General features: G+C 71.2%; 109 protein-coding genes (1 of these 109 only partly in view). 53 read left to right on the forward strand and 56 right to left on the reverse strand.

Annotated elements, in window-relative coordinates; translation table 11 throughout:
• The first annotated feature begins 178 nt into the window (after positions 1-178).
• Complete coding sequence (locus ACWED2_RS33680; RefSeq protein WP_449694549.1) at positions 179-556, forward strand: DUF1761 domain-containing protein; 378 nt, start codon at positions 179-181, stop codon at positions 554-556.
• Positions 553-1,371 carry an SMP-30/gluconolactonase/LRE family protein gene (locus ACWED2_RS33685; protein ID WP_449694550.1) on the forward strand — a complete coding sequence of 273 codons (819 nt, stop codon included), beginning with the start codon at positions 553-555 and terminating at the stop codon, positions 1,369-1,371. Before ACWED2_RS33680 ends, ACWED2_RS33685 begins: the two co-directional genes overlap by 4 nt.
• Positions 1,372-1,414: 43 nt before the next feature.
• Here the strand turns inward: ACWED2_RS33685 and ACWED2_RS33690 are convergent, their stop codons facing one another.
• From ACWED2_RS33690 to ACWED2_RS33700, 3 genes are read right to left on the reverse strand one after another with little or no spacing between them, the layout of a single operon-like run.
• A complete protein-coding gene (locus ACWED2_RS33690) occupies positions 1,415-2,476 on the reverse strand; it encodes a polyprenyl synthetase family protein (RefSeq protein ID WP_449694551.1) in 1,062 nt (353 codons plus the stop codon).
• Positions 2,476-3,498, reverse strand: a complete 1,023-nt coding sequence (locus ACWED2_RS33695) for a terpene synthase family protein (RefSeq protein ID WP_449694552.1) — start codon at positions 3,496-3,498, stop codon at positions 2,476-2,478. The genes ACWED2_RS33690 and ACWED2_RS33695 overlap by 1 nt, the downstream gene beginning before the upstream one ends.
• Entirely contained in the window at positions 3,495-4,910 is a 1,416-nt protein-coding gene (locus ACWED2_RS33700) for a cytochrome P450 (RefSeq protein WP_449694553.1), read from the reverse strand. The genes ACWED2_RS33695 and ACWED2_RS33700 overlap by 4 nt, the downstream gene beginning before the upstream one ends.
• A 179-nt stretch (positions 4,911-5,089) precedes the next feature.
• Between ACWED2_RS33700 and ACWED2_RS33705 the strand changes: the two genes are divergently transcribed.
• Positions 5,090-6,331: a cytochrome P450 family protein gene (locus tag ACWED2_RS33705; RefSeq protein WP_449694647.1), complete on the forward strand. Its 1,242-nt coding sequence runs from the start codon at positions 5,090-5,092 to the stop codon at positions 6,329-6,331.
• Positions 6,332-6,416: 85 nt separating this feature from the next.
• Here ACWED2_RS33705 and ACWED2_RS33710 read toward each other — a convergent pair whose 3' ends face one another.
• A complete protein-coding gene (locus ACWED2_RS33710; protein WP_449694554.1) occupies positions 6,417-8,003 on the reverse strand; it encodes a DEAD/DEAH box helicase in 1,587 nt (528 codons plus the stop codon).
• Positions 8,004-8,240: 237 nt separating this feature from the next.
• On the opposite strand from ACWED2_RS33710, the gene ACWED2_RS33715 reads away from it, so the two are divergent.
• From ACWED2_RS33715 to ACWED2_RS33735, 5 genes are read left to right on the forward strand one after another with little or no spacing between them, the layout of a single operon-like run.
• Positions 8,241-9,947: an acyl-CoA dehydrogenase gene (locus ACWED2_RS33715; protein ID WP_449694555.1), complete on the forward strand. Its 1,707-nt coding sequence runs from the start codon at positions 8,241-8,243 to the stop codon at positions 9,945-9,947.
• Positions 9,947-10,393 carry a nitroreductase family deazaflavin-dependent oxidoreductase gene (locus tag ACWED2_RS33720; RefSeq protein WP_449694648.1) on the forward strand — a complete coding sequence of 149 codons (447 nt, stop codon included), beginning with the start codon at positions 9,947-9,949 and terminating at the stop codon, positions 10,391-10,393. The genes ACWED2_RS33715 and ACWED2_RS33720 overlap by 1 nt, the downstream gene beginning before the upstream one ends.
• Positions 10,390-11,151: a 2-keto-4-pentenoate hydratase gene (locus ACWED2_RS33725; protein ID WP_449694556.1), complete on the forward strand. Its 762-nt coding sequence runs from the start codon at positions 10,390-10,392 to the stop codon at positions 11,149-11,151. The genes ACWED2_RS33720 and ACWED2_RS33725 overlap by 4 nt, the downstream gene beginning before the upstream one ends.
• Before the next feature lie 9 nt (positions 11,152-11,160).
• Positions 11,161-11,574, forward strand: a complete 414-nt coding sequence (locus ACWED2_RS33730) for a hypothetical protein (RefSeq protein WP_449694557.1) — start codon at positions 11,161-11,163, stop codon at positions 11,572-11,574.
• A 33-nt stretch (positions 11,575-11,607) separates the two neighbouring features.
• Positions 11,608-12,474, forward strand: a complete 867-nt coding sequence (locus tag ACWED2_RS33735) for a YwqG family protein (RefSeq protein ID WP_449694558.1) — start codon at positions 11,608-11,610, stop codon at positions 12,472-12,474.
• A 60-nt stretch (positions 12,475-12,534) separates the two neighbouring features.
• Here the strand turns inward: ACWED2_RS33735 and ACWED2_RS33740 are convergent, their stop codons facing one another.
• A complete protein-coding gene (locus ACWED2_RS33740; protein ID WP_449694559.1) occupies positions 12,535-14,904 on the reverse strand; it encodes a Tex family protein in 2,370 nt (789 codons plus the stop codon).
• Between the two features lie 145 nt (positions 14,905-15,049).
• Here ACWED2_RS33740 and ACWED2_RS33745 point away from each other — a divergent pair, with 145 nt between their 5' ends.
• Positions 15,050-16,525, forward strand: a complete 1,476-nt coding sequence (locus ACWED2_RS33745) for a chitinase (protein ID WP_449694560.1) — start codon at positions 15,050-15,052, stop codon at positions 16,523-16,525.
• A 138-nt stretch (positions 16,526-16,663) separates the two neighbouring features.
• Entirely contained in the window at positions 16,664-17,293 is a 630-nt protein-coding gene (locus tag ACWED2_RS33750) for a class I SAM-dependent methyltransferase (RefSeq protein WP_449694561.1), read from the forward strand.
• 3 nt (positions 17,294-17,296) lie between these two features.
• Here ACWED2_RS33750 and ACWED2_RS33755 read toward each other — a convergent pair whose 3' ends face one another.
• From ACWED2_RS33755 to ACWED2_RS33785, 7 genes are all read right to left on the reverse strand, one after another.
• Positions 17,297-18,568, reverse strand: a complete 1,272-nt coding sequence (locus ACWED2_RS33755; RefSeq protein WP_449694562.1) for a hypothetical protein — start codon at positions 18,566-18,568, stop codon at positions 17,297-17,299.
• On the reverse strand, positions 18,565-19,191 hold the full coding sequence (locus tag ACWED2_RS33760) for a hypothetical protein (protein ID WP_449694563.1): 627 nt from the start codon (positions 19,189-19,191) through the stop codon (positions 18,565-18,567). The genes ACWED2_RS33755 and ACWED2_RS33760 overlap by 4 nt, the downstream gene beginning before the upstream one ends.
• Positions 19,192-19,196: 5 nt before the next feature.
• On the reverse strand, positions 19,197-19,811 hold the full coding sequence (locus tag ACWED2_RS33765) for a cytidylate kinase-like family protein (RefSeq protein ID WP_449694564.1): 615 nt from the start codon (positions 19,809-19,811) through the stop codon (positions 19,197-19,199).
• Positions 19,812-19,829: 18 nt separating this feature from the next.
• Positions 19,830-20,285, reverse strand: a complete 456-nt coding sequence (locus ACWED2_RS33770) for an NUDIX domain-containing protein (protein ID WP_449694565.1) — start codon at positions 20,283-20,285, stop codon at positions 19,830-19,832.
• Positions 20,286-20,684: 399 nt separating this feature from the next.
• Positions 20,685-22,343 carry a GMC oxidoreductase gene (locus ACWED2_RS33775; RefSeq protein ID WP_449694566.1) on the reverse strand — a complete coding sequence of 553 codons (1,659 nt, stop codon included), beginning with the start codon at positions 22,341-22,343 and terminating at the stop codon, positions 20,685-20,687.
• The gene (locus ACWED2_RS33780) at positions 22,343-23,806 is read right to left on the reverse strand and encodes a flavin-containing monooxygenase (protein WP_449694567.1); all 1,464 of its coding nucleotides are present in this window, start codon (positions 23,804-23,806) and stop codon (positions 22,343-22,345) included. The genes ACWED2_RS33775 and ACWED2_RS33780 overlap by 1 nt, the downstream gene beginning before the upstream one ends.
• A gap of 75 nt (positions 23,807-23,881) precedes the next feature.
• Positions 23,882-24,976: a winged helix DNA-binding domain-containing protein gene (locus ACWED2_RS33785; RefSeq protein ID WP_449694568.1), complete on the reverse strand. Its 1,095-nt coding sequence runs from the start codon at positions 24,974-24,976 to the stop codon at positions 23,882-23,884.
• 80 nt (positions 24,977-25,056) lie between these two features.
• On the opposite strand from ACWED2_RS33785, the gene ACWED2_RS33790 reads away from it, so the two are divergent.
• Positions 25,057-26,112, forward strand: coding sequence for an AraC family transcriptional regulator (locus ACWED2_RS33790; RefSeq protein WP_449694569.1), 1,056 nt, complete (start codon positions 25,057-25,059; stop codon positions 26,110-26,112).
• On the opposite strand, the gene ACWED2_RS33795 is transcribed toward ACWED2_RS33790, so the two are convergent.
• Positions 26,033-26,704, reverse strand: a complete 672-nt coding sequence (locus ACWED2_RS33795) for a TetR/AcrR family transcriptional regulator (RefSeq protein ID WP_449694570.1) — start codon at positions 26,702-26,704, stop codon at positions 26,033-26,035. The genes ACWED2_RS33790 and ACWED2_RS33795 overlap by 80 nt on opposite strands.
• Before the next feature lie 194 nt (positions 26,705-26,898).
• On the opposite strand from ACWED2_RS33795, the gene ACWED2_RS33800 reads away from it, so the two are divergent.
• Complete coding sequence (locus ACWED2_RS33800) at positions 26,899-27,210, forward strand: hypothetical protein (protein ID WP_449694571.1); 312 nt, start codon at positions 26,899-26,901, stop codon at positions 27,208-27,210.
• Positions 27,211-27,236: 26 nt separating this feature from the next.
• On the opposite strand, the gene ACWED2_RS33805 is transcribed toward ACWED2_RS33800, so the two are convergent.
• The 3 genes from ACWED2_RS33805 to paaI are packed head-to-tail and all read right to left on the reverse strand — an operon-like array spanning position 27,237 to position 29,511.
• Positions 27,237-27,824, reverse strand: coding sequence for a TetR/AcrR family transcriptional regulator (locus ACWED2_RS33805; protein WP_449694572.1), 588 nt, complete (start codon positions 27,822-27,824; stop codon positions 27,237-27,239).
• The gene (gene paaK, locus ACWED2_RS33810) at positions 27,821-29,098 is read right to left on the reverse strand and encodes a phenylacetate--CoA ligase PaaK (RefSeq protein ID WP_449694573.1); all 1,278 of its coding nucleotides are present in this window, start codon (positions 29,096-29,098) and stop codon (positions 27,821-27,823) included. The genes ACWED2_RS33805 and paaK overlap by 4 nt, the downstream gene beginning before the upstream one ends.
• A 2-nt stretch (positions 29,099-29,100) precedes the next feature.
• Positions 29,101-29,511, reverse strand: a complete 411-nt coding sequence (gene paaI, locus ACWED2_RS33815; RefSeq protein WP_449694574.1) for a hydroxyphenylacetyl-CoA thioesterase PaaI — start codon at positions 29,509-29,511, stop codon at positions 29,101-29,103.
• A gap of 219 nt (positions 29,512-29,730) precedes the next feature.
• Here paaI and paaZ point away from each other — a divergent pair, with 219 nt between their 5' ends.
• The 6 genes from paaZ to paaE are packed head-to-tail and all read left to right on the forward strand — an operon-like array spanning position 29,731 to position 35,430.
• Positions 29,731-31,758 (forward strand): phenylacetic acid degradation bifunctional protein PaaZ, encoded by a 2,028-nt coding sequence (gene paaZ, locus ACWED2_RS33820; protein ID WP_449694575.1) that lies wholly within the window; start codon positions 29,731-29,733, stop codon positions 31,756-31,758.
• Positions 31,755-32,687, forward strand: coding sequence for a 1,2-phenylacetyl-CoA epoxidase subunit PaaA (paaA, locus tag ACWED2_RS33825; RefSeq protein ID WP_449694576.1), 933 nt, complete (start codon positions 31,755-31,757; stop codon positions 32,685-32,687). Before paaZ ends, paaA begins: the two co-directional genes overlap by 4 nt.
• 38 nt (positions 32,688-32,725) lie before the next feature.
• Entirely contained in the window at positions 32,726-33,040 is a 315-nt protein-coding gene (paaB, locus tag ACWED2_RS33830; RefSeq protein ID WP_449694649.1) for a 1,2-phenylacetyl-CoA epoxidase subunit PaaB, read from the forward strand.
• A complete protein-coding gene (gene paaC / locus ACWED2_RS33835) occupies positions 33,037-33,894 on the forward strand; it encodes a 1,2-phenylacetyl-CoA epoxidase subunit PaaC (protein WP_449694577.1) in 858 nt (285 codons plus the stop codon). The genes paaB and paaC overlap by 4 nt, the downstream gene beginning before the upstream one ends.
• Positions 33,888-34,376: a 1,2-phenylacetyl-CoA epoxidase subunit PaaD gene (paaD, locus tag ACWED2_RS33840; RefSeq protein WP_449694578.1), complete on the forward strand. Its 489-nt coding sequence runs from the start codon at positions 33,888-33,890 to the stop codon at positions 34,374-34,376. Before paaC ends, paaD begins: the two co-directional genes overlap by 7 nt.
• A 1-nt stretch (position 34,377) precedes the next feature.
• Complete coding sequence (paaE, locus tag ACWED2_RS33845; protein WP_449694579.1) at positions 34,378-35,430, forward strand: 1,2-phenylacetyl-CoA epoxidase subunit PaaE; 1,053 nt, start codon at positions 34,378-34,380, stop codon at positions 35,428-35,430.
• A 2-nt stretch (positions 35,431-35,432) separates the two neighbouring features.
• Here the strand turns inward: paaE and ACWED2_RS33850 are convergent, their stop codons facing one another.
• From ACWED2_RS33850 to ccrA, 5 genes are all read right to left on the reverse strand, one after another.
• Positions 35,433-36,113 (reverse strand): toll/interleukin-1 receptor domain-containing protein, encoded by a 681-nt coding sequence (locus ACWED2_RS33850; protein WP_449694580.1) that lies wholly within the window; start codon positions 36,111-36,113, stop codon positions 35,433-35,435.
• Between the two features lie 165 nt (positions 36,114-36,278).
• On the reverse strand, positions 36,279-37,403 hold the full coding sequence (locus ACWED2_RS33855; RefSeq protein ID WP_449694581.1) for an adenylate/guanylate cyclase domain-containing protein: 1,125 nt from the start codon (positions 37,401-37,403) through the stop codon (positions 36,279-36,281).
• 1 nt (position 37,404) lies between these two features.
• Positions 37,405-37,857 carry a universal stress protein gene (locus ACWED2_RS33860; protein WP_176172499.1) on the reverse strand — a complete coding sequence of 151 codons (453 nt, stop codon included), beginning with the start codon at positions 37,855-37,857 and terminating at the stop codon, positions 37,405-37,407.
• 93 nt (positions 37,858-37,950) lie between these two features.
• Positions 37,951-39,192: a chromosome segregation protein gene (locus ACWED2_RS33865; protein WP_449694582.1), complete on the reverse strand. Its 1,242-nt coding sequence runs from the start codon at positions 39,190-39,192 to the stop codon at positions 37,951-37,953.
• A gap of 440 nt (positions 39,193-39,632) precedes the next feature.
• Positions 39,633-40,973, reverse strand: a complete 1,341-nt coding sequence (ccrA, locus tag ACWED2_RS33870) for a crotonyl-CoA carboxylase/reductase (RefSeq protein WP_449694583.1) — start codon at positions 40,971-40,973, stop codon at positions 39,633-39,635.
• 202 nt (positions 40,974-41,175) lie between these two features.
• Here ccrA and ACWED2_RS33875 point away from each other — a divergent pair, with 202 nt between their 5' ends.
• Both ACWED2_RS33875 and ACWED2_RS33880 read left to right on the forward strand, forming a co-directional pair.
• On the forward strand, positions 41,176-41,544 hold the full coding sequence (locus tag ACWED2_RS33875) for an SPW repeat domain-containing protein (protein ID WP_071831581.1): 369 nt from the start codon (positions 41,176-41,178) through the stop codon (positions 41,542-41,544).
• Between the two features lie 19 nt (positions 41,545-41,563).
• The gene (locus ACWED2_RS33880) at positions 41,564-42,136 is read left to right on the forward strand and encodes a TetR/AcrR family transcriptional regulator (protein ID WP_449662664.1); all 573 of its coding nucleotides are present in this window, start codon (positions 41,564-41,566) and stop codon (positions 42,134-42,136) included.
• Positions 42,137-42,380: 244 nt separating this feature from the next.
• Here ACWED2_RS33880 and mce read toward each other — a convergent pair whose 3' ends face one another.
• Entirely contained in the window at positions 42,381-42,836 is a 456-nt protein-coding gene (gene mce, locus ACWED2_RS33885) for a methylmalonyl-CoA epimerase (RefSeq protein WP_449694584.1), read from the reverse strand.
• Between the two features lie 137 nt (positions 42,837-42,973).
• On the opposite strand from mce, the gene ACWED2_RS33890 reads away from it, so the two are divergent.
• The 3 genes from ACWED2_RS33890 (at position 42,974) to ACWED2_RS33900 (ending at position 46,115) form a co-directional block, all read left to right on the forward strand.
• Positions 42,974-44,161 (forward strand): acetyl-CoA C-acetyltransferase, encoded by a 1,188-nt coding sequence (locus tag ACWED2_RS33890; protein ID WP_449694585.1) that lies wholly within the window; start codon positions 42,974-42,976, stop codon positions 44,159-44,161.
• Positions 44,162-45,127 (forward strand): methylmalonyl Co-A mutase-associated GTPase MeaB, encoded by a 966-nt coding sequence (gene meaB / locus ACWED2_RS33895; RefSeq protein ID WP_449694586.1) that lies wholly within the window; start codon positions 44,162-44,164, stop codon positions 45,125-45,127. It abuts the gene before it with no gap.
• 262 nt (positions 45,128-45,389) lie between these two features.
• The gene (locus ACWED2_RS33900) at positions 45,390-46,115 is read left to right on the forward strand and encodes a peptidylprolyl isomerase (RefSeq protein WP_449694587.1); all 726 of its coding nucleotides are present in this window, start codon (positions 45,390-45,392) and stop codon (positions 46,113-46,115) included.
• A 261-nt stretch (positions 46,116-46,376) separates the two neighbouring features.
• Here the strand turns inward: ACWED2_RS33900 and pdxR are convergent, their stop codons facing one another.
• On the reverse strand, positions 46,377-47,759 hold the full coding sequence (gene pdxR, locus ACWED2_RS33905; protein ID WP_449694588.1) for a MocR-like pyridoxine biosynthesis transcription factor PdxR: 1,383 nt from the start codon (positions 47,757-47,759) through the stop codon (positions 46,377-46,379).
• Positions 47,760-47,805: 46 nt separating this feature from the next.
• Here pdxR and ACWED2_RS33910 point away from each other — a divergent pair, with 46 nt between their 5' ends.
• Positions 47,806-48,267 carry a carboxymuconolactone decarboxylase family protein gene (locus ACWED2_RS33910; protein WP_449694589.1) on the forward strand — a complete coding sequence of 154 codons (462 nt, stop codon included), beginning with the start codon at positions 47,806-47,808 and terminating at the stop codon, positions 48,265-48,267.
• Complete coding sequence (locus tag ACWED2_RS33915; RefSeq protein WP_449694590.1) at positions 48,264-49,001, forward strand: isocitrate lyase/PEP mutase family protein; 738 nt, start codon at positions 48,264-48,266, stop codon at positions 48,999-49,001. Before ACWED2_RS33910 ends, ACWED2_RS33915 begins: the two co-directional genes overlap by 4 nt.
• 66 nt (positions 49,002-49,067) lie before the next feature.
• Here ACWED2_RS33915 and ACWED2_RS33920 read toward each other — a convergent pair whose 3' ends face one another.
• The 12 genes from ACWED2_RS33920 to ACWED2_RS33975 form a co-directional block, all read right to left on the reverse strand.
• Positions 49,068-50,678, reverse strand: a complete 1,611-nt coding sequence (locus tag ACWED2_RS33920) for a solute symporter family protein (RefSeq protein ID WP_449694591.1) — start codon at positions 50,676-50,678, stop codon at positions 49,068-49,070.
• Positions 50,675-51,034 (reverse strand): DUF485 domain-containing protein, encoded by a 360-nt coding sequence (locus tag ACWED2_RS33925; RefSeq protein ID WP_449694592.1) that lies wholly within the window; start codon positions 51,032-51,034, stop codon positions 50,675-50,677. The genes ACWED2_RS33920 and ACWED2_RS33925 overlap by 4 nt, the downstream gene beginning before the upstream one ends.
• A 70-nt stretch (positions 51,035-51,104) precedes the next feature.
• On the reverse strand, positions 51,105-52,829 hold the full coding sequence (locus tag ACWED2_RS33930; protein ID WP_449694593.1) for a sodium/solute symporter: 1,725 nt from the start codon (positions 52,827-52,829) through the stop codon (positions 51,105-51,107).
• A complete protein-coding gene (locus tag ACWED2_RS33935) occupies positions 52,829-53,176 on the reverse strand; it encodes a hypothetical protein (RefSeq protein WP_449694594.1) in 348 nt (115 codons plus the stop codon). The genes ACWED2_RS33930 and ACWED2_RS33935 overlap by 1 nt, the downstream gene beginning before the upstream one ends.
• A gap of 46 nt (positions 53,177-53,222) precedes the next feature.
• Positions 53,223-53,978 carry a LytR/AlgR family response regulator transcription factor gene (locus tag ACWED2_RS33940; protein ID WP_449694595.1) on the reverse strand — a complete coding sequence of 252 codons (756 nt, stop codon included), beginning with the start codon at positions 53,976-53,978 and terminating at the stop codon, positions 53,223-53,225.
• The gene (locus ACWED2_RS33945; RefSeq protein ID WP_449694596.1) at positions 53,975-55,021 is read right to left on the reverse strand and encodes a sensor histidine kinase; all 1,047 of its coding nucleotides are present in this window, start codon (positions 55,019-55,021) and stop codon (positions 53,975-53,977) included. Before ACWED2_RS33945 ends, ACWED2_RS33940 begins: the two co-directional genes overlap by 4 nt.
• Before the next feature lie 48 nt (positions 55,022-55,069).
• On the reverse strand, positions 55,070-55,762 hold the full coding sequence (locus ACWED2_RS33950) for a hypothetical protein (protein ID WP_449694597.1): 693 nt from the start codon (positions 55,760-55,762) through the stop codon (positions 55,070-55,072).
• Positions 55,763-55,968: 206 nt separating this feature from the next.
• A complete protein-coding gene (locus ACWED2_RS33955; RefSeq protein ID WP_449694598.1) occupies positions 55,969-56,964 on the reverse strand; it encodes an ABC transporter substrate-binding protein in 996 nt (331 codons plus the stop codon).
• Between the two features lie 41 nt (positions 56,965-57,005).
• Complete coding sequence (locus ACWED2_RS33960; RefSeq protein ID WP_449694599.1) at positions 57,006-58,058, reverse strand: ABC transporter permease; 1,053 nt, start codon at positions 58,056-58,058, stop codon at positions 57,006-57,008.
• The gene (locus tag ACWED2_RS33965; RefSeq protein ID WP_449694600.1) at positions 58,055-58,819 is read right to left on the reverse strand and encodes an ATP-binding cassette domain-containing protein; all 765 of its coding nucleotides are present in this window, start codon (positions 58,817-58,819) and stop codon (positions 58,055-58,057) included. Before ACWED2_RS33965 ends, ACWED2_RS33960 begins: the two co-directional genes overlap by 4 nt.
• Complete coding sequence (locus ACWED2_RS33970; protein ID WP_449694601.1) at positions 58,816-59,853, reverse strand: class I mannose-6-phosphate isomerase; 1,038 nt, start codon at positions 59,851-59,853, stop codon at positions 58,816-58,818. The genes ACWED2_RS33965 and ACWED2_RS33970 overlap by 4 nt, the downstream gene beginning before the upstream one ends.
• On the reverse strand, positions 59,850-60,833 hold the full coding sequence (locus ACWED2_RS33975) for a LacI family DNA-binding transcriptional regulator (protein WP_449694650.1): 984 nt from the start codon (positions 60,831-60,833) through the stop codon (positions 59,850-59,852). The genes ACWED2_RS33970 and ACWED2_RS33975 overlap by 4 nt, the downstream gene beginning before the upstream one ends.
• Positions 60,834-61,146: 313 nt before the next feature.
• Between ACWED2_RS33975 and ACWED2_RS33980 the strand changes: the two genes are divergently transcribed.
• From ACWED2_RS33980 to ACWED2_RS33990, 3 genes are all read left to right on the forward strand, one after another.
• The gene (locus tag ACWED2_RS33980; protein ID WP_449694651.1) at positions 61,147-64,371 is read left to right on the forward strand and encodes a GH92 family glycosyl hydrolase; all 3,225 of its coding nucleotides are present in this window, start codon (positions 61,147-61,149) and stop codon (positions 64,369-64,371) included.
• Positions 64,368-66,746, forward strand: coding sequence for a GH92 family glycosyl hydrolase (locus ACWED2_RS33985; protein ID WP_449694602.1), 2,379 nt, complete (start codon positions 64,368-64,370; stop codon positions 66,744-66,746). The genes ACWED2_RS33980 and ACWED2_RS33985 overlap by 4 nt, the downstream gene beginning before the upstream one ends.
• Positions 66,747-66,963: 217 nt before the next feature.
• Positions 66,964-67,329 carry a DUF3817 domain-containing protein gene (locus ACWED2_RS33990; RefSeq protein WP_361090790.1) on the forward strand — a complete coding sequence of 122 codons (366 nt, stop codon included), beginning with the start codon at positions 66,964-66,966 and terminating at the stop codon, positions 67,327-67,329.
• Between the two features lie 54 nt (positions 67,330-67,383).
• Here ACWED2_RS33990 and ACWED2_RS33995 read toward each other — a convergent pair whose 3' ends face one another.
• Complete coding sequence (locus tag ACWED2_RS33995) at positions 67,384-67,884, reverse strand: MarR family winged helix-turn-helix transcriptional regulator (RefSeq protein WP_004562932.1); 501 nt, start codon at positions 67,882-67,884, stop codon at positions 67,384-67,386.
• Positions 67,885-67,962: 78 nt separating this feature from the next.
• On the opposite strand from ACWED2_RS33995, the gene ACWED2_RS34000 reads away from it, so the two are divergent.
• Positions 67,963-68,268 carry a thiamine-binding protein gene (locus ACWED2_RS34000; protein ID WP_449694603.1) on the forward strand — a complete coding sequence of 102 codons (306 nt, stop codon included), beginning with the start codon at positions 67,963-67,965 and terminating at the stop codon, positions 68,266-68,268.
• A gap of 41 nt (positions 68,269-68,309) precedes the next feature.
• On the opposite strand, the gene ACWED2_RS34005 is transcribed toward ACWED2_RS34000, so the two are convergent.
• Positions 68,310-68,717 (reverse strand): hypothetical protein, encoded by a 408-nt coding sequence (locus ACWED2_RS34005; protein ID WP_449694604.1) that lies wholly within the window; start codon positions 68,715-68,717, stop codon positions 68,310-68,312.
• Positions 68,718-68,983: 266 nt separating this feature from the next.
• On the opposite strand from ACWED2_RS34005, the gene ACWED2_RS34010 reads away from it, so the two are divergent.
• On the forward strand, positions 68,984-69,958 hold the full coding sequence (locus tag ACWED2_RS34010) for a tetratricopeptide repeat protein (RefSeq protein ID WP_449694605.1): 975 nt from the start codon (positions 68,984-68,986) through the stop codon (positions 69,956-69,958).
• Between the two features lie 45 nt (positions 69,959-70,003).
• Here the strand turns inward: ACWED2_RS34010 and ACWED2_RS34015 are convergent, their stop codons facing one another.
• Positions 70,004-71,437 carry a neutral zinc metallopeptidase gene (locus ACWED2_RS34015; protein WP_449694606.1) on the reverse strand — a complete coding sequence of 478 codons (1,434 nt, stop codon included), beginning with the start codon at positions 71,435-71,437 and terminating at the stop codon, positions 70,004-70,006.
• A 132-nt stretch (positions 71,438-71,569) separates the two neighbouring features.
• Between ACWED2_RS34015 and glgP the strand changes: the two genes are divergently transcribed.
• Positions 71,570-74,098 carry an alpha-glucan family phosphorylase gene (gene glgP, locus ACWED2_RS34020; protein ID WP_449694607.1) on the forward strand — a complete coding sequence of 843 codons (2,529 nt, stop codon included), beginning with the start codon at positions 71,570-71,572 and terminating at the stop codon, positions 74,096-74,098.
• A 2-nt stretch (positions 74,099-74,100) separates the two neighbouring features.
• On the opposite strand, the gene ACWED2_RS34025 is transcribed toward glgP, so the two are convergent.
• Complete coding sequence (locus ACWED2_RS34025) at positions 74,101-74,313, reverse strand: hypothetical protein (RefSeq protein WP_449694608.1); 213 nt, start codon at positions 74,311-74,313, stop codon at positions 74,101-74,103.
• A 323-nt stretch (positions 74,314-74,636) separates the two neighbouring features.
• On the opposite strand from ACWED2_RS34025, the gene ACWED2_RS34030 reads away from it, so the two are divergent.
• The 4 genes from ACWED2_RS34030 (at position 74,637) to ACWED2_RS34045 (ending at position 77,464) form a co-directional block, all read left to right on the forward strand.
• Positions 74,637-75,467, forward strand: coding sequence for a hypothetical protein (locus ACWED2_RS34030; protein WP_449694609.1), 831 nt, complete (start codon positions 74,637-74,639; stop codon positions 75,465-75,467).
• 25 nt (positions 75,468-75,492) lie between these two features.
• Positions 75,493-75,807 (forward strand): hypothetical protein, encoded by a 315-nt coding sequence (locus ACWED2_RS34035; protein ID WP_449694610.1) that lies wholly within the window; start codon positions 75,493-75,495, stop codon positions 75,805-75,807.
• 13 nt (positions 75,808-75,820) lie between these two features.
• A complete protein-coding gene (locus ACWED2_RS34040; protein WP_449694611.1) occupies positions 75,821-76,411 on the forward strand; it encodes a putative T7SS-secreted protein in 591 nt (196 codons plus the stop codon).
• 63 nt (positions 76,412-76,474) lie between these two features.
• Positions 76,475-77,464 (forward strand): LLM class F420-dependent oxidoreductase, encoded by a 990-nt coding sequence (locus ACWED2_RS34045; protein ID WP_449694612.1) that lies wholly within the window; start codon positions 76,475-76,477, stop codon positions 77,462-77,464.
• Between the two features lie 68 nt (positions 77,465-77,532).
• On the opposite strand, the gene ACWED2_RS34050 is transcribed toward ACWED2_RS34045, so the two are convergent.
• Both ACWED2_RS34050 and ACWED2_RS34055 read right to left on the reverse strand, forming a co-directional pair.
• A complete protein-coding gene (locus tag ACWED2_RS34050) occupies positions 77,533-77,928 on the reverse strand; it encodes a rhodanese-like domain-containing protein (protein WP_449694613.1) in 396 nt (131 codons plus the stop codon).
• Positions 77,925-78,470, reverse strand: coding sequence for a cysteine dioxygenase (locus ACWED2_RS34055; protein ID WP_449694614.1), 546 nt, complete (start codon positions 78,468-78,470; stop codon positions 77,925-77,927). Before ACWED2_RS34055 ends, ACWED2_RS34050 begins: the two co-directional genes overlap by 4 nt.
• A 347-nt stretch (positions 78,471-78,817) precedes the next feature.
• Here ACWED2_RS34055 and ACWED2_RS34060 point away from each other — a divergent pair, with 347 nt between their 5' ends.
• The 6 genes from ACWED2_RS34060 (at position 78,818) to ACWED2_RS34085 (ending at position 83,898) form a co-directional block, all read left to right on the forward strand.
• Positions 78,818-79,639, forward strand: a complete 822-nt coding sequence (locus ACWED2_RS34060) for an ABC transporter ATP-binding protein (RefSeq protein ID WP_449694615.1) — start codon at positions 78,818-78,820, stop codon at positions 79,637-79,639.
• Between the two features lie 54 nt (positions 79,640-79,693).
• Entirely contained in the window at positions 79,694-80,473 is a 780-nt protein-coding gene (locus ACWED2_RS34065; protein ID WP_449694616.1) for an enoyl-CoA hydratase/isomerase family protein, read from the forward strand.
• Positions 80,474-80,477: 4 nt separating this feature from the next.
• Positions 80,478-81,443 (forward strand): class I SAM-dependent methyltransferase, encoded by a 966-nt coding sequence (locus ACWED2_RS34070; protein ID WP_449694617.1) that lies wholly within the window; start codon positions 80,478-80,480, stop codon positions 81,441-81,443.
• Between the two features lies 1 nt (position 81,444).
• Positions 81,445-82,611 (forward strand): THUMP-like domain-containing protein, encoded by a 1,167-nt coding sequence (locus ACWED2_RS34075; RefSeq protein ID WP_449694618.1) that lies wholly within the window; start codon positions 81,445-81,447, stop codon positions 82,609-82,611.
• A gap of 81 nt (positions 82,612-82,692) precedes the next feature.
• Complete coding sequence (locus ACWED2_RS34080; protein WP_449694619.1) at positions 82,693-83,457, forward strand: HAD family acid phosphatase; 765 nt, start codon at positions 82,693-82,695, stop codon at positions 83,455-83,457.
• 63 nt (positions 83,458-83,520) lie between these two features.
• Positions 83,521-83,898, forward strand: coding sequence for a DUF427 domain-containing protein (locus ACWED2_RS34085; protein WP_449694620.1), 378 nt, complete (start codon positions 83,521-83,523; stop codon positions 83,896-83,898).
• Positions 83,899-83,993: 95 nt separating this feature from the next.
• Here the strand turns inward: ACWED2_RS34085 and ACWED2_RS34090 are convergent, their stop codons facing one another.
• Positions 83,994-84,950 (reverse strand): chitinase, encoded by a 957-nt coding sequence (locus ACWED2_RS34090; protein ID WP_449694621.1) that lies wholly within the window; start codon positions 84,948-84,950, stop codon positions 83,994-83,996.
• Between the two features lie 108 nt (positions 84,951-85,058).
• The gene (locus tag ACWED2_RS34095; protein WP_449694622.1) at positions 85,059-85,736 is read right to left on the reverse strand and encodes a DUF2306 domain-containing protein; all 678 of its coding nucleotides are present in this window, start codon (positions 85,734-85,736) and stop codon (positions 85,059-85,061) included.
• A 137-nt stretch (positions 85,737-85,873) separates the two neighbouring features.
• On the opposite strand from ACWED2_RS34095, the gene ACWED2_RS34100 reads away from it, so the two are divergent.
• Together ACWED2_RS34100 and ACWED2_RS34105 are read left to right on the forward strand one after the other, a co-directional pair.
• On the forward strand, positions 85,874-86,761 hold the full coding sequence (locus ACWED2_RS34100; protein WP_449694623.1) for a TetR/AcrR family transcriptional regulator C-terminal domain-containing protein: 888 nt from the start codon (positions 85,874-85,876) through the stop codon (positions 86,759-86,761).
• Positions 86,762-86,771: 10 nt separating this feature from the next.
• Positions 86,772-87,290: a GNAT family N-acetyltransferase gene (locus ACWED2_RS34105; protein WP_449694624.1), complete on the forward strand. Its 519-nt coding sequence runs from the start codon at positions 86,772-86,774 to the stop codon at positions 87,288-87,290.
• 477 nt (positions 87,291-87,767) lie between these two features.
• Here ACWED2_RS34105 and ACWED2_RS34110 read toward each other — a convergent pair whose 3' ends face one another.
• Genes ACWED2_RS34110 through ACWED2_RS34125 form a run of 4 tightly spaced genes read right to left on the reverse strand, consistent with a single transcriptional unit; the run spans position 87,768 to position 91,087 of the window.
• Complete coding sequence (locus ACWED2_RS34110) at positions 87,768-89,216, reverse strand: FAD-dependent monooxygenase (protein ID WP_449694625.1); 1,449 nt, start codon at positions 89,214-89,216, stop codon at positions 87,768-87,770.
• Between the two features lie 9 nt (positions 89,217-89,225).
• Positions 89,226-89,801, reverse strand: a complete 576-nt coding sequence (locus tag ACWED2_RS34115) for a PadR family transcriptional regulator (protein ID WP_449694626.1) — start codon at positions 89,799-89,801, stop codon at positions 89,226-89,228.
• A 41-nt stretch (positions 89,802-89,842) separates the two neighbouring features.
• On the reverse strand, positions 89,843-90,271 hold the full coding sequence (locus ACWED2_RS34120) for a MarR family winged helix-turn-helix transcriptional regulator (RefSeq protein WP_449694627.1): 429 nt from the start codon (positions 90,269-90,271) through the stop codon (positions 89,843-89,845).
• 42 nt (positions 90,272-90,313) lie between these two features.
• Entirely contained in the window at positions 90,314-91,087 is a 774-nt protein-coding gene (locus tag ACWED2_RS34125; protein ID WP_449694628.1) for a maleylpyruvate isomerase family mycothiol-dependent enzyme, read from the reverse strand.
• A gap of 378 nt (positions 91,088-91,465) precedes the next feature.
• On the opposite strand from ACWED2_RS34125, the gene ACWED2_RS34130 reads away from it, so the two are divergent.
• Positions 91,466-92,365, forward strand: coding sequence for an oxidoreductase (locus ACWED2_RS34130; protein ID WP_449694629.1), 900 nt, complete (start codon positions 91,466-91,468; stop codon positions 92,363-92,365).
• On the opposite strand, the gene rox is transcribed toward ACWED2_RS34130, so the two are convergent.
• The 3 genes from rox to ACWED2_RS34145 form a co-directional block, all read right to left on the reverse strand.
• A complete protein-coding gene (gene rox, locus ACWED2_RS34135) occupies positions 92,351-93,802 on the reverse strand; it encodes a rifampin monooxygenase (protein ID WP_449694630.1) in 1,452 nt (483 codons plus the stop codon). The genes ACWED2_RS34130 and rox overlap by 15 nt on opposite strands.
• Positions 93,803-94,010: 208 nt before the next feature.
• Complete coding sequence (locus tag ACWED2_RS34140; RefSeq protein WP_449694652.1) at positions 94,011-95,114, reverse strand: C40 family peptidase; 1,104 nt, start codon at positions 95,112-95,114, stop codon at positions 94,011-94,013.
• An 80-nt stretch (positions 95,115-95,194) separates the two neighbouring features.
• Complete coding sequence (locus ACWED2_RS34145; RefSeq protein WP_449694631.1) at positions 95,195-96,157, reverse strand: nucleoside hydrolase; 963 nt, start codon at positions 96,155-96,157, stop codon at positions 95,195-95,197.
• A 52-nt stretch (positions 96,158-96,209) separates the two neighbouring features.
• On the opposite strand from ACWED2_RS34145, the gene ACWED2_RS34150 reads away from it, so the two are divergent.
• The 3 genes from ACWED2_RS34150 (at position 96,210) to ACWED2_RS34160 (ending at position 98,915) form a co-directional block, all read left to right on the forward strand.
• The gene (locus tag ACWED2_RS34150; RefSeq protein ID WP_003058890.1) at positions 96,210-96,965 is read left to right on the forward strand and encodes an acyltransferase; all 756 of its coding nucleotides are present in this window, start codon (positions 96,210-96,212) and stop codon (positions 96,963-96,965) included.
• A 44-nt stretch (positions 96,966-97,009) separates the two neighbouring features.
• Positions 97,010-97,384, forward strand: a complete 375-nt coding sequence (locus ACWED2_RS34155; protein WP_449694632.1) for a hypothetical protein — start codon at positions 97,010-97,012, stop codon at positions 97,382-97,384.
• A 136-nt stretch (positions 97,385-97,520) separates the two neighbouring features.
• The gene (locus ACWED2_RS34160; RefSeq protein ID WP_449694633.1) at positions 97,521-98,915 is read left to right on the forward strand and encodes an alpha/beta fold hydrolase; all 1,395 of its coding nucleotides are present in this window, start codon (positions 97,521-97,523) and stop codon (positions 98,913-98,915) included.
• 1 nt (position 98,916) lies between these two features.
• Here ACWED2_RS34160 and ACWED2_RS34165 read toward each other — a convergent pair whose 3' ends face one another.
• Positions 98,917-99,483 (reverse strand): NADAR family protein, encoded by a 567-nt coding sequence (locus ACWED2_RS34165; protein ID WP_449694634.1) that lies wholly within the window; start codon positions 99,481-99,483, stop codon positions 98,917-98,919.
• Positions 99,484-99,503: 20 nt separating this feature from the next.
• Positions 99,504-100,760: a threonine ammonia-lyase IlvA gene (gene ilvA / locus ACWED2_RS34170; RefSeq protein ID WP_449694635.1), complete on the reverse strand. Its 1,257-nt coding sequence runs from the start codon at positions 100,758-100,760 to the stop codon at positions 99,504-99,506.
• Between the two features lie 88 nt (positions 100,761-100,848).
• Between ilvA and ACWED2_RS34175 the strand changes: the two genes are divergently transcribed.
• Together ACWED2_RS34175 and ACWED2_RS34180 are read left to right on the forward strand one after the other, a co-directional pair.
• Positions 100,849-101,340 (forward strand): SigE family RNA polymerase sigma factor, encoded by a 492-nt coding sequence (locus ACWED2_RS34175; protein WP_449694636.1) that lies wholly within the window; start codon positions 100,849-100,851, stop codon positions 101,338-101,340.
• Positions 101,337-102,320, forward strand: a complete 984-nt coding sequence (locus ACWED2_RS34180) for a hypothetical protein (RefSeq protein ID WP_449694637.1) — start codon at positions 101,337-101,339, stop codon at positions 102,318-102,320. Before ACWED2_RS34175 ends, ACWED2_RS34180 begins: the two co-directional genes overlap by 4 nt.
• Here ACWED2_RS34180 and ACWED2_RS34185 read toward each other — a convergent pair whose 3' ends face one another.
• On the reverse strand, positions 102,321-102,671 hold the full coding sequence (locus ACWED2_RS34185) for a DUF2510 domain-containing protein (RefSeq protein ID WP_449694638.1): 351 nt from the start codon (positions 102,669-102,671) through the stop codon (positions 102,321-102,323). It lies immediately after the preceding gene.
• Between the two features lie 53 nt (positions 102,672-102,724).
• On the reverse strand, positions 102,725-104,149 hold the full coding sequence (locus ACWED2_RS34190; protein WP_449694639.1) for a short-chain fatty acyl-CoA regulator family protein: 1,425 nt from the start codon (positions 104,147-104,149) through the stop codon (positions 102,725-102,727).
• Positions 104,150-104,377: 228 nt separating this feature from the next.
• On the opposite strand from ACWED2_RS34190, the gene aceA reads away from it, so the two are divergent.
• Positions 104,378-105,658, forward strand: coding sequence for an isocitrate lyase (gene aceA / locus ACWED2_RS34195; RefSeq protein ID WP_449694640.1), 1,281 nt, complete (start codon positions 104,378-104,380; stop codon positions 105,656-105,658).
• 95 nt (positions 105,659-105,753) lie between these two features.
• A complete protein-coding gene (gene aceB, locus ACWED2_RS34200) occupies positions 105,754-107,361 on the forward strand; it encodes a malate synthase A (RefSeq protein ID WP_449694641.1) in 1,608 nt (535 codons plus the stop codon).
• A gap of 120 nt (positions 107,362-107,481) precedes the next feature.
• Here the strand turns inward: aceB and ACWED2_RS34205 are convergent, their stop codons facing one another.
• Complete coding sequence (locus tag ACWED2_RS34205) at positions 107,482-111,102, reverse strand: S8 family serine peptidase (protein WP_449694642.1); 3,621 nt, start codon at positions 111,100-111,102, stop codon at positions 107,482-107,484.
• Positions 111,103-111,245: 143 nt separating this feature from the next.
• Here ACWED2_RS34205 and ACWED2_RS34210 point away from each other — a divergent pair, with 143 nt between their 5' ends.
• Both ACWED2_RS34210 and ACWED2_RS34215 read left to right on the forward strand, forming a co-directional pair.
• The gene (locus tag ACWED2_RS34210; RefSeq protein ID WP_449694643.1) at positions 111,246-111,737 is read left to right on the forward strand and encodes a SigE family RNA polymerase sigma factor; all 492 of its coding nucleotides are present in this window, start codon (positions 111,246-111,248) and stop codon (positions 111,735-111,737) included.
• A 10-nt stretch (positions 111,738-111,747) separates the two neighbouring features.
• Positions 111,748-112,602 (forward strand): hypothetical protein, encoded by an 855-nt coding sequence (locus tag ACWED2_RS34215; protein ID WP_449694644.1) that lies wholly within the window; start codon positions 111,748-111,750, stop codon positions 112,600-112,602.
• Here the strand turns inward: ACWED2_RS34215 and ACWED2_RS34220 are convergent.
• Positions 112,593-112,704, reverse strand: partial view of a TetR/AcrR family transcriptional regulator gene (locus ACWED2_RS34220; protein WP_449694645.1) — the 3' end only. 422 nt of this gene lie beyond the right edge of the window; only the last 112 of its 534 coding nucleotides appear in the window; its start codon lies off the right edge, out of view; its stop codon occupies positions 112,593-112,595. The genes ACWED2_RS34215 and ACWED2_RS34220 overlap by 10 nt on opposite strands.

Below are 112,704 nucleotides of genomic sequence, written 5' to 3' on the forward strand. Positions count from 1 at the left end.
ACGACCCCAAACCCTTCGTCTGGACCAAAACCGCCGACCAGATCCTCGACACCCTCGCCGCATACTGCCAACGAATTAACGACTCAGGACACTAGAAGTTTTTCGCCCGGCATGTCGAAGCGCCGCCGGCGGCGTCGACGTCCCCTTCGCAAGCAGGTGCTACGCGAAAGGGATTCCGATGCAGGTGATGGCTGTGCTGGTGGCTTCCGTGGCGGGGTTCGTGGTGAGTTCCGCCTGGTACACGGCGTTCGGGACGGTCTGGGCCAGGCTGAGCGGGGCGGCCGTCGAGCGGCCCGCGCCGTGGAAAACGGCCGCGGAGTTCGTCCGGACGCTGCTGCTGGTGACCGTGTTCGCCGGGTTGCTGACCGCGGTCGGCGTCGACGGCGTCCCGGGTGCGCTCGGCCTGGCGTTCGTGCTCTGGGCGGGCTTCCCGGTGCTGATCCTGGCCGGGTCGGTGCTGCACGAGAACGTGCCGGCGCGGCTGGCCGGCTTGCACGCCGGCGACTGGCTGGCCAAGATCCTGGTCGTGGCCGTGATCCTGGGGGTGTGGCGATGACCCGGGTGCTGCTCGACGGGATCGCGTTCGGCGAGTCGCCGCGCTGGCACGACGGCCGGCTGTGGTTCGCCGACTGGCTGGCCCACGAGATCGTCGCCGTCTCGCCGGCGGGCGAGCGGGAGGTGGTCTTCCGGGCGGACTTCCCGACGATGCCGATGTGCTTCGACTTCCTCGACGGCGACCCGCTGGTCATCTCGTCTTCGCAGGGCTTGCTGCTGCGCCTCACGGGCGGTTCCGTGGTCACCCACGCCGACCTGGGCGGAACGGGCTTCAACGAGATCGTGGTGGCGGCCGGCGGCGGCTGCTACGTCAACGGCGGCGGGTCCGACCTGATGGCGCGGGAGGCCTTCCGGCCGGGCGTGGTCAAGTACGTCTCGCCGTCCGGGGACGTGCGCGAAGTCGCGGACGGCATCGCGTTCGGCAACGGCATGGCCCTGACCCCGGACAGCGGGACGCTGATCGTGGCCGAGTCGTACGCGCACCGGCTGACGGCGTTCTCGATCCGGCCGGACGGCTCGTTGCGCGATCGCCGGGTGTGGGCGGACCTCGGCGACGGCGTCCCGGACGGCATCGCCCTCGACGCGTCCGGCGCGGTCTGGGTGGCGGACGTCCCGGGCAAGTCGTGCACGCGGGTGCGTGAAGGCGGCGAAGTCCTGGAGCGGGTGACGCTGGACAGCGGGTGTTTCGCGTGTGCGTTGAGCGACGACACGCTGTACCTGGTGACGCAGGAGTGGCACGGTCTCGACGGGGTCGGATCCGGCCCGCGGACGGGCCGGATCCTGACCCACCCGGTCGGCACTCCCCGGGCGGGGTAGCCGCCACCTCGAGAGCGGCTGCTCCGGACAGCCGCTGATCGGGTCAGAACTCGCGCTTCATCAGGGTGGTGGTGAGGGCGGCGAGGTGGGAGCGGGCGGACCGGTCGAGGTCGAGCCCGTCGATCAGGTCCCAGGCGACGGACACCTGGCGATCGGCCTCCGCCCGGGTCCATTCCCGGCCACCCGCCTCGTCGATGGCGTCGGCCAGTTCGGCCACCTCGTCGTCGGTCAGCGGATCCGGGCTCGTGTAGCGGGCGGCGATCCGGCGCGCTCCGGTCGCGGTGGAGGCCAGCGCGGCCGCGACCGGAGCGCTCTTCTTCCGCGCCCGCAGGTCGGAACCGACCGGCTTGCCGGTCACGCGCGGATCGCCCCAGATGCCCAGCAGGTCGTCCACCAGCTGGAAGGCGATGCCGAGGTGGTAGCCGAACCGTTCGAACCGCACCGACCACTCCGCCGGGGCCGACGCGAAGGCGGAGCCCAGCCGGCAGGAGCAGCCGAGCAGGACACCGGTCTTGCCGCCCATCATGGCCAGGCAGTCGGTCACGGACACGGTGGCTTCGGACTCGAACCGCAGATCGAGTTCCTGGCCGACGGCCAGCTTGCGGAGCGTGGCGGCCAGCACGGCCGTCGAGCGCGCCGCGGCCGGGTGCCGGCAACCGGCGATCGCCTCGAATCCCAGTGCGATGAGGGCGTCTCCCGCGAGAATCGCCATGGGCTCACCGAACTTCGCCCACACGGTCGGCCGGTGCCGGCGTTCCCGGTCACCGTCCATGATGTCGTCGTGGATGAGCGAGGCGTTGTGCAGCAGCTCGATCGCCGCGCTCGCCGGCACCGCGTCCTCGGGCCCGCCGCCGGCGGCCTGCGCGCACAACAGCGTGAACGCCGGCCGGATCAGCTTGCCGGCGACCTGCCCCGTCCGGTGACCGTCCACATCGTACATTCCGAGCTGGTAGCCGCAGACCTGGCTCAGCTGCCCGCCGAGGCTGTCGATCGAGCTGCTGAGCACAGGCGGCAAGAGCCAGCGGGCCATGCTCAGGCCGGGGTTGAGGCCCGGCGCCGGGCGCGCGTCGAGCTCCGGTGTGCCACCGCTGCTTGGCAAGGACATCAGGCTGCCTCCCGGTCGGTTCGGCCGACGAGCGCGCGTTCCAGGTATTCGGCCGGATTTCCGTTGTCTCGCAACGAGTCCCGGTACCGGCGGGTACTCGCCGACCACTCCAGGTTGCCGCGCATCCAGGAGCGCATACCGGCCGCGTACGCGGCCAGCTCGGCCGTCCCTCCCGAGGAAGCCGGCAGGGCCGGCTCGTCACCGAGGTAGTCGCCGAGGCGCTCGGTGATGAGGCGGGCGACGGTCGCCACGGCCTCGGCCCGGTCCAGCCCCCGGGACTGCTCGACCACCGGAACGAGGTTGTGGAACTCGCCCAGCGAGATCTCCTTGTCGAGCGAGTAGAGATCGTTGGTCCAGCACACGACGTCACAGGCCGCGCGCAGCGTTCGCGCGAACGGATCGCTGTCGAACACCGGACCCGGAACATCGATGTGCTCGACGATCTCGATCAGGTCCATGCACACGTAGATCGCACCGGTGTGCCGCCGTTTCTCGATGTATTCCGCTTCACCGGGCACGGTGCCGGACACCCGATTGCCCGCCTCCCACACCGCCGCCATCCCGCCGGCCACGACGTGCTCGGTGAAACGCGCGCGCCAGCTCGGCCCGGCGTGGACCACGGTGCGCCGCCACAGGTCCGCCAGCGCGGTCACGATGGCCGGGGCGCCCGGAGCGGCCCCCCGATCGTGCAGCACGTCGAAGATCGCCCCCATCAGGTCGCCGACCTCGCCGCGGTCCTTGCCGAGCAGGCCGTCGTCGAGCTGGTCGTCGAGGAGGAACAGCCAGGCGAACCAGTCGGCCACCAGCGCGAGTTCCCCGACGCCCGCGGTCGGGTAGGTCACCGCGGCGAACCAGCCGAAGTCGGCCTTGCCGAAGCGCTCCTTGGCGGCGGCCCGTTCGATCAGGCCGTGTTCGACGACCCACCGGTCCAGGTGCCGGCGGGCGCTCTCGACGTGCGGGTTGCACTGAGCGGGGATGGCCTCGAACGCCTCGACCATCGAGGCCACCGCGTCGGCGGTCATCGCCTGGCCACCCGGACGTGCACGCCGCCCTGGGGGTGCAGAGTGATCAGCGGTTCCATCGCCATGTCCCGGTACCGATCGGGGATCGTCACCCGGTACTCCTGCATGATCATGGCGAGGATGGTCGTGAGTTCGGTCAGCGCGAAGTGTTTGCCGATGCAGTTGCGCGGCCCGCTGCCAAACGGCGTGTACGCCGCCCGCGGCCGCTTCGCGATCTCGGCCGGCAGGAAGCGATCCGGGTCGAACACCGCCGGCTTCGGCCAGAATTCGGGACTGTGGTGCAGCATCAGGAAATTGAGGTAGATGTTCGACTTCGGCGGGATCCGGTAGCCGCCGATCACGTCCGCTTCGATCGACGATCGCTGGGTCTGCCAGGCCGGCGTGTACAACCGCAAGGTCTCGTCGACGACCCTCCGGGTGTACGCGAGCTTCGGAAGGTCTTCGAAGGCCGGGACGCGACCGCCGAGCACGCCGTCCACTTCGGCCTGCAGCTGTTCCTGGACGTCGGGGTGTTTCCCGACCATGTACATCAGCCACGCGACCGAGTTGCTGGTCGTCTCGTACCCGCCGATGATGAGGTTGAGCACCTCGCGGTGCAGCTGCTCGTTCGTCAGGCCGGTACCCGTCACGTCGTCGACGGCGTGCAGCAACGCGTCGAGCAGGTCGTCGTGCACCTCGCCGGTGCGCTCGCGCTCGTGGACGACGTCCGCGACGAAACCGTCCATCGTGGAGATGATCTCCGCCAGCCGCCGTCGTGAGGGCGTCGGCCAGGTCAACGGGATGACCGGGAACCGGAAGAACCGTCCGACGATCTCGTTGGCCTCCAGGAACAGGGCTTCGATCGCGTTCGCCCGCGCGTCGATCTTGTGGCCGAACAGCGAACGGAACACGATCCGCATGGCGAGCTGGCCGAGTTCGGTGCTGGCGTTCACGGTGTCCGATGGGCGGTATTGCCTCTCCCAGCGGCGAAGCATCAGTCCGGTCTCGTCCGTCATGTTCCTGAGGAACCCGGCGACCTGCGGACGGTGGAACGCCGGCTGCATCGTGCGCCGCTGGTGCCGCCACGGCTCGCCGCCGACGTTGCCGATCAGCCCACCGCGCAGGATGGGCTCGATGACCCGGTAGAGGTAGGTGTCCTTGTTGTAGTTCTCGTGGTTGCGCACCAGGACGTGTTCGAAGTAGTCCGGGTGGTTGAGGACGATCATCTTCATGCCGAAGACCCGGACCGAAAAGATGTCCCCGTAGTCGGCGATCATCCGCCGCAGGAAGCCCACCTGGTCCTGGCGCATGGCCAAGCCGCTCAGCACGTTGTCGCGGAACCGCGGCCGGGGTAGTGCCTTGGCCGAGCCCACTGTGGAGGCTCGCTCTGCGGAGGTGGCGACTCCGCGAACGTCCGTCGTCGGGATGCGCATGGTTCCTCTTCCGTCAGGTCTGCCGGGTGCCCTCCATCCAAGAACCGGGTGATCGGCGCAACAACTTCGGCGTTGCTCAATGACCTGCCGATCGTTCGCTTCGCGCACCGGGGATTGCCATTGTTGGGTCTGCTGGCAACAGGACACCGCGAAGGCGCGGTGAAGGAGAGGTTGTGACCATGGCAGAGTGTCCACATCGCTCCGGTCGCTTCGACCTCGCCGGGCTGGGCCGCGCATTCGTCGACGATCCCCACCCGACGTTGGCCGAGATCCGCGAGGAGGACCGGATCCGCAGGGTCGTCTACCACGGAGTGCCCGCCTGGCTGGTGACCCGGTTCGAGGACGCCGAAGAGATCTACTCGGATCCTCGCATCTCATCGGACTTCGCGAACGCCGAAGAACAGGTGCGCGCCGTGCCGTGGATCTCCGGCGCCACCGCTCTCGGCGTGACCAAGGGCATGCACCACCTCGACCCACCGGAGCACACCCGGCTGCGCAGGCTGACGGCGCAGGCCTTCACCTCGCGACGCGTCGAGGCGTTGCGCCCGATCGCCGATCGCGTCTGCGCCCGGCTCCTGGACGCCGCGCTCGCCCGCGACGAGGTCGACTTCCTGCACGATTTCGCGGTTCCGCTGGGGTGCCGCGTGATGATGACCGTGCTCGGCGTGCCGGACGAGGACACCAGTGCCTTCGAGAAGCAGGCGGGAATCATGGTCTCCACCGATCCCGCCGACGTTCCCAAGCTGCCGCAGACGATGCGGTGGCTGGACGGCTACTTCGGCACACTGATCACGGCCAAGCGGAAGCGGCTGGGTGACGACCTGCTGAGCGAGCTGATGACCCCGGCCGGCGACGAGGAGCCGCTCGACGACGCCGAGCTGCGCGCGATGACGCATCTGATGCTGACCGCGGGTTTCGCGACGACGGCCAACCTGATCAGCAACGGGCTGCTGGCCCTGCTGGAGCATCCGGGGCAGTTCGCCGCGCTCCGGGACGATCCGGCGCTCCTGCCGGCGGCCGTCGAGGAGATGCTGCGCTACGAGCCGCCGGCCACGGTGGCCTTGCCCAAGTTCGCGAAGGAGGACCTGACGTTCGCCGGCGTCCGGATCCGCCGCGGTGAGGCAGTGGTCGTTTCGATCGCCGCGGCGAACCGCGACCGGCGCCGGTTCCCCGACCCGGACGGGTTCGACATCCGGCGGCCGCCGGCCGGGCACTTGAGCTTCGGGCACGGCATCCACACCTGTGTCGGCAGGCAACTGGCCAGGATGGAAGCCCAGGTGGCGTTCACCGCCCTGCTCGAACGGTGCCAGGACGTGGTGTGCGCCGTCCCGGCCTCCACGCTGGCTTGGCAGGCCTCCTACGGCCTGCGGATGCTCAAGCGTTTCCCGGTGATCTTGACCCCGGTCCCGGTCACGCTCTGAGCTGCGCCGCCACCCACCGGCCCGGGAACGGCGTGACCCCGGGCACCAGGCCCGGGGTCACGCCGTCAGTAGAGAGCGGAAGCCGTCAGCGGCCTCGGCGACCGCTGCCCGCGCGGGTGCTCGAGGAGAACGCCGCCGCGCCGCCGGAACGGCCGGCTCCCGCGGCGGGAGCCCCGCCGCGGCGGCCGCCGCCGGAGCCGCGGCGCTCGGTCGAAGCCGAGGCTGCGGCCGGAGCCGCCGAGCGGCGACCCGAACCGCGGCCCGAACCCGCACCGCGGCCCGGCTCGGCGGACTGGGTGCGGCGGTCCGGACGCGGCTGCTGGTCGTCACGGCGGGACTGGGCGTTGGCCCGGGCCCGCTGACCGCCACGGTTCTCCTTCGGCGCGCTCGGGCCACCGCGACGTCCGCCGCGGGCCGGGCGCTCTTCACCGTCCCGGGAGCGGGCCGGCCGGGCCGCCCCCGTGGCCGAAACCTTCTTCGGCCGGTTGTCCACCGCCGGGGCCTTCGTGAACGTCCGCTCGCCCGGGGCCAGCTCCGCCAGCAGCGGGTGGCCCGGCCCGAGCTGGGTCGTCGTCGGCTTGATGCCGGCCTTGCGGGTCAGGTCCCGCACGTCGCGGACCTGCGCGTCCGTCATCAGCGTCACCACCGTGCCCGACGCCCCCGCGCGCGCCGTGCGGCCCGAACGGTGCAGGTACGCCTTGTGCTCCACCGGCGGGTCGGCGTGGATGACCAGCCGGACGTCGTCGACGTGGATGCCGCGGGCCGCGATGTCCGTGGCCACCAGGGTGCGAGCCGTTCCGGACGAGAACGCCTCGAGGTTGCGCGTGCGCGCGTTCTGGCCCAGGTTGCCGTGCAGCTCCACCGCCGGGACACCCGAAGCGTTGAGCTTGCGCGTGAGCGCCTTCGCGCGGCTCTTCGTCCGTGTGAACACCAGCGTGCGCCCGGGCGCCGCGGTCAGGTCGACCAGCACCGGCAGCCGGTGGGTCTCCTCCAGGTGCAGGACGTGGTGTTCCATCGTCGACACCGGCGACTGCGCCGAGTCGACACTGTGCGTGACCGGGTCGTTCATGAACCGCTTGACCAGCACGTCCACGCCGTTGTCCAGGGTGGCCGAGAACAGCAGCCGCTGGCCGCGCTCGGGCGTGGCGTCCATGATCCGCCGGACCTCGGGCAGGAAGCCCAGGTCGGCCATGTGGTCGGCCTCGTCGAGCACCGTGATCTCGACGGCGTCGAGCTTCACGTGCCCGGACCGCATGTGGTCGGCGAGCCGGCCGGGGCAGGCGACGACGATGTCGACGCCGTCACGCAGCTTCGTGATCTGCGGGTTCGCGCTGACGCCGCCGAAGATGGTCGTCGCCTTGAGGCCCAGTGGCCTGGCCAGGGGCAGGATCGACGCCTCGATCTGGGTCGCGAGCTCGCGCGTCGGCGCCAGGATCAGCGCGCGCGGACGGCCGGGCTTGCGCCGCGTCGGGCCCGCGGCGAGGCGCGCCAGCACCGGCAGCACGAAGCCGTACGTCTTGCCGGAGCCGGTGCGGCCGCGGCCGAGGACGTCACGCCCGGCGAGGGTGTGCGGCAGGGTCGCCGCCTGGATGGGGAAGGGCTCGGTGACGCCCTGCGAGGCCAGTGCGGCCACCAGGGGAGTCGGCAGGCCCAGTTCGGAAAAAGTGCTCATAAGTGCGTGCGGGCGCGCAAACGCCCTGGTCTCCAATTACCTGAGAAGGGTTGTCCTGCCCGGCGCAGACCGACTGTGCGGCCGCGGCGCGTGGTAGTCGACAACAGCAGCGGGCCGAGGCAGAACTGAGCGGCCCGCAAGATCAGTGTACCGAACAAGGGTGACCTACCCCCAGTGAGATTGCCCGCACTCGGAGGCGCTTGCTAAGTTACCGGTCGGTAATCGAGGAGGACGACCATGCTGCTGAACCCGCGCGAGTACGACCCGGCGCACTTCGACGCCGAGACGCGGCGCCTGCTGCGCGCCACCATCGACTGGTTCGAGCAGCGCGGCAAGGCGAAGCTGACCGAGGACTACCACAACCGCACCTTCTACGCGGACTTCATCGAGTTCGCGGGCAAGGAGGGCCTGTTCTCGACCTTCCTGACGCCGTCGGCCGACGGCGGCGGCAACCCGGACAAGCGCTGGGACACCGCCCGCGTCGCCGCGCTGTCGGAAATCCTCGGGTTCTACGGCCTGAACTACTGGTACCCGTGGCAGGTCACGATCCTCGGCCTCGGCCCGGTCTGGCAGAGCGCCAACGCGGCAGCGCGCGAGCGCGCGGCGGCCGCTCTCGACGCCGGTGGCGTCGGCGCCTTCGGGCTGTCCGAAAAGGACCACGGCGCCGACATCTACTCCTCGGACATGGTGCTGACCAAGGACGGCGACGGCTACCGCGCGACCGGCTCGAAGTACTACATCGGCAACGGCAACTGCGCGCGCACGGTGTCGGTCTTCGGCCGCATCGACGGCGTCGAAGGCCCGGACCAGTACGTCTTCTTCTACGCCGACTCCGAGCACCCGGACTACCACGTCGTCAAGAACGTCGTGCCGTCGCAGATGTACGTCGCCGAGTTCCGGCTCGAGGACTACCCCGTGCGCGCCGAGGACATCCTGCACGTCGGCGCCGAAGCCTTCAGCGCCGCGCTGAACACGGTCAACATCGGCAAGTTCAACCTCTGCTTCGGCGGCATCGGCATGGCGACGCACTCGCTGTACGAGGCCATCACGCACGCGCACAACCGCGTCCTCTACGGCAAACCCGTCACCGCCTTCCCGCACGTCCGCCGCGAGTTCGTCGAGGCCTACGCGCGGCTGACCGCGATGAAGCTGTTCTCCGACCGCGCCGTCGACTACTTCCGCAGCGCGAATCCGGACGACCGCCGCTACCTGCTGTTCAACCCGATCACCAAGATGAAGGTGACCACCGAGGCGCAGAAGGTGATCGGCCTGGTCGCCGACGTCGTCGCGGCCAAGGGCTTCGAGGCCGACACCTACCTGGCGATGTCCAAGAACGACATCGACGGCCTGCCGAAGCTCGAGGGCACGGTGGCCGTCAACCTGGCGCTGATCGCGAAGTTCATGCCGAACTACCTGTTCGCGCCGCAGGAGTACGCGCCGGTGCCGACGCGCACCGACGCCGCGGACGACGAGTTCCTGTTCCGCCAGGGCCCGGCGCGCGGCCTGTCGAAGGTGCGGTTCCACGACTGGAAGACCGCCTACGCCGAAGCCGCGCACGTCCCGAACGTCGCGCTGTTCACCGAGCAGGCCGGCTACCTGGTCAAGCTGCTCACCGAGGCGGCGCCGGACGAGGCGCAGCAGGCCGACCTCGACTTCGGGCTCGCGCTCACCGAGCTGTTCACGCTGATCGTGTACGGCCAGCTGATCCTGGAGCAGGCCCGGATCACCGGCCTGGCCGACGAGGTCGTCGACCAGATCTTCGCGGTGCTGGTGCAGGACTTCAGTGTCGCGGCGGTGGACCTCAACGGCAAGGCGAGCTCGACCGAGGCCCAGCAGGCGATCGCGCTGGCCGCGCTGCGCAAGCCGGTGGTGGACACCGCGCGGTTCGAGAACGTCTGGGCGCGGGTGCGGGAGCTCTCGGGGGTCTACGCTATGCAGCCGTGATGGCGCGGAAGTACCGGATGGGCGTGACGCGGAAGGCCGCGAACGTCGTCGTGAAGGCGTTGCTGGAACGCGGGATCCCGGCCGCCGGTGGCACCGGGTTCCTGCTGACCACGCGGGGACGCAGGAGCGGCGCGGACCGGACCACCCCGGTCAACGTCATCGAGGCCGGCGGCGACCGCTGGCTGGTGGCGCCGTACGGGCCGGTCGGCTGGGTGCACAACCTGCGCGCCGACCCGACCGCCCGGCTGCGGCGCGGCCGACGGCGCGAGACGTGGGAGGTCGAGGAGGCCGACGCCGCCACGGCGGGCCCGGTGCTGCGCGCGTACGTCCGCAAGATCCCGGTGACGGCGCCGTTCTTCGACGCGAAGCTGACCGGCCCGCCCGAGGCGTTCGCCGCGGAAGCCGATCGACACCCGGTGTTCCGGTTGGCAAGATCGCGGGCGTGAAGCGAGAGCGGGCGGCGGAGCTCATCTGGGACGCGTGGCTGACCGGCAAGCGGCTGGAGGGCCTGCCCGACGACGCCCGCCCGTGCGACCTCGCCGAAGGCATGGCGGCGCAGGCGGCGCTCGCCGAGCTGGCCGGGCCGGTGTCCGGCTGGAAGATCGCCGCGACGACCGTGTACGCCCGGCAGTACCTCGGCGTCCCCGGTCCGCTGCCGGGCGCGATGTTCGAGCGGTACCACCACAGCGAGGGTTCGCCGGTGCCGGCGGACACGATGACCATGGGCGTCGCCGAACCGGAGTTCGCCTTCCGGCTCAAGGCCGACCCGGGGCTGTCGCCGTCGCTGGCCGCGGTGCTCGACGCGGTCGACACGATGTTCCTCGCGATCGAGCTGCCGGACAGCCGCTACACCGACCACCGCCACGCGGGCGGCCCGCAGCTGCTGGCCGACGCGGCGTGCTCGGGCCGGTTCGTCGAGGGCCGTCCGGTGCCGGGCTGGCGCGACCTCGACCTGCCCCGCCGCCAGGTGGTCCTCCACGCGAACGGCGAGGAGTTCTCCCGCGGCAGCGGCAGCCTGGTGCTGGGCGATCCGAGGCTGGCGCTGCACTGGCTGGCGATGGAGCTGCCCCGCCACGGCCTCGCGTTGCGCCCGGGCGACATCGTGACGACGGGAACGGCGACCCCGCCCTGCCCGATCCACGCGGGCGGCCACGTGGTGGCGGACTTCGGCGAGCTGGGCCGCGTGGAGGCGCGGTTCCGCTAGAGTGATCGGGTGCTGACGTTCCGTGCAGGTTTCGTCGTGCTGGCGGTGGTCGTGGCGGCGCTCGACGCGGGCTTCTGGGCGTCCGCCCGCGGCTCGCACCCGGCGAAGGCGCCCATCGGCTTCTTCGTGGCGTTCGTGCTCCTGCTGGCCCTGCTGACGGCGGCCGCCGGCGTGGTGCGCTGGGAGGTGGCCGCGCCGCTGGGTGCGGCGTCGACGTCGGGCCTGCTGTTCGTCGGCGCGACGGCGATCTTCAGCGTGGGCCTGGGATATCTGCTGGCGGCCGTGGTGGAGGCGGCCTTGGTGCGGCGGCTGGTGCTGGACGCGTCGCCGGTCGGCTGGCGTGGGGGTACCTGGCTGATCAGCGCGTCCGCTGCCGTGGTTCCGGTGGTGCTGTTCCCGGTGGGGCTCTTCGCGCTCCGGTGATTTTTTGTCGGTGCCCCCTGCCACGATGCCCCGGTGACTTCTTGGAGAGATCGACTCGACACCCTCGCCCACGCGCAGTTGCCCGCCGAGCTGGCTTCCGCGTGGATCGCACTGAGCCGCCCGGGGATCCGCCTGGTGCCCGGCGGCGAAGGCCCGCGCGTGGGCCGGATCGGTGGTGCGCCGGCCATGCCCGCGGACCTGCCGTGGCCCGAATGGCCGGGCCGTGGCCCCCTGGACTTCCTGGCCGCGGTGGACTGCGCGGCACTGCCACGGGAGTTCTTGAGCATCCCGTTGCCGGAGGCGGGCACGCTGCTGTTCTTCTACTTCGACGGGTTCCGCCGGGAATCCGAAGACGAGCCGCTGCTCGAAGACGTCGAGGGCAGCCGGGTGCTGTTCGTCCCGGCGGGCGTGCCGGTCGTCGAACGGGCCGCGCCCAAGGGTCCCGTCCCGTACCCGGCCTTCGATCTCGCCGCCGAGGTGGTGGCGACGGCCCCGGAGCGCGAGCACATCCTGCTCGACCAGACGATGACAGCGAGCGGGGAGTCACTCGACGAAGCGTCCGAGATGGTGGAGCTCCCCGACGGGTCCGCGGGCTCCGAGGTGTTCGGCGAGCTGGCCGCGCAGGCCCGGGGCCGGGGTCCGGAACACCAGGTCGGGGGGTTCGCCGCACCCGTCCAGGGCGCGGTGGAGAACGAGATCGCCGCGGAGGTGCTGGGGGACTACCGGCACCCACGCCGGGCCGAGGAGGCGGCCCGCTGGGTCCTGCTCGCCCAGATCGACAGCGACGACAAGACCGACATGACCTGGGGCGACATGGGAATGCTGTACTGGGTCATCCGCACCGACGACCTGGAGGCGGGCCGCTTCGAGCGCGCGCGGTGCACCTTGCAATGCGGCTGACGGTCCCTTGACCGCAGGGAGGCCGCCCCGGCTCGTCCGGCGCGGCCTCCCTGGCTGCCCTTACTTGTTGCCGAACCCGGCCCGCCGGAGCGCGTCGGCCATCGAGCCGCTCGCGTTGCCGCCGCGGTCCCGGCCGCCCCCGCCACCGCGCCGGTCGCCACCGCCGCCACCGCGGCGCTGACCCTGACCACCCTGGCCGCGGTCCCGGCCGCCGCCCCCGCCGCCACCGCGGTTGCCCGAGCCGGCGCCCGGCTCGTCGTCCAGCCGCAGTGTCAGCGAGATGCGCTTGCGCGGGACATCCACGTCGAGGACCTTCACCTTCACGATGTCCCCGGGCTTCACGACCTCCCGCGGGTCCTTGACGAAGTTCTTCGACAACGCCGAAACGTGGGCCAGCCCGTCCTGGTGCACGCCGACGTCGATGAACGCGCCGAACGCCGCCACGTTCGTCACCACGCCCTCCAGGCGCATCCCCGGCTTGAGGTCCGAGATCTTGTCCACGCCCTCGGCGAACGTCGCAGTCTTGAACGCCGGGCGGGGGTCGCGGCCCGGCTTGTCGAGCTCCGACAGGATGTCCGTCACCGTCGGGAGACCGAACTGCTCGTCCACGAACTCGGCCGGCTTCAGCGACGAAAGCGTCCGCGTGTTGCCGATCAGGCCGCGGATGTCGGTGCCCGTCTTGGACAGGATCCGCCGGACCACCGGGTACGCCTCCGGGTGCACCGCCGAGGAGTCCAGCGGGTCGTCGCCGTCCGGGATCCGGAGGAAGCCCGCGCACTGCTCGAACGCCTTCGGGCCGAGCCGCGCGACCTCCTTCAGCGCCATGCGGGAGCGGAACGGCCCGTTCGTGTCGCGGTGGGCCACGATGTTCTCCGCCAGGCCCGTCGTGATGCCCGAGACCCGGGTCAGCAGTGGTGCCGACGCGGTGTTGACGTCCACGCCGACGGCGTTCACGCAGTCCTCGACCACCGCGTCGAGCGAGCGCGACAGCGAAACCTCGGACAGGTCGTGCTGGTACTGCCCGACGCCGATCGACTTCGGGTCGATCTTCACCAGCTCGGCCAGCGGGTCCTGCAGCCGGCGCGCGATCGAGACCGCGCCGCGCAGCGAGACGTCCATGTTCGGCAGTTCCTGCGAAGCGAACGCCGACGCCGAGTACACCGAAGCGCCCGCCTCGGACACGACAGCCTTCGTCAGCTTCAGCTCGGGGTGCTTCTTGATCAGCTCCTGCGCGAGCTTGTCCGTCTCGCGCGACGCCGTGCCGTTGCCGATGGAGATCAGGTCGACCTTGTGCCGCGCCGCCAGCGCCGCGAGCTCGGCGATCGACTGGTCCCACTTGTTCGCCGGCTGGTGCGGGTAGATGACGTGGGTGTCGACGACCTTGCCGGTCGCGTCCACGACGGCCACCTTGACGCCGGTCCGGAAGCCCGGGTCGAGGCCCATCGTGGCGCGGGTGCCGGCCGGCGCGGCCAGCAGCAGGTCGCGCAGGTTGGCCGCGAACACGCGCACGGCGTCGTCCTCGGCCGCCTGGCGCAGCCGCATCCGCAGGTCGATGCCCAGGTGCAGGAGGATCTTGGTGCGCCACGCCCAGCGCACGGTGTCGCCGAGCCACTTGTCGGCCGGCCGCCCCTGCTGGGCGATGCCGAACTTCGCGGCGATGCGCTGCTCGTACTCCGTCGGCCCGACCTGCGGCTCGTCGGTGGGCTCGTCCGGCGCCATGGTGAGGTCGAGGATCTCCTCCTTCTCACCGCGCAGCATCGCCAGGATGCGGTGCGAGGGAAGCTTGGTGTAGGGCTCGGAGAAGTCGAAGTAGTCGGAGAACTTCGCCCCTTCCTCCTCCTTGCCGGCGCGGACCTTGGCCACCAGGTGCCCCTGGCCCCACATCTTCTCCCGCAGGTCGCCGATGAGATCGGCGTCTTCGGCGAAGCGCTCGACCAGGATCGCGCGGGCGCCGTCGAGGGCGGCCTGGGCGTCCGAGACGCCCTTGTCCGCGTCGACGAACACCGCCGCGGCGGCCTGCGGATCCGTCGAAGGGTCGTTCAGCAGGCCGTCGGCGAGCGGCTCGAGCCCCGCTTCGCGCGCGATCATGGCCTTCGTGCGGCGCTTCGGCTTGTACGGGAGGTAGATGTCCTCGAGCCGGGACTTCGTGTCCGCCGCCAGGATCGACGCCTCGAGGGCGTCGTCGAGCTTGCCCTGGCTCCGGATGGACTCGAGCACGGCGAGCCGGCGCTCGTCGAGTTCCCGCAGGTAGCGCAGCCGCTCTTCGAGCGTGCGCAGCTGCGCGTCGTCGAGCATGCCGGTGACTTCCTTGCGGTAGCGCGCGATGAAGGGCACGGTCGAACCGCCGTCGAGCAGCTCGACGGCGGCCTTGACCTGTCCTTCGCGCACGCCGAGTTCTTCGGCGATCTTCTGCTCGACCGACACGCTCACTGCAACACGCTCCTGCTTCGCCTGGTTCCGATCGTCTCATTCTGCCGTTTCGGGCGCCCCGACTTTCGGATGGGGTTCCTTGACAATCAGATTGGTCTAGTCCACTTTGTGGTGACCTGCCTCACCAGTGTCACGGAGGTTGCCCGTGGTCCCCAAGGTTCGCTTCGCTCTGCTTTCCTTACTTTCCGTGGTCGTGCTGTCTCTCGGTGTGACTTTCGTGCTCGCCGGCAGCGCCGCGGCGGCGAACATCCTGGCCAACCCCGGCTTCGAGGCCGGGACGACGGGCTGGACGTGCACCGGCGCGGCGGCCGCGGTGGGCTCGCCGGTGCACAGCGGCAGCCGGGCCCTGAACGCGACGCCGTCGTCCTCGGACAACGCCCAGTGCTCGCAGACGCTCACCGTCTCGCCGAACACGGCGTACAAGCTGTCGGGCTGGGTCCAGGGCAGCTACGTCTACCTGGGTGTCTCGGGTTCGGCCACGGCCAGCACGTGGACGCCCGGCACCAGCGGCTTCCAGCAGCTTTCGCTGAGCTTCACGACCGGCTCGAGCACGTCGCTGACGGTGTACCTGCACGGCTGGTACGGCCAGCCGGCCTACTTCGCCGACGACGTCAGCCTCGACGGCCCCGGCACCCCGCCGACGACCACGCCGACCACGCCCACCACCCCGACGACGACCACCACACCGCCGACGACGACCACCACGACCACGACGCCGCCCACGCAGGGTGACCTGCCGAAGCACGTCCTGACCGGCTACTGGCAGAACTTCTACAACGGCGCCAAGGCACTGAAGCTCGCCGACGTCCCGACGAAGTACAACATCATCGCGGTGTCCTTCGCGGACGCCACCGGCACGCCCGGCGCGGTGAGCTTCACGCTCGACTCCGGCCTGTCTTCGCAGCTCGGTGGCTACACGGACGGCCAGTTCAAGGCCGACGTCAAGACGGTGCAGGCCCGCGGCCAGAAGGTGATCATCTCGGTCGGCGGCCAGAACGGCACGATCAGCGTCGGCGACTCTTCGTCGGCGAACAACTTCGCGAACAGCATCAAGTCGCTGATCGCGAACTACGGTTTCGACGGTGTCGACATCGACCTCGAGAACGGCATCAACGCCACGTACATGGGCCAGGCGCTGCGCAGCATCCACAACGGCGGCGGCAAGGTGATCACGATGGCGCCGCAGACGATCGACATGCAGTCCACCGCCGGCGGTTACTTCCAGCTGGCGCTGAACATCAAGGACATCCTGACGATCGTCAACATGCAGTACTACAACTCGGGTTCGATGAACGGCTGCAACGGCAACGTGTACTCCCAGGGCACGGTCGACTTCCTGACCGCGCTGGCCTGCATCCAGCTGCAGGGCGGCCTGCGCGCCGACCAGGTCGGCCTGGGCTTGCCGGCGTCCCCGCAGGCCGCGGGCGGCGGCTACCAGGCCCCGGCCAACACGGTCTCGGCGCTGAACTGCCTGGCCCGCGGCACATCGTGCGGCAGCTTCAAGCCGTCGGCGACGTACCCGTCGATCCGCGGCGCGATGACGTGGTCGATCAACTGGGACGCGTCGCAGGGGTACGCGTTCGCCAACACGGTGTCGGCCGGTCTCGCGGGCCTGCCGTAACGCTGAGCGGCCCTCCCGGCGGCGCGGTCCGGGAGGGCCTCTCCCGTTCGCGGCGGTTCGTCACCCCGGGGAGCCGGGTATCGTGTCGGCGGCCGAATATCCCGGTCGGCGGAACGGCGGGCGCTGGAAGCGGGAACCATGATCGAACAGGTTCACCACTGGGACGGCCTGCACGGCGCACGCGACGCGGGGACGAGCGCCGACGGGCCGTCGTCGTTGGTGAAGGAGACCGCAAGGTCCCTCGGCAACCGTGCGAAGGTGCTCGAACTCGGCTGCGGGGCGGGAGCGGACGCAGCCCATTTCGCCTCCGAGGGGCATGAAGTACTGGCGCTGGACTTCTCCGCGGTGGCGATCCGCCGGGCGTCGCGCCACTACTCGGACCTCGGCGTGCACTTCCGGGTGGCCGACTTCGCACGGCCGCTGGAGCTGCCGTCCGAGTCGTTCGACCTGGTCTATTCCCGCTTGTCGTTGCACTACTTCACCGACGAGGTCACGCGTGCCATCGTCGGTGAGGTGGCCAGGGTCCTCGTCCGGAACGGCCGCTTGGTCGTCCTGTGCAGGTCGGTCGCCGACCCCCTGTGGGGCAAGGGCGTCGAGCTCGAGAAGAACATGTACCGGCTCGATGGCCATGTTCGCCATTTCTTCTCGGCCGGCTACCTCCGCGAGCTCATCGCGGACCGATTCGACCCGGCGGAAGTAACCGAGTTCCCCGGGGTCGCCTACGGCTATGCGTCGGCTTTCGTCAAAGCTGTCGCCAGGCGCAGCTGAATCTCAACGCCGGCGCAGCCGGGTCAGCGCGAACTGGAGCACGAGCACCACGGCGGTCGCGATGAAGTTCGGCGCCAGCTCCGACGCCGAGTGCTGACTGCGCAAAGCCCAGGTCACGGTCGTCCAGCCGATGATCACGGCCGCGGTCAGCCACAGGACGACGGTGGTGACGCGAGCGTAGGCCAGCCGCGTCGCCGCGTTGATCGTCGTGCCGACGGCTCGCATGCGCGGCGCGGTGTCCAGGCTGACCGAGACAAGCCGCATCAGTTCACAGGTGATCCCGTGCGTCCGGGTCGACTGGGCGTCGCCGGACGACGGGTAGGTGAATCCCTGCGGCGATTTCACCGCCTTCGCGATCTTGAGCAGTGGCTGTTGCCACAGGAACGAGAAGAACCTCGTCGAGGGGAACAGCCGCAAGGTCAACTCGATCAGGTAGAGCTGCCACGGTATCCGCACGTAGTACTGCCGCCGACCGGCGGTGTATTCGTAGTTCGCCTCCACCGGCGAGGACATTTGGGTGCGGAGGGTGGCGACCAGCTTCCGGTGTTCTTCGTGGAGGAAGACGCGGTGGGACTTTCGCCTGATCGTCGCGATGACGGTCAGCGCGAATATCCGGGCATACGGGTTTTCTTCGGCGGGAGCGGACTGGAGATGACGGATCAGAGCTTCGACGTCGTTGTCCTTGACCGGTTCGGACGCGGCCGAAAGCGCGCGCAGGACGTGCGCCGTCGCCAGGGGGTCGAACGAGCCCGTCCCGGTGCCGAGACGGGTGCCCCAACCTCCGGGAGCCAGGCGGGCGGCCTGGATGCGGCGGATCAGCTCCCGCAAGTGGACATCGCGCCCGACCACGGTCACCGGCACCCGCGAAAGCGCAAAGACGAGGTCGGCGGACTTGAACGTGTCGAGGCGTTCCACGGCGATGCGCCGGGAAACCTCGATCGCTTCGTCCGGGTCCGCGGCCAGGCGCGGTTCGACGACCTCCCGGTGGCGGAGGTAGTCGACCAGTGCCTGAAGCTGCCTGAAGCTGTCGCCGATTTCGGACGTGTTGCTGATCACGAGAATCGCGGCGGCCGTACCGAAGAGTCCGCGTTGCTCGAATTCGAAGCGATCGAGGTACTGGCCGGCAGCGATCATGCCGTCCGGGAGATCACGGATCTGGGCTCCGCTCTCGAGGAGAAGGTCGAACTTGGCGCGGATCGCCACCATCGTGGCGTCCGCCAGGTGTTCGTCGATGCACCGGTACTGCCGTGTCGTCTGGAGCAGTTCCGACTTCATTCGATTGCCTGAGCCGCAAAACGCCGAAGCAACGTCAGCGTCGCTCTGACGTTTGCATCGCCGGGAAAGGCGGCGTAGTCCCAGAGATCGGGAGTGCCGACCGCCGCGGCGAGCTGCCGCCGGAAGTACTGCGGAACTCCGATGTCCTCGGCCAGCGTGCACTGGCCCTGCGTCGAGCCCAGCATCAGGTAGGGCCGCTCACACCAGTCAGCGGCGTGCTGCGTGAGCATCGTGAGTACGTCGGCAGTGCGGACCGCTGCCCGGGTGGGCAGCCGCAAGCCGTACGAGCCGGGTACGACGTGGAGGTGTGCGTGATCCACGCAGGCCGAAGTGGGGAACGACGGAGCCGAAACACCCCCGTGCTCCCAATAGGTCAGTTCCCCGAACTGGTCGCCGAGGCCGGTCAGAGCCTGCCTCAGGAACTCGGTGAAGCCGCTTTCCGGTGCGGTCGCGCACAGGTTGGGTACGTGCTCCGCGGGCGAAATGAGGACGTAGCCCGCGACCAGGGAACCCACGCCGGGCAGGATGCAACCCCGGCCGTGGCGGAGCAGGATCGGCTGGTCGGTCCACGGCAGCTCTCGGTCGTGCATTGCCCGGCAGATGAAGCAGTCTTCCCGGTGCATGGCTTTCACCGCCTCGAGCCGCGTTCGAGCAGGGCCTCTACGTGGCGCATGAGCACGGGCTGGAACTCGCGGATGCCGACGTCGGAAGCCGCGACGGATGACTCGGCGATGTACGCCGAATTGTCGACGTGCAGGTCGAACAACGCAGGATCGTAGTCGAACCGGACGCCGTACAGGTACGCGAACTGCTTGCGCGCGAAGCAGTCCTTGCGGTGCATCAACGCCGCGGCCTCTCGAGCGGACAGGTGATCGTGGTGGCGCAGGTGCGAAACCGTGCACTTCCTGACCCGGGCCGCCCAGCTCGAGCGGAGCCACACTCGTACGGCCGTGGCCGACCGGCACAGCCAGGGCTGCAGCCAGGCGTCCACGATGACCGACGAGCTGTCCGAAACCAGTTCGAGCATGCGCCGGTCGGCCTCGAGATCGATGGTCCGGTCGCGGCGTCGGATGTCGTCCTGCTCCGGTGTCCAGTCGCGGGACCCGTTCACGGCCGTCAGCTGCTTCATGATCGGCGACATGTCGAGATAGGTCCATCCGAGTTCGGCGGCCACCAGCCGGGCATGTGTCGTCTTCCCGGCCGCCGTCCACCCGGAGATGAGGACCTTGTTCGTGCGGGCCACCTTTCCCCCTCGTGTCGGCTATGCCCGGTGGTTCGCGACCTCTTTGATGACGTACTCCTGGTCGGAGATCAGCGGCAGGTCCAGTGCACTCGAAAGCGGGACCCAGCGCACGTCCGAAAGAAAGTCCTCGGCAGTGTTGTTCACCCGGCTCACAGTGCCGGACTCGATCTCGCAGAACCGTGCGACGGCGATGACCTTGACGGTCTCATCCGTCGTTCTCAGGTTCCACTCCCAAAGGTGCAGCAAGCGTCCGGGCGTGACCTCGAGCCCGACCTCCTCCCGGACCTCGCGGCGAAGAGCCTCGTCGACCGATTCGTCACCGTCCAGCCGCCCTCCCGGAAGCTCCCACCGGTTCGGGTTGTTCGGATCCAGCGCGCTTTTCCGGACCAAGAGCAGTTCCTGCTGTCTGAGGATGACCGCTTTTTGCGCGAACCGTATTTTCATGACGTCTGTTCCCCTGATCGTCAACTTCACGTCGGTGGACGGTTCCGGTGCCCTGACTGAGTCGTCCGGTCCCGCGAGAATGTTGCACCCTACCAATGCAACGTCCGGGTGGTGTGTGCCCGGTGATCTGCCGAAGCGGACACGGACGGTGAGCGGAATGCGCGCCGGAACGGCTTAGCCCGCGCTGACCTCGGTGGGCCTGCCGCCATGGGCGAGAAGCGTCCTCGACAAGATTGCGCCACGATTCGGGTATTTCGCGCCGAATTACCGCAATGAACACCACTGGGTGGCGCCGGAATCGCACTGAAGGCTACTGACGGTACTTGGTCACGCGTATCGGCGCCGTGAGGTGATCGTTGGTTCGGGTAGAAGTAGGTGTGCCGAGGGGTGAACCTCGGCTACCTTTCGTGCGCGATCCCGAAGGTGTGACTACCGGGGTGTCAACGGCAGCCGCAGGGCGGCCGGCGCTTCCTGCGGGACGGCCGGGCTTCGAGGCGGCACCGCCGCCACCCGCCGGTACGGCTCGCCGAGCGCAGGCCGCGGATCCGCCTCACCGTGGTTCGGCCAGAACGCCATCGCCCGCTCGGCCTGGGCGGTGATCGTCAGCGACGGGTTCACGCCCAGGTTCGCCGAGATCGCCGAGCCGTCCACCACGTGCAGCCCCGGGTGGCCGTACAGCCGCTGGTACGGGTCCACCACCCCCGAAGAAGGAGAGTCGCCGATCGCACAGCCGCCGATGAAGTGGCCGGTGATCGGGATGTTCGCCAGGTCCGTCCACGCGCCTTGGGGCAGGCCGCCGATCTTCGCGGCCACCCGGCGCGTCACCTCGTGGCCCGCCGGGATCCAGTCCGGCGACGGCGCCCCCGAGCCCTGTCGGGTCGTCATGCGCCGGCCGAACAGCCCGCGTTTCGTGTACGTCGTCACCGAATTGTCCAGGGTCTGCATCACCAGCAGCCCGATCATCCGCTCCGACCAGTGGCGCGGGCTGTGGATCCGCAGCAGGTCGCGGCGGGACCGCCACAGCTCCCGCAGCCCGAGCACCCAGCGCCGGCGCCCCGGGACCGCGTCGACCAGCACCGTCGCCAGCAGGCCCATCAGGTTGCTGCCGCGCCCGTACCGCACCGGCTCCACGTGCGTCACCGCGTCCGGGTGGATCGACGACGTGATCGCGACACCCCGCGAGTAGTCCGTGTCCGGGCGCAGCGACCGGGCCGCCAGGACCGCTTCGGAGTTCGTGCGGGCCAGCAGCCCGAGCCGGGGCGACAACGCGGGCAGCGTTCCCGTGTCACGCATCTTGTGCAGCAGCCGTTGCGTGCCCAGCGCGGCCGCCGAGAACACCACCTGCGTGGCGGTGTACGTCCGGCGGGAGAAACCACCGGTCCGGCGCGTGTCGACCGCGTACCCGCCGGAGATCGGTCGGACCGTCACCGCCGTCGTCAAGGGGTGCACCACCGCACCGGCCCGTTCGGCCAGGTACAGGTAGTTCTTGACCGTCGTGTTCTTCGCCCCGACCCGGCACCCGGTCATGCACTCGCCGCACAGCGTGCACGACGAGCGCAGCGGGCCGGCGCCGCCGAAGAACGGGTCCACCCCGGACTGTCCGAAGTAGACGCCGACGGGCGTGCGCCGGTACGTGTGCCCGACCCCCATGTCTTCGGCCACGTCCCGCAGGACGCGGTCCGCGGCCGTCGTCGCCGGGTTCCCGACCACGCCGAGCATCCGCTTCGCCTGGTCGTAGTACGGCGCCAGCTCGGCCTTCCAGTCCGTGATGTGCGCCCACTGCGGGTCTTCGTAGAACCCGTCCGGCGGCTCGTACAGCGTGTTCGCGTACACCAGCGAGCCCCCGCCGACGCCGGAACCGCTCATCACGAACGTGTTCTTCAACAAGGTCAGGCGCTGGATGCCGAAGCAGCCCAGCGCGGGTGCCCACAGGTACTTCCGCACCCGCCACGACGTCTTCGCGAACTCGTCGTCGGCGAACCGGCGGCCGGCCTCCAGCACGCCGACGCGGTAGCCCTTCTCGGTCAGCCGCAGCGCCGTGACGCTGCCGCCGAACCCCGAACCGATCACCAGGACGTCGTAGTCCATCAGCCGGCCACCCGGTAGTCGGCGACGTCGAAGCGCCGCGTCCGCCGGTCGTACTCGGTGACCAGGCCGGGCCAGTTGGTCGTCACCCGGCCGTCGGCCTGCCGGTACCAGCTCGTGCAGGCGCTCCACACGCTGCGGCCCAGCCGCCGCTGCACCTCCCTGTCGTACCGCTCCTCGACCTCCGGCCGCACGTCCAAGTAGGACACGCCGGGGCGCGCGAGCCGTTCCACCGCCTGGCGGATGTAGCGGGCCTGCCGCTCGATCATGTAGATGATGGACCCGGCGCCGAGGTTCGTGTTCGGGCCGTAGACGCAGAACAGGTTGGGGAAGCCGGGCACGGTCATGCCCAGGTAGGCCCGCGCGCCGCCGGACCACTCGTCGTCCAGCGACCGGCCGCCGAGGCCGCGTACCGCCATCCGGCCGAGGAACTCGGTCGCGGCGAAGCCGGTGCCGTAGACCAGGACGTCCGCCTCGATCTCCGTCCCGTCCTCGACCCGCACGCCCTTCTCGGTGATCTCGGCGATCCGCCGCGTCTCGACGTCGACGTCCGGCTGGGCCAGCGCGGGCAGGTAGTCGTTGGTGAAGAGGATCCGCTTGCAGCCCATGGGATAGGCCGGGGTCAGCTTCGCGCGCAGCTCGGGGTCCTTGATGTGGCGGCGGCGCAGCTGCGCGGTCCGCAGCTCGAACATCTTCGCCAGCACCGGGTGGCGCGTCATGGCGTACGTGGCGTACTCGGCGAGCAGGAAGATCCGCAGCCGGCCGAGCAGCTGGGTCGGCGGCAGGTGCTCGAACAGCCAGTGCTGCCACCGCCGGTAGCTCGGATCGGACTTCGCCATGACGTACGGCGGCGTGCGCTGGAAGACCGTGACGTGCTGCGCGCGTTTCCGCAGCTTGGGCACGAACTGCACGGCGCTGGCCCCGGTCCCGATGACGGCGACGCGCTTGCCGGTGAAGTCGACGTCGTGGTCCCACCGCGCGGAGTGGAAGGCGTCGCCGGCGAAGCTCTCCCGGTTCGGGATGTTCGGCAGCGCCGGCCGCGAAAGCTGCCCGACGGCGGGCACGAAGACGTTCGCCTCGAACGTTTCGCCGCCTTTCGTTTCGACTCGCCAGAGCTTGCGCTCTTCGTCGAACGCGGCGGCGGTGACCTCGGTGCGGTACCGGATGTGCGGCTCGAGGCCGTACTTCGCGATGACGCGCCGCAGGTAGGCGAGGATGTCGGGCTGGTGCGAGAACCGCTTCGGCCACCGCGGGTTGGGCTCGAAGGAGAGGGAGTACAGCGGCGACGGGATGTCGCAGGCGGCGCCCGGGTAGGTGTTGTCCCGCCACACGCCGCCGGGTTCGGCGGCGCTCTCCAGGATGGTGAACCCGGTGAACCCGGCGCGCTTGAGCTCGATCGCCGTCCCGATGCCGCCGAACCCGGTGCCTGCGATCAGCACCGTCGGCCCCTTCGCCGAACCAGTCATGCCCGAAAAGCTACGGACTCGGCGCCTGTGACAACAGGCCACGAACGGTCACTCAATCGAGATTTCCGGCCAGCCTCACTCCGGCGGGTGGACGCGCACCTCGTGCGTCTCGGCACCCGCCTCCGCCCACTCCACCAGCTCGGCCGCCGACTTCTCCAGCGCCGACAGGTTCCGCTTCGACAGCTTTTCGAACGGCGACAGCCCGATGACCGCGGCCTTCCGCGTCGCCTTGGTCTCCCAGAAGCCGCACACCCGGCCGTCGACCAGCAGCGTGCCCTTGACCAGGCCGTTGTGCGAGATCACGCGCTTGCGGTAGGCGTCCGAGATCACCCGGGTCCGGTCCGCGTACGACAGGATCATCTGGTCGAAGGGGCCCAGCAGCCGCGGCGGCGCCGGGACGTCCTCGGCCGGCACGGTCAGCTCCGGCAGGTCCAGCAGCTCGCGGCCGTCCGGGTCGCGGTAGCGCCGCAGGTCCATCCCGGCGGCCACCTCGCCCAGCCGGGTGATGCCCGCCCACGTCTGCACGTCCGCCACCGTGGCCGGGCCGAACGCGCGCAGGTACCGCGCGATCAGCTCCGCCGGTGCGGGCGGGGGAAGCGGAGCGCCCACCCATTCGTCCAGGCACGCGTACGTCGTCTGCCCGGCCTTGCCCCAGATCGCCCGCGGCGGGGTCTGCACCAGCGGCAGCCGGCCGCGGGCCAGGTGTGTCAGGGAGGCCGGTGGGGCGTCCCAGGTCCGCGCCAGCTCGGCACCCAGCGCGTTGCCCGGCATCGGGCCGCGCAGGAGCAGCTTCCGCGCGGCCTCGGCGACTTCGTCGTGGTCGAGCGAGGCCAGCGGGCCCGCGTGCAGTGTGTTCTGCTTCAGGTCGCGGTCGTAGATCCCCTGGACGACCGGCCGCCACGCCAGCGCGTCCGCCGCCGTCACCAGGTGGACCGTGCCGCGCATCAGCGCGATCCGCACCACACGACGGCTTTCGAGCAGCTCCACCAGCTCCGAGGGCCGGAACCCCGCCAGCCGCGACCACAGCCCGAAGTACGGCGGGAACGGCGCCTGGGCCTGGAGGCCGGCCAGGTGCGCCACCGCGTCGAAGGCGGACATCTTCGCCCGGTCCAGCAACAGCTGGCGCTCCAAGGTCGCGCGGTTGAGGGCTCGTCGGCTCAAGGTCTCCACGCGGCCACCCTAACGATCACCCCGGACAGTTCCGGTCCTCGATTGGACACGTTCTCCGGTCCTGATCCAGAATTCCGGCCATGGCCGAGCTCGCCGCACCCGCCGTGGGGGACTGGGACTTCCCCCGCGGCACGGCGAGCATCGAGCTGATGACCCGGTTCGCCGCCGAACGCGGCCTGCCCGCGGGGAACCTGCTCGCCGCGACCACGCTGACGCCGGAGCTGCTCGCCGACCCGGCCGTCCAGATCGACGCGCGCCAGGAACTGGCCGTCGTCCGGGCGCTGGCCGGCCTCGACGGTTCGGACGCGACGGCGCTGGAGCTGGGCCGCCGCTACCGCGTCACCACCTTCGGCATCTTCGGCTTCGCCTGCATCAGCAGCCCGACGCTGCGCGACGCGATGCTGTTCGCCCTGCGCTACTTCGACCTGAGCTTCGCCTTCTGCATCCCGCACGTCGTCCTCGGCGCCGACCGGCTGACCCTGGAACTCGACGACAGCCGCGTGCCCGCCGACGTCGCCCGCTTCCTCGTCCTGCGCGACCTGGCCGCGATCTTCGCCGTGATGCGCGACCTCCTGCCCGGGATCGCCCTCGACGAGCTGACGTTCCGCCACGAAACGTCCACGGTGGAGGGGTACCTGGCCGCGTTCGGCGTGCTGCCGCGCTTCGGCGCCGACGCCTGCCGGGCGACGCTCGACCCCGCGCTGCTCAGCCGCCCGCTGCCGCAGGCCAACGACCAGACCGTCGCCCTGTGCGCCGCGCAGTGCGAAGCGCTCGTCACGCGGCGGCGTGAGCGTTCCGGTATCTCGCAGCAGGTGCGGGAACGCCTGGTCCGGCTCGGCGGTGTCGACGCGGGGATGGACGAGATCGCCCGCCAGCTGGCCCTCAGCACGCGCACGCTGCGCCGCCGTCTCACCGAAGCGGGCACGAGCTACCGGACGCTGGTCGACGAGGTCCGCCAGACGCTCGCCGAAGAGCTGCTCGACACCGGCGTGCTGTCGGTCGAGGACGTCGCCTACCGGCTCGGGTACGCCGAGGCGTCGAGCTTCATCCACGCGTTCAAGCGCTGGACCGGGCTGACGCCGGCGGCGTTCGCCCGTCGCTTCCGCGCCGCTCGGCGAGGACCGCCGGGTAGGTGAGCTTCAGCAGGTTGAGGAGTGCATCGGTCAGGAAGGTGCGCAGCGCCGCGCGGTCGAGCGTGCCGCGGATCAGCCATTCCCGCGACGCCGCGCGCAGCATCCCGCCGAACGACCGGATCATCGCGCGCAGCTCTTCGCGGCCCTCGGTCACGCCGGTCATCAGCGCGGCCTCCAGCACCCGGTCGGCGGCGACCTCGTCGGCCTCCAGCATGATCCGCTCGATCTCGGGGTCGCGCCCGGCGGACTCCGGCCCGATGACGGTCAGCCAGGCGTCGCGGTTGCGGTCCACGACCTCGATCCACCGTTCGACGCCGATCGCCAGCCGCTGCTCCATCGTGGTGTCCGGCAGCGCCTCGGTGACCGGCGCGGGCACGATCATCAGCTGCCGCACCACTTCCAGGTAAAGCTCGCGCTTGCCGCCGAAGTAGTGGTTGATCAGCGGGCGCGCCACCCCGGCGGCCGCCGCGATGTCCGAAGTGGACACCGAGGCGTAGCTGCCGGCGCCGAACAGGTGCCGGGCGGCGGCGAGGATCTCCGCACGCCGTTCGGCCGGTTCGAGCCGGCGGCGCCGGGGCCGGGTCCCACTGGTCATCCGCTCAGCCTCGCGGGGGATCGGCACGCTGTCAACAAGCAGTTGACCCGTTGTCAAAAGAGTCACTCCGGTGGCGGGGGAGCGGTGTTTCGCGCCAACCTTTGTCGTTACGCAACCGGAACAACCCGCCGGTAACTCCTCGGGGGCCGGATGCGACGAGACGGCATGGGGGCCCGGACCGGGGGTAGGAGCAGATGAACGAAGACGGCGCGCCGATCCGGCCGGCCGGGCGCTGGGTGAGCGTCCGCCTGCAGCATCGCCACGTCAGCTTCGACGAGGGTTTCGAAGCGGACGAGCCCCTTCCGGACGGCGATTGCGCCGACGAAGGGTCCTTGTCGTACTCGGGCATCGTGATTTCCAGTTACGACCGGGGCGAGAAGGTGTCGGAGCGCTGGATCCCGCTGGGGGTGGACCCGTCCGAAGCGGACGACGAGCGGCTGATCGGCCAGCTGCGGGAGGCGCTGCTCTGGCAGGCCGGGCGGCCGCCGCTGACCGCGGAGGACTGAGCCCGGCCCGCGCCGGCTGGGGCGGCTCAGGTGCGCAGACCCTCGAAAGCCACCTTGCACACCGCGTCCGCGACCTCGGCCGCCGCCGATCCCCGCCGCGGCCGGTACCACTCGATCAGCGAGTTCACCATGCCGAACACCAACCTGGCCGTCACCGCCGGGTCGACGTCCGGGCGGACGTCGCCCTCCGCCTCCGCCTGCTTCACCAGGTCCGTCACCAGCCGGTCGAACTCGCGGCGCCGGGCCAGAGCCGCGCGCTCCACCTTCGTGTTGCCCCGCACGCGCAGCAGCAGCGTCACGAACGGCAGGCGGTCCGCCAGCACCAGCACGCTGCCGCGCACGAGGTGCTCCAGCCGGTCGATCGCCCGCCCGTCGAGCTGAGCCGTCTCCGACGCCACCTCGAACAGGCCGTCCAGCGCGCGGTCCACCGCCAGCCGCAGCAGTTCCTCCTTGCTCGGCACGTGGTGGTAGATCGCCGACTTCGTGATGCCGAGCTTGCGGGAGAGGTCCTCCATGCTCGTGCCGTCGTAGCCGCGCTCGTTGAACAGCTTCACCGCCACCTGCAGCAGTGATTCGAGGTCGTAGCCCGGCCGCCCGCGCCGCGGCGCCGTCACGGCTTGTCCCGCTGGTCGACGATCCGCCGCATCTTGCCCATGGACCGCTCCAGGGTGTCCGGGTCGACGACGTCCACCGAGACCGTCACCCCGACGCCGTCCTTCACCTGCGAAACCAGCGAAGCGGCGGCCTGCTCGCGGTCGCCGGGAGAAGCGTCGTGGCGCGCCTCCACCCGCACGGTCAGGTGGTCGAGCCGGCCGCGCGTGGACCGGACGAGCTGGAAGTGCGGGCTCAACGCGGGTGTCCGCAGCACGATCTCCTCGATCTGCGTCGGGAAGACGTTGACCCCGCGCAGGATGATCAGGTCGTCGGTGCGCCCGGTCACCTTGGCCATCCGCCGGAACGCCGGCCGCGCGGTGCCCGGCGAAAGCGCCGTGAGATCCCGGGTGCGGTAGCGGATGATCGGCAGCGCCTGCTTGGTCAGCGACGTGAACACCAGCTCGCCGGTCTCGCCGCCGCCGAGGACGTCTTCGGAGTACGGGTCGATCACCTCGGGGTAGAAGTGGTCCTCCCAGATGTGCAGGCCGTCCTTCGTCTCGACGCACTCCTGCGCGACCCCCGGGCCCATCACCTCCGACAGCCCGTAGATGTCGACGGCGTCGAGCGCGAACCGCTCCTCGATCTCCGCGCGCATCTGCTCGGTCCACGGCTCGGCGCCGAAGATGCCCACCTTGAGCGAACTGGCCCGCGGGTCGACGCCCTGGCGCTCGAACTCGTCGAGCAGCGTCAGCATGTACGACGGCGTGACCATGATGACCTCGGGCTCGAAGTCGGTGATCAGCTGCACCTGCCGCGCGGTCATCCCGCCCGACGCCGGGATCACCGTGCAGCCGAGCTTCTCGGCGCCGTAGTGCGCGCCGAGCCCGCCGGTGAACAGGCCGTAACCGTAGGCGACGTGCACCTTGTGCCCCGGCCGCCCGCCCGCGGCGTGGATCGAGCGGGCCATCACCGTCGCCCAGGTGTCGATGTCCTGCTCGGTGTAGCCGACGACGGTGGCCTTGCCGGTGGTGCCGCTGGAGGCGTGGATGCGGCGCACCTGGTCCTGCGGCACGGCGAACATCCCGAACGGGTAGTTCTCGCGCAGGTCCTGCTTGGTGGTGAACGGGAACTTGGCCAGGTCCGCCAGTTCCTTGCAGTCGTCCGGGTGGACGCCGGCCTCGTCGAACTTCCGCGTGTAGGCGGGCACGTTCGCGTACGCGTGCCGGAGTGTCCACTGCAGACGTTCCAGCTGGAGGGCGGCCAGCTCGTCCGCGCCGATGTCCGTCTCGATCATGGTCAGTCCCGTTTCGCGGAGAGGACGCGGCTGCGGCCGCGGAATTCGGCGACGACCTCGGGCCCGGCGGGGGTGTCCCGGTGCACCGTGACGTCGTAGATGCCGTTGCGGCCGTAGCGGGTGCGCTCGGTGGCCGTGGCGACGAGGTGGTCGCCGAGCCGGCCGGCCGCGACGAAGGAGATGTCGGCGCCCGCGGCGACCGTCGCGGGGCCGTGGCTGTTGCAGGCGAGCGCGAAGGCCGTGTCGGCGAGGAGGAAGACGTACCCGCCGTGGGCGATGTCGTGGCCGTTGACCATCGCACGCGTGATCGTCATGGTCGCGACGGCCGCCCCTTCGCCCGCTTCGACGAGCTCGATGCCCAGCGCGCGCGACGCCTCGTCGGCGGCGAACATGGTGTGCGCGGCGTTGGTCATCTGCTCTCCGTCCGAATAGACCTGCGGCGCGAAGCGCCTCCGCTGAGGGTGGCGGCGGGGGCATGGATGGACTGACCGAATGGACGGTCACCTCGCGGTGCCGCCCAGTAAAGGCAGTGGTCGGGGCCGGTGTCAAGCGTCGCCCTTCCGATCTTCGGGCGCGGCGGCTACCATGCGATTAACTGAACGTCCGGTAGGTAATTCGGCGAGAGGGTCCTGATGGCACTGCTGCGCAGCTACGTCTCCGGGAGCTGGCACACGGCGGCGGACGAGGGTGTCCCGCTGCACGACGCGGCCACCGGCGAGGAGGTCGCCCGGATCTCGTCGGCGGGCGTCGACTTCGCGGCCGCCCTCGAGTACGGCCGCCGCGTGGGCGGCCCGGCACTGCGCGAGCTGACGTTCCACCAGCGCGCGGCCCTGCTCAAGGCCCTGGCGTCGCACCTGCGCGAGCACCGCGAAGAGCTGTACGCGCTCTCCGCGCGCACCGGGGCGACCCTCGGCGACTCGAAGTTCGACATCGACGGCGGCATCGGTGTCCTGTTCAGTTACGCCTCGAAGGGCAAGCGCGAGCTGCCCAACGACACCGTCTACGTCGAGGGCAACGTCGAGCCGCTCTCCCGCGGCGGCACGTTCGTGGCGCAGCACATCGCGACCCCGCTGCGGGGTGTCGCCGTGCAGATCAACGCGTTCAACTTCCCGGTGTGGGGTCCGCTGGAGAAGTTCGCCCCGGCGTTCCTCGCCGGGGTCCCGAGCCTGGTCAAGCCGGCCAGCCAGACGGCCTACCTGACCGCCCGCGTGGTCGAGCTGATCATCGAGTCCGGGATCCTGCCCGAGGGTTCGCTGCAGTTCGTCGCCGGCAGCGCCGGGGATCTCCTCGACCACGTCACCGCGCAGGACCTGGTGTCGTTCACCGGCTCGGCGTCGACGGCGCAGAAGCTGCGGGCGCACCCGGCGGTCGTCCGCAACGCCGTCCGCTTCAACGCCGAGGCCGACTCGCTGAACTGCTCGATCCTCGGCCCGGACGCGGTGCGCGGGACGACGGAGTTCGACCTGTTCGTCAAGCAGCTGACCACCGAAATGACGGTCAAGGCGGGCCAGAAGTGCACCGCGATCCGCCGCGCGTTCGTTCCGGCTGCGCTGCTCGACGACGTGGCCGCGGCGGCGTCCGAGCGGCTGGCGAAGGTGACCGTCGGCAACCCGGCGTCGGAAGGCGTCCGGATGGGCGCGCTGGCCAGCCTGGAGCAGCGCGAGGAGGTCCGGCGGTCCCTGAAGGCCCTGCTGGACGCCGGGAGCGTCGTGTTCGGCGACCCCGAGCGCGTCGACGTCGTGGACGCCGACGCCGAGCGGGGCGCCTTCATCTCGCCGGTGCTGCTCAAGGCCGACCCCGAGCGCTCCGAGCCGCACGAGGTCGAGGCGTTCGGCCCGGTCTCGACGTTGATGCCGTACACGTCCACCGAGCAGGTCGTCGAGTTCGCGGCGCGCGGCGGCGGCAGCCTGGCCGGGTCCGTCGTGTCGGCGGACAAGGAGTTCGTGCGCGAGGTCGTGCTGGGCGCGGCGCCGTACCACGGCCGCCTGCTGGTGCTCGACGCCGACGACGCGAAGGAGTCCACCGGGCACGGCTCGCCGATGCCGCAGCTGGTCCACGGTGGTCCCGGCCGGGCGGGCGGCGGCGAGGAGATGGGCGGCATCCGGGGCGTGCTGCACCACATGCAGCGCACCGCCGTGCAGGGCTCGCCGGCCGTGCTCTCCGCGGTGACCGGCCGCTGGGTCACCGGCGCGCCGCGCGCCGAAGGCGTCCACCCGTTCCGGAAGTCGCTGGCCGAGCTTCGCATCGGTGACTCGGTGGTCGCCGGGCCGCGGGTTGTCTCCCAGGAAGACGTCGACCACTTCGCCGAGTTCACCGGTGACACGTTCTACGCGCACACCGACCCCGAAGCCGCCGCGGCCAACCCGCTGTTCGGCGGGATCGTCGCGCACGGCTACCTGGTCGTCTCGTTCGCCGCGGGCCTGTTCGTCTCGCCCGAGCCGGGCCCGGTGCTGGCCAACTACGGCCTGGAGAACCTGCGGTTTCTCACCCCGGTCAAGGTCGGCGACTCGCTCACGGTGACGCTCACCGCGAAGCAGATCACTCCGCGGATCGACCAGGACTACGGCGAGGTCCGCTGGGACGCCGACGTCACCAACGCCGCGGGCGAGTCCGTGGCGAAGTACGACGTCCTGACGCTGGTTTCGAAGGAGCAGCCGTGACCGCCACTGTCTCTCTCGAGGAGCACTTCGAGCACACGATCGAGCGCGACCAGCGGATCGAGCCGCGCGACTGGGTGCCCGAGGGCTACCGCAAGACGATGATCCGGCAGATCGCGCAGCACGCGCACTCGGAGATCATCGGCATGCAGCCCGAGGGCAACTGGATCACGCGGGCGCCGTCGCTGCGGCGCAAGGCGATCCTGCTCGCCAAGGTCCAGGACGAGGCCGGCCACGGGCTCTACCTGTACTCCGCGGCGGCGACGCTCGGCGCGGACCGGGCGGACCTCACCGACAAGCTCATCAACGGCAGGCAGAAGTACTCGTCGATCTTCAACTACCCGACGCTGACCTTCGCCGACGTCGGCGTGATCGGCTGGCTGGTCGACGGCGCGGCGATCTGCAACCAGGTGCCGCTGTGCCGGTCTTCGTACGGGCCGTACGCGCGGGCGATGATCCGGATCTGCAAGGAGGAGTCCTTCCACCAGCGGCAGGGCTACGAGCTGCTGATGACGATGATGCGCGGGACGGACCAGCAGCGGGAGATGGTCCAGGAGGCCGTCAACCGCTGGTGGTGGCCGTCGCTGATGATGTTCGGCCCGCCGGACGCCGATTCGCCCAACACCGCGCAGTCGATGGCGTGGAAGATCAAGCGCCACACCAACGACGAGCTGCGGCAGCGGTTCGTGGACATGTCGGTGCCGCAGGCCGAAGCCCTCGGCGTCACCTTCCCGGACCCTTCGCTCAAGTGGAACGCCGAGCGGGGGCACTACGACTTCGGCGCCGTGGACTGGGACGAGTTCAAGAACGTGCTGAAGGGCAACGGGCCCTGCAACGCTTCGCGGATCGCGCACCGGCGCCGGGCCCACGAAGACGGCGCGTGGGTGCGGGAAGCCGCGGTGGCCCACGCCGCGAAGAAGGAGCACAAGTGAGCGAGCTGACTTCCGAAGGCGGCCACGGTGCCGTCCCCCTGGAAGGCGTCCCCGCGGCTCCGGGCCCGGTCAAGCACGACTGGCCGCTGTACGAGGTGTTCGTCCGCGGCAAGCGCGGGCTGAACCACGTGCACGTCGGGTCGCTGCACGCGGCCGACGACGACATGGCGCTGCACCACGCCCGCGACCTCTACACGCGGCGCAACGAAGGCGTGTCGATCTGGGTCGTGCGCGCGGCGGACATCACGGCCTCCTCGCCGGACGAGAAGGACCCGTTCTTCGCGCCCAGCGGCGACAAGGTCTACCGGCACCCGACGTTCTACGACATTCCCGAGGATGTGCCGCACATATGAGTTTCGACAACGTGTACGAGGCCATCACCGAGGAGAACGACGCCCGCTGGGCCTTCGGCACCGGCTTCGAGGACCCGCTGTCCGGCGTGGACACTTCGGTGCCGTCCGGCGTGGACGGTGCGGCCCTGGCGGCGTACTGCCTGATGCTGGGCGACGACGCGCTCATCTTCTCCCACCGGCTCCAGGAGTGGTGCACCAACGCGCCCGAGCTGGAGGACGAGGTGGCGATCGCCAACATCGCCCTCGACCTGCTGGGTCAGGCCCGGTTGCTGCTCTCCCGCGCCGGCAAGGCCGACGGCTCCGGGCGCACGGAGGACTCGCTGGCGTTCCTCCGCGCGGAGAAGGAGTTCCGCAACGTCCGGCTCGCGGAACTCGGCGGCGGGCACTTCGGGCACCTGATCGCGCGCCTGTTCGTCTTCTCGACGTGGCGGCTGGCGCTGTTCCAGCGGCTCGAGTCTTCGGTGGACCCGGTGCTGGCGGCGATCGCGGACAAGGGCGTCAAGGAGCTGACCTACCACCGCGACTACGCGGCGCAGTGGCTGGTCCGCCTCGGCGACGGGACGCCGTTGTCGCACTCGCGCATGCAGGAGGGCCTGGACGAGGTCTGGCCGTACGTGGGTGAGCTGTTCCGGACGCACCCGACGGAGTTCGTCGACGCGGCAACGCTGCGCCCGGAGTTCGATGCGGTGCTGGACCAGGCTTTTGCGGCGGCAACGCTGGTGCGGCCGTCGTCGGGCGAGCTCGCCGGCGTGTCGGGCCGGATGGGCCGCGACGGCGTCCACACCGAGTCTTTCGGGTACCTGCTGGCAGAGCTGCAGAGCGTCGCCCGGGCAATGCCGGACGCGAAATGGTGACCGCGGCCGCGGTGGCCGCCACGGTCACCGACCCCGAGCTGCCGATGCTGACCCTGGCGGACCTGGGCGTGCTGCGCTCGGTGTCCGAGGAAGAGGGGCGGGTCGTCGTCGCGATCACGCCGACGTACACGGGCTGCCCGGCGATGGACACCATGCGCGACGACCTCGAGCACGCCCTGCTGGCGGCGGGGTACGCGGATGTCGAGATCCGGACGCAGCTGGCGCCGGCGTGGACGTCGGACTGGATCTCGGCCGCGGGCCGGGAGAAGCTGGCCGCGGCCGGGATCGCGCCGCCGGGTGCGGCGCCGCGGCGGTCGGGGCCGATCCCGCTGACGCTGTCGGCGCCGGTGTCACGCGTTCTTTGCCCGCACTGCGGATCGGCGGACACCGAAGAGCAGTCCCGGTTCGGCGCGACGGCGTGCAAGGCGCTGCGGCGCTGCCGTGCCTGTCTCGAGCCGTTCGAACACGTCAAGGAGATTTGAAGTGGCGCGGTTCAACTCGCTGACGGTGGCGGGCGTCGAGCGGCTGTGCGATGACGCGGTCGCGGTGACGTTCGACGTGCCGTCGTCGCTGGCCTCGGAGTACGCGTTCAAACCCGGCCAGTCCCTGACGCTGCGGCGCTCGGTCGACGGCCGTGACGAGCGCCGGTCGTACTCGATCTGCGCCCCGGCGGGCGCGGCCCCGCGAGTCGGCGTGCGCCTGGTCCCGGACGGGTTCTTCTCGTCGTGGCTGGTGAACGACGTCCGCCCGGGCGACACGATCGAGGTGGCGCCGCCTTCGGGATCGTTCACCCCGGACCTGTCCGAAGGCGGCCACCACGTCCTGATCGCGGCCGGCTCGGGCATCACGCCGGTGCTCTCGATCGTGTCCTCGCTGCTGCAGTCGTCGACGGCCACGGTGACGGTGCTCTACGGCAACCGCCGCACGGACACGGTGATGTTCGCGGACGAGCTGGCGGACCTGAAGGACCGGGCGCCGTCGCGGCTGGAGCTGATCCACGTGCTCTCGCGCGAGCCGCGCGAGGCGGAGCTGTTCACCGGCCGCCTGGACGTGGAGAAGCTGCGCACGCTGTTTTCGACGTTGGTGCCGGTTGAGCCGGTGGACCACTGGTGGCTGTGCGGCCCGTTCGAGATGGTGTCGGGCGCGCAGGAACTGCTGGCGTCGCTGGACGTGCCGCGGGAGCACATCCACCAGGAGCTGTTCTACGTGGACACCCCGCCGGCCCCGGTGGAGCACCTCGACCCGGCGGTGGCGGGGGAGTCGTCCGAGGTGTCGGTGGTCCTGGACGGCCGGTCGACGCCGATGACGCTGCCGCGCTCGTCGTCGGTGCTCGACGGGGCGCAGAAGTTCCGCCCGGACCTGCCGTTCGCGTGCAAGGGCGGGGTGTGCGGGACGTGCCGGGCCCGCGTGACGGAGGGCAAGGTGGACCTGCGGCGGAACTTCGCGCTGGAGGAAGCGGAGATCGAGGCGGGGTTCGTGCTGACGTGCCAGTCGTACCCGGTTTCGGAGACCTTGACGGTGGACTTCGACGCGTGAGCTCAGCGGTGGCCGTCTTCGTCCTCTTCGGTGGGCGGACCGGATGAGGAGAGCGTCACGGACCCGAAGATGTTCCCGGCCTGGATCACGACGCCGCTGACGTCGCCGGTGATGCTGTTCCACACGCCGGAGCCCGGGTTCGGAGCGGGCGTCACCGGGGCGGCCGGCCGTGGCGCGAGCGCCGGCACCGGCCCCAGCGGCGGCTGAAGGATCTCGGGCTGGTTCGTGAGCAGCCGCAGGAGCTTTTCGGCGCCCTCGACGGTGAAGTCCGAGACCGGGTAGACGGTGGAGGTGGCCGGGCCGAGGAAGTCGGGCACCCCGGCCACGCTCTGCCCGGGCAGGACGACGGGAACGAACCGGTTCAGCGCGTGCTGGTCGGCGTAGAAGGCGTCCCGGATCAGCCGGGCCTCCCACTGGACGCCGCGTTCCTCGTGCGCCTCACCACGCCCCTCGGCACTCCGGCGATAGGCGGGCGAGGCGATCACGAGGACGTAGTCGGCGTCCCGGATCTGCCCGGCCATCCACAACGCCCAGTCGCGGCGCTCGGAAGCCTCGCCCAGATCGAGCCGGGCGTCGACACCGCAGGACCGCAGGAACGTCCAGAGCCGGAGCACGGCCTCCTCGTGGGCCGGATCGCCGGGCTCCCGGGCGTAGGAGAGGAAAACGGCGGGCGGCTCGGTCACGCGACACCTCCCTCGTCCACGTGAGGGAGGGATTCTACCGACTCGGGGTTCGCTGCCGGGCGGGCCGGAGAGTCGGCAGTGAGGCTGGGCGCCGCCTGGCCCGGGGATCGGAGCTGGGCGGGGTCAGAAGCTGCCAGCAGCGGGGTTGGCGCAGCTCGCTGCGGGTCAGAGCTTGCGGCGCCGCCGGCGGCGAGGCCGCTGCTCGGCGGCTTCCGTCGCCTGGTCCTCCGGGAGCGGGTCGCGCTCTTCCGGCGTGGCCAGCCCCAGCATCTCCGCCGCCAGCTGCTGCGAACTCGCGAACATGCCCGTCGGGGCCTCGCTCGCGCGGCGCAGCGCGGCCGGGCGGAGGCGGTTGTAGCCCCGGACCGTCACCGGCCTGCGGGCCCGCAGCTCGTACGCCTTCTCCTCCGCCAGCTCCGCGGCCAGCTCGCGGTCGACCAGGATCGTGCCCGGGCGGGCCACCGAGGTCAGCCGGGCCGCCAGGTTGACCACCGAGCCGTACACGTCGCCGAACCGCGACAGGATCCGCCCCGAGGCCAGGCCCGCGCGGACCGCGGGCAGCGTCTCGTCCGCCGAGGTGCGCTCGGTCAGCGTCAGGGCGATCTCCGCGGCGTCGACCGGGGCGTCCGCCACGAACAGCACCTCGTCGCCGATCATCTTCACCACCCGGCCGTGGTGCTCGGCGATCACCTCCGTCGCCAGGGTCTCGAACGCGTCGAGCACGCGGCTCAGCTCGTCCTCGCCGATCTGGCGCGTCAGGCGCGTGTAGCCCACCATGTCGACGAACCCGACCACCTCGGTGCGGGTCTCCAGGTGCTCGTCCGAGGCCGCGAACGCCCGGCCCGCGTAGGCCGCCAGGTGCCGGCGCCAGACGAAGTTCTGCACCTGCTCCAGCTCCGGCAGCAGCCGGTCGACCAAGCGCGTCACCTGGCGCTCGCTGCGGCCCAGCTCCGGCTGCTCCCTGATCAGCTGCCACAGCATGTCGACCTGCCACTCGGCCAGCCGCGACAGGTGCTGGCCGAGCGCGCGCGTCACCGACACCTCGATGCTCGGGTCGATCAGCCCCGACTGCACCAGCTGGTCGGCGGTCCGCATGGCTTCGACGTCCGCGTCGGTGAAGACCACCTCGTCGTCGCGCACGGTCGCGAACCCCAGTGCGCGCCACAGCCGGCGTGACCGCTCGTCGGGCACGCCGGCCTTCTCCGCCACTTCGAGCCGGGTGTACTTCCGCCTGCCGCCGAGCAGGACGCGTTCGAGCCGTTGCTGAAGCTCCTCGCTCGGATCGGTCACGTCAGGTCGTGTGGACGATCAGCACGTCCACGCCGGACTTGCGGGCCACCTCGGACGGCACCGAGCCCAGGATCCGGCCGGCGATCGTGTTCAGCCCGCGGTTGCCGACCACCAGCAGGTCGGCCTCGCGCTCCTTGACCACCTTGCGCAGCGAGTCGACCGGGTCGCCCTTGACCGCGACCGTGTCGATCTTCTCCGCGCCCGCGCGCGCCGCCCGGTCCCGCGCCGACTGCAGGGTGTCTTCGGCCGGGGCCGAGCCGACGACCTGGTACGCCTCGTCGCCGAGGGCGTCCTGGGCCTTCTCGACGTCCGACTGGCTCGCCGGGTAGAACGCGCACGCGATGACGAGCGTGGCGCCGGCGTCGCCGGCCACTGCCGCCGCGCGGTCCACCGCCGCGAACGATGACTCCGAGCCGTCCGTGCCCACCACCACGGTCCGATATGCCGCACCCATGCGCAAAACCTCCAGGTGATCCCGCGTGAGCAGGGACGACAGGCGGTCTGCAGCGACCGCGCAGGCTCGTCCGCGCCCGTGTCGGGTGGAAGGTTACTCGCCAGTCGCTTTCTGCGCTCCGCTCGCCCGCGGAGCCGGCTTCGGCGCCGCTTTGGGAGTCGCCGTGGGGGCGGGCTTGACCGGGGGTTTGGCCCCCGGTTTGGTCCCGGGCTTCGGCACGTCGGAGGCGCGGATCCGGATCGTCTCCTCGATGTCGGTGACCCGGACGGTCTTCTCCGTCTCGTCGACGGTGTCCGGCTTCGGGTCGGTGACCAGGTCGGCCTTGATGTCGGCGGGCACCTTGACGTCGTCGCCGAGGACGGTGTGCGCCTCGGCCAGCACCGCCCGGGCCGCGCGCACCTGCTCGGCCAGCCCGCCGCGCACCTTCCGCAGCGCGTCGACCCGCTCGTTCGCCTGGGTGATCCGCCGGTTGGATTCTTCCGTGGCCGACGTCACGCGGCGCCGCGCCTCGTCGGCGGCCTCCGCGAGCCGCGCGTTGGCTTCGGTGATCGAGTCCTGACGGCGCTTGTTCGCCTCCGCGACCGACTCCCGCTGACGGCGGTCGATGTCGGCCTTGGCGGCCTTCTCTTCTTCGAGGACCTTCGCGCGGATGTCCGCGGCGTCCTGCGTGGCCTCCTGGACGCGCCGCGCGGCCTCGGCCTTGCTGGCGGCCTCCTGCTCGGCCAGCACCCGCATCGCCTCGGTGCGGCGCGAGGCCATCGCGATCTCGAAGTCCTCTTCGACCTTCGTGCGGCGCTCCTGCGACTCGGTGTCGAGCCGCTTGCGCTCCGCCTCGGCCTCGTCGGTGATCTTCTTGGCCTCCGCGCGGGCGTCCTCGAGGACCTTGCGGTGCTCGGCTTCCATCTCCTTGCGGCGGAGATCGAGCTCGGTGAGCAGCTGCTCGTAGCGGGCCCGCATGGCGCTGGCGTCCGTCTCGGCCTTGGCCCGGATGTGCCCGGCCTCGGCCTCGGCGCGGGCGCGCGTGTCGGCGGACTCGTCCTGCGCCAGGCGCAACATGCGCTGCAGCCGTTCGGACAGGCCTTCGACGCTCGTCGGCGGCTGGGCGAGCCGGTCGACCTGCCCACGCAGGTCCGCGATCTCGCCGCGCGCGATCTCCAGCTGGCGGGCGAGGTCCCCCGCCTGCGCGATGGCGGCGTCCCGATCCGCGGTGAGCATCTTCAGATCGGCGTCCAGCCGTTCGAGGTGCTCGTCGACCTGCGCTCGGCTGTACCCGCGCTTCGCCACGTCGAAGCCGGCTCCCAGCGGCACAAGCTCCCGTTCATCGCCAAGGCTCATGGGGCCTACCGTAGCCGCAGCCGGGTCACGGAAGGGTGAGCACCCGTGCAGTGCGCCGAACGCGCCGCCTCCCGCGGCGAAAGGAACCCCCGCAACCACCGGATTCTTGGACGGTTCCCGACGCCCCGACCTGGGCACCCGCCGACGCCGCGCTCAGCACGGTTCCCGGCGCCGCGGCGGGGGCGGTTCCCGGCGCCGTGATCGGCGCGGCTGTCGGCGCCCGCGAGCGGGACCGCTTCTCATGCCGCGAGCGGGACGGCATCCAGCGCCGGGAGGGGCCGGTTCTCGTGCACTGGACGCGAGCCGCCTCCGGCGCGGCGAGCTCGTTCTTGTCGCTGGGCTCGGGCCGGTTCCCGGGCGCTGGCCGTGAGCTGTTCCCGGCGCGGGGAGCGAGCCGGTTCCCGGCGCCGGGCCGGCTCCGCTCCCGGCGCCGTCCGGCCTCAGGCGCCGCGGAACGCGTTGATGCCCTCGATGTGCTTCGCCCGCTTCTCTTCGTCGCGGACGCCGAGGCCTTCCTGCGGAGCGAGCGCGAGCACGCCGACCTTGCCCTGGTGGGCGTTGCGGTGCACGTCCAGCGCGGCCTGCCCGGTCTCCTCGAGCGCGTAGGTCTTCGAAAGCGTCGGGTGGATCAGCCCCTTCGCGATCAGCCGGTTCGCCTCCCACGACTCGCGGTAGTTCGCGAAGTGGGAGCCGATGATCCGCTTGAGGTTCATCCACAGGTAGCGGTTGTCGTACTGGTGCATGTACCCCGACGTGGAGGCGCAGGTGACGATCGTGCCGCCCTTGCGCGCGGCGTAGACGGACGCGCCGAACGTCTCCCGGCCCGGGTGCTCGAACACGATGTCCGGGTCCTCGCCGCCGGTCAGCTCGCGGATCCGCGCCCCGAAGCGCTGCCACTCCTTCGGGTCCTGCTCGTCGTCGTTCTTCCAGAACCGGTAGCCCTCGGCGTTGCGGTCGATGATCAGCTCGGCGCCCAGCTTCCGGCAGATCGCCGCCTTCTCGGGGCTGGACACGACGCAGACCGGGATGGCGCCGCCGTTCAGCGCGTACTGCGTCGCGTAGGAGCCGAGGCCCCCGGACGCGCCCCAGATCAGGACGACGTCACCCTGCTTCATGTCCGCACCGTTGCGCGAGACGAGCTGGCGGTAGGCGGTGGAGTTGACGAGGCCGGGCGAGGCGGCCTCTTCCCAGGTCAGGTGGTCCGGCTTCGGCATCAGCTGGTTGGCCTTGACCAGCGCGATCTCGGCGAGGCCGCCGAAGTTGGTCTCGAAGCCCCAGATCCGCTGCTCGGTGTCGAGCATGGTGTCGTTGTGCCCGTCCGGGCCCTCGAGCTCGACGTTCAGGCAGTGCGCGACGACCTCGTCGCCCGGCTTCCAGTTGTGCACGCCGACGCCGGTCCGCAGCACGACGCCGGACAGGTCCGAGCCGACGACGTGGTACGGCAGGTCGTGCCGCTTGGCCAGCGGCGAGAGCTTGCCGTACTTCTTGAGGAACTTGAACGTGGGGATCGGTTCGAAGATCGACGTCCACACGGTGTTGTAGTTGATGGCGCTCGCCATCACCGCGACCAGCGCCTCGCCCGGGCCGAGCTCGGGCACGGGCACGTCGTCGACGTGCAGCGACTTGCGCGGGTCCTTGTCCCGGCTCTCGAGGCCCTCGAACATGTCGACCTCGTCGGCGTGCACGGTCACCCCGCGGTAGCTCTCGGGCACGGGCAACGAGCCCACCGCGGCGGACTCGCCGGTCAGGATGGCCTGCTGAATCTCGCCGAGCTGCGTCATCGGTTCCTCCGCGGGAGACGTGGGGTGCGTTGGCGGCAGAAATTACTCGCGGGTAACACGCGCCCACAACTGTACGAGACGGACAGCACGATTACACGCCGAACTGTGACCGGTTCATCTTGACCGGCTGGCCAGTCAAGCGGATCATCTACGTCGGGTACACCCACCCGACCAGCAGTTTCACCGACGGAGGTGAGCACGAATGAGTGAAGTCTCTACGCGCGCGTGGACCCGGCCGCACGACTGGGCCGAGGTCGTCATCGGGGTGGTCGCCGCTCTTTCACCCCTTTGGCTGAGCACGGACACGACCGCGATGTGGACGATGGTCGTCCTGGGCGCGTTGATCGCTCTCGACGGCCTGGTTTCGCTGGCGATGCCGGGCATGGTCTACGGCGAAGGCATCCAGATCGCGCTCGGCGTGCTGCTGTTCATCGCGCCGTGGGTGATGGGGTACACGGAGTTCAACGGCGCATCCTGGACGTCCTGGATCGCCGGGGTGCTGACGGTCATCGCCGGCGCGGCAGCGATGCCCGTCGCGAACGCCGCACACCGCACGGCCGGTCAGCACTGACGACGCAGGAGGCACGGGAATGACCGAGGATTCGGCGAAGGAGCGCATCCTCTGCGCCGCCGAGGCGCTCTTCGCCGAGTCCGGCTTCGACGCCACCCCGACATCGCGCATCGCGGAGCGGGCCGGGGTGCCGAAGGGGCTGGTGCACTACTACTTCCGCCACAAGTCCGACCTGCTCACGGCGCTCGTCGCCCGGCTGCCCGACGAGCGCATCGAGCCGGCCGTGGTGGTGGTCCCGGGCGACCTGGCGGGCAGCCTCCGCCGGCTGGTGCGCGAGCTCGACCACCGGTTCAGCAGGTCGCTGGGGCTGTCGCACCTGTTGTGGCGCGAGGCGGACACGCACCACGTGGTCCGCGACGCCCTCCACGACCGCTTCCAGGTCCTGGTCCGCCAGGTCCGGGCGGTGATCGTGGCGGCAACGGGCGGAGGGTTGCCGACGGCCGACGTGGATCGGGCGTCGGGTTTGCTGGCCCGGGCGGTCAGCCACCGGCATGCGACGGCCCGCCACTCGGAGGACGACCTGCCGGCGGAGTTCGATGGCGAGCTGACGTTCATCGCGGACGCGCTCGCGTCGAAGGCCGAGCCCGCTTAGCCGGCGGCCAGGGGGCTTCGGCCCGGCTGCGGGTTGCGTTCCGCGGGGTGTGGCCAGGCGGCTTCGGCCCGGCAGCGGGTTGCGTTCCGCGGCGCGTGGCCGGGCGCGGCTCCGCGTTGTCCGCGGTCGCCCCCCGGCGGGACGGGACCGCTCCGCCCCTTGCCTGCCCCGCTCGTTTGTCAGCTGGATGCGGCTTCGCCGGGCCGGAATTGTTGCCGGTGAATGGGTCCGCGACTGGGAAACCTCAGTGCGCGGTGCCGTCCTTGGCCGGCTCCACCAGTTCCACCAGGACGCCGCCCGCGTCCTTGGGGTGGACGAAGTTCACCCGGCTGTTCGATGTGCCCCTCTTCGCCTCCTCGTACAGCATGCGCAGGCCCTTTTCGCGCAGGGCCGCCGCCGCGGCGTCCACATCGGACACGCGGTATGCCAGCTGCTGCAGGCCCGGGCCGCTCTTCGCCAGGAACTTGCCGATCGCCGAGTCGTCCCGGAGCGGGGCCAGGAGCTGGATCTGCGTCTCCGTGCCCGCCGTGCCCGGGGCGCGCAGCATCGCCTCGCGTACCCCCTGCTCCTCGTTCACCTCCTCGTGGGCGACCTCCAGGCCGAAGTGCGCTCGGTGGAACTCGATGGCCGCGTCCAGGTCCGGGACCGCGATGCCGACGTGGTCGATGGCCGTCACGAACGGCTGCAGGGCGTCATTCATGGAGGCAGGATAGGGGGCCCACGCGCCGCGGCGAGGCGGAATCGTCGCGTGCCCCGCCTCACACTGGCTCCATCAAGAAGCCCCGCTGCCGGGTATGGTCGGCGAAACTGCCCATGCGCCGATGCTTGGAGGACGCCGTGTCCGGTTCCGTGATCCTGGGTGCCGCCCGTACGCCGATCGGGCGCCTGCTGGGCTCCCTCAAGGACTTCACGGGCGCCCAGCTGGGCGGGGTCGCGATCAAGGCGGCCCTCGAACGCGCCGGGGTCGCCCCGGAGGCCGTGCAGTACACGATCATGGGCCAGGTGCTGACCGCCGGCGCCGGCCAGATCCCGGCGCGCCAGGCCGCGGTCGCCGCGGGCATCCCGATGAGCGTGCCCGCGCTGACGATCAACAAGGTCTGCCTCTCCGGCCTCGACGCCATCGCGCTCGCCGACCAGCTCATCCGCGCCGGCGAGTTCGACCTCGTCGTCGCCGGCGGCCAGGAGTCGATGACCCAGGCGCCGCACCTGCTCCCCAAGTCGCGCTCCGGCTTCAAGTACGGCGACAGCACCCTCGTCGACCACATGGCCTACGACGGGCTCTTCTGCGCCTTCGACCAGGTCGCCATGGGCTCCTCGACGGAGAAGTACAACTCCCGCTACGGCGTCACCCGCGAGCAGCAGGACGCCTTCTCCGCGCGCTCCCACCAGCGCGCCGCCGAAGCGATCGAGAAGGGCTACTTCGCCGACGAGATCGCGCCGGTCTCCATCCCGCAGCGCAAGGGCGACCCGGTCGTCTTCGACACCGATGAGGGCGTCCGCGCCGACACCACCGCCGAAGGCCTCGCCAAGCTGCGCCCCGCTTTCGCCTCCGACGGCACCATCACCGCGGGCTCGGCCTCGCAGATCTCCGACGGCGCCGCCGCGGTGGTCGTCGCCAGCAAGGCGAAGGCCGAGGAGCTCGGCATCACGCCGCTCGCCGAGATCGGCGCGCACGGTGTCGTCGCCGGGCCCGACGCGAGCCTGCACGAGCAGCCGTCGAACGCCATCCTCGCCGCGCTGGCGAAGGCCGGCCTGACCGCCGACGCGCTCGACCTCGTCGAGATCAACGAGGCCTTCGCCGCCGTCGGGCTCGTCTCCACCGAGAAGCTCGGCCTCGACCCGGAGAAGGTCAACGTCAACGGCGGGGCCATCGCCCTCGGCCACCCGATCGGCGCCTCCGGCGCCCGGCTCGCCGTGCACCTGATCCACGAGCTGCGCCGCCGCGGTGGCGGGCTCGGCGCGGCCGCGCTGTGCGGTGGCGGCGGCCAGGGCGACGCCCTGCTGCTGCGGGTGCCGTCCGCGTAAGTGGCCGGCCCACTCGACCTCGACGACCTCGTCGGCCGCGCGCGGGACGGGCAACCCCGTGCCGTCGCGCGGCTGCTGTCGCTCGTCGAGGACGCCCACCCCCGCGTCGCGGAGATCGCGCGGGCGCTGACCCCGCACACCGGGCGGGCCCGGGTCGTCGGGCTCACCGGACCGCCCGGTGTCGGCAAGTCGACTTCGACGTCGGCGCTGCTCACCGCGTTGCGCGCGGAAGGTAAGCGGGTCGGGGTGCTCGCCATCGACCCGTCTTCGCCGTTTTCGGGCGGAGCACTGCTCGGCGACCGGATCCGGATGACCGAGCACGCCACCGACCCCGGCGTGTTCATCCGCTCGATGGCGACGCGCGGGCACCTCGGTGGGCTCTCCTGGGCGACCCCTCAAGCGGTGCGCGTGCTCGACGCGGCCGGCTTCGACGTCGTGCTGATCGAGACCGTCGGTGTCGGGCAGTCCGAAGTGGACGTCGTGAAGCTCGCCGACACCACGGTGGTGCTGCTCGCCCCGGGCATGGGCGACGGCATCCAGGCCGCGAAGGCCGGCGTGCTGGAGATCGCCGACGTCTTCGTCGTCAACAAGGCCGACCGCGAAGGCGCCGACGCCACGGTGCACGACCTCAAGCAGATGATCTCGCTGGCCCGGCGGGAGATCCGCGGACCCAGCTGGCGCCAGCCGATCGTGCGGACCGTCGCGGCGAAGGGCGAGGGTGTGGACGATGTCGTGCAGGCGCTGGCCGCGCACCACGACTGGCTGGTCGGGCACGACGAGCTGGCCCGGCGCCGGGTCGCCCGGGCGCGCGACGAGGTCGAGGCCATCGCGCTCCGGCGGTTGCGCGCCGAGCTCGTGGACCTGCGTGGCGGGGGACGGCTCGCCGGGGCCGCCGAGCGGGTCGTGGCGCGGGAGCTCGATCCGTTCGCCGCCGCCGAGGAACTGATCGCGGACCTTCGAGGCTAGCGCGGACGCGAGCCGCGCGAGCAGAAACCGTGCCACTGCAACGGGTCTTCGCCGAACTGCCATGCTGCCCTCCCTGCTCGTGCGGCGGGTTTGCCGCGTGCTGACCATCGTGCGCCGGGGGTCCGACAATTTCCGGGGTGCGGGCGCCGAGGTTCACCCGATGAGCTGACAGGGGGCGACTTTCGCCGGTTCTGGCTGTCGGTGCCGGGCCCTAGACTGCGGGGCGCTCCGGAACCGGGCGATCACTGGGAGGGCGTGCAGCATGAAGAGGACACTTCTCACCGCGCTGGCGGCGGGCGCGTTGTTCGTAGCCGGGAACGGCGTCGCCGCGGCGGCCGACGCCCCGCCGCCGAAGACGACCCACGGGCCTTGCCAGTACACCGAAACGCCGGACGAACCGCCCGCGCGGCCGGTGCCGCTGCCGCCCGACCCGCGGCACACGCCGAACCACGGCAAGGTCGACGTCGCCATCCCGACCAGCCAGGGTGCGCTGCCGCTGCGGCTGGACCGCGCGAAGGCGCCGTGCACGGTGCAGAGCTTCCTGCACCTGGCGCGGCACCGGTTCTACGACCACACGGTGTGCCACCGGCTCACCGCGTACCCGACGTTGAAGGTGCTGCAGTGCGGCGACCCGACCGCCACCGGCGAAGGCGGGCCGGGCTACAAGTACCAGGACGAGCTGCCGGTGGACCTGCCGCCGGCGCCGACCGACCCGACCGGCGCCCGGCGCGTCTACGCGCGCGGTCTGCTGGCGATGGCCAACGCGGGGCCGGACACGAACGGTTCACAGTTCTTCGTCGTGTACGGCGATTCCGCGCTGCGGCCGAACTACACGGTGTTCGGCACGGTCGGCGCGGAAGGGTTGCGGACGCTGGACAAGGTTGCGGCCGGCGGGATCCAGCCGACCGCGGAGGACCCGGCGCCGGTCGATGGGACGCCGGTGCTGCGGACGGAATTGCTGCGGGTTCGGCCGGACTGCTGGTTCTGACGGTGGCCGCGGGCCGCTCCGGTGGGGCGGCCCGCGGGCATCGCCCGTGCTTGGCGGGGTATCGCGTGTGATCGGGCGGGCTTCATGCGTGACTGAAGGGGCATCACGTGTGATTGGCGGGGCATCTCGCGTACCTGGATGGACGAATCGCGTGCCGGGAGGGTCGGTTCGCGTGCCTGGAGAGTCGGCTCGCGTGATGGAAGCCGGAACTCGTGTGATTGGGGACGGAACTCGTGTGATTGGGGGCGGAAGTGGCATGGGTTAGGGGGTTACTTCGGCCAGGGCCTCTACCAGGTTTCGGGTTGCTCCGGTGAAGGCGTGGGCCGGGGTTGCCGCGTAGCCGACGATGAGGCCGCCAGGCCGGTCGGGGGTCATCCAGTGGCTGGAGAGGCCTTCGATGCCGATCGATCGGCGGCGGCAGGCCGCCAGGGCGGTGGCCTCGGAGGGGCCGTCCGGGGGAAGCATGAGGAGGAGGTGCAGGCCCGCCGCGATGCCGTGCGGGCGGACGGAAGCCGGCAGGGCCGCCAGGAGGCGGGTGCGGCGGGAGCGGTACTCCGCGCGGCTGCGGCGGACGTGCCGGTCGTAGGCACCCGAGTCGATCAGCTCCGCCAGCGCCAGCTGGTTCAGCAACGCCGGACGCGAACCGCTGTCGGCCATCGCCGCGCGGACCGGCTCCACCAGCGAGCGTGGCAGCACCAGCCACGCGAGGCGGAGCGCCGGGGCGAGCGTCTTGCTGGCCGTGCCCGCGTACACCACCCGCTCCGGCGCCAGCGCCTGCAATGCCCCGACCTGCTGGCGGTCGAAGCGGAACTCGCCGTCGTAGTCGTCCTCCAGCACGAACGCGCCCGATTCGCCCGCCCAGCGGGCCAGCGCCGCCCGGCGCGGTGGGGCCAGGGTGACGCCGGTGGGGTACTGGTGCGCCGGGGTGACGACCACCGCCGGACTGTCCAATGCGGACACGTCGATGCCGTGGCCGTCGACGTCCACGCCGACGATCCGCGGGCCCTGCGCCGCCGCGATCGACCGGTACATGCCCAGCGAAGGGTTCTCGAACGCCATTTCGCCCGTCCCCAAAGAGAACAAAGCCCGGGACACCACCGCGATGGCGTGCGAAAACCCGTGGCACACCACGATCCGCGCCGGGTCGGCTACCACCCCGCGGGCCCGGGCCAGGTAGCCGGCGAGGGTGTCCCGCAGCTCCGGCGCGCCCAGCTCCGACTCGTAGCCGAACGCCGACGCCGGCGTCCGCAGCAGGGCCCGGCGGGTCGCGGTGAGCCACGCCTGCCGCGGGAACGCCGTCAGGTCCGGCCGGCCCGGCCGCAGGTCCCAGCGCGGCGCCGGATCGCGTGGGGCCTGCCGCGGCGCGGACTGGGGCAGCGAGCCCGCCGTCGCCACCCGGGTCGGCGCGCCCTGGGCCGTGCGCAGGTAGCCCTCGGCCGCCAGGTCGGCGTACACGCGCGTGACCGTGCCGCGAGCGACGCCCAGGTCGTGGGCCAGCGAGCGCGTCGAGGGCACCGCCGCGCCCGCCTGCCACCGGCCGTCCCGGATGGCCGCGCGGATCGCCGCCGCGAGCCCGGCGCGGCCGGACGCGGGCTGCCAGCCGAGGTGGACGTCGAGCCCGGAACTGGACCACGATTCCGTCATGTGACTGGACCATACCCGTGGACCAGTTCGCACTAGCGTGGACGGCATGACCAAGCGAATCGGGCTCGGGGGCGCTCCCGAGCTCTACCAGGCGATGGCGAACCTGCAGGCCGAGGTCAACAAGGCAGGCGCCAACGCGGGGCTCGACCCCAAGCTGCTGGAACTGGTGAAGACCCGCGCGTCGCAGATCAACGGCTGCGCGTACTGCCTCGACATGCACTCCCGCGACGCGCTCGAGCTGGGCGAGTCACCGCGCCGGCTGTTCGTGCTCGACGGCTGGCGGGAGACCGACCTGTTCACCGAGCAGGAGCAGGCCGCCCTCGCCCTGACCGAAGCGATGACCAAGCTGTCCGCGACGCAGACCGTGCCGGACGACGTCTACGAGCAGGCCGCGAAGGTGTTCACCGAGGACCAGTACCGCGCGGTCGCGTGGGAGATCATCGCCATCAACAGCTGGAACCGGATGACCATCACCAGCCACACACCGCTGCCGAAGCGGGACGCGTGACCGCCGCCGCGCTCAAGGCACTGCACGTTCCCGGCAAGCCGCTGGTCCTGCCGAACGTCTGGGACGCCGACACCGCGAAGCTCGTCGAGGCCGCCGGGTTCCCCGCGGTCGCGACCAGCTCGGTCGCCGTGGCGGCCGCGCTCGGCTTCGCCGACGGCGAGCAGGCACCCGCGGCCGAGATGTTCGCCGCCGCCGCACGGATCGCGAAGGCGGTTGGCGTCCCGGTGACAGTCGACGCCGAGTCGGGCTACGGCCTCTCCGGCGCCGAACTGGCAGCCCGGCTGCGAGACGCGGGCGCCGTCGGCTGCAACTTCGAGGACACCGACCACACCACCGGCGACGTCCGGCCGGTCGGCGAGCAGGCGGCCCGGATCGCCGCCCTGCGCGAGGCGGCGGGCGACGGCCTGGTGATCAACGCCCGCGTCGACTCCTTCCGTGGCGTGGACGCGAAAGAGGCCCTCGAAGCGGGCATCGCCCGGGCGAAGGCCTACCTCGAAGCGGGCGCCGACTGCGTCTACCCGATCCACCTGAAGACGCCGGAGCTGATCGCCGAGTTCGTGCGGGAGACCGGCGGCGCGGTCAACGTGACCGCGTGGCCGGGCAGCCCGGGCCTGGAAATCCTCGCCGGTCTGGGGGTGGCGAGGATTTCGCTGGGCGGCGGGCTCTGGCAGTACCTGCGGAAGCAGTTCGAGGCGGCCGTGGCAGGTGTCGCGCAGGGCAAGCTGCCGTACTGAAAATGGCCGAAGGCCGCCGCGAGGGGATCGGGAACACCCTCGCGACGGCCTTCGGGGTCGGTGGAGCTAGTGCACCACAGCCTTTTCGGCGCCCGCGCCGGTGAGGGAGCGGACCTCCATCTCGGCGTACTTCTTCTCGTCGTGCTCCTTGGACAGGATCGTGCCCAGCCAGCCGAGGATGAACGCGGCCGGGATGGAGACGATGCCCGGGTTGGGGAGCGGGAACCAGGCGAAGTCCGCCGTCTTGATCATCGACGTCGCCTTGCCCGACACCGCGGGCGAGAAGATGATCAGGATGATCGTGATGGCCAGGCCGCCGTAGATCGACCACAGCGCGCCCTGGGTGTTGAACCGCTTCCAGAACAGCGAGTAGATGATCGTCGGCAGGTTCGCCGAGGCCGCCACCGCGAAGGCCAGCGCGACCAGGAACGCCACGTTCTGCCCGTTGGCCAGGATGCCGCCGCCGATGGCGAGGGCGCCGATCACCACCGCGGTGATCCGGGCGACCTTGACCTCCGAGTCCGGCGACGTCTTGCCGCGCTTCACGACGTTCGCGTAGACGTCGTGGGCGAAGGACGCCGACGCCGTGATCGTCAGGCCGGCGACCACCGCGAGGATCGTCGCGAAGGCGATCGCGGAGATCAGGCCCAGCAGCACCGGACCGCCCAGCTCCAAAGCCAGCAGCGGCGCGGCGGAGTTCACCCCGCCCGGCGCCTTCTTGATCGCGTCCGGCCCGACCAGCGCACCCGCGCCGTAGCCGAGCACCAGCGTGAACAGGTAGAACACACCGATCAGGACGATCGCCCAGACCACCGAGCGCCGCGCGTCGCGGGCCGTCGGCACCGTGTAGAAGCGCATCAGGACGTGCGGCAGACCCGCCGTGCCCAGCACCAGCGCGATGCCGAGGGAGAGGAAGTCCAGCTTCGACGTCCCGGTGGCGCCGTACTGCTTGCCCGGGCCGAGCAGCGTCTGCCCGGCCTTGCCCGCCTTGTCGACGGCGGCCTGCAGCAGCTGCGAGAAGTTGAAGCCGTACTTGCCGAGCACCCACAGCGTGATCACGAGCGCGCCGACGATCAGCAGCGCGGCCTTGATGATCTGCACCCAGGTGGTGCCCTTCATGCCGCCGATCAGGACGTAGGCGATCATGATGATGCCGACCACGGTGATCACCAGCGCCTGCCCGACGCCGCTGTCGATCCCGAGCAGCAGGGCCACCAGGCCGCCGGCGCCCGCCATCTGCGCGAGCAGGTAGAAGAACGACACGGCCAGCGTGGACGTCGCGGCCGCCGCCCGCACCGGGCGCTGCTTCATCCGGAACGCCAGGACGTCGCCCATGGTGAACTTGCCGGTGTTGCGCAGCAGTTCCGCGACCAGCAGCAGCGCGACGAGCCACGCCACCAGGAAGCCGATCGAGTAGAGGAAGCCGTCGTAGCCGTTGATGGCGATCGCGCCGGCGATGCCGAGGAACGACGCCGCCGAAAGGTAGTCACCCGAGATGGCGATGCCGTTCTGCGGGCCGGTGAACGCGCGGCCGGCGGCGTAGTAGTCCGACGCCGTCTTCGTGTTGCGGCTGGCCCGGAACACGATCACCAGGGTGATGACGACGAAGAGGGCGAAGATGCTGATGTTGAGGGCGGAATTGCTGCCTTCCACGCCCGCGGCGAGCGTCGCGTTCATTCGTGCTCCTTCGCGGTGCCCTTTTCGATGTCCTCACGGATCTTCTCGGCGACCGGGTCCAGCTTCCGGTTGGCGTACCGGACGTAGAGGCCGGTGATCACGAACGTCGAGACGAACTGCAGCAGCCCGAAGATCAGGCCGATGTTGATGTTGCCGACGACCTTGGTGCTCATGAAGCCGTGCGCGTAGTCCGCCAGCAGCACGTACAGCAGGTACCAGACGAGGAACAGCGCCGTCATCGGGAAGACGAACCGGCGCAGGCGGCTGCGCAGCTCCCGGAACTCGGTGCTCTCGTGTGCTCGCTCCCAGATCGTCTCGGATGTCTCCGGGGGCCCGCCGGTGTCCGTCGTGCTCATCGCTGCTCCCTGCGACGCTGCGGAAAGTGACCTGGGACACCGTAGGGACGCGTGAGTCTTGTGTGAAGATTCAGCGGTTCAACAGCCGGGTCAGACGACGAACGGTTGACGAACGGTCACGCGGTCCGGTCGAACGGGGTTCGTCGAGGTGGAGGCGCAACATCGCCGCCGTCGACCAGCCGGGGGGTCTGCCCCGCAGGGAGACCAGCGCCATTGCGCCGAACGCCAACGGTACCGACCAGGGCGCCGGTTGCTGCACCAGGATCGCCACCCAGCCGTGCAGCGGCGGCCCGGCGAGGGCGAACAGGATCGAGGCGGTCGACGCCACCAGCCCGGTCAGCACGCCGGCGATCCCGCCGGCCGCGGTCAGCCGCGGCCACCAGATGCCGAGCACCAGCAGCGGGCAGAACGTCGACGCGGCCACCGTGAACCCCCACGTGACCAGGACGCCGGCGTCGAGCTCGGCCGAGCGCAGCGCCAGCAGCACCATCACCCCGGCGACGCCGAACACCGCGATCCGCAGCCGCCGCAGCCCGCCGGGGACGAGGTCGTGCGCGAGCGCGCCGGACATCACCAGCAGCAGGCCGAGCGACGTCGCCAGGAACGCGGCGAACGCGCCCGCCGTCAGCAGCGCCGTGAACAGGCCACCCGCCCAGCCGCTGTCCACCTGGTACGGGAGCGCGACGACCACCGTGTCGGTGGCGCCCGAGAGGTACAGCCCGGGGACGAGCACCCGGCCGAGCACGCCGTAGACGCCGGGGAAGAGGTAGAAGACGCCGAGCAGCGCGACCGTGATCGCCGCGGTGCGGCGCGCGGCGCGGCCGTCCGGGCTGGTGTGGAAGCGCATCAGGACGTGCGGCAGACCCATCGTGCCCAGCATGGTCGCGATGAGGACGGCCCACGTGCCTAGCAGCGGGTAGCCCTGGTCGCCGAGGTCGAGCAGCGGCCGCCGCCAGTCGGGGCCGCCCAGTGCGGCGCCGCCGCGGACCGCGGGGACGGCCGCGCCCGTGCCGAACACGACGACGTCCTGGCTGTGCGCGGTGAACTCGCCCGGCGGCAGCGTTTCGACGACGTCGTTGCGGCGCACCGGGGTCGGTTCGCGGATCTCCATGGTGACGTCGACCTCGAACCGCACCGGTGTCTCGCGGGCGAAGTGGGTGAACTCGACGGGGTTGAGCGCGTCGGTCCGGTTGACCGCGCCGGCCTGCAGCACCAGCCAGATCGCCGGGATGAGGAACAGCAGCAGCTTCAGGACGAACTGGAACGCCTGCACGTACGTCGCCGCGCGCATGCCGCCCAGCGCCAGGGTGACGCTGACCGCGGCGCCGGCCAGCACCACGCCGACCCAGTACGGGGTGCCGCCGACCGCGGCGAGCACCAGGCCTGCAGTGCGGAACTGCGGGACGACGTAGATCGTGCCGATCACCAGGACGACCACGGCGGCCAGGCGGCGCAGGGCGGGGGAGTTGAGCCGGGCCTCGGCGAAGTCGGGGACGGTCAGCGCGCCCGACCGCCGCATCGGCGCGGCGACGAGCACGAGCATCGCGATGTACCCGGCGGTGAAGCCGACCGGGTACCACAGCGCCCCGATGCCGTCCTTGACGACGAGCCCGGCGATGCCGAGGAAGGAGGCCGCCGACAGGTACTCGCCCGAGACGGCGGCCGAGTTCACCAGCGGCGAGATGCGGCGGGACGCGACGAGGAAGTCCGACGTCGTCCGCATCGCGGCGACCCCGCGGACGCCGATCAGCAGCGTCACGAGCACCACCGGCGCGACGGCGAGCGCGACGCCCACTACTCGTCCTCGAGACGTTCGGCGCGGCGCAGCTGCCAGCGGGCCAGCAGCGCCATCGCCGGGTACGGGAGGACCGCGAGCATCAGCCAGGACAGCGGAATGCCCAGCAGCCGCACGGAGTCCAGGACCGGGAACAGCGCGAAGACGCCCGGGAGGCCGAGCAGCAGCGCGAACATGAGGACCAGCGCGGGGATGCCGCGACGGCGCTGGGCGGTGTAAAGGGTGGTGGCGCGCTGGGTGTCGCCCGCGGGGAGCCGGGGCTGGCGCCAGCGGCCGCGCGACCGGCGGCGCGCGTGGGCCAGCCGGGTCTGCGGGCTGGTGACGGCGACCCGGCGGATCTTGCTCATCGCGGACCCGGCCGGGGTACGGCGGCGGCGAGCCGCGGGCGCGCGGTCATCGCGGATCGGATCCGAGCTGGCCGCGCTGCGCGGCTTCCAGCAGCCGGTCGCGCAGGTCGCGTGCGTGACGGCGGCTGACCGGGACGTCGCCCGCCTCCGTGTGGGCCAGCAGCCCGCCCGCCGTGTCGCTGCGCAGCTCCAGCACCGCCCCCACGGCCAGCAGGAAACCCCGGTGGACGCGGCTGAACCCCGTGCCCTCCCAGTACTCCTCCAGCCGCGAGATCGGCATCCGCACCAGGTGGACGCCGCCGCGGGTGTGCAGGCGGACGTAGTCGCCGTGCGCCTCCACGAACAGGACGTCGTCGCGGCGGACGTACCGCGTCCGCCCGCCCGACTCGACCGGCAGCGCCGCCATCGCGTCCGGGGTCGGCCGCGACGCCGGGGTCGCCATCCGCAGCACCTTCGCCAGCGCCGCGGACAGCCGTTCGGTGCGGACCGGCTTGAGCAGGTAGTCGACCGCGCCGATGCCGTACGCCGCCACCGCGTGCCCGTCGTGCGCGGTGACGAACACGATCACCGGCGGCTCGCTCAGCTTCGCCAGCAGCGACGCCAGTTCGAGCCCGTCGAGCCCCGGCATCGAGATGTCGAGGAACACCGCGTCGAAGCGATCCGCCTGAAGCAGCTTCAACGCCTTCAGCGCGTCTGCCGCGCCGACGACTTCGCCGACTTCGGGCGCTTCGCGCAGCATGCAGCAGAGTTCGTCCAGCGCCGGCGGCAGGTCGTCGACCGCGAGCACCCGGAGGCCCGTCACGGCAGCACCCCCGGCTGGAACCGCGGCACCCGCACGATCACCCGGGTGCCCGCCCCGACCTCGGTTTCCACGGTGAGGCCGTACCAGGCGCCGTAGACGTCCCGTAGTCGTCTGTCCACATTGGCCAGTCCGAGCCCGGCCGGGTCGTCCTCGCCGACGCGGCCGGCGAGGAGGTCCGCCGCCCGCTTCGGGTCCATGCCGACCCCGTCGTCCTCGACGAAGATCACGCAGTCGTTCCCTTCCGCCTGGCCGTGCACCTGGACCTGCCCGGTGCCCGACCGCGGCTCGATGCCGTGCCGGATCGCGTTCTCCACCAAAGGCTCCAGCACCAGGTACGGCACGGCCACGGCGAGGATCTCCGGCGCCACCCGCACCTGGACGCGCAGCCGCTCGCCGAGCACCGCCTTCTGCAGCGCCAGGTACGTCTCGATCGCGCGGAACTCCTCGGCGACGACGGTGTACTCGCCGTGGCGGGCCAGGCTGTAGCGGGTGTAGTCGGCGAAGTCGAGCATGAGGTCCCGCGCGCGGTCGGGGTCCGACCGCACCAGCGACGCGATCACGGTCAGCGCGTTGTAGACGAAGTGCGGCGACATCTCCGCCCGCAGCGCCCGCAGCTCGGCCTGCGCCGCCTGTTCCGCGGACGCTTCGAGCCGGCCGCGTTCCAGCGCCTGCACGACGAGGTCGGCGGCCTGGGCCGCGACCGCGTCCCGGACGTCCCCGACCACCAGCAGCGCCCCGGCCAGCTCGTCGCGGACGTGCAGCGGCAGCACCAGGACGTCCGGCGCCGAGCCGGGTTCTTCGCTGTGGAGCACGCCGTCGAGCACCGTCGCGACGACCTCGTCCGGCCCCGGCCGCCCCGACCACAGCAGGGATCCGGACAGGTCGGTGAGGCCGAGCCCCGGGAAGCCGAAGAGCCGGCGCAGGCGGTGCGCGGCCCGGCGGGCGGGCATGCCCGACAGGCCGTCGCGCAGGTCGTCGGTGATGCGGCGGGCGGCGGCGAGCACCGGCAGCGGGTCGGCGCGGGACGCCGGGCGCAGGTGCACGGTCGGGCCTCCCCTCGGCGGCGGTGTCCAGGGCAGTAGATCCTACGGCTACGCGGGCCCGTCGCGGTCGGCCAGCACCTGGGCGTGGCGGCGGAAGCGGCGCCAGGTCCGGTACTGGTCGATCGGCGTGACGTTGCCCAGCAGGCTGGAGTTCGCCGGGTACGGCCGGTCCGGCAGCGAAATCCACCCGGTCGTGCGAGTTTCCTTGACGGCCACCGGCACCGGCCGGAACGTCGTCGGGTCGAGGCCGTCGCTGTGCCGGACGACCTCGTCGAAGAACCACGCCGACGTGATCAGGGCCAGCACGCCGCGGGACGCCTTGAGCGCCTCCTTCAGCGGCTTCGCCTCCAGCAGCCGGAACGTCTGGTTGATCGCCGGTGCGGTGACGCCGTGGTCGTCGTAGGCGATCTCGCCGGCGTGCAGCGCCATCCGGAGCCGGATCCGGGCCCCGGGATCGTGCGTGCGGTTGTGCCGGTGCAGCGCGACGGCGAGCGCGGCGGGCAGGAACTCGACGAAGTTCCCCTTCGGGATCTCCGGCGGGACCAGGACGAAAACGCCGTCGCCGCAGTCGTCGGGGCGGCAGTCCCGCCACGGCACGCCGGCGTCGTCGAACGCCCGGTCCAGCGCGCGGTAGAGCCCCGCCCGCAGCGCCAGGCGGTCGGGCGTGGTCCTGCGCTGATCGCCGTAGCCCTCGACGTCCACGGCGAAGATCGTCCGGTGCAAAGCCGGCTCGTAGTTCATCGCACCCTCCCTGCGATCATGCATCCGGAAGTGCAGATGCATGTGCAGATGAGTGTGACGCGGGACACCCGTCCGGGGAAACGGGTGGTGCGGTGAGCGGTTCCCTCACCGCGGTGACCGGTAGTGGCCGATCACTGGCGGTGAACACCGCTGGTCAAGGCCCTGCAAGCGGGGTGCACCGCTCGCAGGACCCTGACGGACGGGGCTCAGCAGCTCTGCTTGTAGAAGTACTGCGAGTTGGCGTCCATGTCGTCCTTCGTGATCGAGTGCAGCTCCGCGGTGAGGTTCCGCGTCACCGTCTTGCCCTCGATGGCCGCGACGGCCTGCTGGACGCCCTGGGTGCCGATCGAGGCCGGGTCCTGGGCGATCAGGGCCTGGTACTGGCCGTTCTTCAGGCCCTCGACCTCGGACGGGCTCGCGTCGAAGCCGATCAGGTTGACCGCGCCGACCTTGCCGGCGTTGCGCAGGCCGGTCGCCGCGCCTTCCCCGGTGTTGAGGTTGGTCGCGAAGACGCCGATGAGGTCCGGCGTCGACGACAGCGCCGCCGTCACCTTGGCCGCGGCCTGCTCCGGCTCGTTCTGGGTGAACTGGACGCCGATCGACTTGAGGTTCGGCGAGTTCTTCAGTTCCTCCTCGAAACCCTTGGCGCGCGCGGCGGTCGTGGACGTGCCCGCGATCGTGTCGAGCACCAGCACCGAGCCGCTCTTGCCGCCGGCCAGCTTGGCCATCGTCTGGGCCGCGAGCTTGCCGCCCGCGGCGTTGTCGGACGAGATCGACGAGACGGCCACGCCGGTGTCCTTCAGCGCGGTGTCGACCTCGACGATCTTGGTGCCGCGCGCCTTGACCTGCTGGATCGGCGCGAGCATCGCCGTGTCGTCGGTCGGGGCGATGAGCAGCGCCGCCGGCGGGTTCGCGCCGAGGGCGTTGACCAGCTGGGTCTGCAGGGGAGCGTCGAACTTCTGCGGCGCCTGGGTGGTCAGCTCGTAGCCGAGCTTCTTCGCTTCGGCTTCGGCGCCGCACTGCAGCGAGATGTAGAACGGCTCGGCCTGCACACCGGGGATCAGCGCGAGCTTCTTGCCGCCGACCGGCGCCGCCGAGTTGCCGGACCCGGTCTGCCCGACCGTGCCGGAGCCGCACGCGGTGAGCAGGGCGGCGGCGGAGACCACGGCACCCATGGCGGTGAGAGTCTTGGTCAGTTTCATAAGCACCTCGTTGTACTTGGGGGGACTGTACTTTGGGGGACTCAGCGGGAGTTGCGGCGACGGCGGCGGCGCTGGTCGAACCAGACCGCGGCGACCAGGACCCAGCTGACGATGAACATCTGCCAGAAGTCCTGGACGTGGATGATGTTGAAGCCCTTGCGCAGCACGGCGGGGATGAAGACCCCGATCACCGTGCCGAGGATCGTGCCGACGCCGCCGAAGAGGCTCGTCCCGCCCATCACGACCGCGGCGATGGCGTTGAGGTTGTCGGTGGTGTGCCCGGAGATGGTGGTCGAGTTGTAGTAGGCCAGCGAAAGGAACCCGGCGATCCCGGCCAGGAAACCGGTGAGCGTGTACACCTTCAGCAGGTGCCGGGTGACACCGATGCCCGCGCGGCGCGCGCCTTCGGCGTTGGAACCGACGGCGAAGGTGTACCGCCCGAACTTCGTCGTCCGCAGCAGCCACGCGCCGATCACGGTGATCACGATCGCCACGATCACCAGGTTGGGCACGATGCCGAAGGACGTGCCGTAGCCGAGGGTCTTGGTCAGCTCCGCCGGGACGGTCCGCAGGTCGGAGCCGCCGTTGAGCAGGTACGCGGTGGCCAGCGCGGCCCCCATCGTGCCGAGCGTGACGATCAGCGCCGGGATCTTGGCCACCGCGACGAGGACGCCGTTGATCACGCCCCAGATCGTGCCGGTGACCACGGCGACGACGAGCCCGACGAGGATCACGCCCCAGCCCGCCTTCGACGCGTCGCCGCCGGACATCGCCTCCATCACCTTGCCCGCGACCATGCCCGCGAGGATCAGCACCGAGCCGACCGAGAGGTCGATGCCCGAGGTGATGATCACGAACGTCATGCCCACCGAAAGGATGAGCAGGACCGAGGACTCGATGAACAGCGTCTGGAAGGTGAACAGCGTCGGGAAGCTGTCCGGCGCGATGACGCTGAACAGCACGACCAGGGCCAGCAGGACGAGGCCGATCCAGAACGTGTTGGCTTCGATCAGGCGCTTGCCCAGCGGCCGCTTCCCGAAGCCGGCTTCGGGCGACTCCTGGATGTCCTTCTTCGGGGGCGTCGACACGCTCATGCCGCCTCCTCCTGCACGAGGGCGCCGGTCATCGCGGCGACGAGGTCTTCGAGCTTCGTGTCCGGCCCGGTGAACCGGGCGACGCGCCTGCCGAGCCGCAGCACCTCGACGCGGTCGGCGACCGACAGCACCTCGGGCATGTTGTGGCTGATCAGCACGACGGCGATGCCCTTGTCGCGCACCTTCTTGATGACGTCGAGCACCCGCTCGCGCTGGACGACCCCGAGCGCGGCCGTCGGCTCGTCCATGAACACGACCTTCGACGCCCACACGACCGAGCGCGCCACCGCGACGCTCTGCCGCTGGCCGCCGGACAGCGAGCCGATCGGGACGTCGGTGCTCTGCAGCGTCACGCCGAGGCGCTGGAACTCCTCGATCGCCTGGCGCCGCATCTCGTTCTTGTCCAGCATCCCGAGCTTGCCGAGGAGACCCTTGCGGTGGATCTCGCGGCCGAGGAACAGGTTGGCCGCCGGGTCCAGCTCCGGCGCGACGGCGAGGTCCTGGTAGACGGTCTCGATGCCCAGCCGCCGGGCGGTGGTGGGGGAGTCGAAGTGCACCTCGGCCCCGTCCAGGAGGATCTGTCCCGACGTCGGCTGCTCCGCGCCGGAGAGGCATTTGACCAGGGTGGACTTGCCGGCGCCGTTGTCGCCGATCAAGGCCGTCACCTCGCCCGCGCGGGCCTGGAACGACGCGCCGCGCAGGGCCTCGACGGAGCCGTAGTGCTTGGTGAGGTCGATCGCGTCCAGGAGGATTTCGCTCATCCGTGCCTCTCTTCCGGCGCCGGTGGGCGGCAGCGGATCACCGTCGCCGTGCCGGACAGCTCGGTCTGGCCGGCGTCGAACGGGACGACGTAGGTGTCGCCCTTCGCCAGCGCGTGCTCGCCGCCGTGCTCGGTCCGCAGCGTGCCTTCGCCGTCGAGGACGACGAGGACCGCGAAGGACGGATCGAGTGACAACGTTGTCAACTCGTCGGAACGCAGCTGTTCGGCTCGGAAGAACCGCTCCGATCCACCGGCCAGCAGGTCCACAGTGGACGCGTGGTCGCCCGCGGTGCGCTTGATGATGGTGCCGAGGCGTTCGGTGTCCCAGCCGGAGGTGTCGAGCGCTTCGACGGCGGTGTCGAAGCCGAGCCCGAGGTGGCCCTTCTCGGGCGAGGCGAGGAAGTCGCGCCACTCGATGGTGAGCGAGAAGTCCGTCGGCTGCTGCAGCTCGACGACGAACACGCCCTCGCCGATCGCGTGCGGCAGCCCGGCCGGGATGTAGACGGTGTCGCCGGGGGTCACCGGGATGCTGTTCAACGCGCCCAGCATCGACGGCACGTCCTGCTCGCGCGTCCACTCGGCCACCGTCGCCTTCGACAGCGTCTCCTTGAAGCCGGGGTAGACGCGCGGGTCGTCGCCGTAGGTGCCGACCACGATCCACGCCTCGGTCTTCCCGAAGTGGGAGTCGAAGTGCCGCTTCGCGAACGTGTCGTCGGGGTGGAAGTGCACGGGCAGCCGCTGGCCCGCGTCGAGCAGCTTCACCAGCAGGCCGGTCGACGTCCCGAGTGCCTCGACGTGCTTGGCGCCGAGCCAGCCGTTCGCGTTCGCCTCGACGGCGTCCCGCAGCCAGGCGCCGTCCGGGAGCCGGGTCAGGCCGTTGGTCTCCTGGCCGAACATCGTGGTCGCCGAGGCGACCCAGTCCTCCGGGCCGAACTTCTTGTCCGGCGAAGCGCCGCGCAGGCCTGCGATGGCGTCGCCGCCGCGGTAGAACTGCGGCGGCTGGTTGGCGGCGAGCCGGATCGGTTCGAGGGTCACGGGGCGACCTCACCGGAACCACGGGCGACGAGATGCACGGGCAGGACTACCTTTCTCGGCGGGGACTGATCTCCTTGGACGCGGGCGAAGAGCAGCTCGGCCGCGGCGTGGCCCAGCGCGCTCACGTCGTGCGCGACCACGGTGACCGGCGGGTTCAGCAGGTCCGCCAGCTCGAAGTCGTCGAACCCGACCATCGCCGGGCGGCGCTCGGCGTGCGCGAGGGCGCGCAGCAGGTGCACCGCGATCCGGTTGTTGCCCGCGATCACCGCGGTGGCCGCGTCGGGGCCGTCGAGCAGCCGCTTGACGGCGTTGCCGACGGCGTCCGGGGTCGGTGTCCCCATCGAAACCAGCGACTCGTCGTAGGAGATCCCGTTGCGCACGCAGCCCTCGCGGAACCCGCGCAGGCGCTCGGCCGCGGTGAAGATGTCCGGGCTGTCGCCGAGGAACGCGATCCGGCGGTGCCCGTGCTGCGCCAGGTGCGTGACGGCTTCGATGGTGCCGCCCAGGTTGTCCACCAGCACGGTGTCGGCCACGATGTCGCCGGCCGGCCGGTCGATGAACACCACCGGCGTGCCCGCGCGCATCTCCGGCACCAGGTAGCCGTGCTGCAGGCCGGCCGGGACGACGAGGATGCCGTCCACCCGCCGCGCGCAGAACTCCAGGACGAGCTCGCGCTCGCGGTCGGAGTTCTCCTCCGACGAGCCGGTGAGCACCTGGCGCCCGAACGACGTCGCGATGCGTTCGACCGCGCGGTTCAGCTCGGAGTAGAAGGGGTTGCCGACGTCTTCGACGATCAGCCCGATCGTGCCGGTCGTCGACCCGCGGCGCAGGTTGCGCGCGCCCAGGTTGCGCCGGAACCCCAGCTGCTCGATGGCCGCCATGACCCGCTCGGCGGTGTCGGGGTGCACCGCCGGTTCGTCGTTGACCACGCGTGAGACGGTCTTGATGCTCACGCCCGCCAGCCGGGCCACGTCGCTCATCGTGGCCCGCCTGCTCGCCGTGCGCGTGCTGCCGCCGGAGTCCCGGCCCAAGGGAGACAACGTTGTCATAGTGACCGGGATTGAACGCCACGCTCCCGGTGCTTGTCAACGCCCCGCGGGCGGATTGTGCCGATTCGGCTACCGATGGCGTAAGGCAGACGGCTGATCACCCTGTCCGGAAGTGGACAGGTCTTGACGTGTCCCTTGACTGTCTGGTGAGTGGCTACCCAAGGTGGCCGGGTTCGACCGACTGCGCGACAAGGTTGTCATGACACGTTTCCGGTCGCGCTGACGAGGTGGAGAGGCGATGGCCATGGCGCGATTGCGCTTGAGAGCCGGTTTAACTTTCCTGGCATTGGCGGTGACGGCAGCGGTGGCTCCCGCTGTGCCCGCCGCAGCGGCGACCAGCACCGACTACGCGAAGTGGGTCAACCCCTTCGTGGGCACCCGGCCCGGCGGGGCCGACCACGGCACCGGGGGCGGTGCCGGCAACACGTTCCCGGGCGCGGTCGCGCCGTTCGGGATGGTCCAATGGAGCCCGGACACGGTGAAATCCCAGCCGGGCGGCTACTTCTACGACGACAACGCCCTGACCGGATTCAGCCTGACGCACCTTTCGGGCGCGGGCTGTTCGACCTATCAGGACATCCCGTTCATCCCTTATGTCGGTGAAGTGACGACTTCCCCGGCCACCGATCCCAACCACTACACGTCGAAGTTCTCGCACGCCAACGAACACGCGACGGCGGGCGCCTACGACGTCACCCTCGACAGTGGCGCGAAGGTTGAGCTCAGCGCGACCCAGCGCACCGGTTCGGCGCGGCTGACGTACCCGGCGGGCGCGTCCTCGACGCTGCTGGTCAACACGTCCGGCTCGGTCAACGGCACCGACGACGCGTCGATCACCATCGGCAAGGACACCATCAGCGGCTGGGCCACCAGCGGCCGCTTCTGCGGCGCGCGCAACAGCTACCGCGTCTACTTCTCGGCGAAGTTCGACACGCCGTTCGCGTCGATCGGCACCTGGAAGAACGGCGCCGTGACGCCGAACAAGGCCGCCGAAACCGGCGGCGCCAAGGCGAAGGTCGCGCAGCCCAACGGCGTCGACGCCTCGATCGCGCGCCCGGCCAAGGCCGCGCCGCAGAACACCACGGTCAGCGGCCCGGGCAGCGGCGGGTACGTCACCTTCGCGAACCTCAACGGCGCGCAGGTGAACGTCCAGGTCGGACTGTCCTTTGTGTCCGTCGACGGCGCCAAGGCCAACCTCAAGGCGGAGAACACCGGGAAGTCGTTCGACACCGTGGCGTCGAACGCGCGCAAGGCGTGGAACGCGCAGCTCGGCAAGATCGCCGTCACCGGCGGCTCGGACGCCGACCTGACGACGTTCTACACCTCGCTGTACCACTCGCTGATCCAGCCGAACGTCTTCTCCGACGTGGACGGTCAGTACCCGGGCTTCGACGGCCGGATCCACACCGCCGACAAGGGCCACGCGATGTACACCAACTTCTCCGGCTGGGACATCTACCGCTCGGAAGCCCCGCTCCTGGCGACGATCGCGCCCAAGGAGACGTCGGACATCGTCCGGTCGATGATGGCCTACGCCGAGCAGGGCGGCTCGTGGGACCGCTGGACGGTGGCCAACGACTACACCGGCGTCATGAACGGCGACCCGTACCACATCATCGTGTCCAGCGCGTACGCGTTCGGAGCGCGGGACTTCGACGCCCAGAAGGCGTTGCTGCTCATGATCAAGGGCGCCACCCAGCCGACCCAGGGCTACACCGAGCGGCCGGGCCTGGACGACTACCAGAAGCTCGGCTACGTGCCGGGCGCCGGCGCGGACACCCTCGAATACACCAGCGCCGACTTCTCCATCGCCCAGTTCGCGAAGCGGCTCGGTGACAGCGCGACGTACACGACGTTCATGAAGCGCGCGCAGAACTGGCAGAACCTCTACAACCCGGGCACCGGCCACCTGCAGCCGCGCAACGCGGACGGCTCGTTCGCCGGCACCTACGACCCCGCCAGCTCACAGGGCTGGGTCGAGGGCAACGGCGCGCAGTACGAGTGGATGGTGCCCTACGACCTCGGCGGCGTCGTGACGGCGTTCGGCGGCAACACCGCGACCCAGACCCGGCTGGACACCTTCTTCACCCAGCTGAACGCGGGCACGCAGGAGCCGTACGCCTTCATGGGCAACGAGCCGAACTCGAACGCGCCGTACGTCTACTCGTACGCGGGTGCCCCGGCCAAGACCCAGGCGATCGTGCACCGCTCGATGGACGAGCTGTACAACCCGCGGCCCGAAGGCCTGATCGGCAACGACGACCTCGGCCAGATGTCGGCCTGGTACGTCTGGTCGGCGCTCGGCATCTACCCGGAGATCCCGGGCCGGGCCGAGACGCTGCTGGTCACCCCGCGCTTCGAGCACGCCGTGCTCACCACCGGCGCGGGCAAGAAGATCACCGTCAACGCCCCCGGCACCGGCGACTACGTGGGCAGCCTCAAGGTCAACGGCAGCGCGGCGGCGAAGGCGTGGCTGCCGGAAGGGCTGATCTCCAGTGGCGGCACGCTCGACTACACCCGCTCCACCACGGCGACCTCGTGGGGCAGTGCGGCGGCCGACGCACCGCCGTCGTTCCGCGAGCAGGAGAAGCCGAGCCTGTCGTTCGTGAACCCGGCCCGGTCGGTGACTCCCGCGGGCTCGACGTCGAAGGCGTCGGCCGGTGTCCAGGACCTTTCGGGAACCGCCCGGACCTGGACCTACAGCGCGGGCAGCGTCGACGGCATCACGCTGACCCCGGCGACGGGCAGCATCGCGGTGCCTGCCGCGGGCAAGGCGAGCGCCGAGCTCACGGTCACCGTCCCGGCCGGCCTGGCCGACGGCGCCCGCCGCATCCCGGTGACGTTCTCCGCACCCGGCGTGGCCTCGTCGCAGGCCGTCCTGACGGTGCTGGTGGCGCAGCCGAACAGCTGGCTGGCCACGGTGAACAACGCCGGCATCTCCCCGGACGCGAACTCGGGCGCGGCGAACTTCGACGGCGGCGGCTGGAGCTACTCGGCCGACGCCCTCGCCGCGGCCGGTGCCACCCCGGGCGCCACGGTCACCAGTGACGGGCTGAAGTTCACCTGGCCGTCGTTCCCGGCCGGGGACCCGGACAACGTGGTCGCCGGCGGTCAGACGGTGAACGTGAGCGGCTCGGGCCGGCTGGCGCTGCTCGGCTCGGCGTCGAACGGCAACGCGTCGGGCACGCTGACGGTGACCTACACCGACGGCACGACGTCCACCGCGACCATCGGGTTCTCCGACTGGACCCTCGGCGGCGGCAACGCGCAGCCGGCGTTCGGCAACCGGATCGTGCTGTCCACGCCGTACCGCAACGCTTCGGGCGGCGATCCGCAGCAGATCCGCACGATGGTGTTCGGCACCAACCCGATCACCCTCGACGCGGGCAAGACCGTGGCGAGCGTGACGCTGCCGGCCAACGTCAGCGGCGGTGACCTGCACGTCTTCGCGATCGGCGTCGGCTCGTGAAGCGCACCGTCCTCGCGGGCTTCCTGACGCTCGCCGCGGCCGCGACGGGGCTCAGCCCCGCCGCGGCCGCGGCCGGCGGGGACGCCCTGGACGCCGTCAACACGTTCATCGGCACGCAGGACGAAGGGAACACGTTCCCCGGTGCTTCGGCGCCGTTCGGGATGACCCAGGTCAGCCCGATCACCTCGCACTACGCCGGCTACCGCTACACCGACACCGCGATCCGCGGGTTCGGGCACTTCTTCCTGTCCGGCGCGGGCTGCTGGGAGCAGGGCGGCCTGGTCTCGACCCTGCCGACGACCGGGGACGTGGGGCCCGGCAAGGCGTTCGACACGACCAAGCCGTCCACTTTCGACCAGAAGCAGTACGCCTCGCCGTTCACCCACGACGGCGAAGTCGGCAAGCCCGGCTACTACAAGGTCCACTTGACCGGCTATGGCGGCGTCGACGTCGAGACGACCGCGGCGACGCGGGCCGGGGTCGAGCGGTACACCTTCGCGAAGCCGGGGGATGCCAACGTCTTCGTCAACGTCGGGCAGGCCAACGACAAGGAACCGGTGACGGGCAGCAGCATCCGTGTGGTCGACGACCGGACCGTCGAGGGAACCGTGGAGTCGCAGGCGTTCTGCGGCGGCAAGGCCTACACGACGTACTTCACGACGAAGTTCGACAAGCCGTTCAAGGCGTTCGGCACGTGGTCGCCGGACGGTGGCACGCCAGGCTCGCGCTCCTCGTCAGGTGGTGCCGGTTTGCGCGGCGCGTGGCTGACGTTCGGTGGCGGGCAGGTCACCGCGACCACGGCGATCTCCCAGGTCGACGCGGCCGGTGCGCGGGGCAACCTGGCCTCGGAGCGCATCCGGTCGTTCGACGCGGCCAAGGCGGACGTCCAGCGCACCTGGCGGCGCGAGCTGTCCTCTGTGGACATCAAGGGTGGCACGCCGGACGGCCGCACGGTGTTCTACACCTCGCTCTACCACGCGTTGCTGCAGCCGCTGACGGCGAACGACGCCGACGGCCGCTACTACGGCTTCGACAAGAAGATCCACCGAGCGGCCGGCTGGACGTACTACGACTTCTTCTCGCTCTGGGACACCTACCGCACGCAGAACCAGCTCCTGGCGCTGCTGCGGCCCAGCCGCGCGAAGGACATCGCGAAGAGCATCCTGGCCATCCACGACCAGGGCGGCTGGCTGCCGCGGTGGGCGTACGCGAGCCAGGAGACGAACACGATGACCGGCGACCCGGTCACCCCGTTCCTGGTCGACCTCTGGCGCTTCGGCGCGCTGTCGGGCGAAGAGATGCACGCGTACCAGGCGCTCCTGCAGAACTCGCGGGAGATCCCGCCCGCGTCGTCGCCGTTCCAGGGGCGCTCGGGCAACGCGAGCTACCAGAAGGACGGGTTCGTCCAGTACGACCCGGACTTCCCGAAGAAGGGCCAGGACACCGACCCGAACCACGGCGCGTCGGCCACCTTGGAGTACGCGCTCGGTGACTGTTCGCTGTCGGTCATGGCGGCCGCGCTCGGCAACAAGGACGACGCTGCAGCGTTGGCGGCGAAGGGCCGGACCTACCGGACGCTGTGGGACGAAACGCAGACCGACCGCGGCTTCACCGGCTTCTTCCGGCCGAAGGTCCTCGGCGGCGCGTGGTTCTCGCCCGCGGACAAGCCCTACAGCCCGCAGAGCCAGGACGGCTTCCACGAGGGCACGGCCTGGCAGTACCAGTGGCTCGTCCAGCAGGACGTGCCCGGGCTGGTGCAGCGGATGGGCGGCCCGGCGGCCACCGGGAAGCGCCTCGACGACTTCTTCGCCTACGACGAACTGGTGAAGAACCCGGCGACGGCGGTCCGCGAGAACTGGGTCGTCGGCCCGTACGACTACTACGACCAGTTCCGCTACAACCCGAACAACGAGCCGGACCTGCACTCGCCGTGGATGTACGCGCTCACCGGGCAGCCGGCGAAGACGTCGACGGTCGTGCGGGCGGCGCACACGCTGTTCACGAACGCGCCCAACGGCGTCACCGGGAACGACGACCTCGGCACCATGTCGGCCTGGTACGTCTTCAGCGCGCTCGGGCTCTACCCCGCTGTCCCGGGGACTGGGAACTTCGTGCTCAACGCGCCGCGGTTCGCGAAATCCGTCCTGCACCTGGAGAACGGGAGCGACATCACGATCAAGGCGCCGGGCGCCGATGGTTCGAAGCTGCAGTACGTCTCCGGCCTCGAGATCGGCTCCAAGCCGAGTGACCGGGTGTATGTGAACGTGGACCAGCTGAAGCACGGCGCCACGCTCGCTTTCGGCCTCACCGGCGACGCGACGGCGAAGTGGGCGACGGCGCCGGAGTCCGCCCCGGCTTCGCCCTGCGCGGGGTAGGCACCGCACGCTCACGGCCATGGTTCAGACCACAGTGGACCACGGCCGTGAGCATCGTCACGGGCCCCGGTGTTCCGGTGAGCGCCGTCACGCCTCACACTGGGTATCAGCACGTCCGACAGCGCCGTTGACGTCCAAGGCAAGTCCGCCTTGGACGGTGTGTCGGGCGTTTTGTTATGTCACGAACCAACGTGGTGAGACCCCACAGGAGGAAGAAGTGTCCAGCAAGGCCGCTCTAGTGTTCCGCGTGGCCGCGGTAGCCGAAGCCCTCTCCTGGGCCGGGCTGCTGGTCGGGATGTTCCTCAAGTACGTCGTCCACTCTTCCCACGAGGGCGGCGTTCCCGTCCTCGGCATGGTGCACGGCGTGATCTTCGTCCTCTACGTGGTCGTCTCCCTGTCCGTGGCGAAGCCGCTCGGCTGGCGCCCGAAGACGCTGGTCCTGGCCCTGCTCGCGAGCATCCCGCCGCTGTTCACGTGGCTGTTCGAGAAGTGGGCCCTGCGCAACGGCAAGCTCGACGGCCCGCAGCGGCTGTCCCACGGCGGTGTCGGCCTGTTCCAGGCGAAGGAACCCGTCGCCGCCTGATTCCCGGCATGTGAGAAAGGGCCCGCACTCGCCGAGTGCGGGCCCTTTCCGCTGCTATTCGCTGAAGTCCCCGGCGGCGCGGCGCACCTTGGTCAGCAGGTCGGTCAGCTGCTCGGTCTGCCGCTCGGTGAGCCCGCTCAGCCCGAAGTCGATGGCGGTGACGGCTTCGGTCGCGGCCTCGCGGCGCTTGCGGCCCTCGTCGGTGATCTCGACCAGCGTCGTGCGGCGGTCGGTCGGGTGCGGGACCCGCTTGACCAGCCCGTCGCGCTCCAGGCGGTCCACTATGTTGGTGACACTGGTGGGGTGCAGCTGGAGCCGCTCGCCCATCACCCGCATCGGCAGGCTGGCGCTGCGGGCGAAGGTGAGCAGCACCAGTGCTTCGTACCGGGCGAAGGTCAAGCCGTGCGGCTTGAGCGCGCCGTCCACCGCGGACTGGATGATCTGCTGGACCCGCATCACCCCGGTCACCGCGGCCATGGTCCCGGAGGGCCCGATCCGGTCCTCCCAGATCCGGGCCGCGCGGGCGATCGGGTCGAACGGCAGCGGACGGTTCATGACACGCGAAGTTACCAGCGGGTACCGGCGGGTGTCGCACGACCGGCGGAAAGAACACCGAAGAAGGGACTTCCGAGCATGATCGTCGCGTTCAGCGTGAGCCCGTCCGGCGGGGACCCCGACGGCGGGGTGAGCGAAGCCGTGGCCCGCGCGGTGAAGGTGGTCCGCGACTCCGGCCTGCCCAACTCGACCAACGCGATGTTCACGAACATCGAAGGCGAGTCCTGGGATGAAGTCATGGACGTCGTGAAGCGCGCGGTCGAGGCCGCGGGCGAAGGGTCGTCCCGGGTGAGCCTGGTCCTGAAAGCGGACATCCGGCCGGGCTTCTCCGGCCAGCTCGAAGCCAAGGTGGACCGGATCGAAGCCCACCTCCGCGAATCCTGAGTCCGTCTCGAACGCCCCAATGTGGCATCGGGCGCATGGGGTCAGGGCAGGGGCGGGGTGAAGGCGACCGTCCAGCGGCCGTCCTCGCTCGTCACCGTCAGCGGGTAGCTGAAGGGCCTGCCGTCGCCGAGGGCGCCGGAGACCGTCGCGCGGGTCGGGGCCGCCGCGTCCGGGCCCAGGTCCACGTGCACGTCGTGGACGCCGCGGTCGGCCAGCGCCGAGACGTAGTCCTTCGCGAAGTCGCCGCCGCCCGAGCCGGGGTAGTCGAGGAGGCCGGCGAAGGCGTCCGCGTCGTGACCGGAGAGCGCCGAAGCCAGCCTGTCGCGCAGCTCGGCCGGGGTGGCCGCGCCGGGGTCCGGCTGGTGCACGATGAGCAGCGTCACCGCACCGATCCAGGCGACGGCGGCCGCGATCGACAGGCCCACCTTCACGTCACGCCGGATGTGCACCCGGCGAGCCTGCCCCAGCGGTGCCGTCCGTGCCAAGCGGGACGGGCCGGGAGGTGCGCAAACGCACGGCGCGGGCGCGCTGAGCAGCCCCCGTTTCCACGCTACCGGTGACCGCCGACAGTTTCCGGGCCGCGCGCGGCCCGGAAACGTCGGTGCCGGCCGGTAAGCCGAACACCGGGGGCCGGCGCCGAGCGCGGAACGTGCCAGACCGTGGACAGGCCGGGCACCCGGTGAAACTCCTCCGGCGCGCGTGCCAGGATGGAAGCGTGACACAACCACGCGGATCTGCAGCGAAGTCAGCGGCCCTGTCGGCCGCCCTTTCCGGCGCGGTCGACCTGTCCGCGCTCAAGGCCCGTGCCGAAGCGGCGCAGCGGCAGCCGGCCCCGCCCGCCGGCCCGGCCGGGGGCGGCGACGGTCCGCCGCGGCCCGCCTCGGGCGACGCCGTGATCGATGTCACCGAGGCCACCTTCCAGGCCGAGGTCGTGGAGCGGTCCCTGCGCCAGCTCGTGGTCGTCGACCTGTGGGCCGAGTGGTGCGGCCCGTGCAAGCAGCTGTCCCCGGTGCTGGAGCGGATGGCCGCCGAGTCCGGTGGCGCGTGGGTCGTGGCGAAGGTCGACGTCGACGCCAACCCGCGGATCGCGCAGCTGTTCGGCGCGCAGTCGATCCCGACGATCGTCGCCATCGCCGGCGGCCAGCCGGTCGACGCCTTCTCCGGCGCGCTGCCCGAGCCCGAGATCCGCAAGTGGATCAACGCGCTGCTGGACGCCCTGCGCGACAAGCTGCCGGGCATCCGCGACGCGGAGGCGGCCGGCGGCCCGGTCGAGGAGCCCGAAGACCCGCGCTTCACCGAGGCGGAAGAGGCCTTCGAGCGGGGCGACTTCGCCGCCGCCCAGGCCGCGTACGAGCGCATCCTCGACGTCGAACCGGCGAACGAGCTGGCGAAGAACGCCCTGGCCCAGGTCAAGTTCACCGCCCGCGCCGAAAGCGCCGACCCGGACGCCATCGCCAAGGCGGACGCCGACCCGGCCGACCTGGCGGCCCAGCTCGACGCGGCCGACCTGGAAATCGCGGCGAACGACGTCGAGGCGGGCTTCAAGCGCCTGATCGACACCGTCCGCCGCACGGCGGGGGAGGACCGCAACAAGGTCCGCGAGCACCTGGTGGCCCTGTTCGACCTGTTCGACCCGGCCGACGACCGGGTCATGAAGGCTCGCCGCGACCTGGCGAGCGCCCTCTTCTAACGAAAAAGGGCCCCCACCGCCTGGTGGGGGCCCTTTTCGCACAAGCTAGGCGTAGGACTTCGAGCAGACCGACGAGCCCTCGAGATACCCCTTACGCAGCGCCTCGACCCGGTCGAAACCGCTGTCCGGGCGCTTCCCGTTGACGTCCGCCGACACGAGGCTCTCCGGCTGCAGCAGATCCGCGATCGCCTCGTCGAGGTCGCCCGCCGACAGCCGCAGGTCGCCGGGGCGGTTGGTGAACGCCGCCCAGGCACCCACGAGGCAGGCCGTGCGCAGGCCCGCGTTCGCGTTGTCGATCGACGCGCCGACGCCCTTCTGGATGCCCAGCGCGTACCGCGCCGCGACCTCCGAGAACGCCGCGAAGTCACCCATGCCGCCCGGGTCCTCGCCCTTCATCTCGGCGTCGCGGTCGATCGGCTGGGCGAGCCGGGCCAGCTTGGCCATGTCGATGCTGACGGTGTTGTCGCCCGGGCAGTAGGACGCCGGCGGCGTGGTCTGGCAGCTGCCGCCGTCGGTGATCTCGGGCGCGGCCACCCCGGCCCCCTTGAAGGCCTCGTCGAGGCTCTTCTTCAGCAGGGCGACGGTCTGCGCGTTGAACTTCGCGTCGCCCTTGCCCTGGTCGCCCTTGTCGAACGGGCGCTCGGTGAGCCGGGGCTTGATGTTTTCGGCCGTCATCCCCGCGCACTCCTTCGGGCCCTTCTCGAACCCGGCCTGGAAGGCGTAGGTGCGGTCGAACGCCGTGCCGTGCGCGCCCTTGTCGGCGGCGCTGGTGCCCGCCTGGTCGCGGATCAGGAACATCGACGCCATCACCTGGTTCAGGCCTTCGGACGTCGAGACGCGGTAGTACTTGCTCTTGTCCTCGGCGACCCAGCGGAAGTAGCCGCCGGCGAAGCAGTCCGCCTGCTGCTCCTTGACCACGGTCGGGGTGTTCTTGGCGATCCCCGCCTTGTCCCCGAGCCGGTACTGCACGGCGTGGCCGAACTCGTGCGCGAGCACCACGACCACCGACATCGGGCCGAAGCGCTGGCGCAGCATCGGCAGCAGCACGCCGCGGTCCCACGCCACCGAGTCGTCGACCGGGCAGTAGAACGCGTTCACGAGTTTCTTCACGCTGCCGCAGCCGGTCTTCTCGGTGTCGGTCTGCGCGTCGTAGGACAGCAGGGACTTGACCGGCTCGAACTGCTCGCCGAAGTTCGCCTTCAGCATCTCGCCCCAGTACGTCTGGACGTCGTCGATCGCGGCGGTGGCGAGCTTGTCGTCCTCGCCGCCGTCGGCGTTGCGGACGTCCAGTTTCGGCGTCGGCGCGTCCGGCTTGAGGCCGCTCTCGAAGTGCGTCACCGGCAGCCCGGACACCGAGCCCGCGCCGGTGTCCTTGGCCGGGTCCCCGCTCGCCCCGCCCTTGCTGTCGCACCCGCTCACGGCGACCGCCGCGACGGCCAGCAGCGCGACCAGCGCCCGCCGTCCTCCCCCTGGGATCATCTGTTCCACTCGCTCTCGTGCCACCCGGTACCCCGACGGGCAGGACCATACCCAGGGCATACGCGGAGCGTGCACGTTATCCCCGAACTCCTCCTGCGCACCGCCGCCCGCGGCCCGATATCGTCGCTTCCCATGCGTGCAGTCCGCCGGTTCACCGTCCGCGCCAGCCTCCCGGATTCGCTGTCCGGCCTGGGCGCGCTGGCCACCAACCTGCGCTGGACCTGGCACCCGCCGACGCGTGATCTCTTCGCGTCGATGGACGCCGAGCTCTTCAACGCCGTGCGCGACCCGCTGCGGATGCTCACCGCGCTGCCGCCGGCCCGGCTCGACGAGCTCGCCGTCGACGACGGCTTCCTCGAGCGCGCGAGAACCGCGGCCGAAGACCTGGAGAAGTACCTGTCGGAGCCGCGCTGGTACCAGCGGCGCGACGACCCCGACCTGCCGTCCGCGGTCGCCTACTTCTCGATGGAGTTCGGCGTCACCGAGGCGCTGCCGAACTACTCCGGCGGCCTCGGCGTGCTGGCCGGCGACCACCTCAAGGCCGCGTCCGACCTGGGCGTGCCGATGGTCGGCGTCGGGCTGCTCTACCGCAACGGCTACTTCCGGCAGTCGCTGTCGCTGGACGGCTGGCAGGTCGAGCACTACCCGGTGATCGACCCGAACGCCTTCCCCCTGGAGCTGCTGACCGCGGGCGGGCGGCCGGTGCTGATCGGCGTCGCGATGCCGGGCGGGCGCGAGCTGTGCGCGCAGATCTGGCAGGCCCGCGTCGGGCGCGTGCCGCTGCTGCTGCTCGACACCGACACCGAGGCCAACGACGAAGACCTGCGCGGCGTCACCGACCGGCTCTACGGCGGGGACGCCGACCACCGGCTGCGGCAGGAGATCCTGGCCGGCATCGGCGGGTTCCGCGCGGTCCGGAAGTACTGCGAGCTGACCGGCCACCCGCAGCCGATGGTGTTTCACACGAACGAGGGACACGCGGGGTTCCTCGGCCTCGAGCGCGCCCGCGAGATCGTCCAGGCCGACGGCCTCGCGTTCGACGAGGCCATGCCCGCCGTCCGTGCCGGGACGCTGTTCACCACGCACACCCCGGTCAGCGCGGGCATCGACCGGTTCCCGGTGGACCTGGTCCAGCGCTACTTCGCCGACGGCAGGCTCGTCCCGGACATCGACCCGCGCCGCGTGCTCGCGCTCGGTGCCGAGGACAACCCCGGCCTGTTCAACATGGCGCACATGGGCCTGCGGCTGGCGCAGCGCGCGAACGGCGTCTCGCAGCTGCACGGGCGTGTCACGCGCAAGATGTTCTCCCGGCTGTGGCCGGGGTTCGACCACGACGAGGTGCCGATCTCGTCGGTGACGAACGGCGTCCACGGCCCGACGTGGGTGGCCCGCGAGCTGAGCACGCTGCTCGGCCGTGAATGGGGCCTCGACGTCGGCGAGGGGCCGCTGCGCGACGGCGTGTCCGACGCCCGGCTGTGGCAGCTGCGGCGCGACCTGCGCGAGAAGCTGGTGCACGAGGTGCGGCGCCGGGTGCGCGCGGCGTGGCTGCAGCGCGGCGCGTCACCCCTGGAGCTGGGCTGGGTCGACTCGGTCTTCGACCCGGACGTGCTGACCGTCGGGTTCGCCCGCCGCGTGCCGACGTACAAGCGGCTGACGCTGATGCTGCGCGACCCCGAGCGGCTGCGCACCCTGCTGCTGCACGAAGACCGGCCGATTCAGGTCGTCGTCGCGGGCAAGTCGCACCCGGCCGACGAGAACGGCAAGCAGCTGATCCAGCAGATCGTCCGGTTCGTCGACGGCGCGGACGTGCGGCACCGGATCGTCTTCCTGCCCGACTACGACATGTCGATGGCCCGCTACCTCTACCGCGGCTGCGACGTCTGGCTGAACAACCCGGTGCGGCCCTTGGAGGCGTGCGGGACGTCGGGGATGAAGTCGGCGCTGAACGGCGGGCTCAACCTGTCGATCCGCGACGGCTGGTGGGACGAGTGCTACGACGGCAGCAACGGCTGGGCGATCCCGACCGCCGACGGCGTCGCCGACCCGCTGCGCCGCGACGACCTCGAGGCGGCGGCGCTCTACGAGCTGCTCGGCCAGCAGATCGCGCCGCTGTTCTACGACCGCTCGGCCGACGGCGTGCCCACGGGCTGGCTGTCGATGGTGTGGCACACCCTGGAGACGCTGGGCCCGCGCGTCCAGGCGTCCCGGATGGTCCGCGAGTACGTCGACAACGGCTACCTCCCGGCGGCCCGCACGGTCGCGGCGGCGACCGGCGACGGCTACCGCGGCGCGCTGTCGCTGGCGGACTACCGCACGAAGCTCGAGGTGTCGTGGCCACGGCTGCGGATCTTCGACTCGGAGCTGCTGGTGGAGGCGACCGAGCCGCTGGTGGTGGGCACCGAGGTGACGATCCGCGCCCGGATCGACCTGGCCGGCCTGGATCCGTCCGAAGTGGACATCCAGGCGGTGGTCGGCCGGGTGGCCGACGACGACGAGCTCCGCGACCCGGTGACGGTCCCGATGACCGCCGACGGCATCGGGGCGTTCGCCGCCCGGGTGAAGCTGCCGAGGCCGGGATCGGTCGGCTACACGGTCCGGGTGCTGCCGAGGCACGGGCTGCTGGCGACGCCGGCGGAGCTGGCGCGGGTCGTCCTGGCCTGAGTTCACCACCGCCGCCCGGGCGGCGGTGGAGGCAGCATCGGCCGGATGCCGCGGAAGGCGTACTCGACGGCCTGCAGCCGGGTTTCGAGCTCGGCGACCCGGTGGGCGTCGTCCGTCCTCTCCGTCCTCTCCGGTCTGGACAGCCAGGCCCGCACGCGCGCCGTCGCCAGGCAGCCGACCAGGAAAGCCAGCACCGCGATCAAGATCGGTTCCACAGTGGTCCTCCCGTTCGCCGGACGGCCTCCGGGAACGGGCCGCCGGAACCAACGTACGGGTGTTGATCCATTTACCGGGCGTTGATCTGCGGTTTTGCCACGAACAAGTCAAGGACGACCGTACGGTTTGGATGGCCGGAAAACGGGTTTGTCGACTTCGTGGCGGAATGCGGGCGGAAAAGTGTCGAGAATTTGGCCAGAACTTGGCAAAAGCACTGGTGGTGGTGAGTTTCCGCAGGTGACACGCGAAGGTAATGAGCTTGCTCCGCCGGATCAAGGTTCCTTTATGATGCTGCTCCATTGCCGCTGGCAAGGGGAGGACGATGAACGGGCAGGGCCGTCCGGCGGAGGGAATCCGCGCCGAAGATCGCGTGCGCGTCGAGAATGCGGTGGGCAAGCTGCACAAAAACGCGGGAGTCCGGGTTTCCGGGCTCCGTGAAGCGCTCGGTCCCGAACTGCGGGAATTCTGGGGGATCCGGGACACTGATCCCGCGCCCCGGGTCTGCGCCGTCGTCTACCTGCGCCTGATGGAAGTGCTCCGGTCGATGGTCGAGCCGGAACCCAAGCTGGAGCGGCTCGTGCACGTGGCCTACAACGTGGAGCCGGTGCCGCTGGACCGGAACCTGGCCGCCCGCCTGGAGAACCTGCTCGGCCGGTCGTCCCGCAGCTTCCAGCGCGACCTCCGGCCGTTCCGCGACGAGCTGTTCGTCAGCCTCCGGACCCGGCGGCGCCCCCTCGCCGAGCACGACGTCCGGGAGGCGGAGAGCCGGTTCGCGGCCGGCGCCGTCAGGACCGTCCCGAACAGCCCGATCGAAGGATTCCACCTGGACTCGGCCGTGGTGGTCCGGTGGTTCCTGGACCGGTTCTGGTGCGCACCGGCCGACGCCGGTCACGAGCCCGTCGTCGTCGACCTCGGCGCGCGGGGCGCCTGGCTGTGCGTCTTCGGCGACCACGGCGCCCTCGACGGCTACCGCGGCGCCGTCGGGTGCCACTGGCCGCTGTCGGTGAGCGGCACCGGGCGGGAACTCGTCCGGACGGCCCACCGAGCGGCTTCCGGCCTGCTCGTCAACCCCAGCCGGACGAAGGGGACCGGCGCCGAACAGGCCTTCTCCCTCTCGCCGTCGTTGATCGCCGAGCTGGTCCGCGGCTTCTGAACCGACCCCGAAGGACGGTCTTCCCATGAACGGCTTCGAAGCCGATCCCGTGCTGCTGCGCGCCGCCGGGCACCGGTTCGGCGCGCTGGCCGCCGAGTCGGCGGCCCGCCCCGAGCTGCGCTACGCGGCCAAGGCCGAGCAGACCGGTGACGTGTTGCTCGCGAGAGCTCTCGAGGACTTCCAGGACGCCTCCGCCCGCGCAGCCGCGCTCCTGCTCGATGAGGCGCGGGAGCTCGGTGCGCGGCTCGAGCGGGCCGCGCACCTCTACGCCGGCCAGGACACCGGCGCGGCCGGCGTGATCGGGGCGCCGGAGCCGTCCGGCCCGGCCGGGCTCGGCTGAGCGGGCGGCCGGCGTGACCTGGGATCCCGGCACGGTCAACCTGCTCCGGGGCGAGGCGACCCGCCTCGGCGCGCTGGCGCGGGTGTTCGACGAGCTCGACACCGACCTGCGGCTGCTCGTCCCGGAAGGCTGGGCGGGCGCCGCGCACGACGCGTTCGCCGACACGCGGGCGCGCATGGCGCAGCAGCTGCGTTCGGCGGCCGACGCCCACGACCTCGCGGCCAAGGCGCTGGAGGACTACGCCGAGACCCTGGCGGAGCTCGGTGAACGGCGTCGCGACGAACCGTTGTCGGACGGCTTGGCCCGGTTGGAGCTCCAGCGGGTCGAGGCCGCGGGGGCGGCGGAGGCCGCCTGCCGGGAAGCGGCCGCCCGGCTCGGCGAGCTGCGGCCGGTCCTGCCCGAGCGGGCTGAGGCGGCCGCGCCGGTCCCGGCCGGCGGCATGCCCCCGTTGCCGCCGCCACCACCGCCGGTCCGGCGCGGCCGGGTGGCGCCCGAGCCGGAGGAGCCGGGCGATCCGCGCCTCGGCGACGTCGACCGCGGGGCGTACCGCGACCATCTCCAGGACCTGTGCGACGCGGTGCTCGACCACCTCACCGGCGGCTGACCTGGAGCCGCTCCAGCCGGAAACCACGCCGCGCGGCGGGAAGAGCCGGGTTAAGTTGGCCGTATGCGCTTCGGAATGTTCGTCCCGCAGGGCTGGCGGCTCGACCTGGCCGGCCTCGACCCCGCGGACCACTGGAAGACCATGCTCGGCCTCGCGAAACACGCGGAGGCGGGCCCCTTCGAATCGATCTGGGTCTACGACCACTTCCACACCGTGCCGGTCCCGACCGAGGAAGCCACGCACGAAGCCTGGTCGCTGATCTCGGCGTTCGCCGCCGCGACGGAGACCGTCCGGCTCGGGCAGATGTGCACCTGCATGGGCTACCGCAACCCCGCCTACCTGGCGAAGGTCGCGGCGACCGCCGACCTCATCTCGGGCGGCCGGGTCGAAATGGGCATCGGTGCGGGCTGGTACGAGCACGAGTGGCGGGCCTACGGCTACGGCTTCCCGTCCGCCGGCGAGCGGCTCGGCCAGCTCGACGAAGGCGTGCAGATCATGCGGGACCTCTGGACGACCGGCAAGTCCACATTGGATGGGAAGCACTACCGGACGGACGGCGCGATCCTGAGCCCGCGGCCGCTGCAGGACGGCGGTATCCCGCTGTGGATCGCCGGCGGCGGCGAGAAGAAGACCCTCCGGATCGCGGCGAAGTACGCGCGGTACACGAACTTCTTCCCCGAGCCGGAGGCGTTCACCCGCAAGTCCGAGATCCTGGCGGCGCACTGCAAGGACGTCGGCACCGACTTCGACGCGATCGTCCGCTCGGGCAACCTCAGCGTCGTCCTCGGCGAGACCGAAGCCGACGTCCAGGAGAAGCAGGCCTGGCTGAAGGCGCACTACGAGAAGTACGTCCCGGCCGAGGACGCCGCGCGGGCGGTCGCCACCTTCGCGAGCGGACCGACGGCCGGCACGCCGGAGCAGGTCGCCGAGCACCTCGCCGCCCTGGGCAAGCGGGGCATGTCGTACGCGATCCTGAACTTCCCGGAAGCCGCGTACGACCGGTCCGGCATCGACCTGTTCACCAAGCACGTCGCCCCGGCGCTGGCCGGCTGAAAACTGTCGGTCCCCTTCGGTAGCGTGGAAAACGGGGCTGCCGAGTCAGGTTCGGCCCGCAATCGCGCCTAAGGCACCGCCGGGCTGCCGCCGTCCTGCACGGGCAGGCCGGCGGCAGCCCAGGCCCGGAACCCGCCCTCGAGGTCGGTCGCGCCGGGCAGCCCCAGCCGCTGCAGGTCGGCCGCCGCCAGGCTCGACGAATAGCCCTCGTTGCACACCACGATCACCGTCGTGTCCGGGCCGACCCCCGGCAGCCGCCACTCGCTGTCCGGCGCCAGCCGCCACTCCAGGTGGATCCGCTCGACGATCACCGCGCCCGGGATCTCGCCCTCGGCCGACCGGTTCGCCAGCGGCCGGATGTCGACCACCAGCGCTCCAGCCTCCTGCAGCTCGCGGGCCCGGACCGGGTCGACGCGGTCCAGCGAAGACCGCGCGGAAGCCAGCAGCGAATCGACAGCGCTCATGACCGGACGATAGCGGGCAGCGGCGGGATTTCCGCCGGAACGTCGGCGAGCGAGTCGTACTCCCGCGTCGCCACCAGCGGCGGCGAGTACGCGTGGACGCTGGCCGCCGGCTGGTCGCCGATGCCGGTCACCTGGTGGGCGCGGCCGGCGCCGAAGCCGAGGCCCTCGCCGGCGACGTGCGTCCGGCGCCGGATCGGGCCGCCGGGGTAGCGGTACTCCTCGCCGAGCTCGCCCTGCAGGACGGTGAACGAGCCGGACGCGCCGCCGTGGTCGTGCGGCTTCGTGTGCTGGCCGGGCAGCCACGACAGCAGCCACAGCTCGACGCCGTCGGTCAGCGCCAGCCGCGCCCACCAGCGGCGGTCTTCGTCGAAGCGCAGGATGCCGCGCAGGCCCGCGGTCAGCTCGGTGGTGACGGTGGCGGTCAGGTCGGCCAGTTCACGCGGCGTCCAGAGCAGCCGCGACGGGTGCAGCAGCTCGGGCAGCAGCGGGTCGGTCAGCTGCGGGTGGATCTCGACGGGCGGGCGAACCAGGGACGTGGTCAACGCGGGTGCTCCTCGGACGCGAAGGGTGATCGGACGCGGGGTGATCGGACGCGGGGTGATCGGACACAGCGTCAGCGCGGCACCGCACGCGCCGGAAAACGACGCGAGGGATCAGGGGAGCCGCGCCCGCGTACACCCGGCCGAAGCGACGAGCAGCAGGTCGATCGCGCGACGGCGCCAGAACGAGCCCCGGGTCACCGGGGTCACGGGCGCGTCTGCGGACATGCCGGGATACTGCCACAACCCGCCGCTTCGGACCGGGGCGTTCCACGTCGTGGACACACGACGACCTGCTGGTTCGCCGTCTCACCCGGGCGGGTGCGCACGCGCGCGCGACGGCAGACAGAATGGGCCTCGTGAGCGAGCCGATCCAGCCCAGCGAACTTGACGACCTCGTGGTCCGGATGGCCGGTGTCGGCGTCCGCCGCGGGACCAACGACCTCCTCGCCGGCCTCGACTGGACCGTCGAGCTGGACGAGCGCTGGGTGGTGCTCGGCCCGAACGGCGCGGGCAAGACCACCCTGCTGCGCCTCGCCGCGGCCGAGCTGCACCCGACGACCGGCGAGGTCGACCTGCTCGGCGAGCGGATCGGCAAGGTCAACATCTTCGACCTGCGCCCCCGCATCGGCTTCACCTCGGCTGCCATCGCCCAGCGCGTGCCGGGCGATGAGCTGGTCAAGGACGTCGTGGTCAGCGCCGGCTACGCGGTCGTCGGCCGCTGGCGTGAGGAATACGACACCCTCGACATGGCCCGTGCGACCGAACTGCTGGACGCGATGGGTATCGGGCACCTGGCCGAGCGCACCTTCGGCACGCTGTCCGAGGGCGAGCGCAAGCGGGCCCTGATCGCCCGGTCGCTGATGACCGACCCGGAGATGCTGCTGCTCGACGAGCCCGCGGCGGGTCTCGACCTGGGCGGCCGCGAGGACCTGGTCGCGCGGCTGTCCGACCTGGCGTTGGACCCCGACGCGCCGGCCCTGGTCCTGGTCACCCACCACGTCGAGGAGATCCCGCCGGGGTTCACCCACGCGCTGCTGCTGCGTGACGGCCACGCCGTGGTGTCCGGGCTGGTCGACGACGTCATCACCAGCGAAAACCTGTCGAAGACGTTCGACCAGGACCTTGTGCTGGAGCGTTCCGGGGACCGCTTCTTCGCCCGTCGCCGCTAGGGTGGCCTTACCGACCGGTAGCGTGCTGGCAGATCGTCAACGAGGAGGATGGGCGTGGGAGAGTTCGCAACACTGGAGGTCAAGGACGGAGTCGGCACGATCCGGCTCGACCGGCCGCCGGTCAACGCCCTGAACGCCCAGGTCACCGCCGAGCTCGCGGAGCTGGCGAAGGAGGCCACCGAGCGCGACGACGTCCGCGCGGTGATCCTCTACGGCGGCGAGAAGACCTTCGCGGGCGGCGCGGACATCAAGGAGATGGCCGCCCGCACGTACCCGGAGATCGCCAAGTTCGGCGCGAACCTCACGGGCACCCTCGCGGCCATCGCGAACATCCCCAAGCCGGTCGTCGCGGCCATCACCGGGTACGCCCTCGGCGGCGGCCTCGAACTGGCCCTGACCGCGGACTGGCGGGTCGCCGGCGACAACGTCAAGGTCGGCCAGCCGGAGATCCAGCTCGGCGTCATCCCCGGCGCGGGCGGCACCCAGCGCCTGGCCCGGCTGATCGGGCCCAGCAAGACCAAGGACATCGTCTACACCGGCCGGTTCGTCAAGGCCGAAGAGGCGCTGCGGCTGGGGATCGTCGACCAGGTCGTGGCCCCGGACGACGTCTACGCGGCCGCGCACAAGTGGGCGGCCCAGTTCGCGAACGGTCCCGCCGTGGCCCTCCGAGCCGCGAAGGCGGCCATCGACGGCGGTCTCGACACCGACCTCGCGAACGGGCTCAAGCTCGAGTCGCACCTGTTCGCCGCCCTCTGGGCGACCGAAGACCAGAAGAACGGCATGAAGTCGTTCATCGAAAACGGGCCCGGCAAGGCCACTTTCGAAGGGAAATGACGCCTTGACCGACGTGAACGACCCGGCGCCGAACCCGCACGCCACCGCCGAAGAGGTCCAGGCCGCGTACGCCGACCCCAAGCTGGCGAACGTGCTCTACCACGACTGGGAAGCCGGCACCTACGACGAGAAGTGGTCGATCTCGTACGACGAGCGCTGCATCTCCTACGCCACCGACGTGTTCAACGCCGTCGCGGGCGAGGACGGCCAGCCCTACCAGCACGCGATGGAGCTGGGCAGCGGCACCGGCTTCTTCCTGCTGAACCTGATGCAGGGCGGCGTCGCCAAGAAGGGCTCGGTCACCGACCTCTCGCCCGGCATGGTCCAGGTCGCGCTGCGCAACGCCGAGAAGCTCGGCCTCGACGTCGACGGCCGGGTCGCCGACGCCGAGCGCATCCCGTACGACGACAACACGTTCGACCTGGTGGTCGGGCACGCGGTGCTGCACCACATCCCGGACGTCCAGGCGGCGTTCCGCGAGGTGCTGCGCGTGCTCAAGCCGGGCGGCCGGTTCGTCTTCGCCGGCGAGCCGACCAAGGTGGGCGACTTCTACGCGCGCAAGCTCGGCCAGTTCACCTGGTTCCTGACCACGCGCGTGACGAAGCTGCCCGCGCTGCGCGGCTGGCGGCGTCCGCAGTCCGAACTGGACGAGTCGTCGCGCGCCGCCGCGTTGGAGGCCGTGGTCGACATCCACACCTTCGACCCGTCGGAGCTGGAATCGTGGGCCCGCGGCGCCGGCGCCCAGGACGTCCGCGCGGTCACCGAGGAGTTCGCCGCGGCGCTCGCGGGCTGGCCGATCCGGACGTTCGAAGCCGCGGTGCCGTCGGAGAAGCTGACCGTGCGCTGGCGGATGTTCGCCTACCACCTGTGGCTGCGGCTGTCCGCCGTGGACAAGAAGGTGCTCTCGAAGATCCTGCCGCGGGAGCTGTTCTACAACGTGATGATCACCGGGACCAAGCGGCCGTCCTGAGTTGGGTTATTCGTTCAGCCTCGGCGACGTCGCCTACCTGCGTTCCGGCGTGGGTGCGGCGGCGCTCGCCGAGGTTGCGGCGCTGCCGCTGACCGACCCGATCGCGTCCGTCGCGGCTGCCCGCCGTCTCGTGGGCGCGGAGCGCGCGGCCGCCGTCCTGGAGACCGTGCTGCTGCGGCGGAAAGCCGCCGGGAAGCTGTCCGGTGTGGACTGGCTGTTCACCTCCGACGCCCTCCAGCAGGCGAGCGCGTCGGTCGTGGCGCGGCACCGGGCCCAGCGGCTTGCGGGTCTCGACGTCCACGACGTCACCTGCTCGGTGGGCGCGGACCTGGTCGAAATCGCCCGGGTGGCGCGCCTTGCCGTCGGGTCCGATGTGGACCCGGTGCGGCTGGAGATGGCCCGTCACAACGGAACTGCGGCGGGTGTCGCGTTCGGTCTGGCGCGGGCCGACGCGCTGCGCCCGGTGAGCCGCGCCGGCGTGGTCGTCGCCGACCCGGCGCGGCGCGATTCCGCCGGGCGGCGGGCGTGGAAGCCGGCCGATTTCACGCCGCCGCTCGACGGGCTGGTCGAGGCCTACCCGGGGCGAGCCTTGTCGGTGAAGTGCGCGCCCGGGCTCGACTTCGCGCTCACGCCGTGGGCCGACGAGGTCGAGCTCGTCTCCCTGGACGGCCAGGTGCGCGAATCCTGCCTCTGGCGCGGCTTGAACACCGGCGTCACCCGCCGGGCGACGGTGCTGCGCTCGGACGGGACACAGTGGACGGTCACCGACGCCGAACCGGACGAACTGCCCACGAGGGAGCCGGGGGAGTGGATCGTCGACCCCGACGGCGCCGTCGTCCGCGCCGGGCTGGTCCGCCACTACGCGGCGCGGCACGGGTTGTGGCAGCTGGACGAACGCATCGCGTACCTGACCGGCGACACGCCGCCACCGGGGGTGCGGGCGTTCCGCGTCCTGGAGCACGGGCCGTACACCGAGAAGGCGCTGAAGGCCGTCCTCAAGCGACACGAAGTCGGGCGGCTGGAGATCCTGGTGCGGGGCCTGGACGTCGACCCCGACGCGTTGCGGCGACGCCTGAAACCCCGTGGCGGCGCCGAGGCGTCGGTGGTGCTGACGCGGATCGGGCGATCGCCCGTCGCGTTCCTCTGCCGCGCCGAACGGATCACGTGAACAAAAACTTTCGAGGGGTGGAACTCCCGGTGAACGTGACGTAGGTTCCCCGGGTCGTCAAGTTCCACTGGAGGGTTCGCCGTGTCGAAGAAATGGTCAGGTCTCGTCAAGCTCGCCGCCGCCGCGGCCATCGGTGCCACTGTCGCCTCGGGAGCCACCGCGCTGGCCGGCTCGGACGAGTCGACCGCCGCGCGGTCGAAGGAGCCGGCCAACATCGGCCAGGTCAAGCTGGACGTCAAGGCGTACTACGGCGACTACGTCGACGCCGCCGGCAAGCACCACTACTCCGACACCAGCCGGTTCGTGAAGGACACCACGCGGATCGTCACCGACGCGAAGCGCTACCTGCAGCAGTCGCTGGGGCGGGTGAAGAACCCGGCGATCGTGCTCGACGTCGACGACACCTCCGAGGTCACCTACGGCTGGGAGGCCGACAACGACTTCGGCTTCGACCCGGTCAAGCAGCAGCAGGCCATCGACAACGGCACGTTCGTGGCGAACAAGCCGGTGCTGGAGCTGGCCAACTGGGCGGCGCAGCACGGCGTCAAGGTCTACTTCCTGACCGGCCGCAACGAGTTCCAGGGCCCGCAGTCGCTGAAGAACCTGGCCAACGAGGGCTACCCGGCCCCGGCGGGCGCGTTCTTCAAGCCGAAGACGACCGCGCCGGACTACCTGCCGTGCGGGCTGACCTGCACCACCGTCCAGTACAAGTCGGGCACGCGGGCGCACATCGAGGCGACGGGCGCGCGGATCGTCCTCAACCTCGGCGACCAGTTCAGCGACCTCGAAGGCGGCTACGCGCTGCGTCCGGTCAAGCTGCCGAACCCGATGTACTACCTGCCCTGACCCCGGAATATCGGCCGGGCCCGGCGCGCTGCTCCCTGAACAGAGGACTCTTAGGGAGCTGACATGGCGAAGAAGGTTCTGCAGCCGGGCCCGGACCACCCGATCACCGTCGAGCCGACCAAGGCCCGCGTGGTGGTCAAGGCGGGCGGGCGCGTCATCGCGGACAGCCGCAACGCGTTCACCCTGCAGGAATCCACCTACCCGGCGGTCCAGTACATCCCGCTGGCGGACGTCGACGCGGGTGTGCTCGAGCGGACCGACCACGAGACGTACTGCCCGTACAAGGGCGACGCGAGCTACTACTCGCTCAACGCGGGTGACGTGCAGGCCGAGAACGCGGTCTGGACGTACGAGAAGCCGTACGACGCGGTCGCGCCGATCAAGGACCACGTCGCGTTCTACCCGAACGTGGTCGACTCGATCGACCTGGTCGAGGACTGAACGGCTCGCCGGCGCGGCACCGTCAGCGGGCCTGTCCCAGCCGACGGTGACCGCGCAGGTCAGAGCCCTGAAAGACCGGCTCGCGGGCGGGTGACTCAGCCGGTGTAGCCGGCGAAGATCTTCGCGAACTCGTACTTCGACTGGGGCACGTTGGTGCACTTGTAGAGCGCCCCGGTGCACGCGTTCGCGTCGCGGCCCTGCTCCCAGAACGACAGCATGCCCAGGTGGACCGTCTTCGCGAAGGCCACCAGGGCCTTCGCGTCCTTCTGGTAAAAGATCTCGTTCTGCGAATCGTTGACGCCGATCATCGGGGTGACGCCGACCTTCTTCCACGCCGCCGCGTCGCTCAGCCCGTAGAGCGACTTGAGCTGCGCCTGCGTGGCCTTGGCCGCCGAAATCGCCTTCGCGCCCTGGTCGCCGGCGCCCTGGTAGTAGTCCATCGCCATGATGTTCACGAGATCCAGGGTGACCCCGGCGTTCTTGGCGGCCTTGACGACGTTGAGCCCGTCCGCGGTGAGGCCGTTCGGCAGCACCGGCAGCGTCAGGGAGATCTTCAGCCCGGGGTTGTTGTTCTGCAGCGTCTTCAGTGCCTGGGAGCGGCGTGCGATCGACGTCGGGTCCGCGACGGCCGCGCCTTCGATGTCGAAGTCGGCGTACTTGAGTCCGTACGCCTTGACGACGGCGTCGTACTCGGCCGCGACCTGCGCGGACGTGCTGCACGCCTGGGCCAGCTCGATGCCGGACGCGCCGCCGAAGGAGATCTTGACGTCGCCGCCGGCGTTGCGGATCTTCGCGATCTCCTCCTTCTGCCACGCGGTGCGCGGGTCGTAGGCGCCGAACCAGCTGGCCTTGCAGCCGTAGGAGTTGACGAACGCGAGCGTGAAGCCCTTGACGCCGCTCGCGGCCGACATCGCCGACAGGCTGGGCGTCGGCCAGGCGCCCATGTCGACGTAGGGCCCGACCGGGATCGGCGAGCCGGCCGCCGCGGCGGCGACCCCGTTGCCGAGCAGGGTGGCTCCGGCCAGGGCGGCCAGCAGGGAACGGAGACGCATGGGAAACCTCCACGACTCGAAGCGCGGCGGCGGAACTGTCCCTATTGGTATAGACCTTTTGCCGTGGTGTGGACCATCGGCCGAACGGGCTACCCCGGTCACCGTGCGTCAGGCCGCGGCGCGACGGCGTCCCCGGCCCAGCCACCACTCGGCGGCCAGCAGCGGGAGCACCCAGCCGGTCCACGTGGTGATCCCGGCGATCGCCTGGCCCAGCGCGACTTCGCTGCCGCCGAACGTCGTGTCCAGCCGCGGCGTCAGCACGACCGCCCAGACCACGCCCCAGATCCGGTTGCTGATGATCGACATGCACAGGGCGAAGCTGCGGACCATCCAGCGGCGGTGCTCGCCGAACCGGCGCGTCCGCGCCGTCCGGTAGCCCTGCACGGTGCAGCCGAACCAGAGCGCCGCGAGCAGGACGTTCGACACGGCCCCGACCGGGCCGAACGGCGCCGCGAGCGCGATGGCGAACCCGGCGATCGACGCGGGGATCGCGCCGGCGAAGACGTACACGCGCCCGGTGCGGCGGTGCACCGCCGGGTGCTGCTGCCGCAGCCACGGCCAGATCTGCAGCGCGCAGGTCACCATGGCGACGGTCGCGAACCCGATGTGCGTGACCAGCACCGGGTAGTACCAGCCGGTGGGGGCGGGGATCCGCGACCGCGCGGGATCGAGCCCGAGGTAGGGCGGCAAAGAGAAGACCAGGAAGGCCGTGACGAGCAGCCCCAGCGGGAACACCCACGGGCGGCGCACCCACGGCTTCGGGCGGCGGACTTCGGTCGCGGTCATCGGTTCCCCCTGTTTCATACGGTGTATCCGCACCGTATTTCCGGGGCTCCTGATCGGCAATCATGGCAATCGGCATTGGGGGAGTACCCTGAAACCGTTCTAGGTCCGCTGGGCAAGTGTTCTAGTACGGAGTGACGGTGGCCGAAGCGCCCTACCTGCGGATCGCGGCGGACCTGCGCCGCCGGATCACCGCGGGCGAGCTGCGGCCGGGCGACCGCGTCCCGTCGACCCGCGCGCTGGTCCGCGAGTGGGGCGTCGCGATGGCGACCGCGGCGAAAGCCCTGTCCGCGTTGGGTGAGCAGGGCTGGGTGCGGGCGGTGCCGGGCAGCGGCACGGTCGTCGCCGACCGCACGCCGGTGAAGCCGCCACTGGGCCGCGACGCGCTGGTCCGCGCGGCCATCGCGCTGGCCGACGCCGAAGGCCTGGCGGCGCTGTCGATGCGGCGGCTGGCGGCCGAGCTGGGCGTCGGTCCGATGGCGCTGTACCGGCACGTGCCGGACAAGGACGAGCTGCTGCGGCTGATGGCCGACGCCGCGCTCGGGGAGGCGCAGCTGCCGGAGCCGGGCCCGGCCGCGTGGCGGCCCCGGCTGGAGACCGCGGCCCGCGCGCAGTGGGGGGCGTACCGCCGTCACCCGTGGCTGGCGCCGATCCTGCTCAATTCCCTGGTCCGCCCGCCGGTCCTGGCGGCGGGCCTGCGCCTGGTCGACTGGTCGCTGCGGGCCCTGACCGGAACGCACCTGAAGCGGCGGGTGAAGCTGCAGGTGATCATGACGCTCAACGGCTGGGTCGGCGGGCTGGCGGCGAGCAACGCGTTCGAGGTCCAGGCGGAGCAGGACACGGGCATCACGGGCGACCAGCGTCTGGAGGCGGACATGGCGCTGCTGAGCGGGTTCCTCGAGTCGGGCCGCTTCCCGACCCTGACCGAGGTGATGACCGGCGTCGAGAACGTCGACCTCGACGAGGCGTTCGAGTTCGGCCTGCGGCGCCAGCTCGACGGAATCGCTGTGTTGCTGGGCGAACACTAGACTGGAGGCGGTGCAGATAACCACGGAACGGCTCACGCTGCACGCGTGGTCCGAAGACTGTTTCGACGACTTGTTCGCACTGGCCCAGCTGCCGGAGACGGTCCGCTACGTGAGAACGGGCGAGCCGTGGAGCCGCGAGTACACGCTGGCCAGGCACCGCGCAACGCTCGAGCACTGGGCTTCGCACGGCTTCGGCTGGTTCGCGATATCGGCGGCACCGGGATCGTTCGACGGCGTGGTGGCGTTGGCCCGGCGCAGCGCGGCGGAGTCGGGACTGGGCTTGCCGGCGGTGGAGATGGGCTGGTGGATAGCGCCGTCGGGCTGGGGCCGCGGCTATGCGACGGAAGCGACAATGGCGGTGCGGGACAGGGCATTCGAATCGGGCTGGGCTGATCGGCTGCTGGCGGTGTACGAGCCGGTGAACAAGCCTTCGGCCCGGGTGGCCGAAAAGCTGGGGTTTTCCTTGCACAGCAGGTTCGTGCTCGACGGCCGGGTGGAGCAGCGGGCGGTCCTGGAGTGTCCGTACTGAGCCTGGTTTCCACAACAGCGGTGGGGTGTGGACAACTCGGTCACCTGGTGGTCGTTTTCGAGGTTTTGTCACACCTGGGCGATAGACTGGACTCGGGGACGCCCCCCGGAGAGGGTGGGGGCCGCGGCAAAGTCGCCGTGCAGTTCATGTGGGGATTCGGAGGCCACCGGGCGGCCGAAGGTGCCTCGGGCCTTCTCGGCCGAGGGACTGGTCGGTGCCCACCACCCCGAAGCCGGAGTCGGTGCCCACCACCCCGAAGCCAGAACACGGCCGGCAGCACCGCGTCAAGGCGGGAAAGCGTGCCTTGACCCGGCACTGCCGGCCGTGTTGGGGCTTCGGATCGGGGTTGCGGGGAGGTCTGGGTGGTGCAGGTCACACTGGCAACGGGCCGTTCGGCGGTGACTGCCGTCCGAGCCCTCAACCTGCCCGGTATATCCGTCTGAGCGCTCAAAGACCTGCCGGGAAAGCGCCCCGGAGTCAGGCGGATGCCGGAACCGGGACGTCACCCACCCACCGCTGCACCGCCTCCGCCAGCCCGGCATCGCCTGAACCGGGCGTACCCACCCAGGCGACGTGCCCATCCGGCCGCAGCAGCACCGCATCGATGTCCGAAGTGGACGGACTCGAAGCCGCCACCACCTCCAGCCCGGCCGACCACGCAGCGAAAGATCCCGAAGCCGTCAAATCCAGCAGAACCGGCCGCCCGGTGTGCAGCAGCGCCGCCAGGTGCGTCTGCGCTCCCGAGACGACCAGCGGCACGTCCGGAGCCAGCCGCCCCAGCCAGGCGTGGCCGCCCGGCTCGTAACACGCGTCCAAGCCCGTGATGATCTCCGCCAGCGCGCGGTTGCCCGCCGGATGCGCCGCCACTCGCCGCATCAGGTCCGCCCAGGGTTCCGGGCCGGCTTCCTCCAAAGCCACCTGGGCCCGCGTGTTCGCCAGGATCCGCGCGCCCGCCGCGTGCCGTTCGTCGTGATACGTGTCCAGGAGGCCCTCCGGTGCCGTTCCCCGCACCGTCGCCGCCAGCTTCCAGCCCAGGTTGAACGCGTCGTCGAGCGCGACGTTCACCCCGATCGCGCCCGCCGGCGGGTGGATGTGGGCCGCGTCGCCCGCCAAGAGCACCCGGCCTTCGCGATACCGCGAGGCCAAGCGCGCCGCGTCGCCGAAGCGGCTCAGCCAGCGAGGCGCGCGCAACTCGACGTGGCGGCCCAGCACCGCGTCCACCTGGGCCTGCACCCTCTCCAGCGTGACCGGCGTGTCCTTGTCCGACGGCGGGTCGTCCTCCCGGACCACGATCCGGACGTACCCCGGCCGCGGGATCACGAACACGCTCCGCCCGTCCGGCCCCACCGAAGGCCCGTACGGCAGCTCGCACTCGACGTCGCCGAGCAGCGCGTACCAGCGTGCGTCGACGCCGGGGAAACCGATGCCCGCCTGCTTGCGCACCGTGCTGCGGCCGCCGTCGCAGCCCACGAGGAACCGCGACCGGATCGTCCGGCCGAAGCGTCCATTGTGGACTACCGTGGCGACCTCGCCGGCGGACTGGGTGAATGAGCGCAGATCGTGGCCGCGCAGGATTTCGACGCCCAGCTCACGCGCCCGCGCCTCCAGCACCTCTTCGACGCGCGTCTGCGGGATGCCCAGCGAGAACGGGTGGTCCGTCGCGGCGCCGTCGAGCAGGAGCGGGCCGGGCAGGCCGGTGACCGGTGCGTGCGGCACCCGGTGTCCCTCGGCCACCAGCCCCTCGGCCAGGCCGCGGCGGGCCAGCAGATCCAGCGCCCGCGCGTTCAGGTTGAAGCCGCGGCAATACGGCGGCCGCTCCGGCAGGCGCTCGACGACCGTGGTGCGGACGCCGGCCAGCGCGAGCTCCGCGGCGAGCAGCAGCCCGGCCGGGCCGGCGCCGGCGACGAGGACATCGGGATCGGACATGGTTTCCCCTCAGAAGTTTTCGGGCCACGGCAGGGAGCCGGACCGGATTTCGGCGGCCGTGCCGCGCGCCCAGTCGAGCTCGGCGCGCCAGGCGTGCCGCACGAACTCGACCTCGATCATGAACAGCCGCGGCGCGCCCTTGCCGACCGTTTCCGCCAAAGCCGTGTCGGCGCCGTCGATGCGTTCGGCGAGGTGGCGGGCGCGTTCCTCCAGCGCGTCGGCGGCGCGTTCCGGGCCGAGCGCCCCGAGGTAGCTCACCGCCGCGACGAACTTCGGGTACTCCGCGACCGGTTCGCGGACGAGCTCGTCGAGCCAGGCGACGAACTCCTGGCGGCCGAGTTCGGTGTGCGCGTAGACCGTCCGCTCCGGCCGGTTGCCTTCCCGGACCGTCTCGACGGGCTCGATCCAGCGGTGCTTCGCCAGGGCCTCCACAGTGTCGTAGAGCGATCCGGGGTTGATCTTGAAGGCCGAGCCCTTGTGGCGCTCGCGCAGCGTGGACGCCATTTCGTACGGGTGCATCGGGCGTTCCAGCAGCAGGCCGAGCAGGGCGAGGGCCAGGGTGTTGCGGATCTTGCGTGGCGGCACTAGTCGCTCCCTATTAGTCGGAATCGACTATACGACCGCCGTCAAGCCAGGTTGTCGACGCAGGTCCGCAGGAGATCCGCCAGCGAGTGCCGCTGGCCGGCCGACAACGTGCCGAGCATCTGCACTTCGACCTGCGTGATCAGGTCTTCGGCGGCGCTCAGCCGGGCGCGGCCGGACTCGGTCAGCGCCACCGGGCGCGCTCGGCCGGTGCTCGCCTGCTCGGCCACGGTGACCAGCCCGGCCGACCGCAGGCCGACCAGGACGTCCCGCAGCGACTGCCGCGTGACGAAGGTGATCCGCGCGAGTTCCGCCGACGACGCGCCGGGGTGGTCGTCGAGCGCGCGCAACACGGCGTACTGCGACATCGACAGGCCCAGGGGGCGCAGCCGGTCGGTGCAGGCCTGGTTCAGCGCCTGCTGGGCGCGTTTGATCAGGTAGCCGGGCCGGTCGCCGGTGGTGACTTGACTCATGACAGGAGCCTTACACATTTCGGCGACCGCCACCATCGGCGGCTAGAAGCGCGTGTTCTCCCGCCAGTGGTGGAACAGCGCCGCGTCCCCGGAAACGGTGAGCCGGGGATCGTCCGCGGCGAGGCGCAGGGTCAGCGCGAGCAGGAGGTCGGCAGCGCGGCCCTCGACGACGACGTCGGCCTCGGCGGCCGTCTCGTGGCTCACCTCGACCCCCGACGGCGTCCGCCGGGCCAGCCAGGAGACCTCGGGTTCGGTGGCGCGGAACAGCAACGTCTCACCGGTGCCGTTCAGCGACGTCCGGTCCAGCGCCGGGTGCGGCCGGCGCGAAAAGACGGCGACGAGGTCCAGGCCCTCCGAAATCCCGTCCGCGGCGAGGTCGGCGTCGACGTCGTACGCCGCGCCGGTCGCGAAGGCGGCGTCCGCGCGGTGGACGACCGTCTCGTGGGTCAGCCGCCGCGTCCAGAACCCGGCGCGCCGATCGGGCGTCCACGTCGACGTCGGGGTCTCGGGGCCGACCTCGGTCACCGCGGCGACGAGCCGTTCCGCGCCGTCGCGCAGCCAGCCGCCCATGGCCCCGAACGCGGGCGGGTCGTCGATCGTGACGGCCTCGAACGGCACGTAGCCCGTGGGCCGGCTTTCGATGATCGCGGCGGACTTGTGGTAGGCGACGCCGACGTGGCAGGTCAGGTCCCGCAGCGTCCACTCAGGACACGTGGGGACGCGCAAGTCCGGGGCGGCGCCCGCGATCGCCGTCCCGAACCGCTCCGCTTCGGCGACGAGGGCGGCGGCCAAATGGTCGTGGCTCAAGGACTTCACCCCGCCACCGTAGCCCGGGAGACGGCGGCCGCGGGGTCATGATCGGCTGCCCCGAAGCCGGCCTTCGGGGACCTGGACAGCCGTCTCGCCGCGGTCCAAAATCCGTAGGGCGGGGACGTTGAAGCCCGCTCGGCCGGGGTTTCCGTCGTGCTCGCGCTGTGCGGCGCCGCGTTCGCGACCTGGCGGGCGGGGCACGCGTCCAGGAGCCGGTCCCCGGCATCGCCGATCCCGGTCAGCTCCGCATCGAGGCTCTCGCGGCGCACGTCGAGGGCGGGCTTGGACGCCAAAGGCGCGGTGCGCCGGTCCGCGGAGCGCTACATCGCCGGGGTGGGCGGGGCGAGCGACCACCCCAGGCCGGGCCGGTGCCATGATCCGCCGGTGAGCACTGATCTTCCCGGCACGTGGATGCTCGGCGACCGGACGGTCAACCGCATCGGTTTCGGCGCGATGCGGTTGCCGCAAAACGGCCAGGCGTTCGCCGCCGACGCCGTCCCGCGCGATCGCGGCCAGGCGATCGCCGTGCTGCGGCGGGCCGTCGAGCTGGGTGTCAACCACATCGACACCGCCGCGTTCTACTTCTCCCGGCTGCGGTCGGCCAACGAGCTGATCAACCGCGCGCTGACGCCGTACCCGGACGACCTGGTCATCGCCACCAAGGTCGGCCCGGCCCGCGACCCGGCCGGCGAATGGCTGCCACTGGCGCGCCCGGAGCAGCTGCGCGGGCAGGTCGAAGAGAACCTGCGCCAGCTCGGCCGCGACCACCTGGACGTGGTCAACCTGCGCGTCGCCGGGCTCGACTCGATCAGCGAACACTTCGGTGTGCTGGCCGAGCTGCGCGGCGCCGGGCTGATCCGGCACCTCGGGATCTCCAACGCGCGGCCCGCGCACCTCGCCCAGGCGCAGGCGATCGCGCCGGTGGTGTGCGTGCAGAACGCCTACGGCCTCGGCTACCGCCGCGAGCAGGACGCGTTCGTCGACACCTGCGGGGAGCAGGGCATCGCGTTCGTGCCGTTCTTCGCGATCGCCGGAGCCGGGCGCGAGGCCGGAGTGGGCGGCGACGAGCACGTGGAGGTGCTCGCCACCGCCCGGGCGCACGGGGCGAGCCCGGTGCAGGTGCGGCTCGCGTGGGCGCTGCGGCGGGGCCCGCACGTGCTGGTCATCCCCGGCACCGGGACCCCTGGTCATTTGGAGGACAACGTCGCCGCCGGCGACCTCCGGCTCGCGCCCGACGAGCTGGCTCGCCTCGACGCCGTGCACCAGGCCTCACCGGAGAGGTGAGCCGAACCAACGGGCGAGCCGGCCGTCCAGGTCCCGTTGGTCGTCGCCGATCCAGGCGACGTGACCGTCGGGACGCAGCAGGACGGCGGGCACGTCGAGGGCCGCGGTGCGGTCGGCGAGGTGGTCGACCCGATCCGACCAGGCGCCGGTGGTCAGGCGTTCGGTCCGGTCCAGCAGCAGGCCGCGGCCGCGGTGCAGCCGGTCGTAGAGGCGGCCCTGCTTCACGTCGATGTCGCGCAGCCGGCGGCCGAGCAGGCCGGGGCCCGCGCCGAAGTCGTAGCGGAGGTCGATCGCGGTGATCTTCCCGATCAGGTGGCGGTTGACCTCGTCGAAGTCCATCAGTTCGGCGAGCAGCCGTCGCACGGCCCGCGGGCCCGGTTCGGGGGACGAGAGTTCCGTCTGCGCCCGGGTGTTGTCCAGGACGGCCTCGGCGACCGGACGGCGTTCGGCCTGGTAGGTGTCCAGCAGCGGTTCCGGCGCCCAGCCGCGGAGCTGCGCCGCCAGCTTCCAGCCGAGGTTGAACGCGTCCTGGATGCCCAGGTTGAGGCCCTGGCCGCCGATGGGCGGATGGATGTGCGCCGCGTCGCCGGCCAGCAGCACCCGCCCGGTCCGGTAGCGCTCGGCCAGCCGGGTGGCGTCCCCGAACCGGGACAGCCAGCGCGGGGAGTGCACCCCGAAGTCGGTGCCGGCGACGGCCCGGAGCTGTTGCCGGAAATCGTCCAGGCTGGGTGGCGTCGCGCGATCGGCGACGCCGGCGGCGGGAACGACGACGCTGTAGACGCCTCCGCCGAAGGGCCGCAGCCAGAACCGCGGGTGGGTCTCGCGGACCTCGGCCATCTTGGCGGCGATCTCCGCCGGCGCCGCCGATGCTTCCATCTCGCCCATCAACGTCTCGGTCCGCGACGGCTCGCCGGGGAAGCCGATACCGCTCAGCTTGCGCACTGTGCTGCGCGCGCCGTCGCAGCCGACGAGGTAGCGCGCCCGCAGGTGTTCGCCGTCGGCCAGCTCGACGGTCACGCCCTCGTCGTCTTGCTCGAAATCGACCACGGCGGCACCGTGCCGGACTTCGGCGCCCAGGCGGACAGCGTGTTCTTCGAGGAGCCGGACGACGACCGGCTGCGGGATGCCCAGCAGGTAGGCGTGCGCGGAATCGAGATCACGGGGCGCGGGCTTGGGGATGGCGGCGAAGAACCCGCCGGCCGGGCGCCGCCGCCCGTGTTCGAGGAGGCGGCCCAGCAGGCCGCGCATGGCCATCAGTTCGAGACTGCGGACGTGCAGCCCGACGATGCGGACGAACGACGCGGGTTCGGTGTCCTGTTCCAGGACGAGGACCCGCACGTCGTGCAGCCTCAGCTCGGCGGCCAGCGTCGCGCCGGTCGGCCCGCACCCGGCGATGATCACGTCGAACGGCTCGGTGGTGGACGGCGAAGAGTCCATGGGTGGTGCCTTTCGGGAGTGCCTTGGGGTCAGGCGCTCCCGGCGACACCTGCGTCAGCCGCCCGGCCGTGACTGGCGGGGGAGCACCCACGTCGATCCAGCGTTCATGGGTCTCACCTCCTCGGGCGGTGTCACGGTCTCCGGCAAGTTACAAGCCCGGCCGGCACCCCGTCCAACCCTTTTGCCGCCTGCGCGACCACGCCCTGGATCAGGCCGTCGGCCGGCCTGCTCCCGCGTAGTCGTCGCCGTCCCGGCGGTACGAGTGGACCTGGACCGCCTGGCCGGTCTGCGGCGCGTCGATCATCTGCTGGTTGCCGATGTAAAGACCGACGTGGTGGATCTTCGTCGCCGGCTCGCCGTAGAAGATCAGGTCGCCCAGCTGCGGGTCGGTCACGTGCGGCACGCTGCGGAACTGCGTGTCGGCCGTGCGCATCAGCCTGATGCCCGCGCTTCCGTAGGCCGCCGTCGTCAGGCCCGAGCAGTCGAAGCCCGGGTCGTTGCCGCCGGTGCCGTTGCCGCCCCAGATGTACGGCAGGCCGATCTTGTCGATCGCGAAGTTCACCGCGCTGAGCACCGCCGGGTTCGGCGCCGCCGAGCTTTGGCCGACCGTGCCGTAGACGTTGACCGTGGCCAGCGTCCGGTGCAGGAACAACGGCGCCGCCTGCAGCGTGCTGACCGAGTTCCACCACGTCTGGCCCTGGGACAGGTCGTGGCCGTCGGCGCACAACGCGCGGCCGGTGGCCAGGGCCGCGTCGTCGATGTTTTGGACATCGGGTTTGCCGCCGGACGCGCTCGCCTGGTGCTTGCCCCAGATCGCCGGGGACAGCTGCATCGGCCCGGCGGCGTTCGCCGTCGAGACGACCTTGTTGTAGAAGTCGCGCACCTCGATCGTGCCGAGCGGCTTGTCGAGGACGCCGGTGGTGCCGAACTGCCCACCCTGGACCCGGCCGTGGTTCGTGGTCACTTTTCCGACCGCGGCCAGCGTGACCCAGGAAAGGTGACACCCGGGCACGTCCTTGCTCAGCTTCGTCGTGGCCTTCGCGTAGCCGACCATCGCGCGCAGCGGGATGTCGAGCCACTGGCTGGTCTTGGACGCCCAGGCGTCGAACTCGCTCGCTTCGGGCACCTTCGGCGGCGTCGAGATCTGCGGCGGCGCGGTCGTCCGGGGCGTGGACGTCGTCGGCTTGGCGGACGTCGTCGTCGTCGTCGACGCCGTCGCGGCGGCGTTCGTGGTCTCCTGCTGCTTTGGCGCGAGCAGGATGCCGGCGACCAGGGCACCCGCGACGACGACCACCGCCGCGGTCACGACCACGGCCTTCCGGCGGCGGGGTCCGGGCGCGTCGGTCCCGTTCTCGTTCTCGGTGTCGGCCGGGACGACCTCGGGCTCCTCGCTCACCGGGCCGCTCCGGTGAGCCGGTCGAGGACGAAACCGCGCAGGCCGTCGAGGTCGGTGTTCACCGCCACCTCGATCGGACGGCCGGGGGAGAACTGCGGATCGTCCTCGCCGAGCCGCCGCCGGTCGACCAGGGTCTGGCCGCGTGCCGGGCCGAGGCCGCAGTCGACGTCGACCCGGTAGGTCTCGGTGTGCAGGATGCCCGGCGAGATCGCTTCGGCGACCGCGACGGCGTCGTGCATGACCATCCGGTCCTCGCCGAACACGCGCGTGTAGTGCTGCCGGTAGGTCGAGGTCAGTCCTTCGAGGGTGGCGCCGACGGGCCCCGACGACGCGAGCTTCGCCAGCCATTCGCCGTCGACGGCGCAGCGGTGCGTGAGGTCCAGCGGGACCAGCACGACCGGGACGTCCTCCTCGACCAGCACCCGCCGGGCCGCCTCGGGGTCGCTCCAGATGTTGAACTCGGCGGCCGTCGTGCTGTTGCCGAACGTCACGCCGCCGCCCATGATCACCAGCCGCGCGATCTTCGCCGCCGCGCCCGGGTGGGCCGCGAGCAGCGCGGCGATGTTCGTCAGCGGCCCGATCGGGGCGATGGTCACCGGTTCGGGGGACGTTTCGAGCAGGTCGAGCATCAGCCGGACGGCGTCCCGCTCCTCGAGCGGACGGCTCGCTTCGGGCAGCGTGTAGGAGTGGCCCGACAGGCCGTCGCCCCCGTGGACCTCTTTCGCGTCACGCGGCTTGGAGTAGACGAGCGGCCGCGCCGCCCCGGCGGCCACGGGCACGTCGGCGCGGCCGAACAGCTCAAGCAGCCGGCGCGCGTTCGACGTCGTGCGGTCGAGGGGGACGTTGCCGAAAACCGACGTCACACCCAGCAGGTCGACGTCCGGGGACAGCGCCGCCAGCGCGATCGCCAGCGCGTCGTCCACGCCCGGGTCGGTGTCGATGATCAGCTTCGTGCCCATCCCGCTCCCCTTGCCTGCGAACCCGTCCCGCACACAGGTTACGGTCACGGGCATGACGTCGATGTGGGGTGCGCCCGCGCTGTCGCGGGTGCGGGCCTGGCGCCGCGCCCGGCAGGACCCGCGGCAGGCCAAGTTCCTGACCGCCGACTCGCTGCGCTGGGTGCTGCGCAACCGCGCGTACACGCCCTGGTACCTGGTCCGGTACTACCGGCTGCTCAAGTTCCGGCTCGCCAACCCGCACATCATCCTGCGGGGGATGCTCTTCCTCGGGAAGGACGTCGAGATCCACTGCCGCCCCGGCTACGGGCGGCTGGAGATCGGCCGCTGGGTCCACATCGGCGACGGCAACGCCATCCGCTGCCACGAAGGCTCGCTGCGGATCGGCGACAAGTCCGTGTTCGGCCGCCAGAACGTGATCAACTGCTACCTCGACATCGAGCTCGGCGCGGCCACCCTGGTCGCCGACTGGGTGTACATCTGTGACTTCGATCACGTCATTTCGGACATCCACGTGCCGATCAAGGACCAGGGCATCGTGAAGTCCCCGGTCCGGATCGGCCCGGACACCTGGCTCGGCACCAAGGTCAGCGTGCTGAAGGGCACCCGCATCGGCCGCGGCAGCGTGCTGGGCGCGCACGCGGTCGTCCGTGGTGACATTCCGGACTACTCGATCGCGGTCGGCGCGCCGGCCCGCGTGGTCCGCAACCGCGAAGACGACTACGCGGCCGACGCCGCCCGTCGCGAGGCCGTCGCGGACATGGCCCGGAAGGCGAACAAGGCCCTGCAGAAAACCCTCGGCGAGCAGTAGTACTACTCAAGCGGTGTGGTCGGTTTTCGCGACATAGTCATCGCATGGGGGAGTTCCGCGAAGCCGCCGTGACCACCGTGCTGCGGCTGGGCGCGTTCGTGTGGCTGATCGTCGTTCCGCTGATGTTCCTCGATGGCGCGGTGATTGCTTACGGCATCGGGCTGGGGCCCGGCGATCCGGCCGCGGCGAGCTCGACCTTCACGGGGGCGAGCTGGCTCGGCGCCGGCATCCCGGTCGTCGGTCTGGTCGTTTCCGCGACCACGCGGCGCCGGGGCTGGATCTGGTTCTACGGGATCGGTGTCGTCGTGGTCGCCGTGGTGGCGGGCGTCCGGTGGGCCCAAACCCACCCGGGTCCGCCGCCGCCCCCGGAGCCGATCGGCTGCGTCGAGCACAGTGGCGGCGACAGCGACTGTCCATGACTTTCTCGCTGTAACGCTCTGAACTGGGATTTCCTGTGTGGTCGAAAATCGGCCACGCGCGGTTCCGGCCGTTCGGCGCTGATCATCGGCTGATCGGCCGATCTCCGCCACGCCCGGCCCCGGCAGCCTGAAGGCCATGTCGATCACCCGGTTCGCCGTCCCGCTGCTCACCACCGCGGCGCTGCTGCCCGCCGTCCCCGCGGTCGCCGTCGCGGACGGGCTCTCCTGGCAGCTCTGCGCCACCGTCGCCAAGGGCTGGGACCCCGATGACCACCGCACCGAGTGCGCGCAGGTCCCGGTCCCGGTGGACTACGCCGACCCCGGTGGTCCGAAAATCGACATCGCCGTCAGCCGGATCCGGGCGACCGGCACGCGGACCGGCGCGGTGCTCCTGAACCCCGGTGGTCCCGGCCAGTCCGGTCTCACCATGCCCGGCAGCATCGCCGACAGCCGCGCCGGCGGCCTCGGCGTCCACCACGACCTCGTCGGCTTCGACCCGCGCGGCGTCGGGTACAGCGCCGACCTGCCGTGCCCCGCCGAGTTTCCCGAGCCGGGCGTCTCCGACAAGGAGAAGGCCCGCGAAGCCGCCGAACGCGCCGCCGAGGCGAACCGCAAGTGCGTCGAGGCCCATCCGGCCTTCGTCCGGAATCTGACCACGCCGACCATTGCCCGCGACCTGGACCGCATCCGCGTCGCGCTCGGCGAGGACAAGATCGGCTACTACGGCGTCTCGTGGGGGACCGCCCTCGGCGCGCAGTACCGGTCGCTCTTCGACGACCACGTCGACCGGATGCTGCTCGACTCCGTCATGCCGCCGGACCTGGATGTCACCGCGATGGACGACGGCCAGGCGACCGCGGGCGAGAACACCTTTCACGAATTTGCGGCGTGGATCGCCAGGTACGACGCCGTTTACCGATTCGGGACCACGGAGCCCGCGGTCGCAGAAGCGCTGCTCGGCCTGCGGGACCGGTACGGCGCGACCGTCAACGACATGCTCGCCAACCCCCGCCGCGAGTGGGCCGGCCTGGCGAAGCAGCTCGCCGCCATCCGCGACGGCGACGGGCCCGTTGCCGGAAAAGGGACCACGGGCGGCCTGGGCTGGGACGGCGAGCCGCACGCGTTCAACCACTTCCAGCAGACGGCGCTGCTCTGCAACGAGTCACCCAGCCCGCGCGACTTCGAGACCGTCTGGCAACACCGCCTCGACCGGATGGAACGTCTCCCGGTCGCGGGCGGCTACGGCTTCTACGAACAGCTCTGCATCGGCTGGCCCCTGGCCGCCCGGCCGTGGATGTTCGAAAAAGGGACCAGCCCGCTCCAGCTGGCCGGTCACCTCTACGAGCCGGTCACCCCGATCGGCTGGGCCGTCGCGATGCGGCAGCGAATCGGCGGCGCGCTGATGACCATCGAGGACGACGCCCACGGCTCGCTGTCGTCGCTGCCCTGCGCCGACGCCGTGGTCACTTTCTTCGACACGGGCAAGACGACGTCGGCGTCGTGCCCGGGCGCGCCGGTCCCGGGACCGTGAGTCAGCGGTTCCGCAGCTGGTCGCGCACCTCCATGAGGGCGAAGCCGAGCAGGTTCAGCCCGCGCCAGTAGTCCGGCTTGGTCGCGTTCTTCTCCTCGCGCGCGAGGCCGGTGCCCCAGACGAGGTCCTTCTTGGACGCCTCGACGAGCACCGCGTCCCCGGTCCCGAGCAGGAACCGGCGCAGGTCGCGGTGGGCGCGGAACTTGGCCAGGTTCCCGTCGACGACGATGTCGAACCGGTGCCGCTCCCAGGTGGCGGCGTCGAACCCGGCGACCTCGCGGCCGAGCACCTTCGCCGTCTTCGGGTCGGGCGTCGACCGGATCAGCTCGGCCTTCTCGACGTCGCCGAACAACAGCGCCTTGCCCGCCATCATGTAATGCTCGGCGGTCGGGTAGACGACGCCGTCGGCCTCGAACGGATCGGCCCACCACTGGCTCAGGCAGCTCGCGGTCACCCGGCCGGACTTCGAGGGCGTGTGCCCGTAGAACAGCAGGTACTCGGGCTCCGCACCCTCGTGGACTTTTTCGCGCAACGCCTCGACACTGCGGACACCGTCGACCTTCACCATCCGCCTAGTGGACCACGCCCTCAGAGCAGGAAGTGGAACAGGGGGCTGCCCGGCTCGATCCGCTCCACCTGCAGCGGGCTCGCGTCCATCCGGGCCAGCAGCCCGGGCAGGTCGGCCGGCCGGGCGATTTCGATGCCGACCAGCGCGGGACCCATCTCGCGGTTGGTGCGCTTGACGTACTCGAAGCGCGTGATGTCGTCCTCGGGCCCGAGCACCTGCTCGAGGAACCGCCGCAGCGCGCCCGGCTCCTGCGGGAACCCGACGAGGAAGTAGTGCTTCAGCCCTTCGTGCATCAGCGAGCGCTCGAGGATCTCGCTGTAGCGGCTGACGTCGTTGTTGCCGCCGGAGACCAGGCAGACGACGGTCTGGCCGGGTTCGACCTCGACGACCGTGCCGAGCGACGCCGCGGCGAGCGCGCCCGCGGGCTCGGCGATGATCCCGTCGGACTGGTACATCGCGAGCATCTCCGTGCACACCGCGCCCTCGGCGACCGCGGTCAGCTCGGCGCCGCTTTCCCGGATCAGGGGATAGGTCACCGCGCCGGCCTCCCGCACGGCGGCGCCGTCGACGAAGGAGTCGAGCTCCGGCAGCCGCACCGGGTGCCCGGCATCGAGGGCCGCGGCCATGCACGCCGCCCCCGCGGGTTCGACGCCGACGACCCGGACGTCCGGGTGCCGCTCGCGCAGCCAGCTGCCGACCCCGGCGAGCAGCCCGCCGCCGCCGACCGGCACGACCACGACGTCGGGGACGAAGCCGAGCTGCTCGATCACTTCGAGGGCGACCGTGCCCTGGCCGGCGACCGTGCGGACGTCGTCGAACGCCGGCACGAGGGTCGCGCCCGTCCGCTGGGCGTCTTCGTTGGCCGCGGCGAAGGCGTCTTCGTACGTTTCGCCGACCACGATGACCTCGATGTGCGCGCCGCCGAGCGTCGCGATGCGTTCGCGCTTCTGCCGCGGCGTCGTCCCGGGGACGTACACGCGGCCGGTGGCGCCGAGCCGCCGGCACGCGTACGCGACGCCCTGGGCGTGGTTGCCGGCGCTGGCGCAGACGACCCCGAGCGCACGGGTGGCTTCGTCGAGCTGGACGATGAAGTTGTAGGCGCCGCGGATCTTGTACGACCGGACGGTCTGCAGGTCCTCGCGCTTCACCCAGACCTGCGCGTCCACCCGGGACGACAGCCGGGCGCTCGGCTCCAGCGGCGTCCGGGTCACCACCCCGGCCAGCCGCTCGGCGGCCTTCTCGATCGTCGCCGCGGTCACCGTGTCGATGTCGTGCACCCCGGTGAATCTACGACTCGCGCGTGCCGGGCAACCGCGCGGGCCTCCGGGCGCATCAAAGGGGTGACGAACGAGATGGGGGGCGCCGATGGATGCCGGATTCACCGAGTACGCGACCGCGCGGGCGGCGTGGCTGCGCAAGGTCGCGTACTTGCTCTGCGGCGACTGGCACCGGGCCGACGACCTGGTCCAGTCGGCGATCACCCGGCTCTACGCGAACTGGCCGCGGGCCTCCCGCGCCGGCAACCTCGACGGCTACGCACGCCGCACGCTGGTCAACACGTTCCTGGCCGAACAGCGGACGTCCTGGTGGCGACGGGTCGATTTGCGCGAAAAAGACCACGACCCGCCGACGCCCCGGGCGGACGTCGAATTGGCCCTGGACCTGCGGGCGGCGCTGGAGCGGCTGCCGGCCCGGCAGCGCGCGACGGTCGTCCTGCGCTACTTCTGCGACCTCCCGGTCGCGGAGACCGCGCGGGCACTGGGCTGCTCCGAAGGCACCGTCAAGAGCCAGACCGCCAAAGCCGTGGACTCGCTTCGCGAGCTGCTGCGCGAACCGATCCGGGAGGGACGGGCATGACCGACCACGAGCTGGCCACCAAGCTGAAGGAACTGGCCGAAACGCCCGCCCCGCCGCCCCGGATCGACCTCGACCGCGCGCGCCGGCTCGGCGGACGCCGTCGGCGGGTCCGGACCACGGCGCTGGTCCTCGGCTGTGCCGCGGTCGTGACGGCCGGCGGCGTGACGGCGGTGTCGCTGTTCCGGCCGGTCCCGCCACCGGCGACCCCGCCGGTGGCCACGGCGCCCGCGCCCAGGTCCGTCACGCCGGTGCCCACCGACAACCCGATGGTGGCGAAGGCGAGCTTCGGCTGGGTGCCCGAGCAGATCAAGGGCATCGAGTACGCCGTCGGCGAGCACGGCGACACCGTGCTGGCCGTCGGCCAGGGCGAGCTGGCGCCGATGATCTGGTTGGCGGTTTACGACCAGGATCCGCCCCTCCCGCGCGACCTGGGCGGACAGCCGACCCGGATCCCGGTCCGGATCGGCGACCGCGACGGCTACTGGCTCACGACCGACCCGGACGACCCGCTGAACCACCGGAACGCCTACCTGCAGTGGCAGGCCCCGGACGGCCGGTGGGCCCGGCTGAACGCGTACTACCTCGCGGTCCCGGACCTGCAGCAGGTGCTGATGCGGGTCGCCGGCGACGTCAAGTTCGGCACCCGGGCGGTGCCGCTGCCGCTGCACATCACCAGCCTGCCGGACACGTTCCGCCTCGGCGACGCCTACCTGCGGCGCCGCGGCGACCGGGACGGCGTCCCGTGGCACCTGGTGCTGCAGTACACGTCGGACGGCGCGCTGGTGACGATCAACGTCTCGCCGCCCGGCGGCGTGCCCGACGGCCTCGGCGAACCGCAGTGCGTGACGAAGAACGGGCTGAAGGCCTGCGTCTCGTTCAACCAGCCGAAGATCGGCGGCATCACCGCGAAGGAGCTCCTGAGCCGGATCACCGTGCTCGGCCCGGACGAGGCGAAGTGGACCACGCACGTGATCGGGTGATCAGCGCGGCGGCGCCTGCGTGTGCTCGGTCCAGCGGGTCCCGTCCCACCACCGCAGGACGCCGGGGGCGGCGGGGTGGGTGTACCAGCCGGGCGGCGGCCCCTGGGGAGCGGACGGCTGGGCGCTCACCGGCGCGGGGTAGGCGTTGCCGCGGCTCTCGCCCCCGCGGTCGTGGAGGCTGAGCTTGTGCCCGCACGCCCGGCAGTTCGGGGTGAAGGCCTGCACGACCGCGACGCCGCCCGCCGTCGCGACGTTCGCCCAGAGCTTGCCCTGCCGGCGCCCGAACTCGGCGACCGCCGAGTTGGTGCACCGCTTGCAGTTGCTGCAGCCCGTCCGGACCCGTTCGGCCATGGCGACCCCCCGACGAGGACGTCGCCGGTCCGCGGTACGCCGTTACCGGGTGCTCAGCCCTTGGGCACCGCCGGATAAGGGACGAAGGTGCTGGTGTTCTCGTCCACGGTGAGCTGCTTGCCGATCGTCGGGAAGGCGCGCTGCGTGCACGCCGGCCGTTCGCAGACTTTGCACCCCATCCCGATGGGCGTCGCGGCGGCGGGCTCGTCCAGGTCGAGGCCGGTCGAATAGACGAGCCGCCCGGCGTGGCGCAGTTCGCACCCCAGCCCGACCGTGAACGTCTTGCCCGGGCTGCCGTAGCCGCCGATGTTGCGCGACACCGTGCGCGCGATCCAGAAGTAGCTCTTGCCGTCGGGCAGGGTGGCGATCTGGGTGAGGATCTTGCCCGGCTGGGTGAAGGCCTCGTAGATGTTCCAGAGCGGACACGCCCCGCCGACCCGCGAGAAGTGGAACCCGGCCGCCGACTGCCGCTTCGACATGTTCCCGGCCCGGTCCACCCGCACGAAGGAGAACGGCACCCCGCGCTGCTTCGGACGTTGCAAGGTCGAGAGCCGGTGGCAGACCGTCTCGAAGCCGACGCCGTAGTGGTCGCAGAGCCGCTCGATGTCGTAGCGGAACCGCTCGGCCGCGGCCAGGAACGGCCCGTAGGGGAGGATCAGCGCCCCGGCGAAGTAGTTCGCCAGGCCGACCCGGGCCAGCGACCGGGCGGCCGGGCCGGAGAACGCCCACGAGTCGGCCAGCTCGGTGATCAGGTCGTCGTACTCGAGCAGCGCGATCTGCGAAGCCATCCGGAACGCCTGCTGCCCGACCCGCAGGCTGGGCGCCAGCCGCAGCACCCGCGTCACCGGCTCGTAGCGGTGCTGCTGACCGGCGCCTTCGTCGATGCCCTCGCTGGTCACTTCGACGCCGTAGCGCTGGGAGAGGCGTTCCTTCAGCGCGCCCAGCACCTGCCCGCGCTGCAGCGGGATGTCCGCGGCCATCTTCTCGGCCCGTTCGTCCAGCTCGGCGACATAGTTCTCGCGCTCGTAGAAGAAGTCGCGGACCTCCTCGTGCGGCAGCGGCGCGGCGGCGCTGCCGTGCAGGCCCAGGCCGTTTTCCGTGGTCAGGGCGGCGGTGCTCTCGACGGCGTTGCGGTAGCTGCGGTGCAGCTTGACCAGCGCCTGCGCGATCGCCGGGAGGTTCGTGGCCAGGTCGTTGAGCTCGCTGGTCGTGACGTCGACGCCGAGAACCTCGTCCAGCAGGGCTTCCTTGACGTCGGCGACCAGGCGGGACGTGTCGTTGTTGGCGAAGAACTCGGTGTCGACGCCGAACGCCTGCGTGATCCGCAGCAGGACCGGCACGGTCAGCGGGCGGGAGTTGTGCTCGATCTGGTTGAGGTAGCTCGGTGAGATCTCCAGCACACGAGCGAGATCGGCCTGGCTCATCGAGCGGCTTTCGCGGAGGTGCCGCAGCCGCGCGCCGGCGAAAGTCTTCTCCATTCGTGCCCTCCTTTCCGGAAGGTTTCCGGTCCTGAACGGTTACGTGAACGGTCAAGAACGCGGATTTTCGATCACTTGCGAACCAGCGGATTCGCAACCTTTGCAAGGAGCGTACGGACCCTTCGCACAAATTGGCAAATTGGACAACTGGACCTCGTTTTCGCTGGCGTGTCAGGGTCAGGCCAAGCAAGGCGAGCAATCGCAAACTTCGCAACACCGGGAGATCCGATGACGGAACAGGCCAAGCAGGCGGCCGCGGAGCTGGCCGCGCAGTGGGCGAACGACCCCCGCTGGGCGGGCGTGCAGCGCTCCTACTCGGCCGAAGACGTGATCAAGCTGCGCGGCAGCGTCGTCGAGGAGCACACCCTGGCCCGCCGCGGCGCCGAGAAGCTGTGGGACCTGCTGCACACCGAGGACTACGTCCACGCGCTGGGCGCGCTCACCGGCAACCAGGCCGTCCAGCAGGTCCGCGCGGGCCTGCAGGCGATCTACCTGTCCGGCTGGCAGGTCGCGGCCGACGCCAACCTGTCCGGCCAGACCTACCCGGACCAGAGCCTCTACCCGGCCAACTCGGTGCCGGCCGTGGTCCGCCGCATCAACAACGCGCTGGGCCGCGCGGACCAGATCAACTGGGCCGAGGGCAACACCGACATCGACTGGTACGCCCCGATCGTCGCCGACGCCGAGGCCGGCTTCGGCGGCCCGCTGAACGCGTTCGAGCTGATGAAGGGCATGATCGCCGCCGGCGCCGCGGGCGTGCACTGGGAAGACCAGCTCGCGTCCGAGAAGAAGTGTGGTCACCTCGGCGGCAAGGTCCTCATCCCGACCAAGCAGCACGAGCGCACGCTGAACGCCGCGCGTCTGGCCTCCGACGTGCTGAACGTGCCGACCCTGGTCGTCGCCCGTACCGACGCCCAGGCCGCGACGCTGCTGACCAGCGACGTCGACGAGCGCGACCAGCAGTTCCTCACCGGCGGCCGCACTGCCGAGGGCTTCTACGAGGTCCGCAACGGCATCGAGCCGTGCATCGAGCGCGGCCTGGCCTACGCCCAGTACGCCGACCTGCTCTGGATGGAGACCTCGGAGCCGGACCTCGAGGTGGCGCGGAAGTACGCCGAGGCGATCAAGGCGAAGTTCCCGGACCAGATGCTGGCCTACAACTGCTCGCCGTCGTTCAACTGGAAGAAGCACCTGGACGACGCGACGATCGCGAAGTTCCAGCGCGAGCTCGGCCACATGGGCTACAAGTTCCAGTTCATCACGCTGGCCGGCTTCCACGCGCTGAACTACTCGATGTTCGACCTGGCGCACGGCTACGCCCGCGAGGGCATGACCGCCTACGTCGACCTGCAGGAGCGAGAGTTCGCTTCGGAGAGCCGCGGCTACACCGCGACCAAGCACCAGCGCGAGGTCGGCACCGGCTACTTCGACAACGTCGCGACGGCGCTGAACCCGGAGAGCTCGACCACCGCGCTCAAGGGCTCCACCGAAGAAGCCCAGTTCCACTGATCCCGGCCGCGGCCCGACGGCGGTAACCCCCACCGTCGTCAGGCCGCGACCTTCCCCTTCTTCCCTTCCCTGCCCACAGCTCGCGGAGGCACCCCATGGTTGATCGGCTGAACTACCGCATCGAGGTCACCGGCCCGGTCGAGGGCCGGTTCGCGGAGATCCTGACCCCGGCGGCGCTCGACTTCCTGGCCAAGCTGGACAACACGTTCGCCGGTCGCCGGCGCGAGCTGCTCGACGCCCGCCGCACGCGGCGCGAGGAACTGCAGTCCGGCGAGAAGCCGCTCGGCTTCCTGCCCGAGACCCGCCGGATCCGCGACGACGAGTCGTGGCACGTCGCCCCGACCGCGCCCGGTCTGGAGGACCGCCGCGTCGAGATCACCGGCCCGACCGACCGCAAGATGACGGTCAACGCGCTGAACTCCGGCGCCAAGGTCTGGCTGGCGGACTTCGAGGACGCGACGTCGCCGACGTGGCACAACGTCATCGACGGCCAGATCAACCTCTACGACGCGATCCGTCGCAACATCGACTTCACGACCGAGGCGGGCAAGCGCTACACCATCGGCGACGAGCCCGCGACGATCGTCGCGCGCCCCCGCGGCTGGCACCTGGTGGAGAAGCACATCCGCATCGACGGCCGTCCGGTGTCGGCCAGCCTGGTCGACTTCGGCCTGTACTTCTTCCACAACGCGCGCCAGCTGCTCGCCCGCGGCGTCGGCCCGTACTTCTACCTGCCGAAGCTGGAGAACCACCTCGAAGCGCGCCTCTGGAACGACGTCTTCCTGCTGGCCCAGCGCGAACTCGGCATCCCGCGCGGCACGATCCGCGCGACCGTGCTGATCGAGACGATCACCGCCGCGTTCGAGATGGACGAGATCCTCTACGAGCTGCGCGAGCACGCGGCGGGCCTGAACGCCGGGCGCTGGGACTACATCTTCAGCCTGATCAAGAACTTCGCCGCGCACGGCGCCGACTTCGTCCTGCCGGACCGCGCGCAGGTCACCATGACCGTGCCGTTCATGCGGGCCTACACCGAGCTGCTCGTGCGCACCTGCCACCGGCGCGGCACGCACGCCATCGGCGGCATGGCCGCGTTCATCCCGAGCAAGGACCCGGAGATCAACGCGACCGCGATCGAGAAGGTCCACGCGGACAAGGAACGCGAGGCCGGCGACGGTTTCGACGGCTCCTGGGTCGCCCACCCCGGCCTGGTCCCGGTCTGCCGCGAGGTCTTCGACAGCGTGCTCGGCGGCTGGCCGAACCAGCTCGGCAAGCTGCGCGAGGACGTCCACGTCACCGCCGAGGACCTGCTCGACGTGGCCAGTGCCGGTGGCGAGGTCACCGAAGCCGGCGTGCGCGCGAACATCAACGTCGCGCTGCGGTACGTCGACGCGTGGCTGCGCGGCACCGGCGCCGCGGCGATCCACAACCTGATGGAGGACGCGGCCACGGCGGAGATCGCGCGCTGCCAGGTCTGGCAGTGGATCCGCAACGGCACGAAGCTCGAGGACGGCACGGCGCTGACCCGCGAGCTGGCCGTCGAGTTCCTGAACGACGAACTCGCGTCGGTGCGCGCCGAGCTGGGTGCGGGCAACCGCCTCGACGACGCGTACGAGATCTTCACCGAAACCGCGCTGGGCGAGAAGCTGCCGAGCTTCCTCACCACGGGTGCCTACGCGCGGTACCTCACGGACGCCCGGTAGCAGGGGCCCCGCCCGCCCCTACCTGACGAGGGGCGGGCGGATTCCACACTGTTGGGATGGTGTGGGTCCGGACCGGTCCGGTGACGGCGGCTCCCCGTCACCGGACCGGTTCATTTCCGGTCAGGAGATCGCGTACGCCCGGATCACCGTCTGCTGGACGGTGTTCCCCTCGTCGTCCGACGCCTTCGCCCGCAACGAGACGAAACCGCTCGCCGGATTCCGGACCGCGACGGTCCAGTAGTCCCCGGTCCGCAGGGTGATCGCGGGCTGCCAGGTGCGTCCGTCGTCCGTGGACGTCTCGACGGCGAGCTTGCTGCCGGCCCCGCCGCCTTGCCGCTCGACGAACGCCGGGAACGTGAAGACCCGGCCGCCCGGTGCGCGGTTGCGGAGGTCGACCGCCGGGTCGAACCGCGCGGTGAGCAGCGGCAGCGCCTTGCCGTCCGCGGCCGCCGACGAGCGGAAGCCCCACTCCGCCGACACGTCCGTCCACAGCGGCCACCAGTCGGCGTGCCGGTGGACGTCCGCGGAGAGCCGGTAGGCGCCGTCGGCGTCCGGCACCGGGATCCGGGCCATGCCCGGCTCGCCCGGGGGCACCGGAATCGCCACGCCGTCCTTGGCGAGGCTCACCGAACCGGTGTCCCCGACAAGCGGCTCCGGCGTGCGCGGCCGCCCGGCGGCGTCGCCGAACAGCGGCAGCCACATGTCGAAGACGCCGTCCTTGCGCCAGGCCCACGGCCGCGGCTGCTCGCCGGAGTGGGTCACGGTCAGCCCGCGCAACGACGGCCCGGCCACGGCCTTGTTCCACGCGAGCCGGTACTTGCGGCCCGCGGCGAGGTCGAGCTGTTCCGTCAGCTCCCCGAAGTGACTGGCGGTCCACATCGTCTCCCACCGGCCGGGGGAGTAGTACTCGGTGCGTTCCTGCTGGTCGGCGACGGGTTCGGTGTAGCCGTAGCCGACCATCCGGCCGAAGAACTCGCGCCCGGCGACGTAACGGATGGTCGAGGGGACGTTGTCGTGGTAGGCGGTGCGCACCTCGGCGAGGTCGCGCGTCTCCGGCCGCTGCACGCGGGCGGCCGTCACTGCCCGCTCGACGCCGTCGCCGAGCTCGTAGCGGAAATTCGGCGACGGACGGCTGACCACCGTCGCCGAAGCGTCGCCCGTCTTCGCCAGCTCCGCCAGCCGCCGCCCGGTGACCGACACCCCGCTCCAGATCGTCGGCATGGTCAGCGCCGGAACACCGCCGCCGAGCACCGTGGCCGCGGCCGCGTCGCCCGACACGGAGACCAGGCCGAGCTTCGCCCCGGCGTGCTCGACGTTCGCGAGCCGCTGGTAGGCCTCGCCGATCGACGTGTCCGGCGGCAGCTGGATGACCACGAGCTTGCCGTGGGCGTCGATCCCGGCCAGGTCCGCCGGCGTGCCGGCCCCACCGGACACCACCGGCAGCGTGCTGCTGCCGGCCGGCGCGGCCGACTCCAGCCACGTGCCCCGGACCGCGAACGGCTTGCCGTCGTCCGCGGTCAGCTCGAGGTCCGGTTCGGTGGCCCGGCGCTGCTGGCTGAAGGCGAAGGCGGCCGACGAGGTCCCCGGCACGGTCGCGGCGAAGGCTTCGTGGAAGCGCGGGTCGAGGTCCGCACCGTCCGAGAAGGTGCAGGAGCAGGCGTCGATCCGGCTGAGCCGCTGGGCACTGTACGTGCCGCCGCGCGCCGCGGGGTTGTCCGGCTCGATCGACATCGGTTTGCCGTCACGCGCGTCGAAGGTCTGCGTCACGTCGTGGTCGAGCGCCAGCTCCGGCAGGCTGATGAAGCTGTACGACGGCTCCCGCCCCGGCCGCGGCGTCTCGATCACGCTGTGCACGGCGTACCGGCCGCGCGGCAGCCGGTAGGTGCCGGCCTCGCCGAGGGTCACCGAGCCGGTGGTGAGGTCGACGATCGACACCGGCGGGTAGCCGGTCGGCGCCCACGGCTTGCCGTCGCGGTCGAGCAGGCCGATGGCCAGGTCGTACATCTCCCCTTCCTGCCGGACCGAGAGCGCGGTCCGGGTGCTGACGCCGTCACCGCGCGCGGTGAGGATGCCGGCGCGGGTGCCGGGCGCGCCGTCCTGGGCGGCGAAGGTGAGCTCCACCGGGGTGCTGCCGCCCGCGGGCACCGTGACGTTCGGCGGAAAAGTGACCAGGCCGCCGAGGTCGGTGGAGAGCGCCAGCGTGACCGGCGTGGTGGCGGCGTTGTACCAGGTGACCGTGGCCTTCTTGGTCGTTCCGTGGTTGGGCCATGGCAGGTACGCCGACGCTGCCCCGGTGGCGGTGACCGCCGTGGTCGTCGCGCGGGCGACGTCGACGCGGCCGGTGCCGACCGCCGCCGGTCCGGCGTCGACGGGCGTGGCGCTGCTGGTCAGGGCGGCCTTGAGCCGCTCGGCCGGCCAGTCGGCGTGCTGCTGGGCGAGGATCGCCGCCGAGCCCGCGACGTGCGGCGTCGCCATCGACGTGCCGTCCAGCGTCTGGTAGCCGTCGCCGACGGGTTCGCCCACGGGCGGGATCCCGGCCGGGCGTGCCGCGGTGATCGACTCGCCCGGGGCCGCGACGTCCGGCTTGGCCGCGCCATCGTCGGGCCGGGGACCACGGCTGGAGAAGGCGCTCAGGACGTCCTTCTTGGACACACTGGCCACGGCGAGCGCGGCGTCGGCCGCCGCCGGGCTCCCGACGGATTCGTCCTGGCCGGAGTTGCCCGCGGCGACGACGAACAGCGTGCCGTGGTCGCGGGTCAGGGTGTTCACGGCTTCGGACACCGGATCGGTCCCGTCCGACGGCCCGCCGCCCAGGCTCATGTTCACCACGCGGGCGTGCGCCTCGGTCACCGCCCACTGCATGCCGGCCAGGACGGCGTCGAAGGTGCCGTGGCCGGAGCCGTCGAGGACCTTGCCGACGGCCAGGGTGGCATCGGGCGCCACGCCCCGGTACTTCCCGCCCGACGCCGCGCCGGAGCCGGCGATCGTCGAGGCCACGTGCGTGCCGTGCCCTTGGTCGTCCTCGATGCTGCCCTTGCCGGTGAAGTCCTTGCTCGGGCCGACACGGCCGGCGAAGTCCGGGTGGGCGGTAGCGATGCCGGTGTCGAGCACCGCGACGGTCACGCCGCGGCCGGTGAGGCCCGCCTGCCACGCCGTGGGCGCGCCGATCTGCGGCACGCTCTGGTCGAGACTCGCCTGCACCTTCGCGTTCAGCCACACCTTCGCGGAGCCGGCCGTGAGCGTGGCGGGTTCGGTGGTGAGCCGGTTCCAGAACGCCGCGGCGCCGGACTTGGGCTCGTCGAGGGTGGTGTAGCCGAGCGCGGCCGGCCGCGCGGCCACGCCGGTCCGGGCGGCGACGGCGGGGCCCGCCTGCCGGACCAGCAGCGGCACGTGCGGCGTGCGGGCGTCGTCGTAACCCTGACGCAGCAGGCCGGTGACGTTGAACAGCTGCTCGTCGAGCCGCCCGGCGCGGACCAGCGCGGCGGCGTCGCCGGGCACGACGTAGCTGTCGCCGCGGCGGGTGTACTGCCGGAACGGCACCGGGCGGTCCCGGCGGGCGGGCAGCACCCGCACGTCCGTGCCGCCGACCAGCACCTGGTCGCCGGTGACCAGCGTGATCCGGACCGGCGTCCCTGCCTGCCCGTCCGCGCGCCCGTCCGCCGGGGCGGCCGCCGCGGCGGGTGCGGTGAGCACGCCCGCGGCCAAGGTCACCGCGACGACCGCGGTGATCGGTTTCCTCATGGAATGGTTCCTCACTGTCGGGTCCCCCGGTTCGTGGAACGGGCCCCGCGCGGCGGCGGGTTGCCCGGGATTTCCGGGACCCCGGGCAACCCCCGCGTCCGCGCACCCCGTTCGACAGGTGTGGGGGCAACGAGGAGGAACTGGTGAAACGGTCGGAAGAGGCGGGGTACCGCGACTACGTCACGACCCGGATGGAGGTCATGCGCCGCACGGCCTACCTCCTGTGCCGGGACTGGCACCTCGCCGACGATCTGGTGTCGATCACGATCGGCAAGCTGTACCGGCACTGGCCGCGGGCCAGCCGGGTGGCGTACCTCGACGCCTACGTGCGCCGGATCCTGGTGCGCACGTGGCTGGACGAGAAGGCCAGGGCGTGGCGGCGGGAGGAGCCGGCGGAGACGCTGCCGGAGCCGCCGGTGCTGCCCGCCGACGACGTCGTCGAACGGCTCGGCCTGCTGGAGCTGCTCGACGCGCTGCCGCCGCGGCGCCGGGCCGCGGTGGTGCTGCGCTACTACTGCGACCTTTCGATCGAGGAGACGGCCGAGATCCTCGAATGTTCGCCCGGAACCGTGAAGAGCCAGACCGCGCGCGGGCTCGACTCGCTGCGCGCGCTCGTCGCCGCGAGCCGGAATTGATGGAGGGAAAATGAGCAGGGAGCAGTTCGACGCGGCGATCGGCGTCGTCCCGCCGTCCACAGTGGACGTCGACGCGGTGCTGGAGCGTGAGCGCCGCCGCGCGCGGGTGCGCCGCGTGGCGAACCCGTGGGCCGCCGCGGGCGCGGGCGTCGCGGCGGTGGCCGCCGGCGCGGTGCTCGTCCTCGCCCCGGGTGATCCGGGGCCGAGCCCCGTGCAGCCGGGAGGGGCGCCGCCGCCCTCGTCGTCCGGCGCGTGCCGCCTCGCCCCTCGGCCGACCACGCCTCCGCTGAAGGAGCAGGTGAGCGTGGTGGCGGACCGGCTGACCACGGTGCTGACGGCCGCGGTCCAGCAGCGCGTCGCCGCGGGCACCACGCTGGGCGTGCACTCGCTGGGGGAGTATCCGAAGGGCACCCAGCACGGGCCGCTGTCCTTCTACCACGTCTTTTCCGCACAGGTGGAAAGAGACAGCACCTGCAGCGGGGGCGAGGACTACTTCACGGCCGCGGCCTCGACGGCGGAACACGCGCACAAGGGGAACGTCTGGGCCGTCGTCTCCCGGCTCGGCGGCAACGCCAGCCCGGCGACCGAGTGCGGCCCGGCGCCCGTGGACACGCAGGGCTCGTGCCGGCGCCGGACCGGACCGCACGGCGAGACGATCGTCGAGGAAACATTGACCATCACGGGCGGCGGCACGGCCAACCGGGTGAACGTCGCCAAGCTCGACGGCACCGGCATCATCGTCGAGGCGCAGAACACCGCCCGGGACGCGAAGCTGGGTGACCCGCCGGACATGCCGGCGCCGCCGCTGGACCTCACCCAGCTGGCGGAGATCGCGCTCGATCCGGGCCTGACGCTCTACCCCTGAGCGGCCAGCAGGACCTTCGCCGCCTCGCCGGCCGTCTCCGCTTCGCGCGGGTCGCCGGTGATGGCGGCGAGCACGGTCGCGCCTTCCATGAGTGAGAACAGC

The organism is Amycolatopsis sp. NPDC005003 (genome assembly GCF_053600695.1).

Coding starts and splice junctions, on each gene's coding strand:
- ACWED2_RS33680 (WP_449694549.1), top strand. CDS start 179: ATGCAGGTGATGGCTGTGCTGGTGGCTTCCGTGGCGGGGTTCGTGGTG.
- ACWED2_RS33685 (WP_449694550.1), top strand. CDS start 553: ATGACCCGGGTGCTGCTCGACGGGATCGCGTTCGGCGAGTCGCCGCGC.
- ACWED2_RS33690 (WP_449694551.1), bottom strand. CDS start 2,476: ATGTCCTTGCCAAGCAGCGGTGGCACACCGGAGCTCGACGCGCGCCCG.
- ACWED2_RS33695 (WP_449694552.1), bottom strand. CDS start 3,498: ATGACCGCCGACGCGGTGGCCTCGATGGTCGAGGCGTTCGAGGCCATC.
- ACWED2_RS33700 (WP_449694553.1), bottom strand. CDS start 4,910: ATGCGCATCCCGACGACGGACGTTCGCGGAGTCGCCACCTCCGCAGAG.
- ACWED2_RS33705 (WP_449694647.1), top strand. CDS start 5,090: ATGGCAGAGTGTCCACATCGCTCCGGTCGCTTCGACCTCGCCGGGCTG.
- ACWED2_RS33710 (WP_449694554.1), bottom strand. CDS start 8,003: ATGAGCACTTTTTCCGAACTGGGCCTGCCGACTCCCCTGGTGGCCGCA.
- ACWED2_RS33715 (WP_449694555.1), top strand. CDS start 8,241: ATGCTGCTGAACCCGCGCGAGTACGACCCGGCGCACTTCGACGCCGAG.
- ACWED2_RS33720 (WP_449694648.1), top strand. CDS start 9,947: ATGGCGCGGAAGTACCGGATGGGCGTGACGCGGAAGGCCGCGAACGTC.
- ACWED2_RS33750 (WP_449694561.1), top strand. CDS start 16,664: ATGATCGAACAGGTTCACCACTGGGACGGCCTGCACGGCGCACGCGAC.
- ACWED2_RS33755 (WP_449694562.1), bottom strand. CDS start 18,568: ATGAAGTCGGAACTGCTCCAGACGACACGGCAGTACCGGTGCATCGAC.
- ACWED2_RS33760 (WP_449694563.1), bottom strand. CDS start 19,191: ATGCACCGGGAAGACTGCTTCATCTGCCGGGCAATGCACGACCGAGAG.
- ACWED2_RS33775 (WP_449694566.1), bottom strand. CDS start 22,343: ATGGACTACGACGTCCTGGTGATCGGTTCGGGGTTCGGCGGCAGCGTC.
- ACWED2_RS33780 (WP_449694567.1), bottom strand. CDS start 23,806: ATGACTGGTTCGGCGAAGGGGCCGACGGTGCTGATCGCAGGCACCGGG.
- ACWED2_RS33790 (WP_449694569.1), top strand. CDS start 25,057: ATGGCCGAGCTCGCCGCACCCGCCGTGGGGGACTGGGACTTCCCCCGC.
- ACWED2_RS33795 (WP_449694570.1), bottom strand. CDS start 26,704: ATGACCAGTGGGACCCGGCCCCGGCGCCGCCGGCTCGAACCGGCCGAA.
- ACWED2_RS33800 (WP_449694571.1), top strand. CDS start 26,899: ATGAACGAAGACGGCGCGCCGATCCGGCCGGCCGGGCGCTGGGTGAGC.
- paaK (WP_449694573.1), bottom strand. CDS start 29,098: ATGATCGAGACGGACATCGGCGCGGACGAGCTGGCCGCCCTCCAGCTG.
- paaI (WP_449694574.1), bottom strand. CDS start 29,511: ATGACCAACGCCGCGCACACCATGTTCGCCGCCGACGAGGCGTCGCGC.
- paaZ (WP_449694575.1), top strand. CDS start 29,731: ATGGCACTGCTGCGCAGCTACGTCTCCGGGAGCTGGCACACGGCGGCG.
- paaC (WP_449694577.1), top strand. CDS start 33,037: ATGAGTTTCGACAACGTGTACGAGGCCATCACCGAGGAGAACGACGCC.
- paaD (WP_449694578.1), top strand. CDS start 33,888: ATGGTGACCGCGGCCGCGGTGGCCGCCACGGTCACCGACCCCGAGCTG.
- ACWED2_RS33860 (WP_176172499.1), bottom strand. CDS start 37,857: ATGGGTGCGGCATATCGGACCGTGGTGGTGGGCACGGACGGCTCGGAG.
- ACWED2_RS33865 (WP_449694582.1), bottom strand. CDS start 39,192: ATGAGCCTTGGCGATGAACGGGAGCTTGTGCCGCTGGGAGCCGGCTTC.
- ccrA (WP_449694583.1), bottom strand. CDS start 40,973: ATGACGCAGCTCGGCGAGATTCAGCAGGCCATCCTGACCGGCGAGTCC.
- ACWED2_RS33875 (WP_071831581.1), top strand. CDS start 41,176: ATGAGTGAAGTCTCTACGCGCGCGTGGACCCGGCCGCACGACTGGGCC.
- ACWED2_RS33880 (WP_449662664.1), top strand. CDS start 41,564: ATGACCGAGGATTCGGCGAAGGAGCGCATCCTCTGCGCCGCCGAGGCG.
- mce (WP_449694584.1), bottom strand. CDS start 42,836: ATGAATGACGCCCTGCAGCCGTTCGTGACGGCCATCGACCACGTCGGC.
- ACWED2_RS33900 (WP_449694587.1), top strand. CDS start 45,390: ATGAAGAGGACACTTCTCACCGCGCTGGCGGCGGGCGCGTTGTTCGTA.
- pdxR (WP_449694588.1), bottom strand. CDS start 47,759: ATGACGGAATCGTGGTCCAGTTCCGGGCTCGACGTCCACCTCGGCTGG.
- ACWED2_RS33910 (WP_449694589.1), top strand. CDS start 47,806: ATGACCAAGCGAATCGGGCTCGGGGGCGCTCCCGAGCTCTACCAGGCG.
- ACWED2_RS33920 (WP_449694591.1), bottom strand. CDS start 50,678: ATGAACGCGACGCTCGCCGCGGGCGTGGAAGGCAGCAATTCCGCCCTC.
- ACWED2_RS33925 (WP_449694592.1), bottom strand. CDS start 51,034: ATGAGCACGACGGACACCGGCGGGCCCCCGGAGACATCCGAGACGATC.
- ACWED2_RS33935 (WP_449694594.1), bottom strand. CDS start 53,176: ATGAGCAAGATCCGCCGGGTCGCCGTCACCAGCCCGCAGACCCGGCTG.
- ACWED2_RS33950 (WP_449694597.1), bottom strand. CDS start 55,762: ATGAACTACGAGCCGGCTTTGCACCGGACGATCTTCGCCGTGGACGTC.
- ACWED2_RS33955 (WP_449694598.1), bottom strand. CDS start 56,964: ATGAAACTGACCAAGACTCTCACCGCCATGGGTGCCGTGGTCTCCGCC.
- ACWED2_RS33960 (WP_449694599.1), bottom strand. CDS start 58,058: ATGAGCGTGTCGACGCCCCCGAAGAAGGACATCCAGGAGTCGCCCGAA.
- ACWED2_RS33965 (WP_449694600.1), bottom strand. CDS start 58,819: ATGAGCGAAATCCTCCTGGACGCGATCGACCTCACCAAGCACTACGGC.
- ACWED2_RS33975 (WP_449694650.1), bottom strand. CDS start 60,833: ATGAGCGACGTGGCCCGGCTGGCGGGCGTGAGCATCAAGACCGTCTCA.
- ACWED2_RS33980 (WP_449694651.1), top strand. CDS start 61,147: ATGGCGCGATTGCGCTTGAGAGCCGGTTTAACTTTCCTGGCATTGGCG.
- ACWED2_RS33995 (WP_004562932.1), bottom strand. CDS start 67,884: ATGAACCGTCCGCTGCCGTTCGACCCGATCGCCCGCGCGGCCCGGATC.
- ACWED2_RS34000 (WP_449694603.1), top strand. CDS start 67,963: ATGATCGTCGCGTTCAGCGTGAGCCCGTCCGGCGGGGACCCCGACGGC.
- ACWED2_RS34015 (WP_449694606.1), bottom strand. CDS start 71,437: ATGATCCCAGGGGGAGGACGGCGGGCGCTGGTCGCGCTGCTGGCCGTC.
- glgP (WP_449694607.1), top strand. CDS start 71,570: ATGCGTGCAGTCCGCCGGTTCACCGTCCGCGCCAGCCTCCCGGATTCG.
- ACWED2_RS34030 (WP_449694609.1), top strand. CDS start 74,637: ATGAACGGGCAGGGCCGTCCGGCGGAGGGAATCCGCGCCGAAGATCGC.
- ACWED2_RS34035 (WP_449694610.1), top strand. CDS start 75,493: ATGAACGGCTTCGAAGCCGATCCCGTGCTGCTGCGCGCCGCCGGGCAC.
- ACWED2_RS34045 (WP_449694612.1), top strand. CDS start 76,475: ATGCGCTTCGGAATGTTCGTCCCGCAGGGCTGGCGGCTCGACCTGGCC.
- ACWED2_RS34050 (WP_449694613.1), bottom strand. CDS start 77,928: ATGAGCGCTGTCGATTCGCTGCTGGCTTCCGCGCGGTCTTCGCTGGAC.
- ACWED2_RS34060 (WP_449694615.1), top strand. CDS start 78,818: ATGGGCCTCGTGAGCGAGCCGATCCAGCCCAGCGAACTTGACGACCTC.
- ACWED2_RS34085 (WP_449694620.1), top strand. CDS start 83,521: ATGGCGAAGAAGGTTCTGCAGCCGGGCCCGGACCACCCGATCACCGTC.
- ACWED2_RS34090 (WP_449694621.1), bottom strand. CDS start 84,950: ATGCGTCTCCGTTCCCTGCTGGCCGCCCTGGCCGGAGCCACCCTGCTC.
- ACWED2_RS34095 (WP_449694622.1), bottom strand. CDS start 85,736: ATGACCGCGACCGAAGTCCGCCGCCCGAAGCCGTGGGTGCGCCGCCCG.
- ACWED2_RS34110 (WP_449694625.1), bottom strand. CDS start 89,216: ATGTCCGATCCCGATGTCCTCGTCGCCGGCGCCGGCCCGGCCGGGCTG.
- ACWED2_RS34120 (WP_449694627.1), bottom strand. CDS start 90,271: ATGAGTCAAGTCACCACCGGCGACCGGCCCGGCTACCTGATCAAACGC.
- rox (WP_449694630.1), bottom strand. CDS start 93,802: ATGGACTCTTCGCCGTCCACCACCGAGCCGTTCGACGTGATCATCGCC.
- ACWED2_RS34145 (WP_449694631.1), bottom strand. CDS start 96,157: ATGGGCACGAAGCTGATCATCGACACCGACCCGGGCGTGGACGACGCG.
- ACWED2_RS34150 (WP_003058890.1), top strand. CDS start 96,210: ATGACGTCGATGTGGGGTGCGCCCGCGCTGTCGCGGGTGCGGGCCTGG.
- ACWED2_RS34155 (WP_449694632.1), top strand. CDS start 97,010: ATGGGGGAGTTCCGCGAAGCCGCCGTGACCACCGTGCTGCGGCTGGGC.
- ACWED2_RS34160 (WP_449694633.1), top strand. CDS start 97,521: ATGTCGATCACCCGGTTCGCCGTCCCGCTGCTCACCACCGCGGCGCTG.
- ACWED2_RS34165 (WP_449694634.1), bottom strand. CDS start 99,483: ATGGTGAAGGTCGACGGTGTCCGCAGTGTCGAGGCGTTGCGCGAAAAA.
- ACWED2_RS34175 (WP_449694636.1), top strand. CDS start 100,849: ATGGATGCCGGATTCACCGAGTACGCGACCGCGCGGGCGGCGTGGCTG.
- ACWED2_RS34180 (WP_449694637.1), top strand. CDS start 101,337: ATGACCGACCACGAGCTGGCCACCAAGCTGAAGGAACTGGCCGAAACG.
- ACWED2_RS34185 (WP_449694638.1), bottom strand. CDS start 102,671: ATGGCCGAACGGGTCCGGACGGGCTGCAGCAACTGCAAGCGGTGCACC.
- ACWED2_RS34190 (WP_449694639.1), bottom strand. CDS start 104,149: ATGGAGAAGACTTTCGCCGGCGCGCGGCTGCGGCACCTCCGCGAAAGC.
- aceA (WP_449694640.1), top strand. CDS start 104,378: ATGACGGAACAGGCCAAGCAGGCGGCCGCGGAGCTGGCCGCGCAGTGG.
- aceB (WP_449694641.1), top strand. CDS start 105,754: ATGGTTGATCGGCTGAACTACCGCATCGAGGTCACCGGCCCGGTCGAG.
- ACWED2_RS34205 (WP_449694642.1), bottom strand. CDS start 111,102: ATGAGGAAACCGATCACCGCGGTCGTCGCGGTGACCTTGGCCGCGGGC.
- ACWED2_RS34215 (WP_449694644.1), top strand. CDS start 111,748: ATGAGCAGGGAGCAGTTCGACGCGGCGATCGGCGTCGTCCCGCCGTCC.